The sequence below is a fragment of the Cytobacillus sp. QJM3NY_8 genome (genome assembly GCF_056173585.1).
Genome location: NZ_CM149681.1, coordinates 175,001 through 290,343 on the forward strand (window position 1 = coordinate 175,001; position 115,343 = coordinate 290,343).

The 115,343-nt window shown below is 43.9% G+C and carries 103 protein-coding genes, 23 tRNA genes, 8 rRNA genes, 2 riboswitches and 1 other annotated feature (2 of these 137 running past the window's edge); of the genes, 114 read left to right on the forward strand and 20 right to left on the reverse strand.

Translation table 11 applies throughout. The features are described from left to right. The 13 genes from AC0VZ9_RS00950 to rocF form a co-directional block, all read left to right on the forward strand. Window positions 1-1,714 (forward strand): 23S ribosomal RNA (locus AC0VZ9_RS00950) (it extends 1,222 nt beyond the left edge of the window). A gap of 252 nt (window positions 1,715-1,966) precedes the next feature. Further along, window positions 1,967-2,083 (forward strand): 5S ribosomal RNA (gene rrf, locus AC0VZ9_RS00955). A gap of 19 nt (window positions 2,084-2,102) precedes the next feature. Next, a tRNA-Asn gene (locus tag AC0VZ9_RS00960) sits at window positions 2,103-2,177 on the forward strand. 35 nt (window positions 2,178-2,212) lie between these two features. Next, window positions 2,213-2,285: transfer RNA gene (locus AC0VZ9_RS00965), tRNA-Thr, on the forward strand. Window positions 2,286-2,312: 27 nt separating this feature from the next. Beyond that, a tRNA-Glu gene (locus AC0VZ9_RS00970) sits at window positions 2,313-2,387 on the forward strand. 4 nt (window positions 2,388-2,391) lie between these two features. Further along, window positions 2,392-2,467 (forward strand) — tRNA-Val (locus AC0VZ9_RS00975). 5 nt (window positions 2,468-2,472) lie between these two features. Next, a tRNA-Thr gene (locus AC0VZ9_RS00980) sits at window positions 2,473-2,548 on the forward strand. Between the two features lie 16 nt (window positions 2,549-2,564). Then, window positions 2,565-2,648: transfer RNA gene (locus AC0VZ9_RS00985), tRNA-Tyr, on the forward strand. Between the two features lie 65 nt (window positions 2,649-2,713). Beyond that, window positions 2,714-2,788, forward strand: a tRNA-Gln gene (locus AC0VZ9_RS00990). Window positions 2,789-2,942: 154 nt separating this feature from the next. Continuing rightward, window positions 2,943-3,015: transfer RNA gene (locus AC0VZ9_RS00995), tRNA-Lys, on the forward strand. A gap of 68 nt (window positions 3,016-3,083) precedes the next feature. Further along, window positions 3,084-3,158: transfer RNA gene (locus AC0VZ9_RS01000), tRNA-Gly, on the forward strand. Window positions 3,159-3,165: 7 nt separating this feature from the next. After that, window positions 3,166-3,241: transfer RNA gene (locus AC0VZ9_RS01005), tRNA-Ala, on the forward strand. Window positions 3,242-3,456: 215 nt separating this feature from the next. Continuing rightward, window positions 3,457-4,362, forward strand: coding sequence for an arginase (rocF, locus tag AC0VZ9_RS01010; protein WP_009336405.1), 906 nt, complete (start codon window positions 3,457-3,459; stop codon window positions 4,360-4,362). A gap of 41 nt (window positions 4,363-4,403) precedes the next feature. On the opposite strand, the gene AC0VZ9_RS01015 is transcribed toward rocF, so the two are convergent. Continuing rightward, window positions 4,404-4,562 (reverse strand): aspartyl-phosphate phosphatase Spo0E family protein, encoded by a 159-nt coding sequence (locus AC0VZ9_RS01015; protein ID WP_019381152.1) that lies wholly within the window; start codon window positions 4,560-4,562, stop codon window positions 4,404-4,406. A 174-nt stretch (window positions 4,563-4,736) separates the two neighbouring features. On the opposite strand from AC0VZ9_RS01015, the gene sigW reads away from it, so the two are divergent. The 14 genes from sigW (at window position 4,737) to AC0VZ9_RS01085 (ending at window position 18,006) form a co-directional block, all read left to right on the forward strand. Continuing rightward, window positions 4,737-5,300, forward strand: a complete 564-nt coding sequence (gene sigW, locus AC0VZ9_RS01020; protein WP_009336403.1) for an RNA polymerase sigma factor SigW — start codon at window positions 4,737-4,739, stop codon at window positions 5,298-5,300. 17 nt (window positions 5,301-5,317) lie between these two features. Beyond that, entirely contained in the window at window positions 5,318-5,953 is a 636-nt protein-coding gene (locus AC0VZ9_RS01025) for an anti-sigma factor family protein (protein ID WP_019381151.1), read from the forward strand. A gap of 177 nt (window positions 5,954-6,130) precedes the next feature. After that, window positions 6,131-6,958: a diadenylate cyclase CdaA gene (cdaA, locus tag AC0VZ9_RS01030; RefSeq protein WP_009336400.1), complete on the forward strand. Its 828-nt coding sequence runs from the start codon at window positions 6,131-6,133 to the stop codon at window positions 6,956-6,958. Then, window positions 6,951-8,282 carry a CdaR family protein gene (locus AC0VZ9_RS01035; protein ID WP_475396969.1) on the forward strand — a complete coding sequence of 444 codons (1,332 nt, stop codon included), beginning with the start codon at window positions 6,951-6,953 and terminating at the stop codon, window positions 8,280-8,282. Before cdaA ends, AC0VZ9_RS01035 begins: the two co-directional genes overlap by 8 nt. A 34-nt stretch (window positions 8,283-8,316) precedes the next feature. Next, window positions 8,317-9,666, forward strand: coding sequence for a phosphoglucosamine mutase (glmM, locus tag AC0VZ9_RS01040; protein WP_009336396.1), 1,350 nt, complete (start codon window positions 8,317-8,319; stop codon window positions 9,664-9,666). Between the two features lie 279 nt (window positions 9,667-9,945). Then, window positions 9,946-10,071, forward strand: coding sequence for a hypothetical protein (locus AC0VZ9_RS01045; RefSeq protein WP_019381148.1), 126 nt, complete (start codon window positions 9,946-9,948; stop codon window positions 10,069-10,071). Between the two features lie 95 nt (window positions 10,072-10,166). Then, window positions 10,167-11,969, forward strand: a complete 1,803-nt coding sequence (gene glmS / locus AC0VZ9_RS01050) for a glutamine--fructose-6-phosphate transaminase (isomerizing) (protein WP_009336393.1) — start codon at window positions 10,167-10,169, stop codon at window positions 11,967-11,969. Window positions 11,970-12,261: 292 nt separating this feature from the next. Beyond that, the gene (locus AC0VZ9_RS01055) at window positions 12,262-12,651 is read left to right on the forward strand and encodes a ribbon-helix-helix protein, CopG family (RefSeq protein ID WP_009336391.1); all 390 of its coding nucleotides are present in this window, start codon (window positions 12,262-12,264) and stop codon (window positions 12,649-12,651) included. A gap of 341 nt (window positions 12,652-12,992) precedes the next feature. Continuing rightward, the gene (locus AC0VZ9_RS01060; RefSeq protein WP_009336388.1) at window positions 12,993-13,946 is read left to right on the forward strand and encodes an ABC transporter permease; all 954 of its coding nucleotides are present in this window, start codon (window positions 12,993-12,995) and stop codon (window positions 13,944-13,946) included. Beyond that, on the forward strand, window positions 13,936-14,889 hold the full coding sequence (locus tag AC0VZ9_RS01065) for an iron chelate uptake ABC transporter family permease subunit (protein WP_009336386.1): 954 nt from the start codon (window positions 13,936-13,938) through the stop codon (window positions 14,887-14,889). Before AC0VZ9_RS01060 ends, AC0VZ9_RS01065 begins: the two co-directional genes overlap by 11 nt. Continuing rightward, window positions 14,886-15,653: an iron ABC transporter ATP-binding protein gene (locus AC0VZ9_RS01070; protein WP_009336384.1), complete on the forward strand. Its 768-nt coding sequence runs from the start codon at window positions 14,886-14,888 to the stop codon at window positions 15,651-15,653. Before AC0VZ9_RS01065 ends, AC0VZ9_RS01070 begins: the two co-directional genes overlap by 4 nt. Window positions 15,654-15,861: 208 nt before the next feature. After that, window positions 15,862-16,887, forward strand: a complete 1,026-nt coding sequence (locus AC0VZ9_RS01075; RefSeq protein ID WP_026041659.1) for a siderophore ABC transporter substrate-binding protein — start codon at window positions 15,862-15,864, stop codon at window positions 16,885-16,887. Window positions 16,888-17,025: 138 nt separating this feature from the next. Next, entirely contained in the window at window positions 17,026-17,352 is a 327-nt protein-coding gene (locus AC0VZ9_RS01080) for a hypothetical protein (RefSeq protein WP_009336380.1), read from the forward strand. A gap of 15 nt (window positions 17,353-17,367) precedes the next feature. Next, the gene (locus AC0VZ9_RS01085) at window positions 17,368-18,006 is read left to right on the forward strand and encodes an O-methyltransferase (RefSeq protein WP_019381205.1); all 639 of its coding nucleotides are present in this window, start codon (window positions 17,368-17,370) and stop codon (window positions 18,004-18,006) included. 85 nt (window positions 18,007-18,091) lie between these two features. On the opposite strand, the gene AC0VZ9_RS01090 is transcribed toward AC0VZ9_RS01085, so the two are convergent. Further along, entirely contained in the window at window positions 18,092-18,928 is an 837-nt protein-coding gene (locus tag AC0VZ9_RS01090; RefSeq protein WP_009336376.1) for a TetR/AcrR family transcriptional regulator, read from the reverse strand. Between the two features lie 94 nt (window positions 18,929-19,022). Here AC0VZ9_RS01090 and AC0VZ9_RS01095 point away from each other — a divergent pair, with 94 nt between their 5' ends. Next, window positions 19,023-22,106 carry an efflux RND transporter permease subunit gene (locus tag AC0VZ9_RS01095; protein WP_217027329.1) on the forward strand — a complete coding sequence of 1,028 codons (3,084 nt, stop codon included), beginning with the start codon at window positions 19,023-19,025 and terminating at the stop codon, window positions 22,104-22,106. A gap of 252 nt (window positions 22,107-22,358) precedes the next feature. Here the strand turns inward: AC0VZ9_RS01095 and AC0VZ9_RS01100 are convergent, their stop codons facing one another. After that, window positions 22,359-23,582, reverse strand: coding sequence for an MFS transporter (locus tag AC0VZ9_RS01100; protein ID WP_475396970.1), 1,224 nt, complete (start codon window positions 23,580-23,582; stop codon window positions 22,359-22,361). A gap of 187 nt (window positions 23,583-23,769) precedes the next feature. On the opposite strand from AC0VZ9_RS01100, the gene AC0VZ9_RS01105 reads away from it, so the two are divergent. After that, a complete protein-coding gene (locus tag AC0VZ9_RS01105; RefSeq protein WP_475396971.1) occupies window positions 23,770-24,336 on the forward strand; it encodes a hypothetical protein in 567 nt (188 codons plus the stop codon). Window positions 24,337-24,638: 302 nt separating this feature from the next. After that, window positions 24,639-24,773 (forward strand): BA3454 family stress response protein, encoded by a 135-nt coding sequence (locus tag AC0VZ9_RS01110; RefSeq protein WP_217027339.1) that lies wholly within the window; start codon window positions 24,639-24,641, stop codon window positions 24,771-24,773. 48 nt (window positions 24,774-24,821) lie between these two features. On the opposite strand, the gene AC0VZ9_RS01115 is transcribed toward AC0VZ9_RS01110, so the two are convergent. Both AC0VZ9_RS01115 and AC0VZ9_RS01120 read right to left on the reverse strand, forming a co-directional pair. After that, window positions 24,822-25,511 (reverse strand): hypothetical protein, encoded by a 690-nt coding sequence (locus AC0VZ9_RS01115; RefSeq protein WP_034298046.1) that lies wholly within the window; start codon window positions 25,509-25,511, stop codon window positions 24,822-24,824. A 198-nt stretch (window positions 25,512-25,709) separates the two neighbouring features. After that, a complete protein-coding gene (locus tag AC0VZ9_RS01120; protein ID WP_009336367.1) occupies window positions 25,710-26,483 on the reverse strand; it encodes a general stress protein in 774 nt (257 codons plus the stop codon). A gap of 180 nt (window positions 26,484-26,663) precedes the next feature. On the opposite strand from AC0VZ9_RS01120, the gene AC0VZ9_RS01125 reads away from it, so the two are divergent. The 12 genes from AC0VZ9_RS01125 (at window position 26,664) to AC0VZ9_RS01180 (ending at window position 39,196) form a co-directional block, all read left to right on the forward strand. Next, window positions 26,664-27,866: an alanyl-tRNA editing protein gene (locus tag AC0VZ9_RS01125; RefSeq protein WP_256816104.1), complete on the forward strand. Its 1,203-nt coding sequence runs from the start codon at window positions 26,664-26,666 to the stop codon at window positions 27,864-27,866. Between the two features lie 180 nt (window positions 27,867-28,046). Then, entirely contained in the window at window positions 28,047-28,364 is a 318-nt protein-coding gene (locus AC0VZ9_RS01130) for a DUF3870 domain-containing protein (RefSeq protein WP_009336365.1), read from the forward strand. Window positions 28,365-28,545: 181 nt separating this feature from the next. Further along, window positions 28,546-29,370 carry a M55 family metallopeptidase gene (locus AC0VZ9_RS01135; protein WP_071155110.1) on the forward strand — a complete coding sequence of 275 codons (825 nt, stop codon included), beginning with the start codon at window positions 28,546-28,548 and terminating at the stop codon, window positions 29,368-29,370. A gap of 13 nt (window positions 29,371-29,383) precedes the next feature. After that, window positions 29,384-30,316 carry an ABC transporter permease gene (locus tag AC0VZ9_RS01140; protein WP_009336363.1) on the forward strand — a complete coding sequence of 311 codons (933 nt, stop codon included), beginning with the start codon at window positions 29,384-29,386 and terminating at the stop codon, window positions 30,314-30,316. Next, complete coding sequence (locus AC0VZ9_RS01145; RefSeq protein WP_009336362.1) at window positions 30,316-31,272, forward strand: ABC transporter permease; 957 nt, start codon at window positions 30,316-30,318, stop codon at window positions 31,270-31,272. The genes AC0VZ9_RS01140 and AC0VZ9_RS01145 overlap by 1 nt, the downstream gene beginning before the upstream one ends. Window positions 31,273-31,276: 4 nt before the next feature. Further along, window positions 31,277-32,275: an ABC transporter ATP-binding protein gene (locus AC0VZ9_RS01150; protein WP_009336361.1), complete on the forward strand. Its 999-nt coding sequence runs from the start codon at window positions 31,277-31,279 to the stop codon at window positions 32,273-32,275. A gap of 108 nt (window positions 32,276-32,383) precedes the next feature. Then, window positions 32,384-34,012: a peptide ABC transporter substrate-binding protein gene (locus tag AC0VZ9_RS01155; protein WP_019381217.1), complete on the forward strand. Its 1,629-nt coding sequence runs from the start codon at window positions 32,384-32,386 to the stop codon at window positions 34,010-34,012. A 387-nt stretch (window positions 34,013-34,399) separates the two neighbouring features. After that, window positions 34,400-35,320, forward strand: coding sequence for a S66 peptidase family protein (locus AC0VZ9_RS01160; RefSeq protein ID WP_019381218.1), 921 nt, complete (start codon window positions 34,400-34,402; stop codon window positions 35,318-35,320). Between the two features lie 13 nt (window positions 35,321-35,333). Continuing rightward, on the forward strand, window positions 35,334-36,440 hold the full coding sequence (locus AC0VZ9_RS01165; RefSeq protein ID WP_251175618.1) for a dipeptide epimerase: 1,107 nt from the start codon (window positions 35,334-35,336) through the stop codon (window positions 36,438-36,440). A 26-nt stretch (window positions 36,441-36,466) separates the two neighbouring features. After that, window positions 36,467-37,396 (forward strand): C40 family peptidase, encoded by a 930-nt coding sequence (locus AC0VZ9_RS01170; RefSeq protein ID WP_009336356.1) that lies wholly within the window; start codon window positions 36,467-36,469, stop codon window positions 37,394-37,396. A gap of 2 nt (window positions 37,397-37,398) precedes the next feature. Next, entirely contained in the window at window positions 37,399-38,409 is a 1,011-nt protein-coding gene (locus AC0VZ9_RS01175) for an ABC transporter ATP-binding protein (protein WP_019381220.1), read from the forward strand. Between the two features lies 1 nt (window position 38,410). Then, window positions 38,411-39,196 (forward strand): serine hydrolase, encoded by a 786-nt coding sequence (locus AC0VZ9_RS01180; RefSeq protein WP_475396972.1) that lies wholly within the window; start codon window positions 38,411-38,413, stop codon window positions 39,194-39,196. Window positions 39,197-39,315: 119 nt separating this feature from the next. On the opposite strand, the gene AC0VZ9_RS01185 is transcribed toward AC0VZ9_RS01180, so the two are convergent. From AC0VZ9_RS01185 to AC0VZ9_RS01200, 4 genes are all read right to left on the reverse strand, one after another. After that, a complete protein-coding gene (locus AC0VZ9_RS01185; RefSeq protein WP_251175619.1) occupies window positions 39,316-40,041 on the reverse strand; it encodes a YqcI/YcgG family protein in 726 nt (241 codons plus the stop codon). Window positions 40,042-40,147: 106 nt separating this feature from the next. Beyond that, window positions 40,148-40,576 carry a DUF4395 domain-containing protein gene (locus AC0VZ9_RS01190; protein ID WP_217027357.1) on the reverse strand — a complete coding sequence of 143 codons (429 nt, stop codon included), beginning with the start codon at window positions 40,574-40,576 and terminating at the stop codon, window positions 40,148-40,150. A gap of 464 nt (window positions 40,577-41,040) precedes the next feature. Beyond that, window positions 41,041-41,934 (reverse strand): EamA family transporter, encoded by an 894-nt coding sequence (locus tag AC0VZ9_RS01195; RefSeq protein ID WP_475396973.1) that lies wholly within the window; start codon window positions 41,932-41,934, stop codon window positions 41,041-41,043. A 137-nt stretch (window positions 41,935-42,071) separates the two neighbouring features. After that, window positions 42,072-42,509, reverse strand: a complete 438-nt coding sequence (locus AC0VZ9_RS01200; RefSeq protein ID WP_009336349.1) for a Dps family protein — start codon at window positions 42,507-42,509, stop codon at window positions 42,072-42,074. A gap of 183 nt (window positions 42,510-42,692) precedes the next feature. Between AC0VZ9_RS01200 and AC0VZ9_RS01205 the strand changes: the two genes are divergently transcribed. After that, complete coding sequence (locus AC0VZ9_RS01205) at window positions 42,693-43,574, forward strand: sulfite exporter TauE/SafE family protein (protein ID WP_009336348.1); 882 nt, start codon at window positions 42,693-42,695, stop codon at window positions 43,572-43,574. Between the two features lie 12 nt (window positions 43,575-43,586). Here the strand turns inward: AC0VZ9_RS01205 and argS are convergent, their stop codons facing one another. After that, complete coding sequence (gene argS, locus AC0VZ9_RS01210) at window positions 43,587-45,272, reverse strand: arginine--tRNA ligase (protein ID WP_175502119.1); 1,686 nt, start codon at window positions 45,270-45,272, stop codon at window positions 43,587-43,589. 46 nt (window positions 45,273-45,318) lie between these two features. Beyond that, window positions 45,319-45,579 (reverse strand) — a binding site (T-box leader). A gap of 30 nt (window positions 45,580-45,609) precedes the next feature. After that, on the reverse strand, window positions 45,610-46,794 hold the full coding sequence (locus AC0VZ9_RS01215; RefSeq protein WP_009336346.1) for an FtsW/RodA/SpoVE family cell cycle protein: 1,185 nt from the start codon (window positions 46,792-46,794) through the stop codon (window positions 45,610-45,612). 364 nt (window positions 46,795-47,158) lie between these two features. Between AC0VZ9_RS01215 and AC0VZ9_RS01220 the strand changes: the two genes are divergently transcribed. The 15 genes from AC0VZ9_RS01220 (at window position 47,159) to AC0VZ9_RS01290 (ending at window position 60,450) form a co-directional block, all read left to right on the forward strand. Beyond that, the gene (locus AC0VZ9_RS01220) at window positions 47,159-47,935 is read left to right on the forward strand and encodes a hypothetical protein (protein WP_251175621.1); all 777 of its coding nucleotides are present in this window, start codon (window positions 47,159-47,161) and stop codon (window positions 47,933-47,935) included. Between the two features lie 80 nt (window positions 47,936-48,015). Beyond that, window positions 48,016-48,220, forward strand: a riboswitch (cobalamin riboswitch). 387 nt (window positions 48,221-48,607) lie between these two features. Then, window positions 48,608-49,582: an ABC transporter substrate-binding protein gene (locus AC0VZ9_RS01225; RefSeq protein ID WP_009336343.1), complete on the forward strand. Its 975-nt coding sequence runs from the start codon at window positions 48,608-48,610 to the stop codon at window positions 49,580-49,582. After that, complete coding sequence (locus AC0VZ9_RS01230; protein ID WP_009336342.1) at window positions 49,548-50,600, forward strand: FecCD family ABC transporter permease; 1,053 nt, start codon at window positions 49,548-49,550, stop codon at window positions 50,598-50,600. Before AC0VZ9_RS01225 ends, AC0VZ9_RS01230 begins: the two co-directional genes overlap by 35 nt. 130 nt (window positions 50,601-50,730) lie before the next feature. Then, window positions 50,731-52,203 (forward strand): adenosylcobinamide amidohydrolase, encoded by a 1,473-nt coding sequence (locus tag AC0VZ9_RS01235; protein WP_009336341.1) that lies wholly within the window; start codon window positions 50,731-50,733, stop codon window positions 52,201-52,203. Continuing rightward, entirely contained in the window at window positions 52,200-53,165 is a 966-nt protein-coding gene (cbiB, locus tag AC0VZ9_RS01240; protein WP_009336340.1) for an adenosylcobinamide-phosphate synthase CbiB, read from the forward strand. The genes AC0VZ9_RS01235 and cbiB overlap by 4 nt, the downstream gene beginning before the upstream one ends. Next, window positions 53,140-54,216 (forward strand): threonine-phosphate decarboxylase CobD, encoded by a 1,077-nt coding sequence (gene cobD, locus AC0VZ9_RS01245; RefSeq protein ID WP_217027370.1) that lies wholly within the window; start codon window positions 53,140-53,142, stop codon window positions 54,214-54,216. The genes cbiB and cobD overlap by 26 nt, the downstream gene beginning before the upstream one ends. After that, the gene (locus AC0VZ9_RS01250) at window positions 54,198-54,773 is read left to right on the forward strand and encodes a bifunctional adenosylcobinamide kinase/adenosylcobinamide-phosphate guanylyltransferase (protein WP_009336338.1); all 576 of its coding nucleotides are present in this window, start codon (window positions 54,198-54,200) and stop codon (window positions 54,771-54,773) included. Before cobD ends, AC0VZ9_RS01250 begins: the two co-directional genes overlap by 19 nt. Next, window positions 54,770-56,293, forward strand: a complete 1,524-nt coding sequence (locus tag AC0VZ9_RS01255; protein ID WP_009336337.1) for a cobyric acid synthase — start codon at window positions 54,770-54,772, stop codon at window positions 56,291-56,293. Before AC0VZ9_RS01250 ends, AC0VZ9_RS01255 begins: the two co-directional genes overlap by 4 nt. Beyond that, the gene (cobS, locus tag AC0VZ9_RS01260) at window positions 56,280-57,071 is read left to right on the forward strand and encodes an adenosylcobinamide-GDP ribazoletransferase (protein ID WP_009336336.1); all 792 of its coding nucleotides are present in this window, start codon (window positions 56,280-56,282) and stop codon (window positions 57,069-57,071) included. Before AC0VZ9_RS01255 ends, cobS begins: the two co-directional genes overlap by 14 nt. Beyond that, window positions 57,029-57,646: a histidine phosphatase family protein gene (locus AC0VZ9_RS01265; protein ID WP_009336335.1), complete on the forward strand. Its 618-nt coding sequence runs from the start codon at window positions 57,029-57,031 to the stop codon at window positions 57,644-57,646. The genes cobS and AC0VZ9_RS01265 overlap by 43 nt, the downstream gene beginning before the upstream one ends. Next, window positions 57,598-58,023 (forward strand): bifunctional adenosylcobinamide kinase/adenosylcobinamide-phosphate guanylyltransferase, encoded by a 426-nt coding sequence (locus tag AC0VZ9_RS01270; RefSeq protein ID WP_009336334.1) that lies wholly within the window; start codon window positions 57,598-57,600, stop codon window positions 58,021-58,023. The genes AC0VZ9_RS01265 and AC0VZ9_RS01270 overlap by 49 nt, the downstream gene beginning before the upstream one ends. A gap of 15 nt (window positions 58,024-58,038) precedes the next feature. Next, window positions 58,039-58,626 (forward strand): cob(I)yrinic acid a,c-diamide adenosyltransferase, encoded by a 588-nt coding sequence (locus AC0VZ9_RS01275; protein WP_009336333.1) that lies wholly within the window; start codon window positions 58,039-58,041, stop codon window positions 58,624-58,626. Further along, window positions 58,623-59,117: an ECF transporter S component gene (locus AC0VZ9_RS01280; protein ID WP_217027372.1), complete on the forward strand. Its 495-nt coding sequence runs from the start codon at window positions 58,623-58,625 to the stop codon at window positions 59,115-59,117. Before AC0VZ9_RS01275 ends, AC0VZ9_RS01280 begins: the two co-directional genes overlap by 4 nt. Beyond that, window positions 59,114-59,833 carry an ATP-binding protein gene (locus tag AC0VZ9_RS01285; RefSeq protein WP_217027376.1) on the forward strand — a complete coding sequence of 240 codons (720 nt, stop codon included), beginning with the start codon at window positions 59,114-59,116 and terminating at the stop codon, window positions 59,831-59,833. The genes AC0VZ9_RS01280 and AC0VZ9_RS01285 overlap by 4 nt, the downstream gene beginning before the upstream one ends. Window positions 59,834-59,841: 8 nt before the next feature. Then, on the forward strand, window positions 59,842-60,450 hold the full coding sequence (locus AC0VZ9_RS01290; RefSeq protein ID WP_475396974.1) for a histidine phosphatase family protein: 609 nt from the start codon (window positions 59,842-59,844) through the stop codon (window positions 60,448-60,450). A gap of 25 nt (window positions 60,451-60,475) precedes the next feature. On the opposite strand, the gene AC0VZ9_RS01295 is transcribed toward AC0VZ9_RS01290, so the two are convergent. Both AC0VZ9_RS01295 and AC0VZ9_RS01300 read right to left on the reverse strand, forming a co-directional pair. Further along, window positions 60,476-61,036, reverse strand: coding sequence for a GNAT family N-acetyltransferase (locus tag AC0VZ9_RS01295; RefSeq protein ID WP_217027378.1), 561 nt, complete (start codon window positions 61,034-61,036; stop codon window positions 60,476-60,478). Between the two features lie 16 nt (window positions 61,037-61,052). Then, window positions 61,053-61,541, reverse strand: coding sequence for an 8-oxo-dGTP diphosphatase (locus AC0VZ9_RS01300; RefSeq protein WP_009336328.1), 489 nt, complete (start codon window positions 61,539-61,541; stop codon window positions 61,053-61,055). A 113-nt stretch (window positions 61,542-61,654) separates the two neighbouring features. Here AC0VZ9_RS01300 and AC0VZ9_RS01305 point away from each other — a divergent pair, with 113 nt between their 5' ends. From AC0VZ9_RS01305 to AC0VZ9_RS01315, 3 genes are all read left to right on the forward strand, one after another. Next, window positions 61,655-62,038, forward strand: a complete 384-nt coding sequence (locus AC0VZ9_RS01305; protein WP_019381237.1) for a VOC family protein — start codon at window positions 61,655-61,657, stop codon at window positions 62,036-62,038. Window positions 62,039-62,263: 225 nt separating this feature from the next. Next, on the forward strand, window positions 62,264-63,730 hold the full coding sequence (locus AC0VZ9_RS01310; RefSeq protein WP_475396975.1) for a SulP family inorganic anion transporter: 1,467 nt from the start codon (window positions 62,264-62,266) through the stop codon (window positions 63,728-63,730). 75 nt (window positions 63,731-63,805) lie between these two features. Further along, on the forward strand, window positions 63,806-64,225 hold the full coding sequence (locus tag AC0VZ9_RS01315) for a universal stress protein (RefSeq protein WP_475396976.1): 420 nt from the start codon (window positions 63,806-63,808) through the stop codon (window positions 64,223-64,225). A 184-nt stretch (window positions 64,226-64,409) separates the two neighbouring features. Here the strand turns inward: AC0VZ9_RS01315 and AC0VZ9_RS01320 are convergent, their stop codons facing one another. Beyond that, window positions 64,410-65,600: a dicarboxylate/amino acid:cation symporter gene (locus AC0VZ9_RS01320; RefSeq protein WP_019381239.1), complete on the reverse strand. Its 1,191-nt coding sequence runs from the start codon at window positions 65,598-65,600 to the stop codon at window positions 64,410-64,412. 474 nt (window positions 65,601-66,074) lie between these two features. On the opposite strand from AC0VZ9_RS01320, the gene AC0VZ9_RS01325 reads away from it, so the two are divergent. From AC0VZ9_RS01325 to AC0VZ9_RS01355, 7 genes are all read left to right on the forward strand, one after another. Then, a complete protein-coding gene (locus tag AC0VZ9_RS01325) occupies window positions 66,075-67,151 on the forward strand; it encodes a D-alanine--D-alanine ligase (protein ID WP_009336323.1) in 1,077 nt (358 codons plus the stop codon). A 105-nt stretch (window positions 67,152-67,256) separates the two neighbouring features. Further along, window positions 67,257-68,630, forward strand: coding sequence for a UDP-N-acetylmuramoyl-tripeptide--D-alanyl-D-alanine ligase (locus tag AC0VZ9_RS01330; RefSeq protein ID WP_217027380.1), 1,374 nt, complete (start codon window positions 67,257-67,259; stop codon window positions 68,628-68,630). Between the two features lie 283 nt (window positions 68,631-68,913). Then, on the forward strand, window positions 68,914-69,609 hold the full coding sequence (locus AC0VZ9_RS01335; RefSeq protein ID WP_009336321.1) for an alpha/beta hydrolase: 696 nt from the start codon (window positions 68,914-68,916) through the stop codon (window positions 69,607-69,609). A gap of 506 nt (window positions 69,610-70,115) precedes the next feature. Beyond that, window positions 70,116-71,594: a degradosome RNA helicase CshA gene (gene cshA / locus AC0VZ9_RS01340; protein WP_019381243.1), complete on the forward strand. Its 1,479-nt coding sequence runs from the start codon at window positions 70,116-70,118 to the stop codon at window positions 71,592-71,594. A 141-nt stretch (window positions 71,595-71,735) separates the two neighbouring features. Then, window positions 71,736-72,698 (forward strand): UV DNA damage repair endonuclease UvsE, encoded by a 963-nt coding sequence (gene uvsE / locus AC0VZ9_RS01345; protein WP_009336319.1) that lies wholly within the window; start codon window positions 71,736-71,738, stop codon window positions 72,696-72,698. Between the two features lie 172 nt (window positions 72,699-72,870). Continuing rightward, entirely contained in the window at window positions 72,871-73,350 is a 480-nt protein-coding gene (locus AC0VZ9_RS01350; protein WP_019381244.1) for a PH domain-containing protein, read from the forward strand. Further along, on the forward strand, window positions 73,337-74,806 hold the full coding sequence (locus AC0VZ9_RS01355; protein ID WP_064328208.1) for a PH domain-containing protein: 1,470 nt from the start codon (window positions 73,337-73,339) through the stop codon (window positions 74,804-74,806). The genes AC0VZ9_RS01350 and AC0VZ9_RS01355 overlap by 14 nt, the downstream gene beginning before the upstream one ends. 287 nt (window positions 74,807-75,093) lie before the next feature. Here AC0VZ9_RS01355 and AC0VZ9_RS01360 read toward each other — a convergent pair whose 3' ends face one another. Next, a complete protein-coding gene (locus tag AC0VZ9_RS01360; protein WP_217027382.1) occupies window positions 75,094-75,819 on the reverse strand; it encodes a rhomboid family intramembrane serine protease in 726 nt (241 codons plus the stop codon). 164 nt (window positions 75,820-75,983) lie between these two features. On the opposite strand from AC0VZ9_RS01360, the gene acpS reads away from it, so the two are divergent. The 14 genes from acpS (at window position 75,984) to AC0VZ9_RS01430 (ending at window position 87,311) form a co-directional block, all read left to right on the forward strand. Further along, window positions 75,984-76,337, forward strand: a complete 354-nt coding sequence (gene acpS, locus AC0VZ9_RS01365; protein WP_009336315.1) for a holo-ACP synthase — start codon at window positions 75,984-75,986, stop codon at window positions 76,335-76,337. Window positions 76,338-76,481: 144 nt separating this feature from the next. Then, window positions 76,482-77,495, forward strand: coding sequence for a LolA family protein (locus tag AC0VZ9_RS01370; protein ID WP_019381248.1), 1,014 nt, complete (start codon window positions 76,482-76,484; stop codon window positions 77,493-77,495). A gap of 168 nt (window positions 77,496-77,663) precedes the next feature. Then, window positions 77,664-78,821, forward strand: a complete 1,158-nt coding sequence (alr, locus tag AC0VZ9_RS01375) for an alanine racemase (RefSeq protein ID WP_251267411.1) — start codon at window positions 77,664-77,666, stop codon at window positions 78,819-78,821. A 376-nt stretch (window positions 78,822-79,197) separates the two neighbouring features. Next, on the forward strand, window positions 79,198-79,479 hold the full coding sequence (locus tag AC0VZ9_RS01380; RefSeq protein ID WP_026041666.1) for a CopG family ribbon-helix-helix protein: 282 nt from the start codon (window positions 79,198-79,200) through the stop codon (window positions 79,477-79,479). A gap of 4 nt (window positions 79,480-79,483) precedes the next feature. Next, the gene (ndoA, locus tag AC0VZ9_RS01385) at window positions 79,484-79,834 is read left to right on the forward strand and encodes a type II toxin-antitoxin system endoribonuclease NdoA (protein ID WP_009336311.1); all 351 of its coding nucleotides are present in this window, start codon (window positions 79,484-79,486) and stop codon (window positions 79,832-79,834) included. 381 nt (window positions 79,835-80,215) lie between these two features. After that, complete coding sequence (locus tag AC0VZ9_RS01390) at window positions 80,216-81,049, forward strand: RsbT co-antagonist protein RsbRA (RefSeq protein WP_009336310.1); 834 nt, start codon at window positions 80,216-80,218, stop codon at window positions 81,047-81,049. Next, entirely contained in the window at window positions 81,046-81,408 is a 363-nt protein-coding gene (locus tag AC0VZ9_RS01395) for an STAS domain-containing protein (protein WP_009336309.1), read from the forward strand. The genes AC0VZ9_RS01390 and AC0VZ9_RS01395 overlap by 4 nt, the downstream gene beginning before the upstream one ends. A 4-nt stretch (window positions 81,409-81,412) precedes the next feature. Then, complete coding sequence (locus AC0VZ9_RS01400) at window positions 81,413-81,814, forward strand: anti-sigma regulatory factor (RefSeq protein ID WP_009336308.1); 402 nt, start codon at window positions 81,413-81,415, stop codon at window positions 81,812-81,814. An 11-nt stretch (window positions 81,815-81,825) separates the two neighbouring features. Then, entirely contained in the window at window positions 81,826-82,836 is a 1,011-nt protein-coding gene (locus tag AC0VZ9_RS01405; RefSeq protein WP_019381250.1) for a PP2C family protein-serine/threonine phosphatase, read from the forward strand. 60 nt (window positions 82,837-82,896) lie between these two features. Next, a complete protein-coding gene (locus tag AC0VZ9_RS01410; RefSeq protein ID WP_009336305.1) occupies window positions 82,897-83,229 on the forward strand; it encodes an anti-sigma factor antagonist in 333 nt (110 codons plus the stop codon). Continuing rightward, window positions 83,226-83,699, forward strand: coding sequence for an anti-sigma B factor RsbW (gene rsbW / locus AC0VZ9_RS01415; RefSeq protein WP_009336304.1), 474 nt, complete (start codon window positions 83,226-83,228; stop codon window positions 83,697-83,699). Before AC0VZ9_RS01410 ends, rsbW begins: the two co-directional genes overlap by 4 nt. Continuing rightward, complete coding sequence (gene sigB / locus AC0VZ9_RS01420; RefSeq protein ID WP_009336303.1) at window positions 83,677-84,471, forward strand: RNA polymerase sigma factor SigB; 795 nt, start codon at window positions 83,677-83,679, stop codon at window positions 84,469-84,471. The genes rsbW and sigB overlap by 23 nt, the downstream gene beginning before the upstream one ends. Further along, window positions 84,468-85,064: a PP2C family serine/threonine-protein phosphatase gene (locus tag AC0VZ9_RS01425; protein WP_009336302.1), complete on the forward strand. Its 597-nt coding sequence runs from the start codon at window positions 84,468-84,470 to the stop codon at window positions 85,062-85,064. Before sigB ends, AC0VZ9_RS01425 begins: the two co-directional genes overlap by 4 nt. An 81-nt stretch (window positions 85,065-85,145) precedes the next feature. Continuing rightward, complete coding sequence (locus AC0VZ9_RS01430; RefSeq protein ID WP_198286754.1) at window positions 85,146-87,311, forward strand: Tex family protein; 2,166 nt, start codon at window positions 85,146-85,148, stop codon at window positions 87,309-87,311. 156 nt (window positions 87,312-87,467) lie between these two features. Here AC0VZ9_RS01430 and cmpA read toward each other — a convergent pair whose 3' ends face one another. Next, window positions 87,468-87,581, reverse strand: a complete 114-nt coding sequence (gene cmpA / locus AC0VZ9_RS01435) for a cortex morphogenetic protein CmpA (protein ID WP_009336300.1) — start codon at window positions 87,579-87,581, stop codon at window positions 87,468-87,470. A 136-nt stretch (window positions 87,582-87,717) separates the two neighbouring features. Here cmpA and AC0VZ9_RS01440 point away from each other — a divergent pair, with 136 nt between their 5' ends. The 24 genes from AC0VZ9_RS01440 to tsaD all read left to right on the forward strand — a co-directional run bounded on the left by AC0VZ9_RS01440 (window position 87,718) and on the right by tsaD (window position 102,945). Beyond that, window positions 87,718-88,179 carry a SprT family protein gene (locus AC0VZ9_RS01440; protein ID WP_009336299.1) on the forward strand — a complete coding sequence of 154 codons (462 nt, stop codon included), beginning with the start codon at window positions 87,718-87,720 and terminating at the stop codon, window positions 88,177-88,179. Between the two features lie 164 nt (window positions 88,180-88,343). Further along, window positions 88,344-88,418: transfer RNA gene (locus AC0VZ9_RS01445), tRNA-Asn, on the forward strand. Window positions 88,419-88,423: 5 nt separating this feature from the next. Then, window positions 88,424-88,514: transfer RNA gene (locus AC0VZ9_RS01450), tRNA-Ser, on the forward strand. A gap of 15 nt (window positions 88,515-88,529) precedes the next feature. Further along, window positions 88,530-88,601: transfer RNA gene (locus AC0VZ9_RS01455), tRNA-Glu, on the forward strand. Between the two features lie 31 nt (window positions 88,602-88,632). Beyond that, a tRNA-Asp gene (locus tag AC0VZ9_RS01460) sits at window positions 88,633-88,708 on the forward strand. Between the two features lie 8 nt (window positions 88,709-88,716). Next, window positions 88,717-88,791: transfer RNA gene (locus tag AC0VZ9_RS01465), tRNA-Gln, on the forward strand. An 8-nt stretch (window positions 88,792-88,799) separates the two neighbouring features. Continuing rightward, window positions 88,800-88,875 (forward strand) — tRNA-Lys (locus tag AC0VZ9_RS01470). 15 nt (window positions 88,876-88,890) lie between these two features. Continuing rightward, window positions 88,891-88,975 (forward strand) — tRNA-Leu (locus AC0VZ9_RS01475). A gap of 59 nt (window positions 88,976-89,034) precedes the next feature. Continuing rightward, window positions 89,035-89,120, forward strand: a tRNA-Leu gene (locus AC0VZ9_RS01480). Window positions 89,121-89,180: 60 nt separating this feature from the next. Then, window positions 89,181-89,257, forward strand: a tRNA-Arg gene (locus AC0VZ9_RS01485). Between the two features lie 5 nt (window positions 89,258-89,262). Next, window positions 89,263-89,339: transfer RNA gene (locus AC0VZ9_RS01490), tRNA-Pro, on the forward strand. Between the two features lie 23 nt (window positions 89,340-89,362). After that, window positions 89,363-89,436, forward strand: a tRNA-Gly gene (locus tag AC0VZ9_RS01495). Window positions 89,437-89,534: 98 nt separating this feature from the next. Continuing rightward, window positions 89,535-91,084 (forward strand): 16S ribosomal RNA (locus AC0VZ9_RS01500). Window positions 91,085-91,386: 302 nt separating this feature from the next. Further along, window positions 91,387-94,322: ribosomal RNA gene (locus AC0VZ9_RS01505) — 23S ribosomal RNA — on the forward strand. A 203-nt stretch (window positions 94,323-94,525) separates the two neighbouring features. After that, window positions 94,526-94,642, forward strand: a 5S ribosomal RNA gene (rrf, locus tag AC0VZ9_RS01510). 264 nt (window positions 94,643-94,906) lie between these two features. Beyond that, window positions 94,907-96,456: ribosomal RNA gene (locus tag AC0VZ9_RS01515) — 16S ribosomal RNA — on the forward strand. A gap of 301 nt (window positions 96,457-96,757) precedes the next feature. Further along, window positions 96,758-99,693, forward strand: a 23S ribosomal RNA gene (locus AC0VZ9_RS01520). A gap of 78 nt (window positions 99,694-99,771) precedes the next feature. Continuing rightward, window positions 99,772-99,888, forward strand: a 5S ribosomal RNA gene (gene rrf, locus AC0VZ9_RS01525). Together the 16S, 23S and 5S rRNA genes with 13 tRNA genes alongside form the textbook arrangement of a ribosomal RNA operon. A gap of 42 nt (window positions 99,889-99,930) precedes the next feature. After that, window positions 99,931-100,004 (forward strand) — tRNA-Met (locus AC0VZ9_RS01530). Window positions 100,005-100,007: 3 nt separating this feature from the next. After that, window positions 100,008-100,084: transfer RNA gene (locus tag AC0VZ9_RS01535), tRNA-Asp, on the forward strand. A 208-nt stretch (window positions 100,085-100,292) separates the two neighbouring features. Next, a complete protein-coding gene (tsaE, locus tag AC0VZ9_RS01540; protein WP_009336298.1) occupies window positions 100,293-100,748 on the forward strand; it encodes a tRNA (adenosine(37)-N6)-threonylcarbamoyltransferase complex ATPase subunit type 1 TsaE in 456 nt (151 codons plus the stop codon). After that, the gene (gene tsaB / locus AC0VZ9_RS01545) at window positions 100,745-101,449 is read left to right on the forward strand and encodes a tRNA (adenosine(37)-N6)-threonylcarbamoyltransferase complex dimerization subunit type 1 TsaB (RefSeq protein ID WP_009336297.1); all 705 of its coding nucleotides are present in this window, start codon (window positions 100,745-100,747) and stop codon (window positions 101,447-101,449) included. The genes tsaE and tsaB overlap by 4 nt, the downstream gene beginning before the upstream one ends. An 18-nt stretch (window positions 101,450-101,467) precedes the next feature. Next, a complete protein-coding gene (rimI, locus tag AC0VZ9_RS01550; protein WP_009336296.1) occupies window positions 101,468-101,917 on the forward strand; it encodes a ribosomal protein S18-alanine N-acetyltransferase in 450 nt (149 codons plus the stop codon). Beyond that, complete coding sequence (gene tsaD / locus AC0VZ9_RS01555) at window positions 101,917-102,945, forward strand: tRNA (adenosine(37)-N6)-threonylcarbamoyltransferase complex transferase subunit TsaD (RefSeq protein WP_009336295.1); 1,029 nt, start codon at window positions 101,917-101,919, stop codon at window positions 102,943-102,945. Before rimI ends, tsaD begins: the two co-directional genes overlap by 1 nt. A gap of 228 nt (window positions 102,946-103,173) precedes the next feature. Here tsaD and AC0VZ9_RS01560 read toward each other — a convergent pair whose 3' ends face one another. Further along, window positions 103,174-105,096, reverse strand: coding sequence for an ABC-F family ATP-binding cassette domain-containing protein (locus AC0VZ9_RS01560; RefSeq protein WP_252245735.1), 1,923 nt, complete (start codon window positions 105,094-105,096; stop codon window positions 103,174-103,176). A gap of 190 nt (window positions 105,097-105,286) precedes the next feature. Here AC0VZ9_RS01560 and moaC point away from each other — a divergent pair, with 190 nt between their 5' ends. Next, window positions 105,287-105,769 (forward strand): cyclic pyranopterin monophosphate synthase MoaC, encoded by a 483-nt coding sequence (gene moaC, locus AC0VZ9_RS01565; RefSeq protein WP_019382367.1) that lies wholly within the window; start codon window positions 105,287-105,289, stop codon window positions 105,767-105,769. 27 nt (window positions 105,770-105,796) lie between these two features. Next, a complete protein-coding gene (locus AC0VZ9_RS01570; RefSeq protein ID WP_019382368.1) occupies window positions 105,797-106,441 on the forward strand; it encodes a redox-sensing transcriptional repressor Rex in 645 nt (214 codons plus the stop codon). 21 nt (window positions 106,442-106,462) lie between these two features. On the opposite strand, the gene AC0VZ9_RS01575 is transcribed toward AC0VZ9_RS01570, so the two are convergent. Together AC0VZ9_RS01575 and AC0VZ9_RS01580 are read right to left on the reverse strand one after the other, a co-directional pair. Further along, entirely contained in the window at window positions 106,463-106,666 is a 204-nt protein-coding gene (locus AC0VZ9_RS01575) for a YdiK family protein (RefSeq protein WP_475396977.1), read from the reverse strand. Window positions 106,667-106,712: 46 nt separating this feature from the next. Beyond that, window positions 106,713-107,438 (reverse strand): lysostaphin resistance A-like protein, encoded by a 726-nt coding sequence (locus tag AC0VZ9_RS01580; RefSeq protein WP_475396978.1) that lies wholly within the window; start codon window positions 107,436-107,438, stop codon window positions 106,713-106,715. Window positions 107,439-107,755: 317 nt separating this feature from the next. Here AC0VZ9_RS01580 and groES point away from each other — a divergent pair, with 317 nt between their 5' ends. After that, complete coding sequence (gene groES, locus AC0VZ9_RS01585; RefSeq protein WP_009336289.1) at window positions 107,756-108,040, forward strand: co-chaperone GroES; 285 nt, start codon at window positions 107,756-107,758, stop codon at window positions 108,038-108,040. A 61-nt stretch (window positions 108,041-108,101) separates the two neighbouring features. Then, window positions 108,102-109,733 carry a chaperonin GroEL gene (gene groL / locus AC0VZ9_RS01590; protein ID WP_009336288.1) on the forward strand — a complete coding sequence of 544 codons (1,632 nt, stop codon included), beginning with the start codon at window positions 108,102-108,104 and terminating at the stop codon, window positions 109,731-109,733. A gap of 133 nt (window positions 109,734-109,866) precedes the next feature. On the opposite strand, the gene AC0VZ9_RS01595 is transcribed toward groL, so the two are convergent. After that, entirely contained in the window at window positions 109,867-111,051 is a 1,185-nt protein-coding gene (locus AC0VZ9_RS01595) for a DUF4317 domain-containing protein (RefSeq protein ID WP_009336221.1), read from the reverse strand. Between the two features lie 408 nt (window positions 111,052-111,459). Then, window positions 111,460-111,546, forward strand: a riboswitch (cyclic di-GMP riboswitch). A gap of 115 nt (window positions 111,547-111,661) precedes the next feature. Between AC0VZ9_RS01595 and AC0VZ9_RS01600 the strand changes: the two genes are divergently transcribed. The 4 genes from AC0VZ9_RS01600 to AC0VZ9_RS01615 all read left to right on the forward strand — a co-directional run. Further along, window positions 111,662-112,030 carry a hypothetical protein gene (locus AC0VZ9_RS01600; protein WP_009336220.1) on the forward strand — a complete coding sequence of 123 codons (369 nt, stop codon included), beginning with the start codon at window positions 111,662-111,664 and terminating at the stop codon, window positions 112,028-112,030. A 55-nt stretch (window positions 112,031-112,085) separates the two neighbouring features. Further along, on the forward strand, window positions 112,086-112,796 hold the full coding sequence (locus AC0VZ9_RS01605) for a hypothetical protein (RefSeq protein WP_009336217.1): 711 nt from the start codon (window positions 112,086-112,088) through the stop codon (window positions 112,794-112,796). A 51-nt stretch (window positions 112,797-112,847) separates the two neighbouring features. After that, window positions 112,848-114,047 (forward strand): methyl-accepting chemotaxis protein, encoded by a 1,200-nt coding sequence (locus AC0VZ9_RS01610; RefSeq protein WP_009336215.1) that lies wholly within the window; start codon window positions 112,848-112,850, stop codon window positions 114,045-114,047. Between the two features lie 270 nt (window positions 114,048-114,317). Then, window positions 114,318-115,343, forward strand: partial view of a pyridoxal phosphate-dependent decarboxylase family protein gene (locus tag AC0VZ9_RS01615; RefSeq protein WP_475396979.1) — the 5' portion only. Its footprint extends 624 nt past the window's final position; only the first 1,026 of its 1,650 coding nucleotides appear in the window; it begins with the start codon at window positions 114,318-114,320; its stop codon lies off the right edge, out of view.

The following is a 115,343-nucleotide window of genomic DNA, read 5'->3' on the forward strand; positions in this document are numbered from 1 at the left end:
CGATGTCAGTGGTAGGAGAGCGTTCTAAGGGCGTTGAAGCCAGACCGCAAGGACTGGTGGAGCGCTTAGAAGTGAGAATGCCGGTATGAGTAGCGAAAGATGGGTGAGAATCCCATCCACCGAATGCCTAAGGTTTCCTGAGGAAGGCTCGTCCGCTCAGGGTTAGTCGGGACCTAAGCCGAGGCTGAAAAGCGTAGGCGATGGACAACAGGTTGATATTCCTGTACCACCTCTTTACCGTTTGAGCAATGGGGGGACGCAGGAGGATAGGGTAAGCACGCTGCTGGATTAGCGTGTCCAAGCAGTTAGGCCGGTAACGAGGCAAATCCCGTTACCACACAGGCTGAGCTGTGACGGCGAGGGAAATTTAGTACCGAAGTTCCTGATTCCACACTGCCAAGAAAAGCCTCTAGCGAGGGAAAAGGTGCCCGTACCGCAAACCGACACAGGTAGGCGAGGAGAGAATCCTAAGGTGAGCGAGAGAACTCTCGTTAAGGAACTCGGCAAAATGACCCCGTAACTTCGGGAGAAGGGGTGCTCATTAGGGTGAATAGCCCTGATGAGCCGCAGTGAATAGGCCCAGGCGACTGTTTAGCAAAAACACAGGTCTCTGCGAAGCCGCAAGGCGAAGTATAGGGGCTGACGCCTGCCCGGTGCTGGAAGGTTAAGAGGAGAGGTTAGCGCAAGCGAAGCTTTGAATCGAAGCCCCAGTAAACGGCGGCCGTAACTATAACGGTCCTAAGGTAGCGAAATTCCTTGTCGGGTAAGTTCCGACCCGCACGAAAGGCGTAACGATCTGGGCACTGTCTCAACGAGAGACTCGGTGAAATTATAGTACCTGTGAAGATGCAGGTTACCCGCGACAGGACGGAAAGACCCCGTGGAGCTTTACTGTAGCCTGATATTGAATTTTGGTACAGCTTGTACAGGATAGGTAGGAGCCTGAGAAGCCGGAGCGCCAGCTTCGGTGGAGGCGTCGGTGGGATACTACCCTGGCTGTATTGAAATTCTAACCCGCGCCCCTTATCGGGGCGGGAGACAGTGTCAGGTGGGCAGTTTGACTGGGGCGGTCGCCTCCTAAAAAGTAACGGAGGCGCCCAAAGGTTCCCTCAGAATGGTTGGAAATCATTCGCAGAGTGTAAAGGCACAAGGGAGCTTGACTGCGAGACCTACAAGTCGAGCAGGGACGAAAGTCGGGCTTAGTGATCCGGTGGTTCCGCATGGAAGGGCCATCGCTCAACGGATAAAAGCTACCCCGGGGATAACAGGCTTATCTCCCCCAAGAGTCCACATCGACGGGGAGGTTTGGCACCTCGATGTCGGCTCATCGCATCCTGGGGCTGTAGTCGGTCCCAAGGGTTGGGCTGTTCGCCCATTAAAGCGGTACGCGAGCTGGGTTCAGAACGTCGTGAGACAGTTCGGTCCCTATCCGTCGTGGGCGCAGGAAATTTGAGAGGAGCTGTCCTTAGTACGAGAGGACCGGGATGGACGCACCGCTGGTGTACCAGTTGTCTTGCCAAAGGCATCGCTGGGTAGCTATGTGCGGAAGGGATAAGTGCTGAAAGCATCTAAGCATGAAGCCCCCCTCGAGATGAGATTTCCCATAGCGTCAAGCTAGTAAGATCCCTGAAAGATGATCAGGTTGATAGGTCAGAGGTGGAAGCGTGGCGACATGTGGAGCTGACTGATACTAATCGATCGAGGGCTTAACCAAAACGAAAAGCGGAGGCGACTGTTCAACTTTGAGAGACGTTGGAGAGCCGGCCATTCAAATCCTGGTTTTGGGATTTGGAGGGACGGATCGAAACGGCCGAGAGGTTAGGAGCCGAAGCTAGACAAGTCATTGGTGAATACTCGGCAAATGCTTCTTCATACATTATCTAGTTTTGAGGGAACGAAAAAATGAAATTTCCTCTTGAAAAAAACATTAAAAGAAAGTATAATCATACTTGTCTTTTGAAAATAGTCTGGTGGCGATGGCGAGAAGGTCACACCCGTTCCCATACCGAACACGGAAGTTAAGCTTCTCAGCGCCGATGGTAGTTAGGGGCTGTCCCCTTGTGAGAGTAGGACGCTGCCGGGCTGTTTACAAATACCACTTTTCCGCAGTAGCTCAGTGGTAGAGCATTCGGCTGTTAACCGAACGGTCGCAGGTTCGAATCCTGCCTGCGGAGCCATTTCCATAAAGCCCTTTTGGGAATTATGAGCTGTTGCTTCCATAGCTCAGCAGGTAGAGCACTTCCATGGTAAGGAAGAGGTCACCGGTTCGAGCCCGGTTGGAAGCTCTTTTAATGTAGACAACTAGAGTACTAGGCCCCTTGGTCAAGCGGTTAAGACACCGCCCTTTCACGGCGGTAACACGGGTTCGAATCCCGTAGGGGTCACCATAATGGAGGATTAGCTCAGCTGGGAGAGCATCTGCCTTACAAGCAGAGGGTCGGCGGTTCGATCCCGTCATCCTCCACCATATTTGCCGGTGTAGCTCAATTGGTAGAGCAACTGACTTGTAATCAGTAGGTTGGGGGTTCAAGTCCTCTCGCCGGCACCATCTTTTTTTTATAGATGGAGGGGTAGCGAAGTGGCTAAACGCGGCGGACTGTAAATCCGCTCCTTCGGGTTCGGCAGTTCGAATCTGCCCCCCTCCACCATTTATTTTTAATAAAAACACAAAAAACTGGACAAGCTATGAATGTCCTTTTTATTTTGTAATTATTGGGCTATAGCCAAGCGGTAAGGCACCGGACTTTGACTCCGTCACTCGCAGGTTCGAATCCTGCTAGCCCAGCCATTTTTGAGCCATTAGCTCAGTCGGTAGAGGATTTTAAAAGATTGCAGCATCGAAGCGTTACATCCTGAATGGCAAGCTTTTAAAATCTGCGACAAAGACCGCAGGGCTTTGAAGCACATCTGCAAATGAAGTTTAGGCATCAGAATTATATTTCGAGCCATTAGCTCAGTCGGTAGAGCATCTGACTTTTAATCAGAGGGTCGAAGGTTCGAGTCCTTCATGGCTCACTTTATAGAAAAACACAGACCTTGGGAATCGAGTCCTGAAGGTCTTACTTGTGAATATAAATATGTTTGCGGAAGTAGTTCAGTGGTAGAACATCACCTTGCCAAGGTGGGGGTCGCGGGTTCGAATCCCGTCTTCCGCTCCAAATAAATGGGGCCTTAGCTCAGCTGGGAGAGCGCCTGCTTTGCACGCAGGAGGTCAGCGGTTCGATCCCGCTAGGCTCCACCATCATACATAATACGACATTCCTTAAACCAGCATGGTTTAGGGATTTTTTATTTTATTTCACAAAACAATAAGTGGCAAAACTTAGAAAGTTACTATGGTATTTTTAGAAGCTTCTTTTTCCGGCAGCCGCATATATATACACGATTTTGTCGAGTTGAGTCATGTGTTTGAAAGCGGTTAAAATATGAGTATGAAGGGAAAGGGAGGACTTTACTATGAAAAGACAGAAATTATCGATAATTGGAATGCCAATGGATCTTGGCCAGATGAGACGCGGTGTGGACATGGGGCCAAGTGCGATCCGATATGCCGGTGTGAATGAGCGATTAAAGTGTTTATTCGAAGAAATCCATGACCAGGGCGATATTGCCATCGGCCGTCCGGAAGTTCAAATCGATCCAAAATCAAATCTTAGAAACTTGGACCTTATTGCTGAAAAAACAGAAAAACTGGGCGAAGAAGTTGATAAAGCAATAGAAAGTGGTTCTTTTCCATTAGTACTGGGCGGGGATCACAGCATCGCAATTGGAACATTGGCCGGTGTTTCGAAGCACTACAAAAATCTTGGGGTAATCTGGTATGATGCCCACGGGGATTTAAATACAGCTGAAACATCACCTTCAGGGAACATACATGGCATGCCTCTTGCGGTAAGCCTGGGAATTGGCCACCCGCTTTTAACCAATGTAGGGGGATATGCTCCAAAGGTTAAGCCAGAGAATATTGTCATTATTGGGGCAAGATCTTTGGATGAAGGAGAGCGGGAGCTTATTAAGGAAAAAGGCATTAAAGTATACACCATGCACGAAATTGACCGGCTTGGGATGACAAAGGTTATGGAGGAGTCTATTACATATTTAAAAGAAAGAAATACAGATGGTGTTCATCTGTCTCTGGATTTAGATGGGCTGGATCCGCATGATGCCCCTGGTGTTGGAACTCCGGTTATTGGAGGCATCAGCTACCGTGAAAGCCACTTGGCCATGGAGATGCTTGCAGAATCGCAGATCATTACATCGGCTGAGTTTGTAGAGGTTAACCCAATCCTGGATGACAAAAACAAAACAGCTACTGTGGCGGTCGCGCTTATGGGTTCACTATTTGGCGAGAAGCTTCTATAAATAATTGAATTAAAAATGAGCAGAACGTAAACAAGTTCTGCTCATTTTTTTGCTGTGAGTGTATAATATTTATTTAGAAGCTGATCGAGTTTTGTGCTCGTATCAACTACCGAGTGGTCTGTAAAAGAAGCGGAAGCTGTTAACTGGATCATTCTTGACCGGCATTCCTCAATATCTCTCAATAATTCCTTAACACACACCGTAATCAACCCTTTTCGATTAATTTAGTACTTTTATACCCTAAAAGGAAAAAAATAAACCAGAATAAGTAAAAATTTGCTAATATAGAAATTGAATGTTTTTTAATTAAAATGAAACCTTTTCCGCTATCGATTCGTATTATCGATTAGCCGCACTGGAGCGGAGGTAAAAAAATGGAGACAATCGTAAAGAAGAGGATAAAGCAAGTATTAAAAGGCGACCAGGATGCTTATGCTGAAGTTGTTGAAATATACAAAGATAAAGTTTTTCAGATTTGCTACAGAATGCTGGGAAACAGGCATGAGGCAGAGGATATCGCTCAGGAGGCTTTCTTAAGAGCCTATATAAACATTGCCAGCTTTAATATTGACTTGAAATTTTCCACGTGGCTCTATCGGATTGCCACTAACCTTTGTATAGACAGAATCAGAAAAAAGAAGCCTGATTATTATCTGGATGCAGAGGTCGCAGGAACGGATGGACTGAACATGTATTCTCAAATTGCTTCAGATGCGAGGCTGCCGGAGGAAGATGTAGAAAGTCTGGAACTGCAGGAAACAATCCAAAGGGAAATATCGAAGCTTCCGGAAAAATACCGTTCGGTTATTGTTCTAAAATATATTGAAGAATTATCGCTGAACGAGATCAGTGAAACGCTCGATCTTCCTCTGGGAACGGTTAAAACCAGGATTCACCGGGGCAGGGAAGCACTTAGGAATCAATTAAGATACGTTTAAAAAAGAGGGTGAGAACTTTGAAATGTCCAGCAGAAATGGTTGTTTATATGCATGAGTACCTAGATGAAGAGATCTCAGCCGAACATGAGAAGGAATTAAGGGCCCATCTGCAGAACTGTGAGGAATGCCAAATTCATTTCCATGAATTAAAGAAGACGATCGCTTTAGTCCAAAGCACTTCACATATACAGGCACCTGAAAATTTCACGGCAAACGTTATGGCGAAATTGCCCAAAGAAAAGCGGAAAGTCGGGGTCCAGCGCTGGTTCAGGCATCATCCGCTTTTAACTGCTGCATCCCTCTTTCTTGTTCTGATGATGGGAAGCGTCGTATCATCCTGGGACCAGGATCACCAACTATCAGTTTCCAAACAGCCAAACCTTGTGGTGGAGAACGATAAGGTGATTGTACCAGAAGGCGAAGTGGTAAAAGGCGATGTAGTAGTTAAGAACGGAGACTTGGAAATCCAGGGCGAAATAGACGGAAATGTTACGGTCATCAATGGCCAGCAATATATGGCTTCAGCCGGTAATGTTACCGGAGAAATCGAAGAGGTTGATGCCATTTTCGAATGGCTGTGGTACCACATCAAAAAGGCAGCCAAGGATGCTGTAAATGTATTTGAAAGCGGAGAAACAGATAAAGAGAAATAGACATAACCATAGTAAGAATCCCTGCTTTAATGCAGGGATTCTTAGTGTACTTATTTTTCCAGGTAGTGTCTGTTGTCTCAAAATTGGAATTAGCGTCAAATATGATATAATATGAAAGTTACATAAAGGAACTTTAAGCATGTATTGCTTTTGAAATATATATTTGGAGGAAGGATAATGTCGTTTGCAGATTTCTCTATTTTGAAATTGTTGGCTAATACAATAGACATTCTCCTTGTCTGGTATGTCATCTATAAACTGATAATGATTGTAAAAGGAACAAAGGCTGTCCAATTGCTAAAAGGGATTTTTGTCATTATCCTGGTCAAAGTAGCAAGCGACAAGTTCCACCTGCAAACATTAGGTTGGATGATGGAACAAGTGCTTCTTTGGGGATTTCTGGCCATCATTATCATTTTCCAGCCGGAGCTGCGAAGAGCATTGGAGCAATTGGGGAGAGGGAGATTCTTCTCAAGGACAGCTAATCAGGAGGAGGAAAATCAGGAGAAACTGGTCGAATCCATTGCTAAGGCTGTGGATTATATGGCTAAACGCCGCATTGGGGCGCTTATTTCAGTTGAGAGGGAAACAGGGCTGAACGATTATATTGAAACCGGTATTCAGCTAGATTCTAAAATTTCATCTGAGCTCCTGATTAATATATTTATACCGAATACACCGCTGCATGACGGAGCCGTTATCATTCAAAAGAATTGTGTGGCAGCAGCAGCGTGTTATCTGCCTCTGTCAGAAAGCCCATTCATCTCAAAAGAGCTCGGCACCAGACATAGGGCTGCTTTAGGTATAAGTGAAGTAACCGACAGTATTACCATTATCGTTTCGGAGGAAACAGGAAGTGTTTCCCTAACCAAAAACGGTGAGCTGCACCGTGATTTAAAAGCTGAAGCTTTTAAAGATATGCTTTCAAGTGAATTGCTTGTTCAACAGAAAATAAAGCAGACTTCTTCAGGTCTTTGGAACTGGAGGGGGAAAAAGAATGGATAAGTTAATTGATAAATTGGTAGATACCCGCTGGTTCATGAAAATTGTTGCGTTGATTCTGGCACTTTTTCTATTTGACTCTGTTTATGATGCAGATAAGGAATTAAAGGATATAAACGTTCCTGGCCAGCAGGATTCAGGCATTGTTGAAGATGTCCCGGTGAAAAGCTATTATGATACGGAAAATCTGGTCGTTACCGGTATTCCGGAAACAGTGGACTTAAGTATAGAAGGGCCAAAAAGCCATCTGGAGCAAGCTAAAAAACTGCAGAACTTTGAAATATATGTAGATTTGACAAATGCAGAAATCGGCTCTCAAAGAGTGGAAATTAAGATCCGCGATATCTCAGATAAACTTGATGTGACGATCAATCCGCAATATGCTGATGTGACAGTCCACGAAAAAGTGACCCAGGAGTTTAAAGTGGATGCAGAATTTAATAATGGCCTGCTTGGTGAGGGGTATTCAGCCGATGCGGCATCTGCGGAACCAAAGACGGTAAAAATCACAGGAGCAAAAGAAGTGATTGAGCGGATCAGCTTTGTTAAAGCAACCTTGGATGTAAAGGGACCAATAACCGAGACAATCACTGATGAAGCAACTGTCAGGGTATTGGACCGTGAGATGAATAAGCTTGATGTTATTGTGGAACCCCAAGTAATTCAAGTAACAGTGCCGGTTAAGCAGTTAAGCAAGACGGTTCCCGTTACGATCGTCCGGAAGGGGGACCCTCAAGATGGTGTTACCATTAATTCGATTGAACTCGATGTTAACGAGGCTTCCATAACGGGCCGGGAAGAAATATTAAATGAGACTGAAAGTGTCAGGGTAGAGGTGGATGTCAGCAAGATTGAAAAAGATACCGTGCTCACCTTGCCGGTTATTATCCCGGATGGCATTTCTGCAGTGGACCCTAAGACAGTGAAGGCGTCTATTGACGTTAGTACTGAGGAGAATGCAGAGAATGCAGAGAATGCTGATAGAGAAGAGGAAAACACCGAAGAGCCTGCTGAAGAAACACAGGCACAGGAACAAGAGGAAACCAAAACCTTTTCAAGCCTTTCCATCAATTTAGCCGGCTTAGCTGAAGAATATGAAGCAGTACTAAGAAATCCAGCTTCCGGACGGACAAGTATTACGGTTACCGGAAAAAGCAGCACGGTTCAGGATCTCAAAGCGGAGGATTTTAATCTATATTTGAGCCTGTCAGACCTTGGTGAAGGTGATCATGAGGTGCCAATCAATGTCGATGGCCCTTCAGGGGTGGATGTAAAACCTGCATCAGGTAATGCGACTATAACAATTACGCGAAAAGAAGAAGCTTAATATAGTTTTTAAAGTTAGAAGGAGCGATTATAAAATGGGTAAATATTTCGGTACAGATGGAGTACGAGGAGTTGCAAATAGTGAATTGACACCAGAGCTGGCTTTTAAACTGGGCCGTTTTGGGGGTTATGTATTAACGAAGGACCATGATCGTCCGAAAGTATTAATCGGCCGTGATACCCGTATTTCGGGCCATATGCTCGAAGGCGCACTGGTAGCGGGGCTTTTATCAATTGGAGCAGAAGTTATGCGCCTCGGTGTCATTTCAACGCCTGGCGTCGCTTATTTAACAAAAGCTCTGGGTGCAGAAGCTGGCGTAATGATTTCTGCATCCCATAATCCTGTTGAAGATAACGGAATCAAATTCTTTGGCCCGGATGGGTTTAAATTGTCCGATGACCAGGAAGCTGAAATTGAGGGATTAATGGATATGGCAGAAGACCAGCTTCCAAGACCGGTCGGAGGCAGCCTGGGACAGGTAAATGATTATTTTGAAGGCGGACAGAAGTATCTTCAATACTTAAAGCAGACGGTTGATGAAGATTTCTCAGGCATCCACATTGCGCTCGATTGTGCACATGGGGCCACTTCTCCGCTGGCAACACATCTATTTGCTGATCTTGATGCTGATCTTTCCATGATGGGAGCATCTCCTAACGGATTAAATATCAATGCAGGAGTCGGTTCTACTCATCCTGAGGCATTGTCTGCCTTTGTTAAGGAAAAAGAAGCCGATGTAGGTTTGGCTTTTGATGGAGATGGCGACCGTTTAATTGCCATTGATGAAAATGGCGATATTGTTGATGGCGACCAAATCATGTATATCTGTGGAAAATACATGAAGGAGCAGGGAAGACTTAAGCAAAACACAGTTGTTTCCACTGTGATGAGCAACCTTGGATTTTATAAAGGGCTTGAAGCCAACGGTGTAGAAAGTGTTCAGACAGCTGTAGGTGACCGCTATGTTGTGGAGGAAATGAAGAAGAACGGCTACAACCTTGGCGGAGAACAGTCAGGTCATATCATTTTCCTGGACTACATCACAACTGGAGATGGTCTTTTGACAGGCCTTCAGCTTGTTAACATCATGAAAGTAACCAAGAAGCCGCTATCTGAGCTTGCGAATGAAATGCAGAAATTCCCGCAGAAGCTTGTAAACATTCGTGTAACGGATAAGCATCATGTGACAGACAATGAAAAAGTGAAAGAAGTCATTGCGCAGGTTGAAGAAGAAATGAACGGAAACGGCCGGATTCTGGTACGTCCTTCCGGTACAGAGCCGCTTGTCCGCGTAATGGCGGAAGCCCCAACGGGTGAACTTTGCGCATCCTATGTAGAGCGCATCGCTGCTGTTGTTGAAAGTGAAATGGGATTAAAAGAATAAAAGCACAAATCATATGCATAAGGGAACTCCTGAACTCCCTTATGCATATTTTTATATATGGAGTTTACAGCCCCAACCAAATGGAAGGCTGGCAGCTGCCTTAACTTATCTGTTGACGGAAGTCTGACTTTGATGTATGATAATCCTGTTTTTGTATTTAGGAATACAGGACATCTTTATTCAAGAAGAGAAAGGTGGATCGTGAGAAATTAATTAAATATAAAGCGCCTGAACTGATCCTGGACGTAAGGATCAGTTGACGAGGAGGAGGTTTATCGAATGTTCGGCGGATGCCTCCCGGTTGAAAGCACAACCGATGATTTCTTCTTTAAAACATTCTGGCAACTGAATGCACAAAGAGAAGGGAATGCTAAAACTAAGAAACGCTCATTCAAGAGGCTGTAATGCCCCTGGAGCTGCGTATATAAAAAAACAGAGATAAGGGGCAGGACTGCCCCGAAAAGGCTTCTTGCCCCTTCATTATTAGGAGGAAAAGAAGTATGTGTGGTATCGTTGGATATATTGGAAACTTAGATTCAAAGGAAATTTTATTAAAGGGCTTGGAAAAGCTTGAATATAGAGGCTATGATTCAGCTGGCATCGCGGTTATGAATGATAACGGCGTTCAGGTTTTCAAGGAAAAAGGCCGTATTGCGGACCTTCGCAATATTGTTGATGAAGATGTGATGGCAAACACAGGGATCGGACACACCCGCTGGGCGACACACGGTGTTCCAAGCACAGTAAATGCTCACCCTCATCAAAGCAATTCCGGCCGTTTTACGCTTGTTCACAATGGCGTAATTGAGAACTATGACATCTTAAAACGCGAATATTTGCAGGGAGTTGCCCTTAAAAGTGATACAGATACAGAAATCATCGTTCAGCTGATTGAATTATTCGTGAACGAAGGTTCTAATACTGAAGAAGCGTTCCGCAAAACGCTGACACTTTTAAAAGGCTCTTATGCAATCGCCCTTTTGGATGCAGAAAACGCTGAAACGATTTTTGTTGCGAAAAACAAGAGTCCTCTTCTGGTTGGATTAGGTGAAACATTCAATGTAGTCGCTTCTGATGCAATGGCGATGCTGCAAGTTACAGATCAATATGTTGAACTAATGGACAAAGAAATCGTTATTGTCACAAAAGATGCTGTTAAAATTCAGACGCTGAATGGCGAGGAAATTAGCCGTGATCCGTATACGGCTGAATTGGATGCAAGCGATATCGAAAAAGGAACATATCCTCACTACATGCTGAAAGAAATCGATGAGCAGCCTTTAGTGATGCGCAAAATCATCCAGAAGTATCAAAATGAAAATGGCGAGCTGACAATCGACCAGGAAATCGTTGAAGCGATGAACGATGCAGACCGCATTTATATCATTGCTGCCGGGACTTCTTATCATGCAGGTCTTGTTGGAAAGCAGTTCATTGAAAAAATCGCAAAAATCCCAGTAGAAGTTCATATTTCAAGTGAGTTTGGCTATAATATTCCGTTGCTTTCAGAGAAGCCGCTATTTATCTTTATTTCTCAAAGCGGCGAGACAGCAGATAGCCGTGCCGTACTTGTAAATGTGAAGAAAATGGGCCATAAGGCGTTAACCATTACAAACGTTCCAGGTTCAACTCTATCACGTGAAGCAGATTACACATTATTGCTTCATGCCGGTCCTGAAATTGCGGTTGCTTCTACAAAGGCATATACAGCCCAGATTGCTGTATTATCCATTCTTGCAGAAGTTACAGCGAAGAGCCGCGGATTGGAATTGGACTTCAACCTTGTTCAGGAGCTAGGCATTGTTGCTAACGCAATGGAAGTCCTTTGCGATGCAAAGGAAGAGTTCGAGGATATAGCACGCAAATTCCTTTCTACTACACGCAATGCGTTCTTTATTGGCCGTGGGATCGACTACTATGTTGGCCTTGAAGGTGCACTTAAGCTGAAGGAAATTTCATATATTCAAGCTGAAGGCTTTGCAGGCGGAGAATTAAAGCATGGAACCATTGCTTTAATCGAGAATGGTACGCCAATCATTGCCCTGGCAACTCAAGAAAGTGTTAACTTAAGCATTCGCGGCAACGTCAAAGAGGTTGTTGCCCGAGGAGCAAACCCTTGCATCATTTCCATGAAAGGGCTGGAAACAGAAGAAGACAGCTTTATCATTCCGGAAGTGAACGAGCTATTGACACCTCTTATCTCTGTAATACCTTTACAATTAATCTCTTACTTTGCTGCGCTGCACCGTGAGTGTGACGTAGATAAGCCGCGTAACCTGGCTAAGTCGGTTACTGTGGAGTAAGGAAAGTCTGTACTGAAAATAATGCTGGATCAGTAAAGTCGGGGATGCCGAATTGAAAACTGCTGCTCCACAACATTCATACTGTCTGATCAAATAAGACCCAATCCAACTACAGGATTGGGTCTTTTTTTAATAAGAAATTGCATATCATTCAGCATTCATATAAACAGTAAAAATTTTGCCGTCTAATGTAAATAAAATGAAGGAAGTTAAGGATTTAGTCAGGATTTACAACCGTTTTCTTAAAGGGTATGATTTTTATAGATAGATAATAGATAATGGGAGCGGAATAATGAAAGAATTAACATTCAAATCTTACGACCAATTTCTCCAATTTAACGAGCATAAGGCGATGGAAAAAGCGATCATGAAAGGACTTCAAGGTGATGAGCTAGTAAAATTCAAACTTGAGTTCCTGCAAAGAGCCAAAACAATGTGGAAAGAGTATGATTGTGATCTTTGGATTCAAAAACACGGATATGTCATCATAAATGTATGGAAAGACGGCAGCGGCAAAAGAAAAGTTACGAGAGGAAGGCCAAAAAAACTTGATTCTGAAAAATATTTACACACTGTTCATGTAAGGCTGGATGAGGAAACGTATCGGCAGCTCACGAATCACTGCCAGGAGAATCAGATCGACGTATCGGAAGCTATTCGGGTTCTAATTAAAACACTATAGTGGCAAGCAAATGGGAGTTTCAACTTTTCTGTTTGAATCTCCTTTTAATGTGAGCTTCCTACTATATCTTAAAGTGAGAATAAATTTAGACAATTGCCGGAATTTACAATCTGCCTCTTTTCTTTTATTATTTTTTGTGATACATTAATTGTGGTGGCAAGTTGATAATCATTTTCAATAAACCAAAAAGTTATACATATCAAGGTTCTTTTTTTTGCTATTAGATGATAATGATTATCATTCTTTTAAAAATAGTTTTATAGAGTTACTCCTATTCCTTAACTTGGAATAATGATTTTTTCAATTGTTGATTGATAATAAACATGTTATGAGGGTTATTAATGAGATTATGGATGTTAGGAATTGCAGCCATCGTTCTGTCTTTTATCTCGCTATTTATCGGAGCAATAGATATAACGCCAAAGGATCTGCTCAATTGGGAATCAGATGAAACACATATTTTCCTTATCAGCCGCATCCCACGGTTATTAGCGATAATATTAGCGGGGGCAGGGATGAGTATTGCCGGTTTAATTATGCAGTCTTTAAGCCGAAATAAGTTTGTATCACCAACAACTGCTGGAACTTTGGATGCAGCAAAACTGGGTATTTTAATTTCCATGCTGTTTTTTACGAATGTAACCTATACACAGCAAGTTATTTTTAGTTTTGCCTTTGCTTTAGCAGGTACATTTCTCTTCATGCAGATTTTAGATCGTATAAAATTTAAAGATGTTATCTTTGTTCCGTTAATTGGAATTATGTATGGAAATATACTATCTTCTATTACAACGTTCTTTGGATATGAAGCGGATCTGCTGCAAAATATATCTTCCTGGCTTATGGGAAGTTTCACTTTGATTATTGCTGGCCGTTATGAGCTTTTATATGTTAGTATTCCAGCTATTATTCTAGCGTATCTTTATGCGAATAAATTTACAGTTGCCGGAATGGGTGAAGATTTTGCGAGAAATCTTGGTTTAAGCTATAAGCTAGTACTAAATATTGGTCTGGTCCTTGTTGCGGTTATATCGACAACGGTTGTCCTTACTGTCGGGGTAATTCCATTTCTAGGACTCATAGTTCCCAATATTGTCTCCTTATATTTAGGTGACAACCTGCGCAAAACAATTCCGCATACAGCGGTGTTAGGGATTGTCTTCTTATTAATATGTGACATTCTAGGGCGCATCATCATTCATCCTTATGAAATTCCAGTTAATGTAACAGTGGCAGTGATAGGCAGTGCAATCTTCTTAACGATGCTGCTTAGGGGGAGAGCATATGCGAAATAGTACAAAACTGATGATTTTAGCAGCTATTGCTCTTGTGTTTATTTTGTTATATGGCTTTTATGATATTAAAGGCGGCTTTGATTATGCCTTTCCTAAGCGTATGCTCAGAGTTACAGCGATGGTTATAACAGGAATCGCAATTGCTTATTCTACAGTTGTGTTCCAGACAATTACACATAACCGTATTTTGACACCTTCTGTTATGGGCCTTGATTCTATGTATCAAGTAGTACAAACATTAATCTACTTCTTTGCAGGGTCGATGTCAGTGTGGGTGTTAAATAAATACTTAAACTTTGGCGCAGCCATTTTTGCCATGGTCGTTTTTGCCCTGATTTTATATCGATTTTTGTTCAGGGCTGATAAGCATCCCATCTATTTTCTTCTATTAATAGGGATGATTATAGGGACACTTCTGGGAAGCTTTGTCACATTCCTGCAAGTATTGATAGATCCAGTCGAATATTTGAGTCTTCAAAGCCGGTTGTTTGCGACCTTTACAAACGTAAAGGCTGAGTTATTATTTATTTCAATTGGCATCCTATTTCTTGCATTTCTCTATGGCTACCTTATTATGGATAAACTGGATGTTATGTCACTGGGCCGCGAAAATGCGATAAATCTTGGCATTAATTATGACGGCATGGTAATGAGAATTTTAATTTTATCGTCTGTTTTAATTGCCACATCTACAGCGCTTGTCGGACCAATTACATTTTTTGGATTAATTGTTGCCAATCTCTCCTATCAATATCTGGTGACATATAAACACTCCATCCACATATTAGGGGCGAGCTTGATCAGTATTATTGCATTGGTCGGCGGTAATTTCCTTGTGGAACATATTTTTGAGTTGCGTACAACATTAAGTGTCATTATTAACTTTATCGGCGGTATTTACTTTATTTATCTATTACTTAAGGAAAGTAGGGCAGCAGGATGATTGAAATCAAAGGATTAACAAAACAATTTGGTAAAAAGCCTGTTGTAGAGGATGTTACAGTCACAATCGAGCCGGGGACCATCACCTCTTTTATTGGACCGAATGGTGCTGGTAAATCAACACTTCTTTCTATGGTAAGCCGTTTATTAGAAGCAGATACAGGTGAGGTATTACTCGATCAGAATAATGTGAAAAAGTGGAAGTCTTCGGATTTTGCAAAGAGAGTATCCATTTTGAAACAAGCCAATTACCTTAATGTGAGATTGACAGTGCGTGAGCTTGTGTCATTTGGGCGCTATCCCTATTCAAGAGGTCGCTTAGCGGCTGAAGACGAAAAGTTTGTTGATCAAGCCATTGAATATATGAATTTAGCTGATATGGAAGGCAAATATTTAGATGAATTATCAGGTGGTCAAAAGCAACGGGCGTTCATTGCAATGGTCATTGCTCAGGATACGGATTATATCCTGCTGGATGAGCCTTTAAATAACCTGGATATGAAGCATTCAGTTCAAATTATGAAAATTTTGCGCAAGCTGGTTGATGAACTTGGAAAGACAGTTGTCATTGTTTTGCATGACATAAATTTTGCATCTGTTTATTCTGATCGTATCGTAGCGTTGAAAAATGGCCGGCTGATGAAAAATGGGCCGACCAGTGAAATCATAAATTCTGATGTGCTTCGTGAAATTTATGATATGGATATTCCAATTCAAGAACAGAATGGCTGCAGAATTTGTGTCTATTTTAATTCACATACGTAAACAATGAAGTATTAAATATACCTGGAGAAATCTATTGGATTTCTTCAGGGATTAGCTTTTTTGTGTAAGATTATTGAAAAATTGGAAGATAATTTAAAAAAATATCAAAAAGTTATTGACTAATAAAGATTATTCAATAATAATTATCATCATGATTGATAATGATAATCAATATTAAATAATAAATGAAAAGGGAGAGTTAAGAAAGATGAAAAAACTATTTTATGCATTGTTAGCAGCTATGGTATTATTGCTTGCCGCATGTGGTTCTAACGAAGAAGCTTCAAAAGAAGAATCAACTGATAAAGGTGCAGAGGAAGAAACAAATGGAGCTGGAACAGAAGGAAGCTCTGCTTATCCAATGACGGTATCTCCAACAGTTGCCTCAACTGAAGGCAATGAGGGTGGTACAACTAATTTTGAAGATGTGAAATTTGAAAAGATGCCAGAAAAAATTGCTGTATTCGATTATGGTTTCTTAGATACATTAGATGCTCTAGGTGTTGAAGGAATTGTTGGGGTTGCAAAAGATTCTACCCTGCCAGCTCACCTTGAAAAATACGCATCTGATGAGTATAAAAGCGTTGGTGGATTAAAGGAACCTTTACTTGAAGATATCGCTGAAATGGATCCGGATGTAATCTTTATCTCTGGGCGTCAGTCAGCATTCTATGAAGAATTAAAGGAAATCGCTCCTGTCGTGTTTGTTGGTACTTCTGAGACTGATTACTGGAACACATTCCAATCTTCTGTAGATCTAGCGGCGAAAATGTTTGATAAAGAAGCAGAAGCTGAAGAATACATGGCAAAATATGATTCAGCTTTAGAAGAAATCAAAGCTTTAGCTGGAAACTACGAAACCTCTCTAGTTACAATGTACAATGAAGGTAAATTATCAGGTTTTGCAACAAACTCCCGTTTCGGCTACATTTATGACATTTATGGATTCAAGCCGGTAACAGAAGATATCGAGTCTTCTTCTCACGGTTCTAACTTCGGTTTTGAAGCCGTCCTGGAATTTAACCCACAAGTGCTATTTGTAATTGACCGAACAGCAGCTACTGGTGGCGACTCTAATATTGAAGCTGATATGGAAAACGACATCATTAAGAAAACTGATGCCTTTAAAAATAAAAGAATCGTTTACTTAGATGGACCTCTATGGTACCTAAGCGGAGGCGGTTTACAATCCGAGCTTGCTAAAATTGAAGAAGTTTTAGCTGAGTTGAAATAAACTATGTAAGGGACTGTCCAGAATGTCAGTGAAAACTGACCCTCTGGCAGTCCCTTTTTATTGACTGGTTGTATACATGTGTATACAATTTAAAATGATGCATCGTATACATGTGTATACGAAGAAAGGCGGCTTACTATGAATAACGAAAAACATAGAGTTCGTGGTGAAAACAGACATCAAAAAGATGGTCATGAACGAAGGGATCGCGGTGCAAAAACATTTCGCAGAGGAAGAGCCCTTACCTTTTTAGAGAGAATGAGCCTTAAACGCTCTGCACTAAAGAAACAATTAGAAACACCAGAGCTGCAATCAATTAATCCGATCCTAGTCGGGGAACTAAAAGCAATTGATATGGTGATCAGCGAATTCGTACAGTTATTTGAGCTTTACGAATTTGAAGAAGGGGAAGCAGTAAATAGCAAAACGGAAGACAAGGAAGATTCCAATGAAGAGAAAAAATAAAAAGGGGCGGGGAAAATGAAACAAATTAACAGATATATCGATTCAGTTTTTTACAGCCAAGATGATATTTTAGAGGAGGTTCTTAATTCCATAAAAGAGAACGGTATGCGATCCATCTCAGTATCTCCTTCTACTGGTAAGCTTCTTACGCTGCTAGTATCCATGTCAGGGGCAAAAAATGTCCTGGAGATCGGGGCCCTTGGGGGGTATAGCGGGATTTGCTTAGCCAGAGGGCTCGATCGGTCAGGAACATTAACTTCCCTTGAACTTATGGAGAGCTACGCAGAATTAGCGAATACTAATCTGTCTAAAGCCGGTTTTGGCAGTCAAGTATCATATTTAACCGGACCAGCTCTGCAAAGTCTCGAACAGCTTGTTAGCGATAATAGACAATTTGATTTTTTCTTTATCGATGCAGATAAAGAAAACTACGAAAACTATCTAAATTATTGCATCAGACTAGCGGAAAATGGAGCATTAATTGTTTGTGATAATGTATTGGCCAGAGGCACTGTAGCAGACGAGAGTGCTGAACCTGAACGTCATACTGAATTCATGAAAAAATTTAATGAAACAGTGGCTAACCATCCTCAATTGGAATCTGTGCTTATTCCTATTGGTGATGGGCTGACTATCTCAAAAGTAAAAAAATAAAAACATTATTCGCAATCTATATAAGGTAAATATGCACCATACACAAAAAGCAGGATGCTTGCTAAAGCATTCTGCCTTTTATTGTTTAAACCTCATAGTAATGGAGAAGCAGATAAGCAATCCATCTGCAATGAGGGTTGTTTCTGATATTTGTAATCAGCCCTTTTACGATAGCAGGATTCAAGCTGCGCTCCTGTATATCCTCCTTTAGCAGGATGAGGGATTCCTTTTCAATCGAGTCTTCTAATTCCTCTATTTTTTGCTCCATAATTTCAATTAGTTGCCCGTGAGTCATCTCTTCATGTCCCGTCTTCCTGAACATCTCGTAAAGCTCGTCGGTTATAAACGGGATAGTCGAATTGTTTGCAAGAAGTTCTGTTTTCTCTGCAAGTGATCTGCACAGAAGGTCCAAATCCAAAGGCACATTGAAAAATAAAAATAAGTGAGAGTACACATGCATAAAGCCTTTGATGCAATAGATTAAATCGTATTTGGTATGCTGGACACTTTCTCCATATAACTGATCAAGCATGGATAGGGTGATATCATCGATTAATTGGTCAAAGTGCCGCCCTTTTGATATAAGCTCTTCGTTAAATGTATGTGCCTGTTCTTTAATAAAAATCTTGGCAAAGTCTGAATGCTTTTGAAAGGAGTGGAATGTGGTATAAAAAAACTTTCTTAAAAGCTCTTTTCCCGTGTTATTCGAGTCTTTGACTATATGGTCAATATCTGAAACAAATTGCTCCATAAAATGATCAATCAAGGCCATGATCAGTTCATCTTTTGATTTGAATGATAAGTAGAAAGCTCCTTTGGAAATACCGGAGTGCTCTGTGATCTGCTGTACAGATGTAGCTTCAAACCCTTGCTTCGCAAAGAGTTCTAAAGCGCTTTCCATAATTAATTGCTTTTTGCTCATGTAATGGTGTCACTCCTTTTTGATTGACAAATGACCAACCAGTCATTATTATATGTAATTGAGTCTAACAAGTCAATTAAGGGTAGGTGCACAAGTGAAAGGTTTAGTGAATTTCGTCCTGCAGAATAAACTTGCAGTCTGGCTGTTAACAATTATTATCACGGTATCTGGCATCTATTCAGGTACGCGGATGAATATGGAGACCATTCCGGATGTCTCAATCCCTTACTTAATGGTAATGGACGTATATCCGGGGGCGACTCCTGAAAAAGTGATGGAAGATGTGTCCATCCCAATTGAAAAGGCCGTAGAAGGCCTTGAAGATGTTAAATCAGTTTACTCAAATTCATATTCTAACATGTCAAATATCCAAGTGGAATATGACTATGGTATTGATATGGACGAGGCCAAGCGGGCTCTCCAATCAGCTCTTGATACAGTGGAGCTGCCGGAAGGAGCACAGGAACCTTCCATCACGGCTATCAGCATGAATATGATGCCGGTTGCTGCACTGAGTGTAAGCAGTAAATCAGAGGATATTGTTGAGTTAACCTCAACTGTAGAAGATATTATACTTCCAAAAATTGAAAAAATTGATGGTGTAGCCTCAGCGACCATCACTGGTCAGCATGTGGAAGAGGTGCAGCTCACATACAACGAAGAAAAACTGGCTGAGCTGGAACTGACTGAAGATAAAGTAAAGGAAATGATTCAGGCAAGCAACATGGCTGTATCATTAGGACTTTACGAGTTTGAGGAAGGAGAACAGGCTGTCGCAGTAGACGGCAAGTTCATGACCGAGGATGAATTAAAGAACATGCTCATCCCGGTAACACCAACCGCACAAAACCAGTCACCTTTTGTGAAGCTGAGTGACATTGCCGAGATTGATACCGTCGGCAGAGTGCAATCTGTTTCCCGCACAAATGGCAATGATGCCATTGCGATCCAAATTGTAAAAGAACAGCAGGCAAACACCGTTGAAGTGGTCAACAGTGTCAAAGATTTAATCAAGGAAGAAAAAGAAAAGGTCGAGGGTCTCGTTATAGATCTTTCACTTGACCAGGGTAAGCCAATTGAAGAATCTGTTTCAACCATGATTGAAAAAGCCGTGTTTGGCGGGCTGATCGCAGTCTTGATTATTTTACTGTTCCTGCGTGATTTTAAATCCACGATTATTTCAATCGTATCTATTCCAGTTTCGATTTTCATGGCTTTGCTGCTGTTGAACTGGATGAATATTACCTTGAACATTATGACGCTTGGAGCCATTACGGTTGCGATCGGCCGAGTAATTGATGACTCTATCGTTGTGGTTGAAAATATTTACCGCCGCCTGCATTTAAAAGAAGAAAAACTAACAGGGCGGGCACTTATTCGTGAAGCTACGATCGAGATGTTCAAGCCAATCCTTTCCTCGACATTAGTAACGGTTGCTGTATTCGCACCGCTCATTTTTGTAGGAGGTATGGTCGGCGAGCTGTTTATGCCATTCGCATTGACGATGACGTTTGCGCTTGGTGCTTCACTCCTTGTAGCTATTACAATCGTTCCAGCGCTGTCTCACTTCTTGTTTAGGAAGAAACTGTACAGTGAAAAAACGGAAGGCAGCCATAAAGAAGCTGGAAAACTATCAAAATGGTATAAAGGCATTCTTGAGAAATCTCTTAATCATAAGATTATTACATCCATCATTGCGGTAGTATTGCTGGCGGGCAGCGTAGCTCTGACACCAATGATCGGATTCAGCTTTATGGGCAGTGAAGAAGAGAAAGTGATGTATCTAACATACACACCTGAAGCTGGAGAACTTAAAGATGAAACATTAAAGAACGTTGAAGCAGTAGAAGAAGAGATGCTAAAGCGTGATGATATTGACATCGTTCAAATATCTGTAACCGAAGAAGCGGATCAAATGTCTGCCATGATGGGCGGAGGAGCAGGCGGAGCCCTAATGTACCTGATCTTTGACCCTGAAATGGATAATTTCCCTGAAGTCCGTGAAGAAATAGAAGATTATGTGTTTAATATCGGACAATCAGGTGAATGGAAGAGCCAGAACTTCTCTTCTATGTCCGGTTCAACCAATGAAGTCAGCTACACATTCTACAGTGAAGATTTAGATAAACTGAATGATTCTGTCAAAATGGTAGAAGACGTAATGCAGGAAAATGAGGAATTAGAGGATGTTTCTTCAAGTGCAGAAGACGCATATGTTGAATATACCTTCAATGTTGAGCAGGATGAACTGCTGCAGTATGGTCTGACAGCCGGACAAATTGTCATGATGCTGAATCCGTCAAACACCAAGGATGTTCTGACAACGATTGAAAAAGACGGTGAGACGCTTGAAGTCATTGTCCAGCAGGAGCAAGCGGAACAGCCGAAATCCATTGATGATATCCTGGCAACACAGGTGCCGACAGCGATGGGTACAACTATGCCTCTTTCCGAGCTGGTTACAGTGAAAGAAGGTACAACGCATAATACGCTTGCCCGCAGTAAAGGCGAGTACTACGCAACCGTGTCAGGTACGGTGAAGGGCGATGATATTTCAAAGGCTACTTCTAAAACAGATGAAGCGATTGATGAATTGGATCTGCCTAAGGGTGTAACAGTCGGAGTTGCGGGCGTTCAGGCAGATATGACTGAGACGTTCACACAGCTTGGCGCTGCGATGCTTGCAGCCATTGCGATTGTGTACTTCATTCTGGTTGTTACATTCCGTGAAGGAGTGGCGCCATTTGCGATTCTCTTCTCCCTTCCATTTGCCGTGATTGGTTCTTTCGTTGGCTTATTGATTGCTGGCGAAACCATTTCTGTGTCGGTCATGATGGGACTATTAATGCTAATTGGTATTGTCGTAACCAATGCCATCGTTCTGGTGGACCGGATCATCCATATGGAACGTGACGGTCTGGTCATGAGGGAAGCGGTGCTGGAAGCAGGAGCAACCCGACTTCGCCCAATCCTGATGACAGCCATTGCGACAATTGGTGCATTAATTCCATTGGCCATCGGATCTGGCGGCGGAGGGCTTATCTCCAAAGGCCTTGCGATTACCGTTATCGGCGGTCTGACAAGTTCGACGCTATTGACCCTTATTATTGTGCCAATCGTGTACGAAGTATTATCTAAAATGTTTAAGAAAAATCGCAGAGAAATTGAAGAAAACTAAAAAGAAGCCCTGCAGGTTTAAAAGCCTGCAGGGCTTTTGCGTTTCTTCTGCGATTTTAGCTGGAATTAAATTTTCTATGAATTTGCGGTGTCTTTCATTGCCAATATCAAATATTTTAGAGCCTGTGCAAGGATATCAGTCAAAATACCCTTTTATCGGTCACCTCACCACCATAGATATCGGTCACTTCGCGTCAAATCAGCTTTCCAGCCAGATCATAGTGAAAACAATACTCAAACTCTGACCAAAATCTTACATTCCCCTAATAAAATCCCTCTTTTCTTTTACAAGATCCACCCTTGCAAACAGAAGTGCATACATAAAAGTAAAAATAAGATACGATAAGCCAATAATCAGGCTAAGAGTCCTCGGGTCAAAAATCTCCAGCAGGAATCCTGCTGCACCCATGGAGATAGCCAGGGAAAGGTTTGAAACCATCTGCATTAAACCAAAAAAGGTTCCCTGTCTTGATCGGGGTATGAATTTCATCATGACCGTGTCCAGGCAGATGTTGCCAAGGCCGCCTGCAAAGGTGATCAGCACAACAGTGAAAAGTGCTGTATAAAAGCTTGGTGCGAGGCTTAATAAAATATGGCCAGTGCCTTCTAAAGCGATAAAGATGATTGCGAGTACAAGAAGGCCTTTCTTGATCATATGAGAAAAGAATGAACTTAGAATAAGCCCAATCCCCAGTGCTCCATACATAAATCCAACGCCCAATTCTCCCATATCAAAAACCTCCAGACCATAAATGCTTACAAGAATATTGTCAATACCATTGGCGAGCGGCATGGTCAGCATCATGATAAAAAAGGCAATCAGTGCAGAAGAGCCAAGTATAAGTCTCGCTGGCGAAATGGCAGCGGATGTTTTCGTTCTTTCTCTATTTTCCTCAGAGACAGCCGGGAAAACCATCCTGGAGATTAGATATGCTGATAACAGGAAGGTAAGGCTGTTAATCATGAAAGCGGCATTGTTCCCTAGAAAGTAGGCGAGAATTCCGCCTGTGCTTGATCCAATAATGAGGACGGCCCCGATCATGACTTGTTCAATCGCGTTTACAAATATGAGCCTATCTGATTTTACAAGGGCAGGTATCGCAGACATCCTGGCTGGTGAGTAGATGGCTTCTCCCGTTGCGATTAGGAGTGCACTTCCGTAAACAATCCATAAATCCCCTGCTTCCCTTACGAAAAGCAGCGCCAGGACAGCAGGCGCTCTCAACAAGTCTAATGCCACCAGAATGGCCTTTTTGGAAAAACGGTCTGCCAGCATTCCGCCTATTGGAGCAATGAAGAAAAAAGGTGCCATGCGAATGGCGAATAACAGCCCAATCGCTACTCCGGAACCTGTTACGTGGTATAGAAGTGCAAGCAGCGCAACCTGTGTAAATCGATTTCCAATTCCATTAATGATACCAGCCCAAAAGAGCTTTTGATAATTTGCTTCCTGTTTCCATACAGTCCAATTTGTCATTTTTCCGCACCTCTGCGAATGTTAATTCGATATATATCTAATTTGATGATAGAAACAATTAATTAGATAAATATCTAATTAGATTATATTCGAATTAGTTTGTCTGCACAATCAATAATTTTACATTTTTTTGTAGAGATGAAACTTTATCTTTTGGATAATCGTAAAGATTATTAAGGAGGCGGGTATGATGAAATTAATTTTCGAGGTTCTATTTCTATTAATCGTTATCTATTACAGCTATCATTACATTATTTTAATAGCACAAATGAAGAAACCTGCCCTTATTCCTTTTGACAGGACTGACCTGAAAACAGTAAGGAAATTCCCCCAGAAAGCTGCGGATGCCCCTGTTATCTCAAAAAACAAGCTGGGACTAACGATGTATGCTGTCATGCTGGCTTTTCTAATCGCTATGTTTATATTCGGAAAATATAATATGAAATTCAGCTGGACGTATCTCTATCTTCTGTTTATCCCTTTAATTAATGCCAAGGATCTGCTGAATGTATTTGCTGTCTATGATGACGGCTTTATAAGCGGAAGCAAGTTTGTTCCATGGAAAAAACTGCAATCCTTCCATTTCAAAAAAATCGATCTGAATCATAAATACTATGGTTATTCTCAAGAAGTAAATGAAGGCTATGAACTTATACTTAAAACAAAAATGGGCAGCCATAGCCTTGTTGTAACGGAAGAGGAAATGAAAGAAAGGCTTGCGTGTATTTTCGAAGAGCAGGTGAAAGAGGGATAAGGAGTTCTACAGTTATTCACTGAGTTGATTAAAGCGGAAGGTGCTAATCGAGCGAAAATGCTATCGCATTTTCTTCGTGCGGTGTTTTCTCGAGGAAGCTTATTCAACGTCCTGTGGGAGAAGTGGGACAGGTGAGACCCCACAGACGCGGAGCTCGACCGAGGCTTAGTGCCCGCCCCACGGAAAGCGAGTGCCTCGTGCTGAAATCAACGGGCAATATTTGGGGGAAGAAACGTAAAAAGTTTTAAAACGTCCTTTTGTTGGTATTTATATAATAAAACATCAGGAAAGGATCAAGAGAGATGAAAGAAATTACCGTAACTGTTGACTATGAAGGTTTAAAATATCAAACGAATATCATTACAAATAAAGAAGCCGGCGACGAGGAAATTTTAAAGCAGGCAGAAGACCAGATCAAAAGACAGTTGAGTAATTAAGAATAAAAATTACCCCCTTAATCAGAAGATAAGGGGGTTAATTGTGGGTCAATGCAATTTTTGATTTAGTTTTTGCTGCAGCAATTCAATTTTATTCGGCAGGACAAATAAGTACTCTATTAAACTCTCTAAGAGCTCCATCAGCAAAGAGGCCATTTCCTGATCAATATCTTTTTCGAGATCAAGCATCTGGTAAAAGGCGCTGCCTGGCTGTGCCAGCTGGCTTAAAGATTGCAGAGGCCTTGCTAAATCAACATGCTCTGGCAGCTGTTCAAACTGCTTTGAAAGGTTTTGCCCCTTGACCTCTTCGCCGAGGAAGTTCTTTAGTATGCTTTCAAGTACCCGTTTGGACATCACGGCAGTAGCAACCGTATCTTTGGAATAGCTGACATTTAAAGCCGACCGGTAGGCTCTTGTCAGGTCTCCCGGCACTTCCTTTATTTTCTCAAGCTGAGTCAGGAGCTCTTTCGCTGAATTGGGATCATAGATATAGAGAATAGTCTCGTCGCTCGATTGTTCAGCTTGATTAAGAATCATGATAAAAACCGATTCCTTTTTGCAGGCAGAACAACCTCCATGTGAAAGTATACTGGACTTGCTTGTATGATTATAATTTGCCTTTATCGTAAAAAGGCTCGGTTTACTGCATTTAGGGCACTCGCATTGGACACTTGATGGTATCTTCCTATAACCAAATTGACTATGAGAAATAATTTGTGCTGGCAACACTCTTCTCATTATCATTTCCCCCCGCTAGGTTTCTGTTTTTCCATTCCATTACATTTAAGTATAACTTTGAAAAATAATTCGGACAAACCTGAAAAATCTGGAATTTATTCAATTCAGATCCAGTATTGAAATGTGAAAGCTGCTGCCACTATCTATATAAACGCAAAAAAGGAGCTCATCCCATTCTTGGGAAAAGCTCCTTTTTCTTTATCCTTTATAAGGGTTATTGCGGTTCTCCCTTACATTATTAAAATCATAAGCATCTCTGTAGCGGGTATCCACATCATCGTTGTAGGCCGAAACAGTACGGTCTGTATAGTCATCTGTTGTCGTGTCGTCAAGCTTTTCGCTTAGCGGACGGTTTGAGTCCAGATTCTCATCTGTCCAAACACTGCTGCTGTTTCTGGCGTTATCCTTAAAAGCATTCGTTCCGCGGTCAAGCTCCCCGGGGTTTAAAGGATCAGCGTTTGTATAGGTTGTCCGGTCTCCTTCCAGAACAGAACGATTTGTATCTGTATAGCCGTCAGTAAAATCGGTGGATTTAGTTTCAGGGTCGACTAACACAAGAATTTTCCCTGATTTGACATCAGCTTCATAACGATGTGCTTCCTCTTCAGGAATACCCATGCCGATAAGTGCTCCTGCAATACCGCCGGCACCTGCGCCAACAGCAGCTCCTGTTAATGTAGCAGCGATTGGTCCGGCTGCCACAATCGGCCCGATACCGGGAATCGCCAATGCGCCTACACCGGCCAGAAGACCTGTTAGTCCTCCAAGAATTCCGCCTGTTGCCGCTCCGGCAGCTAATCCTTCTTCCGTTTTTGTGCCTGTTTCTTCTGTAACGGCATCTACATCATCTTTATTTTTGCTGATTACGGAAATGTCTTCAGGGCGGTATCCCTCCGCTCTTAACTTTTCAACCGCTTGAATGGCTTCTTGCTCTGTATCATATGCACCTACAATATGCTTGTTTGTTGCCATGTTCATCATCCTCCTTATAATTTATTGCTTATCTATTGGTGTACATACCTTTTTCATCACATCCATAAACCGCGTGGATAAAATTACTAATAATTTCCCCTTGACTAATAAGTGGCTTGACCTGTAACTGCATAATCGGTAGTTTAAAAATAGAATAGTTACAAGGAAGGTTGGTTCGCTTTGAATAAACTTTATTATGAAGATCCATATATCCAAACATTTGAAACGGAACTTGTCTATCAGGGAGAAGATGACAAGGAAAAGATATATGCCGTCCTGAAAGAAACGGCCTTTTACCCAACTGGCGGAGGACAGCCTCATGATGAGGGAACACTTAATGGCGTAAAAGTGTTGGATGTTGAAGAAGCGGAAGGGGAAATCCGTCATTATTTAGAAAGGGAATTGGACCCCTCCATTTCCAGTGTCTCAGGAGAAATAGATTGGAACAGACGGTTTGACCATATGCAGCAGCATGCAGGACAGCATATTTTATCGGCTGCCTTTGAAGAGCTTTACGGCTATAAAACGGTCAGCTTTCATTTAGGTAAAGAAACATTAACCATTGATCTGGATATCAGTGAATTACCGGTCCGGCATGCAGAAGAAGCGGAGAGGCTGGCGAATCGCATCATTCTTGAGAACCGGCCAATAGAAGCCAGGTGGGTGAGTGCGGAAGAAGCTTCCCAATTTCCGCTCCGCAAGCAGCTGTCTGTCAGGGAAGACATTCGGCTTGTGATGATCCCGGAATTTGATTATAACGGATGCGGCGGAACCCACCCATCTTCAACCGGCCAGGTTGCCGGCATTAAAGTATTAGACTGGGAACGCCAAAAGAAGAAAATCCGTGTGCAGTTTATCTGCGGGAATCGGATCCTTGCGCAGCTTCAGAGCAAACATGAAATTACAAAAAATCTTAGTCAGCTTCTTAATGCATCAGAAGAGGACTTGCCTTCAGCAGCCAGCCGTTTGATTGAAAATGGGAAGAACCTGGAGAAACAGCTGGAAGCAGCAAAGGAAGCGCTGTTAGCTTATGAAGCAAAAGAATTGTTCATAGCAGGAAACGGGGAGTGTACCAGCAAGGTCTTTGAGGGACGATCCATCCAGGAGCTGCAGAAACTGGCCCGCCTAATCGCATCCCAATCTGAAAATGCTGTTGTTATCCTAATCAATGAAACCGCCGATAAACTTCAATTTGTTTGCGCCAGTGGAGCAGATTCCGGGTCTGATATGAAGGGCCTGGCTGCAGAACTTTTGCAGAAGATTAACGGCAAAGGCGGGGGGAATCCTCAATTTGCACAGGGTGGGGGAGACAAACTTATGAGCGGGGAGAACCTGCTTCAGTATGCACTGAGACTTGCAGGGCAAATCAGCTCTGAAAACTGATAATGTAATAATGAGAAGGAACAGCCTTAATTGATAAAATATTTAGAAAAGTATTGAAAAGTGATTGTAATACAGCTTCTGTTGTATTACAATTTTGGTACGGGCCATGCATTATAATGAATGTTTATGATAACCTCATAAACGCCTCATATAATATCCGGTTCTGCAGGAGGCAAGTTCATGTACAGACAAAATACCGTCTATATCATCGGGGACAGCAAAACATCATTGAACAATCCGATTATGCAAAAATACAATGGCTTCTTTATAGGTCTTGTAATTGACAGGGAAACAGATGAAATTGTAGATGCAGAATGTTCATCTACCATTAACTTAACCTCATTATTTATTAAATCAATATTTGTCGGCAAATCCATACTGGAAGCTGACAAGGTAACGGAAGAAATCGAAAGCCGCTACTTCGGCTCCTCTCAAAAGGCACTAATGGTTGCCTTTAAAAATGCCCATATAAAATATACACAAATTATGAATAAGTAGAGCTGCTTTTTCTGTTTTCCGCAGATGAAATCCAGCTATCAGAGAAAAGCATTATTTTCTCCGATAGCTGGATTTTTTGCATTCTGCCTGTATAAAAGGTAGATTACAGGCTAATTTTACAGAAAATATCAAATAATCTATAATATAAAACTATAACAATATAATATTTGGGGGATTTTTAATGAAGCTTTATCTATCGGTTGATATGGAAGGAATAACGGGTCTGGCTGATCACACACATGTTGACTCTTCGAAGCACAATTATGAACGCAGCAGGATAATCATGACTGATGAAGCAAATCATGTGGTAACAGCTGCCTTTGACGAGGGCTGCAGCGAGGTTATCGTAAATGACAGCCACTCGAAAATGAATAACCTGCTCATTGAAAGGATGCATCCAGAAACACAGCTGATTACTGGCGATGTGAAGCCATACTCAATGGTTCAGGGGCTTGATTCAACCTTTAGCGGTGCCATGTTTGTTGGTTATCATGCACGTGCTTCCATGAAAGGAGTTATGTCCCACTCCATGATATTCGGTGTAAGGCATATGTACATCAATGACCATGCCATTGGGGAAATGGGCTTTAATGCTTATGTGGCAGGTTATCATGGCGTACCTGTTCTCATGGTGGCCGGAGATGACCAGGCGGCTCTGGAAGCAGAAAAATTAATCCCGAATGTCACCACTGCGGTTGTAAAGGAAACGATTTCTCGCTCAAGCGTGAAATCGCTGACACCTGCAAAAGCCGGACAGCTTTTAAGAGAAAAAGCAGCAGAGGCTCTTAGCAGGAAGGAACTTGTAGAACCGCTTGTTCCGCCAGAAAACCCTGTATTGAAAATTGAATTTGCCAACTATGGCCAGGCTGAGTGGGCTGCTTTAATGCCTGGTGCAGAGATAGAAGAGAATACAACCATTGTCCGCTATCAGGCTAAGGATATTCTTGAAGCATACCAGGCAATGCTGGTGATGACTGAGCTGGCCATGAGAACTACATTCTGTTAGGAAGTGTTAATGAATGACTGGATACATAATAAAACGCCTTATCGCAATGGTCGTCACACTTTGGTTCATTATCACTCTGACTTTTTTCTTAATGCATTCCATACCGGGGTCGCCTTTTAATGAAGAAAGAAATACAAGTGAAGCGGTTCAGCGAAATCTGGAAAAATTCTACCATTTGGATGAACCGCTCTATGTCCAATATGGGATGTACTTGAAGTCCGTTGTGACATTCGACTTTGGGCCATCTATTAAAAAATCTTCCCAGACGGTTAATGAAATGCTCGGACGGGGCTTTCCGGTGTCTTTCGAACTGGGAATCGTCACATTGATCGTGGCGGTTTTTTCGGGAATTGCCCTCGGAATCATAGCTGCCCTCCGGCACAATGGCTTTATTGATTATTTAGCGATGACCATTGCTGTTCTGGGAATATCGGTGCCAAACTTTGTGCTTGCCACACTGTTAATTCAGCAGCTTGCTGTCAACCTGGCAATCCTGCCGGTGGCTACCTGGTCAAGTCCGAAGCATATGATACTGCCGACTCTGGCGCTTGCGACAGGGCCCATGGCGATTATCGCCCGTCTGACACGTTCAAGCATGCTGGAGGTGCTGACGCAGGATTACATAAAAACGGCCAAAGCAAAAGGCTTATCACCAGTGAAAATTGTGTTTAAGCATGCACTGAGGAATGCCCTCCTGCCTGTCGTAACTGTATTGGGATCCTTGGCAGCAAGCATTTTGACAGGTACGTTTGTCATTGAAAAAATCTTTGCCATTCCTGGAATGGGAAAGTATTTTGTAGAAAGCATCAATACACGTGATTATCCCGTCATAATGGGGACCACCGTTTTTTACAGTTCAATATTGATTATTATGCTGTTCCTTGTGGACATTGCATATGGAATTTTAGACCCGAGAATTAAGCTTCACAAAAAGGAGGCGAGCTAATGGAACTGCGCAAACAGCATGATAACCGCAACCTTGCACCCGATATTCCGGATGACTGGTTTGTGCCTAAGGCCAAGGACCAGGATGCAGCGGAAGCAGTTGTAAGGCCGAGCCTTTCCTATTGGCAGGATGCATGGCGCCGGCTTTTGAAAAATAAGCTGGCAATGGCAGGGCTATTCTTTCTTATTGCTTTAGCCTTTATGTCTATTTTTGGACCCATGCTTTCCCCGCATAGTGTATCTGAGCAGTCTCTGACTAATCAGAACCTTCCGCCATCATCGAAGTATTGGTTCGGCACTGACGAGCTGGGCAGAGATGTATTCGCCAGAACATGGTATGGTGCAAGAATTTCCTTATTCGTGGGAATCGTTGCTGCCATGATTGATTTTGCAATCGGAGTCATCTATGGCGGGATTGCCGGCTATAAAGGCGGCAGAACAGATAATGCCATGATGAGGGTTGTGGAAATTCTTTATGGACTTCCTTATTTGCTTGTTGTTATTTTAATCAGCGTCGTAATGGGACCTGGTTTGTTCACTATTATATTTGCCCTTTCTGTGACGGGCTGGGTTGGGATGGCCCGGATTGTCCGCGGGCAGGTTCTGCAGATTAAGAACTATGAATTTGTACTGGCATCAAAGACTTTTGGGACAAAAACTTCGAGGATTATTAAGAAAAACCTGCTTCCGAATACGATGGGCCCTATTATTGTACAGATGACACTTACCGTTCCTTCAGCCATCTTTGCAGAGGCTTTCCTGAGCTTTCTGGGATTAGGCATTCAGCCTCCTTTTGCCAGCTGGGGATCCATGGCCAATGATGGGCTGTCTACAATTCTATCAGGTCACTGGTGGCGCCTGTTCTTCCCTGCCTTTTTCATCTCCCTGACCATGTTTTCGTTTAATGTGCTGGGAGACGGATTGCAGGATGCCCTTGATCCAAAGTTAAGGAGGTAGCAGCATGGAGAAAGTACTGGAAGTAAAAGACCTGCATGTCACATTTACCACTTATGGCGGTGAAGTCCAGGCTGTAAGGGGAGTAACATTTGATCTGTATAAGGGGGAAACCCTTGCAATTGTCGGTGAATCCGGCTGCGGGAAAAGCGTGACTTCCCAGAGCATCATGCGGCTGATTCCCTCCCCGCCCGGGAGAATAGCTGATGGCGCTGTCCTTTTTAAAGGGAAGGATCTGACCAAATTAAAAGAGTCTGAAATGCGGAATATTCGCGGTGCAGACATTTCGATGATCTTTCAGGATCCAATGACGGCTTTGAACCCTACTATTACCATTGGGGAGCAAATTATAGAAGGAATTATGCAGCATGAACCCATTTCCCGGCAGGATGCCCGTAAAAAGGCCCTGGAAATGCTTAATTTAGTTGGGATTCCAAATCCGTCCGAAAGATTGAAGCATTATCCCCACCAGTTCAGCGGAGGGATGAGGCAGCGGATTGTGATTGCCATGGCCCTTGTCTGTGCGCCCGAAGTGCTAATTGCCGATGAACCTACAACCGCACTTGATGTGACCATACAAGCACAAATATTGGATTTGTTTAAAGATATCCAGAAGAAAACTGGAGTATCCATTATCATCATTACCCATGACCTTGGTGTTGTCGCTCAAGTAGCGGACCGCATTGCCGTCATGTACGCAGGAAAAATAGTGGAAGCCGGAGAACGAAGGGAAATCTTCTACAATCCACAGCATCCCTATACGAAAGGCCTGCTGAATTCAGTTCCGCGTCTTGATCTTGACGGAGCCGATCTAGTTCCCATTGGCGGATCCCCGCCGGATTTATTCGCTCCGCCGGCCGGCTGCCCGTTTGCTGCCCGATGTGGCTTCGCAATGGAAGTATGTGACCGGGTTTATCCATATAAAACTCATATAAGCCGTGATCATCATGTAGATTGCTGGCTCCAGGATGAACGGGCACAGAAAATGCTTGCATCCGTAAAATAGGTTTTTCCTTTCACAGTGCTGGATCAGCACAGTGAAAGTTATGATTCTATCAGCTGTCAAACAGGCAGCTGATAGATAAAGAAATATATTTTAAGAGGGGGAAAAAGAATGAAAAAGTTTTTATCACTGCTGCTGGCAGGTGTATTGCTGTTTGTCATGGCAGCCTGTACGGCAAATGAAAATGCCGGCAAAGAAACAGACAGCAAGGATGATGGCAAGAAAGAAGAAGAAAGTGCTGAAAAAGTGCTTTATTTGAACAATGGCCAGGAGCCGACTTCGTTTGATCCTCCTATCGGCTTTGACTCTGTTTCCTGGAGCGCACTGAATAACTTGATGGAAGGTTTGACCCGTCTGGGGCAAGATCATGAACCAGAAGCAGCAATTGCTGAAAAATGGGATATCTCAGAAGATGGAAAGGTTTATACCTTTCATATCCGTGAGGATGCAAAATGGTCAAATGGTGATCCTGTAACTGCAGGTGACTTCGAATTTGCATGGAAGCGCCTTTTAAATCCTGATACAGGTTCTTCAGCCGCTTTCCTTGGTTACTTCATTGAAGGCGGAGAAGCTTATAACAATGGGGAAGGATCAGCTGATGATGTAAAAGTAAAAGCAGTTGATGACAAAACATTTGAAGTTACTTTAGTTAGTCCGCAAGCTTACTTCTTAAGTGTAATCACTAACCCTGCATTTTTCCCAATTAACGAAAAAGTTGCAACAGAAAACCCGAAGTGGTTTGCTGAAGCTGAATCTTTTGTCGGAAATGGTCCTTTTAACTTAACGGAATGGGAGCATGACAGCCATTTTGTGATGGAGAAAAACGATCAATATTGGGATGCTGAGACTGTAAAGCTTGATAAAATTCACTGGGCAATCATTGATGATACAAATACAGAATATCAAATGTATCAATCGGGAGAACTGGATGTATCGGATGTACCTTCTGAGCTAAGCGAGCAGCTGCTGGGAGAAGCAAAAGTTGAAGACCAGGCTGGAGATTATTTTTATCGATTTAATGTAAACATGGAGCCATTCCAAAATCTAAACATCCGTAAAGCATTTGCGATGGCAGTGGACCAGCAGCAAATTGTTGATTTCGTCACAAAGAATGGCGAAAAGCCAGCATATGGATTTGTTTCATATGGTTTTACTGATCCTTCAGGAAAAGATTTCCGTGAGGTGTCGGGAGATCTTGTAAAAACAAATGCAGAAGAAGCGAAGGCATTACTTGAAAAAGGCATGGAAGAAGAAGGATATGATAAGCTTCCAGAAGTTACCTTAACATACAGCACGGATGATACACACAAGAAAATAGCTGAAGCACTTCAGCAAATGTTCAAAGAAAACCTTGGCGTGGAAGTAAAGCTTGCCAACATGGAATGGAATGTATTCGCTGAAGAACAAAAAGCGCTTAAATTCCAATTATCACGAAGCTCATTCCTTGCTGACTACGCAGATCCTATCAACTTCCTTGAAAACTTCCAGACAGGTCATTCCATGAACCGCACCGGCTGGAGCAATGAGAAATACGATCAGCTGATTAAAGATGCAAAGAATGAAGCTGATGAAGCCAAACGCTTTGAACTAATGTATGAAGCAGAAAAAATCTTATTTGAAGAAATGCCGATTATCCCTATCCATTTCTACAACCAGGTTTATCTTTATAATGATGCTGTTTCAGGAATCGTCCGCCATCCGGTTGGATACATGGAGCTTAAATGGGCAGATAAGAAGTAATGCTTCTTCTGCTTGATTTGAAAAAAGGGGTGTTCGTGCGAACATCCCTTTTTTTCGAAATATAAACTTTTGAGAATTTGGATCTTTGAACTTTGATAACTGTCTAGCTCCGAGCGCCATCGGCTCAAGGTCTGAAGCTTGGCTAAATGCGGCTCCCTAAGCAGTCGCCTTCATTTTTCGGGCAATCACTTCTGAAGGCAAAAAACGCCTTCTGCCTAGGGCTTGTCTTAAGCTTGTCGCCGCTCTGCGCTTTTCAAATTATTTCCCGAAAAATAATACATTTTCTCGAATTTTAGCTTATATCCTCGACAATTATTTCATTTCCCAAACAATGCTTTTGCTGAAGGAGCATATAATGCTAATAAACAACTAAAAGGATGTGGCAGCATGGCAATGAAACCTCAGCGCCTGGAAAAAGGCGATGCGATTGGAATTATAGCACCGGCAAGTCCGCCCAATCAGGAAAACCTGAAGCGATCCCTGGCCTTTTTGGATGAGCTTGGCGTAAAAGTAAAAATGGGCGATCATGTAACTGATCAATATGGATACCTTGCCGGAAATGACGAGGACCGGCTGGCAGATTTACATAAAATGTTTTTGGATAAGGAAGTCAAAGCCATCATTTGCGCGGGCGGCGGCTATGGCACAGGGAGAATTGCGTCCCAAATTGACTACAGCCTGATTAAAGAAAACCCGAAAATTTTCTGGGGCTACAGTGATATTACATTCCTGCACACCGCAATCCGCCAGCAGACGGGATTAGTCACCTTCCATGGCCCGATGCTGGCATCCGATATTGGCAAGGAGGATGCGGATCCGCTATCAAAGCAATATTTTAACCAGTTATTTGAGCCAGTAACGCTTGACTATCCAGAAGGGATTTCAAATCTGGAGACAATGGTAAGCGGCAGGGCTTCGGGAGTCTTAACGGGCGGAAATTTGTCTCTCTTGGCCAGTACGATAGGGACACCCTATGAAATAGATACAAAAGATAAGCTTGTTCTTATTGAAGACATCAATGAAGAGCCCCGTGCGGTCGACCGCATGCTAAACCAGCTGCATATGGCCGGGAAGCTTGAGGATGCGGCCGGCTTTATCATCGGGGACTTTAATAATTGCGTCCCTGAAAGAGAACTTTCCTTAGAACTGGATGAAGTACTGGATACTTATATAAAAAGGGTGAATAAGCCGGCTGTAAAAGGCTTTAATATCGGCCATTGCTCTCCGCATATTTCTGTGCCTTTAGGTGTAATGGCAGAATTGGATGCTGCCGGTAAAAAGCTGATAATCGAAAGCGGCGTTAAGTAAAAGGGTGGTATAGATGAAAATAAACACGATCGAAACATTTAGAGCTGCGGTACCACTGAAAAAACCATTTAAAACAGCTTTGAGAACGGTTGAGACAGCAGAAACGATTGTTGTAAAAGTAACTTGCGATAACGGTATTGCCGGCTGGGGGGAGGCCCCTCCAACTGTGGTGATCACAGGAGACAGCCTATCAAGCATCGAATCCGCCATTCATCAGGTATTAAAGCCGATGCTGGTCAATAAGAGTCTCCTAAACTATGAGGATATCTTCCAGGGAATTCAGTCTGCTTTAATAGGAAATTCAAGTGCAAAGGCTGCAGTGGATATGGCATTGTATGATTGTCTTGCACAGCAGTGCAAACTGCCCCTATATCAGTTTTTAGGCGGACATAAAAATGAGGTGGAAACGGATTATACGGTAAGCGTCAATGGCCCGGAGGAAATGGGAGAAGATGCTGTTTCCTATGTTCAGCAGGGCTTTAATGTCCTTAAGGTGAAGGTTGGCAAGGATGATATTTTAACAGATATTGAGAGAATTAGAGAAATCCGCACACGAGTCGGATCAAAGATTAAAATCCGGCTGGATGCCAATCAGGGCTGGAAATCAAAGGATGCTATCTATGCCATCCGAAAAATGGAAGCTTTGGACTTGAATATTGAGCTTGTCGAACAGCCTGTGAAGGCCTGGGATATAGAGGGCCTTAAGCAGGTTACCGATGCGGTTGATACACCGATTATGGCAGACGAAAGTGTCTTTTCCCCGAAGCAGGCTTTTGAAGTCATTAAAACGCGAAGTGCTGATTTAATCAATATTAAGCTGATGAAATCAGGCGGCATTTATCAGGCGCAGATCATCAATCAGCTCGCTGAAGTCTGCGGGATGGAGTGCATGGTGGGCAGCATGATTGAGACCAAGATCGGCATTACGGCAGCAGCCCATTTTGCCGCAAGCAAAAAGAATATAACCCGTTTTGATTTTGACGCTCCATTGATGATGGCAAAAGAAATTGTGGAAGGCGGAATCCATTATTCCGGCCGTAAAATCACCCTGCCGTCGGAACATGGTCTGGGCATCAGGAATGTATCGTTAATAGTGAACAAGCAGGAACTGACTTCCTGATAAATCATGAAAAGGAGGAATTTGTTTTGGCAATTCAGCAAAAATGGCTGGTATCGGTTCCTGTAGCAACCTTGTGGACATCAAGCGATTCATCAAGAGAAATTGACTTTGAAGCGATCACCAATCCAGTTAATCTGGATTCCTGGCTTGGAAAGCTCACATATGAGCCCCGGCTTGAACTTTGCGAAGGGAATCTTGTTCAATCACAAGTTCTGTACGGAGAAGAAGTGATTGTATTGGAGGAGAAGGATGGGTGGGTTCATGTTGTTGTCCCGGGCCAGCCTTCTTCTAAGGACGAGAGAGGATATCCCGGATGGGTGCCGAAAGCCCAGCTGACTAAAAATGAAGATTGGAAGCTTGGTAGCAGAAAGGCTGCGGTCATTCAGAAGAAAAAGGCAACCCTCTATTCTAATGACAGAGAGCCGGAACTTATACTAAGCTATCAAACCATACTCCCGGTGTTAAGAGAAGAAGCTGAGTGGATTCAGGTGCAGACACCTGAGGGAGCAGGATATCTAAAACCTGAAGATGTGCAGGTGTATGAAACAATCGGAGCTATACGGAAAGGCAGCGGAAAAGACATCATCGATGCGGGGGAACAATTTATAGGCCTGCCATATCTATGGGGCGGCATGAGCAGCTTTGGGTATGACTGCTCAGGATTCAGCTATTCTATGTGCAAAGCAAATGGATTTATCATCCCCCGTGATGCCCATGATCAGGCGGAAGCAGGGGATCCGGTTGAACTTGACGCCATTGAACCCGGGGACTTATTATTTTTTGCTTATGAAGAAGGAAAAGGCAAACTCCATCATGTTGGCATCTATTATGGTGATGGGAAGCTGCTTCATTCTCCTAATACCGGTAAAACCATCGAAATTATCGACTTGAAAGACACCATCTATGAAAAGGAATTATGTGCAGCTAGACGTTACTGGCAAGAGACGGGGGAATAAATATGTCAAAAGAAGCACTGTTAAAGGTCAATAATTTGAAGAAGCATTTTTCAATGGGGAAAGGACAGACTCTGAAGGCCGTTGATGATGTCTCCTTTCATATCAAACAAGGAGAAACCTTCGGGATTGTCGGCGAATCCGGCTGCGGAAAGTCAACCGCAGGGCGTACAATTATTGGTTTATATAACCGTACAGAAGGCGATGTCCTTTATGACGGAAAGAATGTCCATACCATGACTGAAAAAGAAAGGTTTGCTTTTCACAGGAAGATGCAGATGATCTTTCAGGATCCATATGCTTCGTTGAATCCGCGGTCAACCGTCCAGGAGATTATTTCGGAGCCCATGGAAGTGCATGGGTTATATCCGAACAAGAAGGAACGGCTTGAGCGGGTCTATCAGCTTCTGGAGGATGTGGGACTTAACCGCGATCATGCCAACCGCTACCCGCATGAATTCAGCGGCGGACAAAGGCAAAGAATTGGGATTGCCCGTGCATTAGCGCTGGATCCGGAATTCATTATTGCTGATGAGCCGATCTCCGCACTGGATGTATCGGTACAAGCCCAGGTAGTCAACCTGCTTAAGGGGCTCCAAAAGAAAAAAGGCCTGACCTACTTATTTATCGCCCATGATCTCTCGATGGTCAAACATATCAGCGACAGAATTGGCGTTATGTATTTGGGGAATTTAGTGGAATTAACCACAAGCGAAAACTTATATAAAAATCCGCTTCACCCTTATACGCAGGCCTTACTTTCGGCGATTCCCATCCCTGACCCTGATGTTGAGGATCATCGGGAAAGAATCATTTTGGAAGGGGAACTCCCAAGTCCAATGAATCCTCCAAGCGGCTGCGTATTCCGCACGCGCTGTCCTTATGCGATGGAGGCTTGTGCTTCCATGAAGCCTGAGTGGCAGGAGATTGAGAAGGATCATTTTGTGGCCTGCCATTTATATAATGAAAAGGTAACGGGCGACCATAACCGGCCGCAAGTAGCCGCTGCGAAATAACATGAACTTTCTTACTATCAAAGCAGAAATTCTTGATTTGGCCAGCTGCTGTGAAGGACGTGTGGCCGTATACATCCATACAGAGGATGGTGTTATCGAAACAAATGCCGATGATGTTATCTCTTCCGCAAGCTTAATTAAGGTTCCCATTTTACTCGCGGGGCTTTCACAGGCGGAGAATGCCCTGCTTGATCTCGATGAGGAAGCAGAAGTGAAGGATGCTGCCCGGGTTGGCGGAGCCGGGGTATTGCAGGCCATGAGCAAGGGTCTGAAGATGAAGGTTATAGACTTAATGACGCTCATGGTCATTGTATCTGATAATACTGCGACCAATCTCATCATTGAGAGGTTGGGAATAGAGAAAATCAATCAGTTTATCAAAAGTTGGGGGTTTAATTGCACGGAATTAAACAGAAAGATGATGGACTTTGAGGCATTGAAAAACGGCATGGACAACACCACGACTGCCAGGGATATGGTGTATGGCATGAAGGCATTGGCAGAGAATTCGCTTTTATCCGGGAAATTTACAGAAAAAGCACTGGATATATTGGAAAAACAGCAGTATAAGAACAAACTTGCAAACACAATGGACACGGAAAAAGTCAAGGTTGCCAGCAAAACAGGAGAACTACCCGGAATAGAGCATGATTGCGCCATATTTACCCATAAAGGAAACACCGTTTACGCCGCTGTTCTTGTCGACCAGCTTCAAAGTCAGGCAGCTGGAAGAGAAGTACTGTCCGCAATTGGCAGTCGCATTAATCAATATATAACTCATAAATAAGGAACCGTTTACTGAGAACGGTTCCTTATTTATTTATGCAGTTTTTTGCTTTTCAGGAAGAATTAGTGGATCGACGGTCCTCGAAGATAATTCGTGCGCTAGGCGCTTCACTTTCAAAATTATTTATGATGGAAAGGGCATTTCCCTTCGATTGGTTTAATGTCATCACCGATAAAGTATTGTTTCCACTCACGGTGTTCGGGATCGCCATAATGGCTGATGTTTGGATGGGTAGGGAGGCCATCCCATTTTTCAACCCGTTCCCTTACTTTTTCCCTGGACATGATGCCGCCTTTAGAGGTGCCTTCAAGGCCTTCAAAAATGCGGCGCGGCTGGAAGCCCAGTACAAGGCTATTGCCTAAATCCCTCGTCTTTCTCTGCTTGTAGGCAGGCGCATTTCCAAACACAAAGAATGGTTCCTCAGCAAAAGAAAACGCCCATAAGTGGTGGTCAGGATCTGTCGGATAATCCTTAGGCCAAGGCTTTGTATCAACCTTATGCAAATACTGCAGAATATTCCAGAAATATTCTCTGTAATGTTCAAGCGGTTTTTCATCTGTCTCCGGCTCCACAAATACAAACAGGCCATGGCGAATGAGTTTTGGTGCGTCAAAAAGCTCGATAAAGGATTCGAGGGCTCCCGGCAGGTTAGACCAATCTTCCTGTGTAATATAGGCATATCTCAATTCGCCGCGCATTTCAGCAGTCATTCCAAAATAGCACGGGAAGGTTTTATCTGTAACTGTATCATGAAATGTTTTATATTCCTGACAAACCCACTCAGGCACAATCTCGGGGTTAGTCATATCTTCTTTTGTTAAAAGAAACTTACTGGCAGTTTTCATTTTTTCACCTCAGAATGTTTTACTTATGAAATATGTACCCCTTAAAAAGTCCTTTGAAACTAGCTGGGTGGAAAAGGAAATGAAAAAGACAGCCGTGTTGGCTGCCTTAAGCTTTATAAGATTTTCGGTATTTATATTGATTGAGCTGAAAGCGGATAAAACAGCCTATGCAAAATCCAAGAATGGCGACAAATGCTGATAGAGCTACCATAGCTGTAAAAACATATCCTGCAGCTGTCCAGCCCAGAAGAAAGCTGATCAGGCCCAGCGCCAGGCATGCAACGGCAATCACTTGATTAAATTGCTGCTGCTCCCAGTCTTCGGGAATGTAATCAGCAGGATTTTTTCTTAGAAAAAGTTTTGCTGCACGCATAATGGGATTGTAGCCGAACAATAGGCCCATTATACCTGCAAGGAGGGGTATGGCAAGAATCCATGCTTCTCCGGTTAGCCACGAAGCTAAAACACTTAATACGATCGACCATTGATTAGTTCTTACGAGCGGGCGGGGAATAGAAACAGGTGTATTTGCCAATTATATTCCGACCTTTCTCATTGGTTTTATAGGTATTAATAGTTTACTTAAATTGCAAATTTTTGTGAAGAGAAAAAGCTTGGGAAAATAAAAATAGTCCGTTATGAAGGACAATATCGAAAAGAACCCTGCGCTACTTCGGACAGTAGGAGGTGAATTCTGGTCAAGAGAGTCCGAACCCGGTGCAACTTCGGACAGGAGAAGAAGAAATCCGCAGGAGAGAGTCCGAACCCGGTGCAACTTCGGACAGGAGAAGAAGAAATCCGCAGGAGAGAGTCCGAACCCGGTGCAACTTCGGACAGGAGAAGAAGAAATCCGCAGGAGAGAGTCCGAACCCGGTGCAACTTCAGACAGGAGAAGAAGATTCGCAGGAGAGAGTCCGAACTCATGCAACAGCCTTTAAAGAAAAAAGACTTTGGAATGGATTCCAAAGTCTCCTGAAAAATTTTATCCGTAAAAACACGTTACGTGCTAAAACGATTCTTTGCTGCTTTTTTTAATGTGAACTGCGGAATGCTGATTCCGATCAGGATCAGCACGATTCCGAAAGTCTGTGCTTCTGAAATTCTTTCGCCAAGAATCAGCATGGCAGCAGCAACAGCGGCCGGGAGTTCGGCAGAACCTACAATTGTGGCAAGACCTGAATCTAAATGAGGTGAGCCGATTGCAAAAAATACAATTGGGAAAATAGCCCCGAACAATGCCATCAGCAGCCCGAATTTCCATAGGCCCTCAAGCTGGATGCCACCGCTTATTAAAACGGGGCCTGAAAAAGCTGCAACCAGAAGAAGTCCGCCAAACGTGATGAAGATGCTCCTCTGGATGGTTGGAATTCCTTTACCTGCCTTGCCGCTTGCAAAAATGAATACGGCAAATGTTACCGCAGATAATAAGCCATAGATCAGTCCCTCAGCTTGAATAGGATGTGACCCGGAATTAATCAGGTTGCTTGCAAATACAGTCCCTATAATTAGCAAAATCGAAGAAATGATTTTTGCTTTGCTGGGCATCTTTTTTTCATATAGAGCTTCTAAAAGAATTCCTATCCAGGTGAACTGAAATAAGAGGACAACAGCGATGGAGGCCGGATTCCGATCAAGGCTCATTCCATACAGAATGCCTGTTAAACTTAGGGAAGCACCGGTCAATAACAAAGCTGCTGTTTGTTGAAGGGTGATTTTTGTTTTTTTGATAAATGGGAAAGAAAGCAACAGCAAAAGGAGCCCAAATAAATATTGGCTTCCGGTCAATTCAGGAACAGAGTAGCCGGCCTGGAGTCCGAGTTTCACAATGGATGCCAGAATGCCATAACTGCATGCGCCAAGAAAAATGAATAATGAATATTTTAAGTTTCCCATTATGGATACTCCCTTCTGAAGATGATATCAGGCAATCAGGTCAATCATAACATCTCAGTAAGTCTTTAGGGGAAGATTTTTTCTGCACAAAAATAAGAGCCAGTGATTTTTCTCACTGACTCTTTCTTAATTATCGATTATTCTCCTAAGTAGGCATTTAACATCCAAATATGCGTATCCAATTTTTCCATAAGACCGATGGCAAAGTCGCCTGTCACTTGATCTTCCTGCTCCTCAGCAAGCTGTGCTAAAGAAATTAATTGTTCTTTAATATGTCTATAATCGGAAGCAAGAGCGGCAACCATATCTTCTGCTTTCTTTTCCCCATTAGACTCTTCAAGAGTAGTGATGCTTAAGAACTCCTTAAGTGTCGCTGCCGGTGAGCCGCCGATGGCTAGCAGGCGTTCGGCTGCCTCATCCACAACTTCAGCTGCTTCATTATATAATTCTTCGAACTTTTCATGAAGGGTAAAGAAAAGCGGGCCTTTTACAAACCAGTGGTAGCGGTGCAATTTAGTATAAAGAACACTCCAGTTTGCGATTTGTACATTTAATGCTGCATGTAATTTTTCCATTTTTATATTCCCCCTAAGTCATTTATATATTTATTATAACAAATATCAAATTAAAATCAATACTTATTTATAATAATTATAAATAAGCAAATTCAAAATCCACAGTATAACCATGGCTGATTATGGTAAAGTGATATAGTACCGCTTAATAGGCAAGACATACAGGTTAGTGAGGATTTTTTAATGGAATATCTCTTATTTATTACGCTCGGAGCGCTTATTAGTGTGCTCTCTGGTTTTTTTGGGGTAGGCGGGGGATTCATTCTTACTCCGACACTCATGCTGTTTGGCTTTTCTCCGGTAGAAGCAATCACAACGAGTTTGCTTTTTTCAATTGGTACCTCTCTTTCAGGCATCTTCGCTCATATCAGGATGAAGAATATATGGCTTAAGCAAGGGCTGATTCTTGGACTAAGCGGTATGGCAGCTACTCAGGCCGCCCATCCCTTTGTGCTGTTTCTTGAGGAAAAGGGCTGGGATGCGTGGGCAGTTCCTTTGTTTTATATCATTCTGCTGTCTTATTTTGCTTTGGGCATGTTAAAAAGAGGGAAAAAATCAGCCAATGCCGCTCCGTCATCTGAACATTCTCCATCCATTGTGAAAATGGTTCTGATTGGATTTTTTGCAGGATTTGTTTCTACGACATTAGGTGTGGGCGGCGGCTTTATTATGGTGCCTTTATCGGTTGCCTATTTAGGGATGATGCCGAAGAAAGCAGTAGGAACCAGCTTGTTTGCTATCATGTTAATCGTATCTGCAGGCTTTCTATCCTACGCTTCCACTGTCAGCATTGATTATTGGATTGGCATTTCACTCGTAACAGGAGGCCTGATAGGGTCACAATTTGGAGCGAAGCTTACCTCCTATTTTGAAAACGAAGAAATCACCTATATGCTCGGAGCCTTATATATGGCTACAGTGGCAAGTGTGATTCTGAAATTAATACATTTGAATTATACCGGCTTAGTGCTGATGGCCATTTTTGTCGGCGGCTTTTTAGTAAGAAGCCTTGTGAAAATGCATAAAGCAAATGCCCGCACAAAGGCAAAAAAGGAGAGACCATAATGGCCTCTCCTTTTACATTTGCCGGGGCACCTTCATGCCGAGTGTCTGCATCCCGTCGGAAAGAACAATTGTGACTGCTTTGACAAGGGCAAGTCTTGATTTGATGCTGTTATCCTTTTCTAATATTCTTACCTGTCCGTAATATTTATTGAAGGCTTGAGCCACATCAATCAAATATTTAGCCAGGACAGAAGGGGAAAGCTGCATATAAGATTGTCTGATTTTTTCAGGATACTGATAGAGCAGCTTGATAATTTCCCAGCTGTAAGAATCAGATAGCCCATTTTCGGCAGATGGAATATCGTCTGCCTTGCGGAGAAGAGAATAGGCCCGGGCATTGGTGTATTGCAGATAGGGTCCTGTTTCTCCTTCAAATGTCAGCATATCTTCAAGTGAAAATTCAATATTATTCATGCGGTCATTTTTCAGATCATGGAACAGAATAGCCCCGATGCCGACTGCTTCAGCGACTTCATCTTTGTTTTCCAAGCCGGGATTTTTAGCTTCGATATTGGTCTTTGCCAGAAGGATTGCTTCATTCAGGACCTCCTCAAGAAGGATGACTCTGCCTTTTCGGGTAGACATCTTTTTCCCATCTTTTAAATAGAGGCCAAAAGGGACATGTGTCATATTATCCGCCCACTCATAACCCATCTTTTTAATAACGCTTTTAACCTGCCTGAAATGGATGCTCTGTTCCTGACCGACAATGTATAGGGAATGATCAAACTGATAGGTTTCTTTTCTATAAAAAGCTGCAGCGAGATCCCGTGTTGCATACAGAGTCGCTCCGTCGGATTTTTTTATCAGGCATGGAGGAAGGTCTTCATCAGGCAGTTGAACCACCTCTGCGCCATCAGACTCAGCCAGCAGGTCTTTTGCCATGAGTTCCTCTATGACGGGTTCCATTTTATCATTATAAAAAGCTTCACCATTGTATGAGTCGAAATGAATGCCAAGCATATCATAAACCCGCTGGAATTCTTTCAATGATTCTTCTCTAAACCAGCTCCAGAGTGCCTGAGCTTGCTCATTTCCGTTTTCAAGCTCTTTGAACCAGGAACGCGCTTCATCTTCAAGGGCTGGGTTAGCTTCTGCTTCTTCATGGAAGCGTATATATAGGCTAAGCAGTTCCTTTATGGGATTTTCCTTCACTTTATCCGGGCTGCCCCACTTTGTATAAGCGGTGATCAGCTTGCCGAATTGTGTGCCCCAGTCGCCTAAGTGGTTGATTCTGACCGCTGTATAACCGCATTTTTCGGCCAGGCTGCCGAGGGCGTTTCCAATGACCGTAGACCGCAAATGGCCCATGGAGAAGGGCTTTGCGATGTTTGGCGAAGAGAAATCAAGCACGGCTGTTTTGCCTGCGCCATCATTCAGCTGTCCATATTCTTTTCCTTCGTTCAAAATTTTTTCCATTATGACTGCACCGGCTGACTCTTTGGAAAAGAAGATATTAATGTAAGGACCAGCAGCCTCTGCTTTTTCGATATGCGGTCCCTGAATCAGGCACGCTGTCTCGCCAGCAATAGAGGCAGGTGACTTCCTGAATGCTTTTGCAAGTGTAAAACAGGGAAAAGCAAGATCGCCATGTGCCGGATTCTTTGGCGTTTCGATTAAGTCCGCAATTGCTTCGTCAGAAAGCTGCCCATTCAGCACTGAAGCCAGCTGAGCTGTGAAAATAGCTTTGAAATTGATCATATTAACACCTCCTGGAAAATAAAAAAGCCCGTCTCTATATAAAAATAGAGACGAGCTGAAATCTACCCGCGGTACCACTCTGATTGTCCAAAGGACCTCTTTTGAAAGGACGTTTCAAAATATGCTTGAACGTATTTCCTAAAGGGGTTTGGTAACGGGACTCCTTACCCGGCATAGCCTACTTTTCTTTCAGCTATGCATCTCCGAAGTGCGCTTCACGAAAGGATTTCCCGACAGGCTTGCACCGTCCCTGTCTCGCTTTTAGGAAAGAGCCCTTTGCTACTCTCTTCATCATAGACACTAGATATATTAATGTTATTATACGCTGTTGGAATTATTTTGCAACATAATTTGAATCCGTTGAAAACATATAAGTTCTGTGATGGTACCGGATGCTGAAAATCAGGCCCATCGCCATCATGTTTCCCATAAGCGAGCTTCCGCCGTAGCTGATAAACGGCAGCGGAATGCCGGTGATTGGCAGTACCTGAATAGTCATACCGATATTTTGAAATACATGGAAGGTGATCATACTGATGACCCCGACGCAAATATAGGTATTAAAAGGGTCGGTCGTCTCCAAGCCGGTTTTAGTTAAGTGATAGATGAGCAGAAAGAAAAGGCTGATTACTACACTTGCACCAAAAAAGCCGTACTCCTCGCCAATGACGCTAAAAATAAAATCAGTATGGGCATCAGGCACATACACCTGTCTGTCAGTAAACCCTTTTCCGGATATTAATCCTGAGCCGATTGCGAGCATGGAGTTGTACAGCTGCATTCCGGCTCCCTGCTTGTGATTAACCGGGTCAAGCCAGGAATAAATTCGGCTGAACTGATAGGGGTCTATCCCAAGGTACTTCTCTAAAATCTCCGGTGCTATGATGACCAGATAGAGCACCGTTCCCGCGAAAGCGCCAAGGATTCCATAAATCGGAACAAGGATTTTCCAGGTGATCCCGGAAACCAGGATGATTCCAGTTAATATGGCGATGATGACAAGGGCGGTACCCAGGTCTTCAATAATAATCAATCCTAATGGAGGCAATGTGGCTGCCCCTAATTTGATTAGAAGGAAAAAGTCCGTGCCTGCAGTCTTTGCCTGATATTTCAGATGGTGGTCAGCGATGACTTTGCTGAGGGCAATGATAAGGAATACCTTAACAAACTCTGAGGGCTGCACAGAACCAAGTCCAGGAATGATATACCACAATGTAGCCCCTTTGCGCTCTGGTGCAATGCTTTCCGGTGCAATGAATAACCCGACAAGCAATAGGATGCCTAAACCGTACAGCAGCCAAGTAAGCCTTCTGATTTGCTCGCTGTCAAAATACATGACAATTGCCACAATGATAGCTCCGACAACATAATTTTTTATTTGTGAGACGACAAAATTCCCTTCATATTGATTGGAGGATTGTCCGCTGTAAATAGCGATGCAGCTGATGAGGAAAAATAGCAGCAGAAGAAAGCATAACGTCCAATCGAACCGGTCTGAGAATCTATTATTCTTGTTCATTTGTATACACCTGGTTTCTGTACCTTTTTACATTTTTATCCTAACAAAGAAAAATAAACCTTACAATGGAGAACAGAATACATTTTTTCTCTGCATGTAGTTAGACGAATGAATCAGCATGATGGTTTCCTGTATTTTCAAAAAACCGGGCAGGCTGCAATTTAAAATTTTTTCTCATCGGCAAAGATATTTTCAGTTATTTTTGCTACAATAAGAGAATAAAATACTGGATGTTTAACAGGCAGTTTCAAAAAGAAGCTGTCTTTTTACTAATTTGTGAAGGCGCTTGCGCTATTCTTATCTGTCTAGCTCAGTGCTTTTCTTTGAAAACACCACTTTGGGTAACGGTTCGGAGGTTTCGTCATTGAAAAGAAGGAATCATGCTATTCGTGATCTCATCTACATCCATCTTAATGAACAGGATCAGTATGTGATGACTTATGGAATTGAGTTTGCAGAGTTTGCCCAAACTCTTTCCGATTCTATTAACAATCTGCTGTTGTTAAAGCATCGTTTTGAACATGGGGACTTTAATACCCACACGATGTTCGATTATGTGTCAAGGGACAAGCTGGGCAGGCTGGTTGAGGATGATGTATATGGCTATGGCGATTTTTGCTGGATTGATTTCGAGGAAGAGGAAGCGGTGAATGAGCTTCCCGGCCAGACAATTGCTGAGCTTCTTTATCTCGGCCATGTCAAGGAACATCTTAAGCCGCCTTTTTACAATTATCTGAGCAATCGCTATGTGTACCTGGCCCATGATGATGGCTGGTTTAACCGTACATATTATCGCGATCTGAACGATTTTTACCGCATGCTTGGGGAAGTAATCCCCGGTAAAATGGGACAGATGAAAGTCGAAAAAACGCTCCTTGGCATAAAAAAGAAAAAGACGTATCCTCCTATCACCAGAGATGTCCTGCCTTCCTTAAAGTCTCTTATGAAAGAGGGAGCGGTACTTTCCATTAAGGATATCGAACAGAATCGGGTCCGGATAGAAATTCCTATTTGGATTATTGGCGACTTTGCGAATATGGATGATATGTATGACGAGTATGAGGCCATTGTGAAAGAGCCATGTGAGGCGAAGATTGTGTTTGATAAGAAAACAAGGGAATGGAAAATATACTCGCGCTAGAATTCTGAACTTTTTTACAACATTCAGCAAAATTCTCTTACTTTTTCTGCGTGATGGTGTATAATCGGAGATAGAAAATTTTATATCCGCATAGAACAGGTGTCTTCTCAAAAGGGTTTTAAAACAGGCTCTTTTGAAGACTTAATAGGGAAGCTGGTGAAATTCCAGCGCGGTCCCGCCACTGTAAATGGAAGCTGTCTGTAAATCCACTGTACAGGAATGTATGGGAAGGAGCAGAACGCATTGACCATGAGCCAGGAGACCTGCCTGATTCTTAAGCACCCATAAACCTACGAGGATAGGGAGGTGTTTGGTCCGGCCATCCTTTCTGCACTAATTGATAAATGACCATGCCAACATCTCCTTGCCGTCCGAGGGGATGTTTTTTATTTGGTTGTTTCTAAAAGTCTATGGGTGGCTAACTTAGTTTCTGCCACTGAGTTGATTGCAGCGGAGGGCACTTGACTCCTGCGGGAAGTGAGGGAAGTGAGAGACCCCACAGGCGAAGCCGAGGAGGCTCTCATCTCTCCCCCGGAAAGCAAGTGCCTGCAGCGGAAATCAACGCGCTAGGTTTGTAAGCTAAAAAATCTTATGAGAACCAGCCTTTTATTTTTTAAGATGGTGTTAGACACCACCCGAATTTTGTCGAAAGTTCTAGGAGGATTGCTGAGTATGAGAAAGTTTTATGCATTTTTATTAACGATGCTTCTGGCTGCAGGAGTGCTAGCAGGCTGCGGCGAGAGTGCTGAACAGCCTAAAGAAGAGAAAAAGGTTGAGGAAGGGCAGAATACTGGCGGGGAAGAGGCTGCTTTTCCTGTTACGATAAAGGATGCTCTTGATAATGAAATCGTCATCGAATCCAAGCCCGAAAGAATCGTTTCCATGATTCCAAGCAACACCGAAATTGTTTTTGAATTGGGGCTTGGCGAAGAAGTTGTCGGAGTCTCCGATTTTGATAACTACCCGCCCGAAGCCACAGAAAAAGAAAAGATTGGCGGCATGGAATTTAATGTCGAGAAAATTATTTCTTTAAAACCGGATCTTGTCCTTGCTCACGCGTCAAGCGCACATAATTCCGAAGCTGGCCTTCAGCAATTAAGGGATGCAGGTGTGACCGTCCTTGTTGTCAATGATGCAAAGAGCTTTGATCAGGTTTTTGAATCCATTGAAATGGTTGGAACCGCAGCGGGAGAGAAGGATGAAGCAGAGCAGCTTGTTTCAGATATGAAGAGCAAGCTCGAGGAAATCAAAACAAAAGCTCAGGGCATAAAAGAAGAAGACCGCAAATCGGTTTTCGTGGAAGTTTCACCTGCTCCTGAAATCTATACAGCAGGTACAAAAACATTTATGGATGAAATGCTAAGTGCCATCAATGCAGAAAATATCATTTCCGAAGAAGGATGGCCGAAAATGGATCCGGAAGCGATTATCGAACGGAATCCGGATGTAATCATCACAACTCATGGCTATTACACTGAGGATGCTGCTGGCAATGTAATGAAAAGGGATGGCTGGCAGGATATAACCGCAGTAAAAAATAAGCATGTTGCCGATGTTGATTCCGATATGGTAACCCGCTCTGGCCCTCGTATTATTGAAGGAGTCGAGGAACTTGCAAAAGCAGTATATCCGGACGTATTTAAATAATAAATTTTTAGCTTATCTAACAGCAGCGGCTTTCCTGCTTTTAGCCATGCTGATGGGGATTTCAATTGGAACAGTGTCTGTTCACCCCATGACGATTATCAGAGTAATAAGCGCTGAGCTATTTCCTTTTATTTCATTGGGAAACACGGATGCTATGCATTCAAATATCATTTTGAATATTCGCCTGCCGCGCGTTTTGCTGGCTGGCTTAGTAGGGGCGTCTCTTGCAATTGCGGGAGCCGCCTTTCAAGGTTTATTAAGAAATCCGCTGGCAGATCCATATACAATTGGGGTTTCATCCGGGGCTTCACTAGGTGCTGTTTTAACATTATTCTTAGGATTATCCATTCCGTTTGCAGGAATGTTTACGCTGCCGTTATTCAGCATTTTATTTTCCTTTTTAACCATTTTTGCCGTTTTGCTGTTTGCCAGAAAAATTGAAAGATCCATGAAAGTGGAAACGATTATTTTAACAGGCATTATCTTCAGTTCTTTTCTTGGCGCTCTGATTTCTCTGATGATTGCCCTGACTGGAGAGGAGCTTAGACAGATTATTGGCTGGCTTCTTGGCAGTGTATCCATGAGAGGGTGGGCGTATATTAAAATTATCATTCCGTTTTTTGTACTGGGTGCCATCCTTCTTTTAGTGAACAGCAAAGAGCTTAATGCCATGAGCTTCGGAGAAGAAAAGGCCCAGCATATAGGGGTGGACGTTCAGAAGAGAAAGATGATGGTCCTGATAGCTGGCTCTATCTTGACTGGTGCGGCTGTAGCTGTATCTGGAACGATAGGATTTGTCGGTCTTGTGATCCCTCATCTGACCAGGCTGTTATGGGGACCGGATCATAGGCACCTATTGCCGCTATCTATTCTGATGGGTGCAGGCTTTCTTATTATTGCCGATCTGGTTTCACGGACGATCATTGCACCTACCGAACTTCCAATCGGTGTGATTACAGCGATAATCGGTGCACCTGCGTTTGCTATTATTTTAATTAAAAGAAAGAATAAACTTTGAACCTCGATAACTGTCCGGCACAAGCGTCCACCCATTCAAGGAGGAAGGATTCCCTAGATTTTCTTTGCAGGAACAAGTGGTTTTTGCCTGTTCCGAAGGCATATCTTAGTTCAGAAAGAAGTGGTTAATCATGCTAAGCGTTCAGCAAGTTACTGGCGGATATGCCGGTGCACCGGTTGTGAAAAATATCAGCTTTGAAGTGGAGAAAGGGGAGCTCTTCGGAATACTGGGTCCGAACGGAAGCGGGAAAACCACGATACTGAAGATGCTGAGCGGCATTCTGCCTCATAAGTCAGGAGATATATTGATCAAAGGAAAGAACCTTTCACAGTATACACCGAAAGAGCTTGCAAAAATTATTGCTGTTCTGCCTCAGCACTCCTCTCAGGCTTTTTCCTATACGGTAAAGGAAACTGTTTCCCTCGGCAGATATGCCCATCAAAAGGGGTGGTTCCAGAGCTGGTCCGGCAAAGATGAAGAAGCGGTCAATCGAGTCATGGAGCAGACAGGCATTTCCCATTTTCAGGATTATGATATTCAGCAATTATCCGGCGGCGAAAGACAAAGGGTGTTTTTAGCCCAGGCCCTTGCCCAGGAGCCGGAAATATTATTGCTGGATGAACCGACTAACCATCTGGACTTGTCCTATCAAAAAGAATTGCTTGATCTCCTTTCTGTATGGTCAAAAGACTGCGGGCTGACGGTCATTTCCATTTTTCATGATTTGAATTTGGCCGGCCTGTACTGTGACCGCCTTCTGCTGCTTGAGAATGGTGAAGTCAATATTAACCACGTTCCCAATGAGGTTTTAAAAGAAGGCAGAATACGTGAGGTCTATAGGACGAAGATTGAGAAGCTGCCGCATCCAAGAGTCCCGGCCCCTCAGATGGTTTTGGTGCCCAAACGCTCTCAGGCAGAAAGCCAATCAGTGAATCGAATTGATCGATCCTATCTTGAGGTAAAGGAAGACTTACTTGTCCTTCGCTCCCCATTTCCGCTGAAAACCATGTCATCAGGTGTAACAGGATCGGGCACCGGCTGGAATCGCATATTTCTAAACCGGCATGTGAGCAAGAATTATGATTGCAGTGATCATAGAGCGGAGATGGCGGATTTTGTCCGGGAGATCGGCTTAGAACCCGGGGAAACCGTGGGGATGATGACCGCTGTATATGTTGAAGATCATAGCAGTAAATTTTATGAAGATGGAACCTTTTCTGTGTATGTGGTCGTGACAGCAGGTGTCGGCAATGCTGTTGATGCCTCGAAAAGTGAAGCCCATTCTTATCATCTGACTCCGGGTACAATCAATACATGGGTTTTCGTTAATGGCAATCTGACAGAGGAAGCCTTTATTCAATGCATTATGACTGCAACCGAGGCAAAGACAAGAGCCTTATATGATCAGAAGGTAAAGGATGCAGTCACAGGGACGATAGCGACCGGAACATCGACAGACAGTATTATGATTGCGGCCACGCAGCAGGGAGAATACCTGGAGTATGCGGGCACCATTACACCTCTTGGCAAAATAATCGGAAAAGGTGTCTACGAATGTACTGTTGAGGCAATAAAAAAATCGCAAAGAAGGATAAAGGGATGATTTTAAATCACCTGATCGCTCTAACCTTTGCCTGCATAATAGATAAGCTGATAGGAGACCCGCCAAACTGGCCGCATCCGGTCAGATGGATGGGTGCCCTGATACATAAACTTGAACAAGTTCTTAATAAAGGCCGCTATAGAAAATTAAAAGGGATCATCATGCTATTTATAGTCCTGCTGGCAGCAGGAGGTATAACTTATTTAATCATAGAGCTCTTCTATGAAATTCACCCGGTTGCCGGCATTCTGGCAGAGGGCATTCTTATCTTCACAGCCATTGCGCAAAAGAGTTTAAAAGATGCAGCACTGGAGGTCTATGAGCCTCTGGCAGAAGGAGATATGGAAGAAGCAAGATTAAAGCTTTCATACATTGTCGGCAGGGATACAGATCGATTGGATGAACCAGGCATTGTCAGGGCTGCCGTGGAGACAGTGGCTGAAAACACCAGTGATGGCATTACAGCTCCATTATTTTGGGCCATGATTGGCGGTGCTCCAATGGCCCTTATCTACAGGGCCATTAATACTTGCGATTCCATGGTTGGCCATAGAAATGAAAGGTATATAGATTTTGGGTGGGCATCTGCCAAAGTGGATGATATCGCAAACTGGATCCCGAGCCGGCTGACATCGGTTTGCATCATGCTCACACAAAAGCCGGAGCATTCTCCATATGAGGAAGCATGGGGGATCCTTTTAAGAGATGCACCAAAGCACCCGAGCCCAAATAGCGGCTGGGGCGAAGCAGCTGTTGCAGCCCTCCTGGGGGTTCAGCTGGGAGGAATCAATTTTTATAAGGGTGTAATTTCTAACCGAGCCACGATGGGAAAGCCAATGGTGCTGCTTGAAAAAGAACATATCATAAAAAGCATTTCGATCATGAACAAGACGGTTTTCTTATTCTTGCTTTTATTATGGACAGGAGGGGTGTTCCTTGATTTGGCCTTCACATGGATCTAACCCGCAATATTTATATGAAGCAATTGATAAGCCAATGCCTGAGGAGCGAATTGATTTCAGTGCCAATATCAATCCACTTGGTCCTCCCCGCGAGTTAAAAGAAGGATGGGGCAGTCTATTCCAATTTATTAGCGATTATCCGGATCCCCAATCTTCTCTATTAAAAAGCAAATTGGCGGCTGCAGAGGGAATAAAAGAAACACAGATTCTGGTGGGAAATGGAGGCGCCGAGCTAATCACCCTGATTGGCCGGATGATAGCCGGAAAAAGGGTGCTGATTATTCAGCCGGCCTTTTCGGAATATGAAGAGGCCTGCCGGGTTAATCATTGTACAGTCTCCTATCATCAGCTGGAGCCTGGCGACTGGGATCTCGATATGGAAGCGCTATCTGAAAGGCTGAAAGCCGCTGATGTTGTTTTCTTCTGCAACCCAAATAACCCGACAGGTATTTTTTACCCATCTTCCATTGTAAAGGAATTAATTGAGAAGTGTCATACCCATAGCTGCCTGCTTATTATGGATGAAGCTTTTTATGACTTTGCCTGCGACTATCAATCAATCGTTCCTTTCATAGAAAAGGATTCGAATGTTGTGGTGCTGCGCTCCATGACAAAGATGTTTTCGATACCGGGCCTGCGCCTTGGATACATGATGGCAAGTGAGAGGTTAATTGAAGAAGCAGCTTCTCTAAAGCCGCACTGGAGTGTAAATGCCCTCGCTTTAAAAGCAGGGGAATGGTGTCTGGACAGCAAAGAGCATGTCAGGCTGACAAAGAATTTAATCCGGCAGGAGAGAGATAGGCTGGTTCAATTTTATCAGCAATTGGATTTTGAGGTTTCTCCTTCTTCAGTTAATTTCTATTTGTTGAGAGATCCGAGATTTGATGTGCAGCTGCCTCTTTTTCGATTTTTGCTTGAGAAAGGAATTATCCCGAGGCACACAATGAATTTCCCAGGTCTGGAAGGGAGATGGCTGCGCTTTGCGATTAAAGGGCCGAAAGACAACGATGTGCTGATGGAGGCGATGCGGCAATGGCGGAAGGATCGCTGATTTTTATCTCCGGTGGAGTGCGGAGCGGAAAAAGCTCCTTTGCAGAGAGGACTGCTGCCGGGCTGGCAATAAAGACGGAAGGAAAGCTTCAGTATATTGCTGCAGGAAAAGCGTACGATTCCGAGATGAAGGTACGGATTCAGAGGCACCAGGATGACCGGGAAAAGAGCGGTTTGAGCTGGACAACCTGGGAGAAGCCTTCCGCACTTGAAGAGATCTCGGGAAACTTTAACAATCAGGACATTATTCTTTTCGATTGCTTGACCACTCTCTTGAATAATGAACTTTTTAGAGCGGAAGATGTTTGGCGGAACAGAGAATTCCAGGAAAGTCTATCATCTGATATTCTCAGGGCCATCACAGAAATCCGCAAAAAATGCAGGGCCTTGATCGTTGTCAGCAACGAAGTCTTGAATGAGCCAATTGGCAAAAATGAACTGGTGATTACATATTCAAAAATACTTGGGACGCTTCACAGGAATTTAGTAAATATGGCTGATGAAGCCTATCTTGTTGAAGCTGGCATCCCCATACAAATGAAAGGAGAACCGGAATGAAAGGGATAATGATTCAGGGAACTTCATCCGATGCCGGGAAAAGCCTGATTGCTACGGCTCTTTGCCGGGCATTCTCCAATGAAGGTTTCCGTACGGCTCCTTTTAAATCCCAGAATATGTCCAATAATTCATACGTGACAAAGGATGGAAATGAAATCGGCAGGGCACAGGGCATTCAGGCTGAAGCGGCAAGAACTGAAGCTGCTGTCTGGATGAATCCTATTCTCCTTAAGCCTCAATCCGCTCAGAATGCGGAGGTCATTCTCCTTGGAAAAGCAGTCAATTCCCTATCAGGAAGAAGCTATCGGGAATCCTTTTATGAAAAGGGACTGGAGACCATCAGAGAGGCACTGAGTCTGCTTGATGCTCAATACGAACTGCTTGTGATAGAGGGGGCTGGCAGCCCTGTTGAAATTAATTTAAAAGATAAAGAGCTTGTTAATATGAAAGTAGCCGAAATGGCGGATGTGCCTGTCATCCTGGTTGCCGATATTGACAGGGGCGGTGTTTTTGCCAGCATTGTCGGAACCCTGGAGCTTTTCACCAAACAGGAAAGACAGCGGGTTGCGGGCATTATCATTAATAAATTCCGCGGAGATATCACGCTGTTTGAGGATGGCATCCGCTGGATCGAGGAAAGGACGGGCATTCCTGTCCTCGGGGTTCTTCCTTACTTGGATGACCATATGATCGATGCAGAGGATTCCCTATCCATTCAGGCTGCTGTTCCAAGGGCTGGAGGAGGCATTCTGGACATTGCAGTGCTTCGGCCGCCATTTATTTCAAACTTCAGTGACATTGATCCGTTTTACTATGAAGATGACGTGAACATTAGATGGGTAAGGCATCTATCGGAAGCTGGCTCACCTGATGCGGTGATCATTCCCGGCACAAAGAGCACGATTCGCGATTTGCGCTATTTCAAGGAAAAAGGTCTGGCGGACTGGATTGTGCGCTATGCTGCCGATGGAGGTTCTATTGCCGGCATTTGTGGAGGATACCAGATGCTCGGCAGGAGATTAATCGATATGGCAGGTTCTGATACCGGGAACCCTAATGAAAAGGAAAAAGGCTTGAATTTGATACCGGCAGATACCATTTTTCATGAACGCAAGAAGACGGTGCAGGTGAAGGGCAGTTTGCATTCAAGCACGAACCTTCCCGTAAAGGAAATCTTGGATGGATATGAAATCCATTTAGGTGAAACAGTTCTTGAAGAAGACTTTGATGGCAATCGCCTTCTTCTGCTTCAAAATGGCGAAGAAGATGGATTCTATGGAAATGAAGGCCGTCTGGTAGGGACGTATATGCACCACATCTTCCATAATGATGAATGGAGGGGTGAGTGGCTTAATTCCCTGCGCAAACAAAAAGGCATTCCAAGTAAGGAGCCTGTCCGAATAAAAGCCTTGAAGGATAGGAAATACAACGAACTGGCGGAAAATATGATTCAGCATCTTGATTGGGGAAAATTGAAGGAAATCGTCTTTAGCTGGAGAAAACAGAATGAAATGGCTTAAAGGGTTATTGATCAACCTTCAATTTTTCACAAGCATTCCCATTCCAATGTCTCTGCCGATGGATAAGCCTCATTTGGAGAAGGCAATCAGAACCTTCCCCATAGCCGGCCTCATTCAGGGGAGCATATACGCATTTATTCTCTATGCTTTTCTTGAATGGACTCCTTTTTCACTCTTGGCTGCGGCTTTTGCCGTCTGGCTGGCCGGCATTTTGCTGACCGGCGGGATTCATCTTGATGGGTGGATGGATGCGAGCGATGCGTTCTTCTCCTATCGCGATCAGAAGAGGCGGCTGGAAATCATGAGTGATCCCCGGGTGGGGGCGTTCGGTGTGCTGTCCATCATCGTATTGCTGGGTACCCGTTTTCTATTTATCTATGAAATTGTACTTTTATCAAATCTATATTCCTTTTTTTTAATCGCAGTGATTCCATTTTTAAGCAAGATGGTAATGGGGGTATTGCTGATAAAAGTTAAGGCAGCCAAAACAGAGGGGCTGGGCTCATTATTTCAGCAGGCTGCTTCGAAAACCACCTTATCTATTTACCCTATCTTCCTTCTGGCCGCCGCGGCAGCTGCCGGGCTGGCAGGTTACCCGGCCATTGTTGGGTTTCTTATCATGGTTCTTTTTTCAATATTGTTATTCGCATTTTTATCAAGGAAAGTCATTGCCTGGTTTGGCGGAATGACAGGGGATGTACTTGGGGCCAGTGTGGAAGGGACGGAGGTGTTTTTATGGATGATACTGTGGCTGTTGCATTACTTCGTCATGGGCTGACAGAAGCCAATAAGTCCCATGCTTATCTGGGCTGGACAGACTCCCCTTTGTGTCCGGAACATAGGGATAAGCTTGCCGCGGCGCCTCAAGACTATAGAAGAATATTTGCAAGTGATTTAGGCAGATGCATGAAGACGGCAGCTATTCTTTTCCCGGATCATTCTATTGAACCATGTCCCGAATGGAGAGAAATGCATTTTGGTGAGTGGGATGGCCGGACGTATCAAGAGCTGAAAGATACCCCGGCTTATCAAAAATGGCTGGAAGATCCTTTCTCAGGGGTGGTGCCCGGAGGGGAATCCTTTTCAGCATTTACAGCAAGAGTTGATAAAGGGTGGCAAAATTTAACCGATCAATTGCTCCGGAAGGATATGCGCGATGCTGCTGTTATTACACACGGCGGAGTCATAAGATACCTTCTTGGAAAGTATGCACCGGAGAAAAAAGAATTCTGGGAATGGCAAGTTCCGTTTGGAAGAGGCTATGAGCTAAGGTGGACACGGGAAGAGTTTAGGAGGGGAGAGAGATGCACTTCATTACAGGAGGCGCCTTTAACGGGAAATCCCGATGGGTAAAGAGATTATATCAATTGGATGATACTCCTCATAAATGGTTTTCAGCTTATCATGGTGAGATGACCGGCGATTTGGATCAAAACCTAATCGTCTATGAGGGAATCGAGCTGATGATTAAGGAATGGTCCCAAGCGCTGGAGTTTGAAGAGATTCGGGACAAGTGGCAGGAGATGCTGGCAAAATGGCAGGCGTGGGAAAAAACAGCTGTCAATCGAAAGATCGTTTTAATCGGATCTGATATTTCAAAAGGCATTGTTCCAATGGAAGCAGCTGACCGAAAGTGGCGGGATGCGTCAGGCTGGGCCTTTCAGGATGCCGCTGCCGCTGCAGATAGAGTTGATTTGATTTGGTATGGCATCAGTCAAAATATAAAATGAAATGGGGAATTGCTGATGAAACTTTATACACGAACTGGTGATGAGGGAAAAACAAGCATTATCGGAGGCAGGGTGGAAAAGGATGATGTAAGGGTTGAAGCATACGGAACAGTGGATGAAGTAAACTGTTTTGTAGGGCAAGCTATGACACAGCTGGATCCGTCCATTTTTCAGGATGTCCTGGAGGATCTGGAGAAGATTCAGCATGAGCTTTTTGACTGTGGCGGTGACCTTGCAAATGTTTCGAAAAAGCGGGAGCTGAAATTGACGAAGGAATCTGTAGACTATTTGGAGACTAAGATTGATCAATTGATTGAGGAAGCGCCAAAGCTTGAAAGGTTTATTCTGCCTGGGGGAGCACCTGCATCTGCATCCATTCATATTGCCAGGACAGTAACCCGGAGAGCGGAGCGGCTTGTGGTTTCACTAAAAAAAGCGGATCCGGAAACCTCTGCAGTGGCACTGAAATTCCTGAATCGTTTATCTGATTACTTCTTTGCCCTGGCAAGAGTGGTTAATTTCCGTCTTAACCAGAAAGATGTGGAGTATGTGCGCAGTGCTAATGTATTCCGTGAAGGAAAGCGCAAGGAGGATAAAGAATGAAAAGCATGCGATTGGGCATGGCAGCCATGCTTGTTGCACTGACAGCAGTCGGCGCAGCGATTAAAGTTCCGGCCATTATCGGAAGCGTGGCACTGGATGCATTTCCTGCTTTGCTTGCAGCCGTGCTGCTTGGAGGCTATGGCGGTGCGGCCGTTGCTGCCATCGGACATTTGCTGTCGGCGTTATTGGGCGGCATGCCTTTAGGGCCGCTTCATCTCCTGATTGCTGTTGAAATGGCACTGTTAGCCTTTATTTTCAGTTCTTTATATCAGAGAGGCCGGCACTGGCTGGGGGGAATTCTTTTTGTGTTAGGCAATGCCTTTGCAGCCCCGCTTCCATTTATCTTTTTAATGGGCCAGGCCTTTTACCTGGCAATTGTGCCTTCTCTTTTTATAGGCTCTGTGATAAATGCTGTTATTGCTTATATAGCGATTCCGAGACTTGTCAAGCTTGTGGGCCCGGCTATGACCAAAGCGGGTGCTGAGCAGTGAGGGATGTCTTAAGCCTTCCTTTTAATTCTGAAGAAATGATTGTGGTAGCCAGTGATAACAGCGGAGCAATCGGCGAGAAAGAACAGGATGCTGTCCAGGTTCCTTACGAGACTGTTTCGTATTATTCCTTCCGTGTCGCTGTCATGGAATGTTTGTCAGCAGGTGCTCAGCCATTTGCTGCTGCCCTTCAGAATTTCTGCGGAAATGATGCCTGGGATCAGCTTATACGGGGCATTAAGAAGGGGGCTGATGAATTGGGTCTAAAGGAGCTGCAAATCACCGGCAGTACAGAAAGCAATTTTAACCTGCTTCAATCTGCAATAGGTTTATCTGTACTTGGCAAAAGGCAGGGAGCGCTTCCTGCTGAGACCCTAATTTATACAGATGATACAAGGATAGCGGTTATTGGTTCACCTTTGGTTGGCCAGGAGCTGATTGAGAGAGAGGCGGAGGCAGCACCCCTGGAGCTTTTTAAAATCATTAACTCCATTAAAGATACTGAGACGCTTCCAGTAGGTTCAAAAGGCATTCTGAACGAGCTGAACGGGATGTTCTCCAATAGAGAGTTTGAGGTTAAGGACCTTGAATCAGAAGTGGACTTGGAAAAATCAGCAGGCCCATCCACTTGTTTTATAGCCGTTTTTTCCGAAGATAAATCGGAAGAAATCAGGAAATTGGCAGGAAGTTATTTTCATATACTGAAAAGAAAGGCATGAAAAGAGGGATGCTGACTTTATATATCATCCGGCATGGTGAAACGGAATGGAACAAAGCGAAAAGAATGCAGGGTCGCCTGGACTCTGATTTAACGGAGAAAGGCAGACGTGATGCGAAGCTGCTTGGAGAAAGAATAAAGGATATAGAATTTAAGCGTATGATATCTTCACCGAGCAAACGGACTTTACATACAGCACAGCTTGTAAGAGGAACAAGGCAGATTCCGGTCGAAACAGATGAAAGGCTTATGGAAATAGATCTTGGTGATTGGCAGGGAAGAGTGGAAAGTGAAATAAGGGATCTTTATCCGGCTGCGTTCGATGCCTATTGGAACCGGCCGGAGTCCTATGAAGGTGCAGGAGGAGAAAGCTTTTATGATGTGGCAAACCGCGTTGCTTCCTTTCTGGAAGACTTGCAAAAGACCTCATCAGAAGGCAGTGTGCTGATTATTACCCATGCAGTTGCTGTCAAAGCTCTGTATATGCTTTGCCGCAATGCTGCTGTCGAACGCATTTGGGATCCGCCCTTCATTCATGGAACCAGCCTGACCATCCTGCAGATCGATCAGGATAAAAAGGAATTCCTCTTAGAAGGATGCATGGCTCACTGCGAATAAGGTTTAGGCTCGTTAAAGAACGAGCCTATTTTTTATTGATGACCTTTTCTTCCCATTCTTCCCTCAGAATGCCCATCCGGATGCTATCATAATACTTCCCATTAACAATCCGGCATTTCCGCATTTTACCTTCAAGCTGCATGCCGATCTTTTCAGCGGCTTTCATCATTCTTTTGTTGCCTGACCAGGTGGTAATACCTACCCGGGCAAGCGGAAGAGAGGAAAATAGAAAGTCCACCCACAGAGTAAGAGCCTCTGTTCCATAACCCCCATTCCAATACTCGGGATTGTGAATTACAATTCCTGCTTCAAGCCAATTAGAATCTCGATGCTCCCAGTAGTATCCCACAATGCCGATTACTTTTTCCGACGCTGCAATTACCATGCTGCTAGGCAGATATTCTTCTGCCTTTTGGAGGAATTCCTGTTTATATGTTTCAAAGTCTTTATGCTCAAGAGGAAAATAGGGAGCATCCCATCTTTTCCACTCAGGGTTGTCTGTTCCGTAAATATAGTCCCATAAAATAGGCAAATCCTCTTCCTGTATGGGACGAATCTTCACCTTTAGGGCTGTATCTTCGATCATAGCGGGTACCCCTCCATTAAATCTTAGTAAAAACCCTTGTCTTGCTTGTTCCTTCTGTGTTGTGCTCTTCATCCCAAACTGAATGGATCTCAAAAGTCCCTTCTTTGAAAAAAAGCGGCAGCTTTCTCTTGAACCAATCCTGCATGGGAAGGTCCCTTGCATCTTGTCTCGAAACCCACTGCAATTCTCCTTCAGGAGGATCCGCAAGAAGTCTTCCTTCAAAGGAGTCTGCCAGATAATTAAATACCATGTAGCGGACATTCATCTGGGGGTTTACGTACTCATCCCAGCCTTTAAAAATAATATTTTTGACGTGCAGCCCGGTCTCCTCAAGCACTTCGCGTTTTGCTGCGTCCGTAATGCTCTCGGGAAACTCTACTTTTCCGCCTGGTGCGAGATAGCCAGGGAAGCCTTTATAATCCGGGCGTTTTATGAGGAGGATCTGATCTCCGTCTGCAACCATGCACATCGTGTACATCTGATGTTCGATTTCTTTCCAGTTCATTGCTGCACCTCTATTAATAATGATTCCAAAGTTTATACATTCTTTTAAAAGGAGAAAATACCTCCTTTATTGAAATCATATCATGACTAGAAAATTTGAAGAGGTGACCATAAATGGAATTGAAGATGGGGTATGTCATTCTATATGCGGAAAGCCTGGAAAGAACGAAGCATTTTTATGGTGAATTGCTGGGTCTGAAGCTTAGGAATGAATTTGGAACTTACATCGAGTATGATACAGGCAGCACCATTCTTTCTTTTAATACGAGAGAAGGAGGACGGGAAGTCACCGGGCTTCCGATACCGGATGGATTAAGAAAGGAGCAGACATTTGAGCTGGGCTTTGTCACAGAAGAGGTAGAAGCGGCAGTTGAAAAGCTAAAGGCCGCCGGAGTCCCTGTCCTGCTCGAGCCTGTTGAAAAGCCTTGGGGCCAGAAAGTGGCATATGTGCAAGACCCGGATGGACATTATATTGAGATTTGTTCGCCTATAGGATAATAATTGACTCTGCTCCAGGGTCATTTTTTTGTTGGAAATTATTTTTTATATGCATAGGAATCTGTTGGTTTCAAAAGAAAAACATAGATTTTAAGTGTTTTTAGCGCTTACATAAAGGTTTGTAAATATAAGTAAATGTGTTATGATTCTATATGTTTTTGTCGGCCCGACTTTGATGAGAGTTCAAAGTCATTACTATAAATCTATTAATAAAGAGGTGTTTATTTGAAAGTTTTATCAAAAAAAGAACAATGGTTTGGCAATGTTAAGGGAGACATTCTTGCTGGAATCGTAGTGGCATTGGCACTAATTCCAGAAGCGATTGCATTCTCGATTATTGCTGGTGTCGATCCAATGGTTGGATTGTATGCTTCTTTCTGTATTGCTGTAACCATTTCAATAGTTGGCGGAAGGCCTGGAATGATTTCTGCTGCAACTGGTGCGATTGCGTTATTAATGGTTACATTAGTAGCCGATCACGGACTGCAGTATTTATTTGCTGCGACCATTTTGACGGGAATTCTTCAGATCTTATTTGGTGTGCTTAAGCTGGCCCGCTTTATGAAATTCATTCCGCGTGCGGTTATGATTGGGTTTGTTAACGCACTGGCTATATTGATTTTCATGGCGCAGCTTGAACAGTTTGTAGATGCTACATGGGTAATGTATGCGATGGTTGCCGGTGCATTGGCGATTATTTATATTTTCCCGAGATTTACTAAAGCAGTGCCATCTCCTCTGGTGGCTATTATTGTTATTACTATCATTGCCATCATGACAAAGAGTGATGTGCGCACAGTTGGCGACATGGGAACTATCACATCAGCCCTTCCGGCATTCTTTATACCGGATGTTCCATTTAACCTTGAGACTCTGAAGATTATTTTCCCATACTCTATTGCCCTTGCGATCGTAGGCTTGCTTGAATCCTTGCTGACTGCATCCATAGTTGATGACATGACCGATACAGCCAGTAATAAGAATATGGAAAGCCGCGGACAGGGAATTGCGAATATCGTGGCAGGTCTATTCGGCGGAATGGCAGGCTGTGCCATGATTGGACAATCCGTCATAAATGTGAAATCTGGCGGAAGAGGCAGACTGTCCGCTTTGGTAGCCGGCACATTCCTTATGTTTCTGATTTTAGTTTTGGGGAATATTGTCGTTCAAATACCGATGGCTGCATTAGTCGGTGTTATGATCATGGTTTCGATCGGTACTTTTGATTGGTCATCCATTAAGGGACTTGCTAAGACGCCTGTCACAGATTCGATTGTTATGGTTACAACGACTGTTACAACTGTTTTCACTCATGACTTATCCAAAGGAGTTTTCGCGGGGATCATCCTAAGTGCGATCTTCTTTGTTGCTAAAATTTCGAAAGTGCATGTTGCATCACGAATTGAAGGAGATAAGAAAATATACGCTGTAACAGGCCAGGTTTTCTTTGCTTCTGTAGATGAACTTGTAGCAGCATTCGACTTTAATGAAGAATTAAAAGAAGTTGAAATTGATTTTACACAGGCGCATGTATGGGATGACTCAGGTGTCGCTGCCATAGATAAGATTGTAATAAAGCTTCGTGACAACGGTGTGTTGGTACGCCTATCAGGATTAAACGCGCCAAGCTCGAACTTGATTGAGCGTTTGGCCGTTCACCGCAAACCTGGTGCGAAATTTTCCGGCCATTAAAAAACTGGAATGAATACCACAGTCAGCTTCGACTGTGGTATTTTTTTTATAAGAATAGGTAAGGGGTGAGGCTCTGTGTTTAAAAAAATACTGATTGCTGCAGATGGATCCGATCATTCGATTTGTGCAGCCGCTAAAGCCATTCAACTGGCCGAACAGAATCCTGATTCTGAAATTACCGTAGTCTATGCTGTTGATGGCCAGACCTCAAAAGAAGATATCCTTCATCATTTTGATAAGAGTATAGTGGACCAGGTGAGAAAAAAACGCTTAGAGCCAATAGAAAACTTATTAAAAGAAAAGGGCATTTCATATGAAATAAAAATCCTGCAGGGAGAGCCTGGACCAGCCATTGTGGAATTTTCCAACAAAATGGATTTTGATGTTGCAGTAGTTGGCAGCCGGGGTCTGAATACTCTTCAGGAAATGGTGCTCGGAAGTGTTAGCCATAAAATAGCCAAACGTGTGAAAGCGCCTGTTTTGATTGTTAAGTAAAGTTCGGATATATACTTTTCACTTTCCTGGTAATGTAAAGCGGATGCTGCGCCAAGTGAACGATATACCGATAAAATATAATAGGCTGCTAAACTAGACTAAGTGACCGATATGCCGGCTTAGTGCTGCAAAATTCATAAAAACCGCACAAAAAAGATGTCCCCGCAGGGACATCTTTTTTCAATTAGCCGGCTTTCACAGCAGATTGAGGCTGAAGTTTCTTATCTTTGCCGCTTACCTTATCAGACAGCAACGTCAGAGCACCATCACCTGTTACATTACATGCAGTTCCAAAGCTGTCCTGGGCAAGGTATAGGGCGATCATAAGCGCAAGCATGGTCTCATTGAATCCGAGCATGCTATCAAGCAGACCCAATGCGGCCATGACAGCCCCTCCTGGGACACCGGGAGCTGCAATCATTGTGATGCCAAGCATTAAAATGAAAGGCAGGATTTCTGCAAATGATGCCGTTTGACCCTGCAGCATCATCACGGCGATCGCACAGCTCACAATGGTGATCGTGCTTCCGGAGAGATGAATCGTTGCCAGTAATGGAACGGAGAAATCCGCGACTTTTTCACGTGCACCAAGCTTTTTAACCTGCTTAAGTGTAACAGGAATGGTGGATGCGGATGATTGAGTACCAAGTGCCGTAAAGTAGGCAGGCATCATATTTTTCATGAGTCTAAGCGGATTGGCTTTCATAAGACTGCCGGCCGCTGAGTATTGAAGCAGTAAAAATAAAAGATGAAGAGCAATAATCATGACAAAGACTTTGGCAAATACAGAAATAATGGCGCCAACCTGTCCGCCCTGCGTCATATTGGCGAAAATCCCAAAAATATGGACAGGAAGCAATGGAATGATGACTTTTTCAATCAGTTTTTCAATAATATCACGGAAATCATTCATAGCATTTTGCAGAGTGTTTCCTTTGATCGCAGCCAATCCGAGGCCTAGAGTGAATGAAATCAGCAGTGCCGTCATGACCCCCATTACAGGAGGCATGTCCACCTGGAAAAAGGGTGAAAGCAAAGCATCCTCAGGATTCTCAAACTCTTTGAAGCTTTGGTTTTTTAAAAGAACAGGATATAACACCGTCGCAGAAAAATAGGCGACTAAACCAGCAGTGATCGTAGAAGCATAGGCAAAACCAGTTGTAATCCCCAGCAGTTTCCCTGCGCCTTTTCCCATGCTCCCAATACCTGGCGCGATAAATCCGATAATAATTAATGGAATCGCAAAACCAAGAAAGTTTCCGAACAATCCATTAAAAGTAGCAAATAGCTGAATAAGCCATTCAGGAGAAAAAGAACCTAATAAAATACCCAGTGCAATGGCTGCAATTATTCTGGGAAGCAAACCGAACTTCATTTTTATGTCCTCCTAAAAAATACAGTTGTTTTTGTTAGGAGGATTATATCCTGTTTTACGTTAAAAGTTAATAGATAAAGGTTTTGTTATAATAATAAAATAAGTCTGATTATTCACCAAGGATTAAGGTTTTTTCTCGTTAATTGCTCTATAGTAGGCGGTTAAACGTTTTCTTAAGATAATAATAGGAAAAAGGGAGTTTAATTTAATGCCAGAAAAGGAAATTATTTTACTGGTTTCAGATAAGAAAAGTTTCCTTTTTCAGGGCCATTTCATACATATAGGAATATGGGCGTATGTGGAGAAAAAAATTCCTGTGGAATTGAACATGTAATCACTCCCTTTCTTAAATGTGAAAGTGTTACAATAAAGAGTAGCTTGAATGAACATATAAATCAGCTAAGGAAAAAAAATGAAGGAATAAAGCGGCATGAGAAGCCGGTTAGTCCATGATCGAATATTGGAGGTTCTTTTATGAAAACGAAGGTTGGCCTTTTGTACGGCGGAAAATCTGCAGAGCATAAAGTATCGATGCAGACTGCAATGGCTGTGATTAAAGCATTGGATTTGGAGAAATTTGAAATTCATCCTATTTATATATCTGAAGAAGGTCAATGGGTAAAGGGCCCTCAATTGCAAGGGCCTGTTTCCAGTGTGAAGGAGCTGGAATTTTCCCAGGGGGAAGCACTACCTCCAACAGCTTTGGCACCTACTCTTTTCCAGGGTGCCCAGGATAAAGGTCCATTTGATGTAATCTTCCCGCTGCTTCATGGTCCAAACGGGGAAGACGGCACGGTTCAAGGTTTGCTTGAGCTGCTTAACCTGCCATATGTGGGAAATGGAGTATTGGCTTCATCTGCAGGGATGGATAAAGTCATTATGAAGAATATCTTTGCACAGGCTGGTCTGCCGCAGGTGAAGTATGTCTGGTTTATCCGCAGTGAGTGGGAAAATGAGACGGAGGCAGCCTATGACCAGGTGGAAAGGGAACTCGGGTACCCGTGTTTTGTAAAACCGGCCAACCTGGGTTCGAGTGTAGGAATCAGTAAGTGCATGAACCGTTCAGAGCTTGAGGAAGCATTCAAAGAAGCTTTCCAATTTGACCGTAAAATTATCATCGAAGAAGGCGTTACAGCCAGAGAAATTGAAGCTGGCGTATTGGGCAATGATTATCCGGAATGTTCTGTTGCCGGTGAGATTGTCCCGAAAGTTGAATTCTATGACTATAAAGCCAAATATGAAGATGGGGACACAGCATTAATCATTCCTGCTGAAATCTCAGAAATTGAGTACAGTGAACTGAGAGACATGGCCATTAAAGCATTTAAAGCCCTTGACTGCTCAGGTCTGGTCAGAGCTGATTTCTTTTTAACAAGAGAGGGTAAGCTATACATTAATGAAGTCAATACAATGCCAGGCTTTACACCTTTCAGCATGTTCCCGCTTCTGTGGAAGCATACGGGAGTAGAATACCCTCAGCTGATCGAAAGGCTTGTTAATCTGGCCATCGAACGCCATGCTGAGAAACAAAGCATTAAACACACAATGTAAAAAGATATAATTGTTGAAGGAAACACGGCATATCTGTCGTGTTCCTTTTGTTCATACATAACTGGCAATATGAGCCTTTCATAATGCCGAAACAGGAGGCGCCATATGATAAAGAAAACACTTCAGGAAATTGAACAAATGATAAAGATCGAGAATGATGTTTCATCTTTTCATAATACATCCATACAGGGCGTCAGCATTGACTCCAGAAAAATCGGGCGGGGTAATTTGTTCGTCCCATTCAAAGGGGAAAATTCAGACGGCCATCGATTTGTAGAAGATGCCATCGAAAAAGGGGCAGCCGCAGCCTTTTGGCAAAAGGATGTTCCCAATCCCCCTCTTCATCTTCCAATCCTGATCGTCGAAGATACACTAACGGCTCTTCAGGAATTGGCTAGAAGCTATCGTGATGAATTAAAGATAAAAGTCGCAGGCATTACAGGAAGCAACGGCAAAACAACCACCAAGGATATGACCGCAAACCTTCTTTCCGTGCAATATAAAGTTCAAAAAACCGAAGGTAACTATAACAATCATATCGGTTTGCCCTTAACCATTCTGGCTCTTGAGGAAGATACGGAAATCGCGGTGCTGGAAATGGGGATGAGCGGCAGGGGAGAAATCGATTTCCTTACGAAGCTTGCCCGCCCGGACGCTGTGATTATTACGAATATAGGCGAATCCCACCTTCAGGATTTAGGTTCCAGAGAAGGGATTGCAGAAGCTAAGCTTGAGATCGTAAATGGACTCCAGGAAAATGGCCTGGTTATTTATTACGGCGACGAGCCTCTCTTGGATGAAAAACTGAAATCCTACAATGGTTCGGCAGCTTTAAGAACTTTTGGAAGAACCGGGAAAAATGATGTGTACCCGATGGATATCAAGCAGAATGACAGCGGCAGCACGTTTGGGATTAATGTGTCCAGCGGGAAGTTTTATCTGCCTGTGTTAGGCACCCATAATGTTCTAAATGCCCTGGCAGCCATGATTGCAGCAGCCCATTTTGGCGTTCCGTACGAAAAGATGAACGAAGGCTTCGCAAGCTTAAAGCTGACGAATATGAGGATGGAACTTCTCGAGGGCCAAAGTGGAGAAAAAATCATCAATGATGCTTATAATGCGAGTCCAACATCCATGAATGCGGCGATTGAACTGATTGCCAACCTGCCAGGGTATAAAAAGAAAATTCTTGTTCTGGGCGATATGCTGGAGCTTGGTCCGCAGGAGGAGGATTTCCATTACTCCACAGGAAAATCTGTGGATCCTGAAAAGGTTGATTATGTATTTACTTTCGGCAAGCTTGGCGAATATATCGCCAAGGGAGCGAAGGAGGTACTTCCTCACGAACGGGTGGCCGCCTTTACTGACAAACAGCCGCTGATCGAAGAGCTGAAGAAACATGTGGATCCGGAAACGATTATACTGGTTAAGGCATCCCGGGGCATGAAACTGGAAGAAGTTGTCTCTGCCCTTCAATAATTGCTAAGAAAAAAATAACAACAACACTTTAACAGATAGAATGGTAAGACTAAAACAGCTGGAAAATAACATGTAATTCTCATACCTTGTTAATTTTGTTATTGTATATATCTGTTATTATAGGAAATAAACCCCTGTTTCACGTGAAACAGGGGTTTAAATTATTTTTATATAGTTCCTTTGTTATAATTTTTATCTTCTAACAGGTTTGATTAGTATGGCAAAAAGGAAAAAGTGTAAAATAGAATTGACTTAGATTATAAAAAATGGCGGTGACTCGAGGATGATTGGCTGCATGTGCATACATGGTTTTACAGGAGCTCCATTTGAAGTAGAGCCTTTGGCAGAATATTTGAAAGAACATACAGACTGGGAGATTTCCGTGCCGACATTGCCGGGTCATGGCGATGAACTTAAGCTGAAAGGAATTGCCTATAACAAATGGATTGAGCATGCAGAGGAAGAGCTGAAAAGGCTGATAAGCCGCTGTGAGAAAGTGTATGTAATCGGCTTTTCGATGGGCGGCCTGATCGCCAGCTACTTAACAGTGCATTACCCTGTGGATAAGCTGGTTCTGCTCAGTGCAGCTGCTTATTACGTAAATCCAAAACAGCTTTTCTTCGATATTAAAGAGATGGCAAGGGATGCCTTCAAGGGAAACCTGGCCGACAATGAGATGTTCGTCAGATATAAGCGGAAAATAAGTGCGACACCGATTACGGCAACTCTTCAATTCCGCAGGCTTGTGGCCTCTATCAAACCTATCTTAAATCAGATCACTGTGCCGACATTGATTGCGCAAGGTGAAAGTGATGGAGTGGTGCCTCCGCGAAGTGCCAGATATTTATACAATAATATAAGTTCATCGGCCAAAAAATTAATTTTTATAAAGGACTCCAAACATCTTATCTGCCATTGCGGAGAAGGGGAACGCCTCTTTCAGGAGATCCTTGGTTTTCTTCAAAAAAAGCCGGAATGATAAGGTTTTCAGCCAGCCTTCAAGTTTGCAATGCTTACTTGAAAATGGTAATATAAACACCAAAGTGCCAACAGGAACTTCTTTTGAGAACCCGGACATGCTCCAGCAGGAGAATGTCTTTTTTCATTAAATACAGAGGTATTGCGGAGAACGTCATACTTCAGTATGGCCATAAATAGATGAGTGCTTTCTCGTTGTTAGAACTCATCTTTAGAGACCTGATTGTCCGTGAACAATTTGGATAGAATTTACCCTCATCCTTTCCTCAAGCGGGTTTCATAGTGAGTGGGACTCTTCTTAACGAAACATAACCGCACTTTTTATAAAAATAAGAAGTTAAAGCATCTAGAGACCGGGTACTGCCGGTTAAAAGGCTCCTTACGGGGTGCCCTAACTTTTCTTATAATCGTCCGGAAGAGTGACTCATAGGCCAATTTTCAGGAGAATTCCTGCCTGCAGGTTTGCAGGGACAAAATTTTTCTATGATTAGAAGGAGAATGAATACATTGACAAAGTTTCAAGACTTGGGCATCAGCCCGGCGACAATGAAATCACTGAAGCGAATGGGATTTGAAGAAGCGACTCCTATTCAGGCCCAGACCATTCCGTTAAGTTTAGAGAATAAAGACCTGATCGGTCAGGCGCAGACAGGAACAGGAAAAACTGCTGCATTCGGAATCCCGATGATTGATAAAATCGACAACACGAAGGATTTCATTCAGGGAATTGTGATTGCTCCGACTCGCGAGCTGGCAATTCAGGTATCGGAAGAACTGTATAAAATCGGCTACGGCAAAAGAACGAAAGTCCTATCCATTTATGGAGGGCAGGATATTAATCGCCAAATCCGCGCCTTGAAGAACAAACCGCATATCATTGTTGGAACGCCAGGACGTATTTTGGACCACATAAACCGCAAAACAATGCGTCTTGACCATGTCCATACAGCCATTCTTGACGAAGCGGATGAAATGCTTAACATGGGATTCATTGATGATATTGAAGCAATCCTTGCCCAAATTCCGGAAGAGCGCCAGACCCTGCTTTTCTCTGCTACAATGCCTGCGCCAATCCGCAGAATGGCAGAACGCTTCATGAAGGAACCCCAAATTGTCCGCGTAAAAGCAAAGGAAATGACTGTATCATCTATTGAACAATACTATATTGAAGTGCATGAAAAGAATAAATTTGATGTGCTGACAAGACTTCTGGATATTCAATCACCGGAATTGGCAATCGTATTCGGACGTACAAAGCGCCGTGTCGATGAACTGGCTGAAGCCTTGAATCTTCGCGGATACATGGCTGAAGGAATCCACGGTGACTTAAGCCAGGCTAAAAGGATTTCTGTTCTTCGCAAGTTCAAAGAGGGAAGCATTGACGTCCTCGTTGCAACAGATGTTGCTGCACGAGGCTTGGATATTTCCGGTGTCACACATGTATACAATTTTGATATTCCTCAGGATCCTGAAAGCTATGTTCACCGCATCGGCCGTACAGGACGTGCTGGAAAAACAGGTGTTGCGATGACATTCATTAATCCGCGCGAAAAATCGTATCTGCATGTCGTAGAACGTACAACCAAGAGGAAAATGGAACGCATGGATGCTCCAACACTGGATGAGGCCCTTGAAGGCCAGCAGAAAGCAGTCATGGAAAAAATCATGCAAACCATTGAGGAAAACAATCTTGAGAGCTATAAAGAAGCAGCTGATGAGCTCCTTGCACAAAAGGATGCTTCAACAGTGGTTCAAGCCGTGCTGAAGATGCTGACAAAAGAACCGGATACAACTCCTGTTAAATTAACAGAGGAAAAGCCGCTTCCATCTAAGCGCGACAGAAAGCCGAATGACCGCAGCCGCGGAGGCTATAACGGAAAAGGCAGACAAGGAGGCCAGAAAGGATCATATAAATCCCGTCAAGGCCACACTGGAAAACGTCAAAGCCACAATAACCGTTCAAATAGCAGCAGCAGCTATCGTTAAACGGTTACTTTAAAAAGGAGAGCAGAGATTCTGCTCTCCTTTTCTTTTTAATTTGCTCCCACTATTATAAGGGCCATCCATCTGCAATTTCTCAGCGGCAGCCGTACATACTAAGGGAAAAACAATGCGGGAGGAATCGACATGACGATTGTACGCCTTGGGTATGTCGCGATGAGTATGAATCTGAAAAACGCGTCACCATCGCAAACGATGACGTTTAAGCAATTCTCGGCCATTAAAGACCGCGAGGCGGCTATAGCAAGACTGGAGCGGATTGCCGTATCAAATCTCGAAAACTGCCTAAGGCTGCTAAAGCACAATGTGGCCCATGATATCCATTTTTTTCGCTTTAGCTCCCGGCTGATTCCTCTTGCCAATCATGAGGAACTTTCTGATTGGAAGTATATGCACTCTCTTAAAGAAGCTCTATCCAAAATTGGTGACTTTCTGGATGGACACCCTATGCGGGTGGATTTTCATCCAGACCATTTTGTGCTCCTTAATACACCGAAAGTTGATACATTGAATATGTCCATTAAAACACTGGCAATGCATGAAGCCCTGCTGAAAGGCATGAGGCTGAATCCAGCTCACCGCTGTGTTCTGCATGTGGGCGGAGGATATGATGATAAAGAGAAGGCTCTCGAACAATTTATCCATAATTGGGGCTTTACACCTTCAGGAATCCAGCAAATGATTATCCTCGAGAATGACGATACCACCTTTACCCTTGATGATACGCTTTATCTTTGTGAAAAGCTTGGGATTCCGCTTGTATTTGATTACCACCATCACCTTGCCAATTTTGAGAATGATAACTGGACGGAGCAATGGGAAAGGGTCGCAGCGACATGGGATCATTCAGAATTGCCTGTGAAAATGCATATTTCCAGTCCGAAATCAGACAAAGATTTCAGAGCGCATGCCGATTATATTAATGCTGATATGTTCATGGAGTTTCTTCAGAACATTAAGGGGTCAGTGCCTGAGATTCATTGCATGATCGAAGCGAAAATGAAGGATAGCGCACTATTTAAGCTTTCTGAAGATTTAAGAACGAACCCCGATCTGACTTTTATTGATTCATCCAGCTTTGAAATATAAGTAGTACCCCCGCTTTTTTCATAAAAGGGAGACACTTCTTTTTTCTGTCATGTATACTTATAGAAGTGAAAGAGCTGATCCAAAGAAATGTGCTGATGAGGTTCTTAGCGAGGAACTGACTCTGGGCGTTTTTGAATGACTATTAATTTTATGGAATTGCGGGGGGTACTGCATGATTACAGAGCCGCATAAAAGGATACCGGCAAGGGGGCTGCTTGCATGGAGAATCTCCGGCACAATCCACTCTGTTTTTCCTTTTGTGTTATCAGGGGGAGCAATTGCTGCTGCTTTCCTGTTTAAGTGGCCTATTTGGGTTATTGGGGCTTCCTTAATGTTTTATTCAGCTTATGCTTACCTAGTCATTATGATTTTCCCCTCCTTAAGGTGGAAAAGATGGAGGTATGAGGTCCGGGAAAATGAAATAGAACTCAAACATGGGATATTTGTGATTAAAAGGACCCTTGTTCCCATGATTCGGGTGCAGCATGTGGATACCAAGCAAGGGCCGATATTGCGTAAATATCGTCTTGCTACTGTCACCATCTCGACGGCTGCAACTGTTCATGAAATACCGGCCTTGGATGTGGATGAAGCGGAGGAATTGCGCTTTTTCATTTCCTTGCTGGCAAGGGCTGCAGATGATGATGTCTAATCCGAAACGGCTGCACCCAATATCAGCGGTAGCCAATTTCCTGAAACACCTAAAGGAAATGCTGGTGCCCTTTCTTGTTTTTGTCGTCTTTGGAAGCAGAGGAGGAAATGGTGAAATTGTTCAGCTTGTCCTGTCTTTAGGGGTCATAATTGCGGTTTTTATGATAGGGATCCTTACCTGGTGGAGATATACTTATAGACTAGAAGAAGGCGAGCTTCGAATCGAGTATGGTGTTCTGATAAGGAAAAAGAGATATATTCCGCTTGAAAGAATTCAAAGTCTAGACTTATCGGAAGGTTTGCTGCAAAGGCCATTTGGCCTTGTAAAGATGAAAGTGGAGACAGCCGGTTCAAGCGGAGCTGGTGAGGCAGAAGCGGTATTGACGGCTATTTCTAAAAAAGATGCAGAATTCATTCAGCAGGCATTTTCAGCTGCTAAAAAGAATCCTTCCGAAATGGAAACAGCTTTACAGAACCGGGAAGTGATTTATAAAATTTCTCCTGGCGAGCTGCTCCTTCTGGCATCAACTTCAGGTGGGGCAGGTGTCGTTATTTCGGCTGTCTTTGCCTTTGTTTTTCAATTTGAAGAGATCCTTCCGTATGAAAAGGTGTTTGCCGGCCTCGAAGGATTTATTGCCAACGGAATTGTATTTGTGAGTATCCTGGTCTTCATCGTCTTTTTTATTGCATGGCTTATTGCTCTTATTGGCGGTATGCTAAAATATGCCGATTTTACTTTAATAAAGACTGATAAGGAGTTGATTGTCACAAGAGGTCTGCTGGAAAAGAGGCAGATGACGATTCCGCTGAATCGCATTCAGGCAATTCAGATCAGGGAAAATCTGCTTAGGCAGCCACTTGGCCTGGCGACTGTCTATATTGAAAGTGCAGGAGGTTCCATTGAGGACAATGAAAGCGCGCGCCTTATGATCCTGCCGATTGTGAAAAAAACACGGATTGCCGGTTTATTAAAGCCCCACTTGTCCCACTATGAACTGCAGCCCGGATTTTTTAAAGCTCCAAAAAGGGCGCTTAACCGCTATTTATGGAGAGGGTTTCTGTGGGCACTGCCTTTTGTGGCTGTGCCGCTCCTCTTTTTCAGGCCATGGGGATACTTTTCTTTAGTGCTGCTGATCCTTTCTTTGGGATGGTCGTATCTCAAATACAGGGATGCAGGCTGGGATATCAGTTCTCAGCAGCTTGCTCTCAGATATCGCGGGATTGTAAGGACGACTGTCTTTATGAAAAGAAATCGAATACAGTCCCTCACCATGAGCGAAAGTTATTTTCAGAAAAGGCGCAGTCTGGCTACCATAGAAGCTGTGGCCATGTCAGGGATTGGGGGGACAGGCGGAACGGTTCCTGATCTTGACCGTGGAGAAGTGTATGCTATTTATAAGTGGTATTCTTATACTGGATTAAACAGAAGTTATTTGAAAAAGGAAAAGCGCCTATGAGCGCTTTTTTTGTTGTATAGGAAACTATAAAATGGATCAGTGTGAAACTCTGTGGAAAGGCTGTCTGCATCCAGCTCCTAGCCCCTCGGGTCATAAGCCAACAGAAATCAGAAACGCTTCGGCAGAGATGTATCGCCCGACAAAAGCTTGCTTTGGAAGGTTTCCTGCATAATTCGTCTTATGCCTGCCGGACTTGCACAGGATGTGCTGGCTTCAGCGTATGCCAGGACGTGGCGGTTTTTAGACGGAGTTCATCTGATCAAGGCGCTCCAGCTTTTGGACTAGGATTATCTGGATAAAAACCCCAGGACAGCCAAAATGATAATGATTCCCCAGAGAACAAGCCTTGATGCGGGCACCCCTTTTAATGAAGGCCTGATGCCGGCAAGACCTCCGGGCCGTATTATGCCGGATGAAGAAGATGTACGTCCTTTGGCAAGTGATGCCGCACCAATCAGGAAACCTGCAAGCAGGCCGAATAAATGGGCTGTAACATTAATGTTTGGCTGCAGAAAGGTCATGATTACGCCGATTATCGTAATGGTCAGTATGATTTGTGAGTTTTCCCTGGATAAAAGTTCTTTTCGGAATACAATGATTGCCGCAAAGTATCCGAACAGGCCAAAGATCGCACCACTGGCACCCACATGAATATATGTCAAAGGTTCAAGAAGCAGTGTTGCAATATTTGCTGCTGCACCAGCTGTGATGTAAAGGAGGATGAATCTGGTTTTCCCGAGCATTCGTTCCAGTACAGGGCCGAAGAGAACAAGAGAAAAGCTGTTGAATAAAACATGGGGGAAACCGCTGTGCAGTATGATTGGGCTCAGCAGCCGCCAGTATTCACCTTGAACAATATATAAATTGACACCTGCAAGCTTTTCGAAAATAAGTTTATTTGGAAATAGGGGAACGACTGTTAATAGATAGATGATAATATGGATACAAATGATAGCAGAAACAACAGGGTAGTAGCGGATAAATTCCTTAAAGCTTTCCGTTCTTGTAAACATGGCTCTCCTCCGTGCTTGAATTGTTGGACCGTGTATCTACATCATAGCCTGAAAAGCAGTTTTTCAGCATGCCATAACACTTATTCATTGGATAATGTGTACATAATACTGCTTCTACTGTATTCTTTATGCAGCGAATAATATAAATAGAAGGAAGATGAGAGATGATTTCCGGTATTGGGATTGATATTGCAGATCTGGAGCGCATACGAAAAATTATTGCCAGGCAGGAGCGGTTTCCTGAACGGATTTTGACACCAAAAGAGCAGGATGGCTATCGCCGCTTGCCGGAAAAGAGACAGGCTGAATTTCTTGCCGGGAGGTTCGCGGCAAAAGAAGCCTTTTCAAAGGCGTGGGGCACTGGTATTGGGGAAGAACTTTCCTTTCAGGATATTGAAATTGAAAAGGATGAAAAGGGAAAGCCATATATTTCGAAGCCATTTAAAGATGGGATACACTTGTCGATTTCCCATAGCAGAGAATATGCGGTGGCTCAGGTGGTTATAGAAAAAACTTGATATTTGGCAGGCTGAAGAATTTCAAAAGCTTGTCATTCCTCCTAGCATATTCCCTAAGGTTGTCTCATATATTCATAATGCGATAGGAGAGACAGGCCGGAAGTTGGGCCGATCTCACTGAAATGAGACAAAGGGGCTGAAGGAATGAAGAAAAAGTGGTTCATGCTGCTTGCCGGGCTTTTGGTAGTTCTTGCATTGTCTGCCTGTGGAACTAAATCACAGGAAGACGTCGTAAAGGATCTTAACAATAAGCTTGAAGACATTAAAGGATACAAGGCAGAGGCCAAGATGACTCTGCAGATGGGGACTGACCCGCAAACCTACGATATTGAAGTATGGCATAAGGAGCCTGACTTTTACCGGGTGAACCTGAAAAACGCCCAAAAGGAACAAAGCCAAATGATTCTGCGCAACGATGACGGTGTATTTGTCCTCACTCCTGCGCTGAACAAGAGCTTCCGTTTCCAGAGCGATTGGCCGCAGAACAGCAGCCAGGCTTATTTATATGAATCATTAGTCAAGGACATTATGGAGGATAAAGAAGCTAAGTTCTCCGCTACAAAAGATCATTATGTGTTTGAAACAAAAACACGCTATCAAAATAATCAGATGCTTCCTGTCCAGGAAATCAAGCTCAAGAAGTCCGATTTATCCCCAGTCAGTGTGAAGGTTATGGATCCTGATAAAAATGCACTTGTAACAGTAGAATTTTCAAATGTAAAGTTTAATGCCAGCTTCGATAAGAAAGATTTTGACATGCAGAAGAACATGACAGGAGCACAGCTCGAAGTGCCGGTGATGGCTGAAGTGGAGGATCAGGAATTCGCGGTTAAATATCCGCAGATGGATATGGCGGATGTAAAGCTGGTTGATGAGCAGGAAGTTCAAACAGAAGATGGCAAGCGCGTTGTATTGACGTACGATGGAGAAAAATCCTTCACTCTTGTGCAGGAAAAGGCCGCTGTCATGCCGACATCATCCGTCGTTACTTCAGTGAAGGGCGAGCCTGTTGACCTTGGCTTCACCATTGGTGCACTTTCTGACAACACCATTTCCTGGACCTACCAGGGTGTGGATTATATGATTGCATCCAATGATTTATCACCTGAAGAAATGTCCGAAATTGCCCGCACTGTACAGGGGGAAATGGTGAAATAAATCACCGGCAAAAAGCAGGTCTCAAATGGGGCCTGTTTTTTTTATGCTGCCGGCATGGGAAATCATCTTTCAAAGCCTTTTGATAAAAATAAGCATTTGACAAACCCTCTGCCAGAGTTTGATAATCGACATGTAGAGAAGCAATGGCTAAAGGACGTGAATACATCGATGAATGAACAAACAAAAATGTACCGGGACACTTGGGCAGAGATAAATCTGGATCATATTTCATATAATGTAGAGTCAATGAAAAAACAGGCAGAAGAAGGGACAAACGTCATTGCGGTTGTGAAGGCAAATGGGTATGGGCATGGAGATGCAGCTGTGGCGGAAGCGGCCCTGGAAGCGGGAGCATCCTCTCTGGCTGTTGCCACCCTGGATGAGGCGATGGCATTGAGAAATAAAAAGATTGCAGCGCCGATCTTAGTAATGGGAGCGAGCCGCCCGGAGCATGCAGGTGAAGCATCTGCAAAGAATATTGCCCTGACCGTTTTTCAAAAGGAGTGGCTATCACAAGCATGCGAATATGTGGAAGACGGAGAAGTCCTGAATATCCATTTAAAGTTTGATACAGGCATGGGGCGCCTGGGTATTCGAAGCCGTGATGAGCTTGCGGGAATTGAGAGCGTTATCAAAAAGGACAAGCGTTTTATGCTTGAAGGGGTGTTTACGCATTTTGCCACAGCGGATTCATTGGAGAATGCTTATTTTGAAAAGCAGCTGAGCAGATTTGAGGAAATGACCAGCTGGCTGGAGATTTTGCCAAAGTATATCCATACCAGCAACAGCGCGGCGGGCCTTAGATTTCCCAAAGCCCACTTCAATGCTGTCAGAATGGGGATCAGTATGTACGGCCTGGCTCCTTCCATGGAAATTAAGTCTGATCTTCCTTTCCCTCTGAAAGAAGCTTTTTCTCTCCATACCTCTATTGTTCATGTGAAAAAGCTTCATAAAGGCGAGAAGGTCAGCTATGGGGCGACTTATGAGGCACAAGAAGATGAATGGATTGCAACTTTGCCGATCGGCTATGCGGATGGCTGGATACGAAAACTTCAGGGGCAGGAGGTTCTTGCTGAGGGATTGAGGGTTCCAATTGTTGGAAGAGTTTGTATGGATCAATGCATGATTAAGCTTCCGCATGAAATGCCTGTCGGTACAAAAGTAACCCTGATCGGCGAGCAGGGGGAAGAAAAGATTCCGGTTGACGAAATCGCCGAAAAACTTGAAACCATCAACTATGAAGTAACCTGCATGGTATCTTCCCGGGTTCCGCGCATATATAAAAGAGATGGTAAAATTATCGGGGGAATTAATTATCTGCTATAATCGTAAAAAACTTTATTTGATGCCCAGCTAAGCTATCGCCCGGAAAAAGGTATGGAATAAGCGCGGCGGCTTTCTGAAAAGATAAGAATGATGAACTCTGAAGTTAGTTAACTGTCTAGCTTCAGCGCCTACCCCCTCGAGGTCACAAGCCATTCCTCCCAAAAAGGCAAAGAACGCCTTTCCGTGAGGCCCGTCTTGTGCTTGTCGGGGGTGAGCAAGGCGCTTCCGCTTTTCTGAAATCATGCATAAAATACTATTTTTTTGGACGATAATACAGAAGAATTAAAGAATCCCCTTTGCATTGGGCTTTATAAATGGTAATATTGAAAATGGTAGATATAAAAATGGTGTGTAGTGATGGTGGAGGTGTATGTTTGTGTCTGATTCCAGCACAACAACAGAGATAATGGTAAAGTTACCGCAGCATCTTTTAACCGAGTTAGACGGATTTGCAAAACAGGAAAACGTTAACCGGAGCGAATTCATTTATCAGGCAACCAAAATGTATTTGCGCGAACGCAAAAAGAGACAAATTCGCGAGTCCATGAGACGAGGCTACATGGAGATGGCGAAAATAAATTTGACGATTGCATCTGAAGCATTTCAAGCGGAATACGAGGCAGAACACACAGTTGAACGTCTAGTAAGCGGAGGATAATCCCTTGATTGTCAAACGTGGTGACGTTTATTTTGCAGACCTATCCCCAGTTGTTGGTTCAGAACAAGGCGGCGTCCGTCCAGTGCTTGTCATCCAAAACGACATCGGGAATCGGTTTAGTCCCACAGTAATTGTTGCAGCAATCACAGCTCAGATTCAAAAAGCGAAGCTGCCTACTCACGTTGAAATTGATGCGAAGCGTTATGGTTTTGAAAGGGATTCGGTCATCTTATTAGAACAGATTCGTACAATTGATAAACAACGCTTAACCGATAAAATAACCCATCTCGATGACGAAATGATGGAAAAAGTGGATGAAGCCGTGCAAATCAGCTTAGGCCTCATCGAATTTTAACAAACGCTCTTTTGAAGGGCGTTTTTTGTTTTTTATACAGCAAAAAGGTTTAGTTTCTTATAAAGAGGGTAAAACAGAAAGTCGTTTATTATATAAAATTGACTGGTTTTGTAAATATACCCGTTTCTTATGAAGCATACACTTCGATATTCAATGGAAATCTGCCAAGTTGTGAAGGGAAAAAAGGGATTTAATAATAAATTGTCGAATTAACCAAAGATTGGAGTTTATTGATTCGGCATCATATAGGTATCATTTGACTGGCATTCACTGTTATCATTTAATTGATATATACGGAACAGGAAGGTTTTTTTATCTTCTGTACAATAAAGGGGAATTGGAAGGCTAATAATAGATATATGCTAAAATAGGGAGGAACAAATGAATTCCACAATATTGAATTATATACAAAACAACAAAGATTCCATATTCAATGAGTGGCTGGAGGCCACAAAGGAAAATGCGGATGAAAGAGTTACGAAGGTTGTATCTGATCAGGTATTTATCGGGACAAGCCGGGAATTCATTGACCTGATTATTTCAAATATAAAAAGTTCAAATGAGGAATTCACTTCAAAATTGAGTGATTTCTCAGAGAAAATCGTACGGTTGGGCTGGCCGCTCAGTTTTGTGACAAAAGGTCTCCAAACCTTCGGAAAGATTGTGTTTGAGGACATGCAGGAAACGGGGATTGTCACCCAGGAAAATCAAATGAAATTCATTTACGAGTTTGACAGCTGGATGACTCCCATGGTCAATGAAGTGGTAAATATGTATTCAACCACTTGGGAACGAACTGTGTCCCTCCAAAAAATTGCGCTTCAGGAACTATCTGCGCCGCTGATTCCTGTATTCGAAGGAATTACAGTCATGCCTCTTGTCGGTACAATTGATACGGAGCGGGCGAAGCAGATTATGGAGAACCTTTTAAATGGAGTAGTAAAACACCGTTCAGAAGTGGTGCTTATTGATATAACAGGTGTGCCGGTTGTTGATACGATGGTAGCCCATCATATCATACAGGCTGCTGATGCTGTAAGGCTTGTCGGAGCGAAATGCATGCTTGTAGGCATCCGTCCGGAAATTGCCCAGACCATTGTAAATCTGGGAATAGATTTAAATCAGTTTACTACAAAGAATACCTTGAAAAAGGGTGTAGAAGCGGCGCTTGAGTTAACCAGCCGCAAAATTGTGAATGTGGAGGGAGTGGAATGAGAGTGAGAATCCCAATTTTAAAACTGAACGATTGCCTATTAGTCTCCATCCAGTGGGAATTGGATGACCAGACTGCTTTGCAGTTTCAGGAGGATCTGCTCCATAAAATCCATGAGACCAGCGCAAATGGAGTCGTGATTGATTTAACATCCATTGACTTTATTGATTCATTCATCGCAAAAGTTCTCGGCGACGTAATAAATATGTCCAAACTGATGGGTGCAAAAGTAGTCATAACCGGGATACAGCCTGCCGTAGCAATTACGCTTATTGAGTTAGGTATTGGGTTAGATGATGTCCTTACTGCATTAGATCTAGAAAAAGGTTTGGAGAAATTACAACAGGAATTGGGGGAGTAACTGTATGGAAAACCAATCCTGCGTTAAAATCATAAACGAATGGGACATCGTTGCAGCCCGCCAGCTTGGGCGGAATGTTGCTAAAGAGCTTGGTTTTGGTACAGTTGACCAGGCTAGAATCACCACAGCCATTAGTGAACTTGCCCGGAATATATATTTATACGCCGGACAGGGGCAAGTCTGTATTGAAAAAATATACGACGGCGGAAAAGCGGGATTGCGTATAGTTGCGGTAGACAGCGGCCCTGGAATCAATGATTTACGCCAAGTAATGGAAGACGGATTCTCGACATCAGGGGGATTAGGAGCCGGCCTGCCGGGTGTGAAGCGGTTAATGGATGAGTTCTTAATTGACTCCAATCCTGGAACCGGAACAGATATAAGAGCAACTAAGTGGCTTCGTTAGGGGGAAGCGGTATGGATTTCCGAGAAATGATGGAATCAAAGTATCGGGATATTCTTGAGAATTATATTAAAGAACAATCTGAACAGGCTTTGTATCAAGGCCAGAAGTTCAGCAGGAAGTCGATCGAGCACAAAATCTCTCCTGAAGAGATTATCAGCGTTCATAAAAGTCTGATGGGTGAACTTTATCCGGACTTGCCTGAGTATGTTCACCATTCTTTTGATATCCTTCTGGAAGTCATGATAGGCTATGGTTTTGCTTATCGGGAGCATCAGAACTTAAAGCATATTCAGCAGGAACTCAGGACAGAAATGGAAATAGCTGCGAACGTCCAGCAAACCCTGCTGGGGACGCAGGTACCTTCTGTTGAAGGTTTAGATATCGGTGCCATAAGTGTTCCTGCTAAACATATGAACGGTGATTATTTCCACTTTGTTCAGGATGAAAACAGCACGATCAGCATTGCAATAGCTGATGTCATTGGTAAAGGTCTTCCGGCAGCCTTGTGTATGTCCATGATTAAATATGCCATGGACAGTTTGCCTGAAAACCGCAATGACCCTAAAACGGTCCTGGAAAATCTAAACCGGGTCGTAGAACAGAACGTAGATTTAACAATGTTCATTACTATGTTTTATGGAATATATGATACGAACAGCCATATGTTCTCTTATGGTTCTGCCGGACATGAACCAGGACTTTTCTTTGTGGCTGAGACAGGTGAATTTACCGAACTGACAGCGAAAGGCCTGCTTCTCGGCATTGATAAAAAAACTAAATACCGCCAGTACGAAAAAGGAGTAAATCCAGGAGATATGATTATATTAATGTCAGATGGGGTTACTGAATGCCGTACAGAAGAAGGGTTTATAGAAAAGGAATCATTGCTGGAATTAATCAAGAAATACATTCATTTAAGTGCACAGGAAATTGTTAATAGCGTATATAAAGAACTTGAAAAACTTCAGCATTTTCAATTGCGGGACGATTTTACCTTAATTATTTTAAAAAGAAATGTTTAACGGGTTTTAAAAACGGGTAACTAGTAAAAAGCAGTTGACATGTAAAGAGGTGGGTCAGTTATGAATATTACAATAGATGTAAAAGAAAATGATATGCTGATTGAAGCAATGGTAAGCGGAGAAATTGATGCGTATACAGCACCTAAACTCCGCGAAGAGCTTTTTCCTTTAACAGAAAAAGAAGGCGTGGAAATGGTGGTCAACCTATCTGAAGTCTCTTATATGGATAGTACCGGCTTAGGTGTATTTGTTGGTGTATTTAAAAATGTCCGAGCCAATAACGGCAAATTCCAGATTGTTGGCTTATCAGACCGTTTAAAGAGACTTTTCGAAATTACAGGCCTAGCCGATATTATCGATATTAACAGCGGGATTGAAGGTGGAGTACAATGAACGAGCCATTTGATTATATTGAGGTGAAAATTCCGGCCAAGCCGGAATTTGTTGGGGTAATCCGCCTGACGCTATCGGGGATTGCCAGCAGAATGGGATTTGCATATGAAGAAATTGAAGATCTTAAAATCGCTACAAGTGAAGCTTGCACCAATGCAGTCCAACACGCATACAAGCAGAATGAGCAAGGAGAAGTAGTCATCGGGTTCGGTTTATACACTGACCGTCTTGAGGTAATGGTCGCAGACAGCGGAAAAAGTTTTGACTTCCAATCTGCAAGACAAGGCATTGGACCATACGACCAGACTGATTCTGTGGAATTCCTGCGTGAAGGAGGCTTGGGTCTATACCTGATTGAAACATTGATGGATGAAGTAAGAATTCATCACAAAGAGGGTGTTACGGTCTTTATGACCAAATACCTAGAGGGAGAGCAGGTGGAGAGGGATGCAAAAACAATCTCAACCTAACCAAAAATCCAAAGAAGAAACAAATGCTTTAATCAAAGCCTACCAGCTTCACCAGGATGAAGATGCTCAAAACACCCTGGTACTCCAATATCAGAATTTAGTTGAAGCCATTGCCCGCAAGTACTCAAAGGGAAGATCTTATCATGAGGATATTGTCCAGGTGGGCATTATCGGCTTATTAGGGGCTATCCGCCGCTATGATGAGTCTTTTGGCAAAACGTTTGAGGCCTTTGCAGTTCCTACGATTATCGGCGAAATTAAGCGCTTCTTAAGGGATAAAACTTGGAGTGTTCATGTTCCGCGCCGCATAAAGGAATTGGGACCAAAAATTAAAGCGACCGTTGAAGAGCTCACAACAGAACTTCATAGGTCTCCAAGAGTGGACGAAATAGCCGATGTGCTGGGTGTATCAGAAGAAGAAGTGCTCGAGGCAATGGAAATGGGAAAAAGCTATCAGGCGCTTTCTGTTGACCATTCAATCGAGGCTGATTCTGATGGCGGAACAGTTACATTGCTGGATATCGTCGGAAATGAAGACGAGGGCTATGAAAAAGTAAATCAAATGCTAGTTCTTGATAAAGTACTGCATGTCCTGTCTGAGAGAGAGAAATTAATTATACAATACACATATCTTGAGAATATGAGCCAAAAAGAAGCTGGAGATAAACTGGGGATTTCCCAGATGCATGTCTCGAGACTTCAGCGCCGTGCAATCAAAAAGCTTCAGGAAGCGATCCACTCTGAAACAAATAACTCGGAGTGCCTTTCATGACCAAATTGGTTGGAGATAACATCGAAGTGATTGCTCACCAGACAGCTAAAGATGGCAAAGCTTTTTGCGGTGATGGATATTACTTCACCGCAACTGATGAATACTTTGTATGTGTGCTGGCAGATGGCCTTGGAAGCGGGGAATTCGCGTATGAAGCTTCTTCTGCTGTTGTTTCTGTCGTAGAGCAGCATCATGAGAAAGATGTAGATACGCTCATGAAGCTTTGCAACGATGTTCTTTTACAGAAAAGAGGAGCAGCAGTAGCACTGTTTAAAGTCCATTTTGCCTCCAGGGAATTTGTATACAGCTGTGTAGGGAATATTCGGTTTTTCCTTTATTCATCTACTGGGAAACTCACATATCCTCTGCCTGTAACTGGATATCTGTCAGGAAGGCCGCAGGTGTTTCATACCCAGCGGTTTACGTATGAAGCGGAATCTAAGTTTTTGATATACTCAGATGGCTTGAATATTCAAGGGGTTAAAACTTTGCTGAAAGCATTTCTCCCTATTGATCTTATCTCGGAAGATATAAAAAAGCAGTATCCATCTACCTCAGATGATGCTACTTTCATACTTGGAAGCTTACTCTAGAACAGGGTAAGCTTTTTGTTTTTCTTTTTGATAAAATGAAAAGTGAGACTCTATGATGGAGGAATGATCTTGGAAAAAACTATGGATAGACAAAATCAAGTACTAAACCTAATCGCTGGAGAATTATCAATAGCCATTAAACAAGTAAAAAACACAATCAGCTTATTGGAAGAAGGGAACACAGTCCCGTTCATTGCCCGATACAGAAAGGAACAGACAGGTGCACTGGATGAAGTTCAAATTCGGGATATCATGGAGCGCTGGCAATACATACAAAATCTCAATCAGCGTAAAGAAGAGGTAGTCCGCTTAATTGAAGAGCAGGGCAAGCTGACAGAAGAGTTAAAATCCAACATTGAAAAAGCGGTGAAGCTGCAGGAGGTAGAAGACTTATACCGGCCATATAAGCAAAAGCGCCGCACAAAAGCAACTGCGGCAAAGGAAAAAGGGCTTGAACCGTTTGCTGAATGGCTTCTCACCTTTCCCCTTAATGAACCCCCTGCTGCAAAGGCAAAAGAATTCTTATCAGATGAAAAGGAAGTAACCACAACGGAAGAGGCAATTGCCGGAGCGAAAGATATTATCGCAGAATGGGTATCAGATGAAGCAGAAAGCAGAAAATGGATCCGTATGGAAACAGCCAAAAAGGGAAAAATTGAGTCTTCTGTGAAGAATAAAGAGATTGACGAAAAAGGCGTTTATGAAATGTACTACGAGTATGAGGAACCAGTGAGCAAGATTGTTCCACACCGCACACTTGCATTAAACCGCGGTGAAAAAGAAGAAGTTTTAAGGATTAACATTAAGCCAAATACCGAATTTATCTTAAAGTACTTGTATAAAAAGTGGGTGAAGGATGAACGCTCCCCTGCAGGGGCAATTGTAAAGGAAGCTATTGAGGATGGATACAAGCGTCTGATTATGCCTTCGATTGAACGTGAAATCCGCAATGAACTAACTGAAAAAGCAGAAGAACAGGCGATCATGATTTTTTCTGAAAATCTCAGAAAACTGCTGCTTCAGCCCCCATTAAAAGGCAAGATAGTACTTGGTGTAGACCCTGCCTACAGAACTGGCTGCAAGCTTGCAGTTGTAGATGAAACTGGAAAAGTACTTGATATCGGTGTCATATATCCGCATCCTCCTGTTTCCAAAACGAAACAAGCACGAGAGAAAGTAGTTCATATTCTAAACACCTACAAAGTAGAAATGGTTGCCATCGGCAATGGAACCGCCTCAAGGGAAACCGAGCAGTTCATCGCTGACATTTTAAAGGACATGAAAGAGGAGATATTCTACCTAATTGTCAATGAAGCAGGGGCGAGCGTATATTCTGCCTCAGACCTTGCCAGAGAAGAGTTTCCTGATTTTCAGGTGGAAGAAAGGAGTGCTGTATCCATCGCCCGCCGCCTCCAGGATCCTCTTGCAGAATTGGTTAAGATTGATCCCAAGTCCGTGGGGGTTGGCCAATATCAGCATGACGTATCTCAGAAAAAGCTGTCAGAATCACTCTCTTTTGTTGTAGAGACAGCGGTAAACCAAGTGGGTGTCAATGTAAATACAGCTTCATCTTCGCTGCTGCAGCATGTAGCTGGCCTTTCAAAAACAGTTGCTGTGAATATAATCAAGAAACGAGAAGAAGAAGGGAAATTTACAGACCGCAAGCAGTTGAAAAAGATTCCGCGCCTTGGCGCCAAAACCTATGAACAGGCAATAGGCTTCCTGCGGATTATCGATGGGAAAGAACCTCTGGACCGGACTGGTATACACCCTGAAACGTATGCAGTAGTAAATAAATTGCTTGCTAATCTCGGCTTTAAATCCAGTGACCTTGGAACACAATCATTAAGGGAAGCACTAAAAGGCATAAATATCAGCCAGACAGCCCGGGAGCTTGAAATTGGTGAACTTACACTGAGAGATATTATTGATGCCTTAATGAGACCTGAAAGGGATCCGCGTGATGAGCTGCCAAAGCCGCTCCTAAAGAAAGAAGTCCTGAAACTTGAGGATCTGCAGGAAGGGATGGAGCTTCAAGGGACAGTGAGAAATGTTGTCGACTTTGGTGCATTCGTTGATATCGGAGTCAAACAGGATGGCCTTGTTCATATATCCAAACTTAGCCGCCAATTTGTCAAACATCCGCTGGATGTCGTGTCCGTTGGGGATGTAGTAACAGTCTGGGTTGATTCTGTTGATAAGCACAAGGGAAGAGTCGCCTTAACTATGCTTGACCAAACTAATTAACATTCCTTTGTTTTGCTGGCTTAAATGGCTTGTTCTTCGAGTCATAAGCCAAATCACGCCGGAAATCAATATTTCTAGCGTGATTTGGCCTATGCTTGTGAGGTTTTCAAAGGGCTGTAGCTGCTTTTAGCTGGTATATCTCAGGCTCGCCATATTTTATGAGCAGTGTTTCTTTCTATAGAAAAACCAGCACTGATTCAGCAGCTTGATCTGATACCGGTCCTTTTCATAAAAAGCACGCTGGATTTGGTTTTGAAACCATACAGGCATCTGATTTACCTCCCGTGTATTGGAATCTGATAATCGCTCCCTAGGGCAGCAAAGCGAGTTCAGAGCTATAATAGGTATATATAATGTATGCTATAATAGGTTGTCATGTTTATGATAAGAGAGGAAAAACATTGTTATGAATGACCAGGAGCTTCAGACACTTGTTGAAAAGATATCCTTAGAAAGTTTCGGCAAGCCCTTTCGCCATCAGGCTTATTTTAATTCACGCCTCAGGTCGACTGGCGGAAGATATATGCTGAGTTCACATCATGTTGAAATAAACAAAAAGTATTATGAGCAGCTTGGGGTCGGAGAATTAGAAGGTATTATTAAGCACGAGCTTTGTCATTATCATTTGCATTTAGAAGGAAAAGGATATAAACATCGTGATCAGGATTTCAGAATGCTAATGAAAAAAGTGGGAGCACCTCGATTTTGTTCGGCCTTGCCTGATTATCCAAAAACAAATAGATCTGCTAAGATTCTTGTTTATATGTGTAAGGAATGCGGTCAAACTTATCAAAGAAAAAGAATGGTTGATACGAGGAAATATGTTTGCGGTAAATGCAAGGGGAAATTAGTTTTAAAAAAGAATTGACATTAGATTAAGTACACTTTATATTTAATAATTGTCGCAGGACAAAATAGGATAAACGGCTAATAAATTCTTCTAAAAACAAGCTTGACTTTTATAGCCTCCGTCCTTATAATATGAAGAGTCGATAAGATGTTAACTGTTTTATCGATAAAGTTCATTATTATTCCGCAGTAGCTCAGTGGTAGAGCATTCGGCTGTTAACCGAACGGTCGCAGGTTCGAATCCTGCCTGCGGAGCCATATTTGGGGAAGTACTCAAGTGGCTGAAGAGGCGCCCCTGCTAAGGGTGTAGGTCGCGTAAGCGGCGCGAGGGTTCAAATCCCTCCTTCTCCGCCAGAAAATTCTCACAATGGCCCGTTGGTCAAGCGGTTAAGACACCGCCCTTTCACGGCGGTAACACGGGTTCGAATCCCGTACGGGTCACTTTTTTTGTTTCCGACGGTTTTATGTGGATGGTCCCGTGGTGTAGCGGTTAACATGCCTGCCTGTCACGCAGGAGATCGCGGGTTCGATTCCCGTCGGGACCGCCATTTGTTATTGGGCTATAGCCAAGCGGTAAGGCACCGGACTTTGACTCCGTCACTCGCAGGTTCGAATCCTGCTAGCCCAGCCATTTTTGATGAGCCATTAGCTCAGTCGGTAGAGCATCTGACTTTTAATCAGAGGGTCGAAGGTTCGAGTCCTTCATGGCTCACCATTTTAATTTCATATTGCGGGTGTGGCGGAATTGGCAGACGCACCAGACTTAGGATCTGGCGCCGCAAGGCGTGGGGGTTCGACTCCCTTCACCCGCACCATTAATTACCATTGAGATAAGTGCTACGTTTTGGTATGATGTTACTTGTCGCTTCATTAAGCGGTCGTGGCGGAATGGCAGACGCGCTAGGTTGAGGGCCTAGTGGGGGCAACCCCGTGGAGGTTCAAGTCCTCTCGGCCGCACCAAAAAAAGTTGTTGACTTTTGAAATCTAGGTTGATATAATATAAGAGTTGCTTTAAAAGATGCGCCCGTAGCTCAATTGGATAGAGCGTTTGACTACGGATCAAAAGGTTAGGGGTTCGACTCCTCTCGGGCGCGCCATATTACGGGGAGTAGCTCAGCTTGGTAGAGCACTTGGTTTGGGACCAAGGGGTCGCAGGTTCGAATCCTGTCTTCCCGACCATTCGGGAAACAATAATTTTATATGCGGGTGTAGTTTAGTGGTAAAACCTCAGCCTTCCAAGCTGATGATGAGGGTTCGATTCCCTTCACCCGCTCCAAACTTTCTGATTGATCTTTGAAAACTGAACGAACAAAAACGTCAACGTTAATTCTTTAGTCTTTTTTGAAAAGACAACTTATGAGCTTAATCAACTCTTATATGGAGAGTTTGATCCTGGCTCAGGACGAACGCTGGCGGCGTGCCTAATACATGCAAGTCGAGCGGACAGATGGGAGCTTGCTCCCTGAAGTCAGCGGCGGACGGGTGAGTAACACGTGGGCAACCTGCCTGTAAGACTGGGATAACTCCGGGAAACCGGGGCTAATACCGGATAATTCTTTCCCTCACATGAAGGAAAGCTGAAAGATGGTTTCGGCTATCACTTACAGATGGGCCCGCGGCGCATTAGCTAGTTGGTGAGGTAACGGCTCACCAAGGCAACGATGCGTAGCCGACCTGAGAGGGTGATCGGCCACACTGGGACTGAGACACGGCCCAGACTCCTACGGGAGGCAGCAGTAGGGAATCTTCCGCAATGGACGAAAGTCTGACGGAGCAACGCCGCGTGAGTGATGAAGGTTTTCGGATCGTAAAACTCTGTTGTTAGGGAAGAATAAGTACCGGAGTAACTGCCGGTACCTTGACGGTACCTAACCAGAAAGCCACGGCTAACTACGTGCCAGCAGCCGCGGTAATACGTAGGTGGCAAGCGTTGTCCGGAATTATTGGGCGTAAAGCGCGCGCAGGCGGTTCCTTAAGTCTGATGTGAAAGCCCCCGGCTCAACCGGGGAGGGTCATTGGAAACTGGGGAACTTGAGTGCAGAAGAGAAGAGTGGAATTCCACGTGTAGCGGTGAAATGCGTAGAGATGTGGAGGAACACCAGTGGCGAAGGCGACTCTTTGGTCTGTAACTGACGCTGAGGCGCGAAAGCGTGGGGAGCAAACAGGATTAGATACCCTGGTAGTCCACGCCGTAAACGATGAGTGCTAAGTGTTAGAGGGTTTCCGCCCTTTAGTGCTGCAGCAAACGCATTAAGCACTCCGCCTGGGGAGTACGGCCGCAAGGCTGAAACTCAAAGGAATTGACGGGGGCCCGCACAAGCGGTGGAGCATGTGGTTTAATTCGAAGCAACGCGAAGAACCTTACCAGGTCTTGACATCTCCTGACAACCCTAGAGATAGGGCGTTCCCCTTCGGGGGACAGGATGACAGGTGGTGCATGGTTGTCGTCAGCTCGTGTCGTGAGATGTTGGGTTAAGTCCCGCAACGAGCGCAACCCTTGATCTTAGTTGCCAGCATTCAGTTGGGCACTCTAAGGTGACTGCCGGTGACAAACCGGAGGAAGGTGGGGATGACGTCAAATCATCATGCCCCTTATGACCTGGGCTACACACGTGCTACAATGGATGGTACAAAGGGCTGCGAGACCGCGAGGTTAAGCGAATCCCATAAAACCATTCTCAGTTCGGATTGCAGGCTGCAACTCGCCTGCATGAAGCCGGAATCGCTAGTAATCGCGGATCAGCATGCCGCGGTGAATACGTTCCCGGGCCTTGTACACACCGCCCGTCACACCACGAGAGTTTGTAACACCCGAAGTCGGTGGGGTAACCTTTTGGAGCCAGCCGCCTAAGGTGGGACAGATGATTGGGGTGAAGTCGTAACAAGGTAGCCGTATCGGAAGGTGCGGCTGGATCACCTCCTTTCTAAGGATATTTACATGAAACGTGACGCGTTTTGTTCGTTCAGTTTTGAGAGTTCAATCTCTCAATGAAAGATTCGTTCTTTGAAAACTAGATAATGATAATGAAGAAGCAATAACCGAGTAATCGCCATCTTAGTTTTTTTCTCTTATTTTGAAAATAAGTAAGAGCACAAACCATGAGGACGATGAGCGGCAAGGAGATCAAGGAAGCGACCGAGTGAGCACCGGAGCGTACTTCAGTAACGTGAGGAGCGGAGCGAGAGAGCTGACGCAGAGATCCGCAGTCGATCAGCGGCCGAAGTAGGTTAAGTTAGAAAGGGCGCACGGTGAATGCCTTGGCACTAGGAGCCGATGAAGGACGGTACTAACACCGATATGCTTCGGGGAGCTGTAAGTAAGCTTTGATCCGGAGATTTCCGAATGGGGAAACCCCCTATCCGTAATGGGATAGGATCTTTACCTGAATACATAGGGTATAGAAGGCAGACCCGGGGAACTGAAACATCTAAGTACCCGGAGGAAGAGAAAGCAAACGCGATTCCCTGAGTAGCGGCGAGCGAAACGGGATTAGCCCAAACCAAGAGGCTTGCCTCTTGGGGTTGTAGGACACTCTACACGGAGTTACAAAGGAACGAGGTAAATGAACAGGTCTGGAAAGGCCGGCCAGAGAAGGTAAAAGCCCTGTAGTTGAAACTTCGTTCCCTCCAGAGTGGATCCTGAGTACGGCGGGACACGAGAAATCCCGTCGGAAGCAGGGAGGACCATCTCCCAAGGCTAAATACTACCTAGTGACCGATAGTGAACCAGTACCGTGAGGGAAAGGTGAAAAGCACCCCGGAAGGGGAGTGAAAGAGATCCTGAAACCGTGTGCCTACAAGTAGTTAGAGCCCGTTAATGGGTGATAGCGTGCCTTTTGTAGAATGAACCGGCGAGTTACGATTACATGCGAGGTTAAGTTGATGAGACGGAGCCGCAGCGAAAGCGAGTCTGAATAGGGCGAATGAGTATGTGGTCGTAGACCCGAAACCAGGTGATCTACCCATGTCCAGGGTGAAGTCCAGGTAACACTGGATGGAGGCCCGAACCCACGCACGTTGAAAAGTGCGGGGATGAGGTGTGGGTAGCGGAGAAATTCCAATCGAACTTGGAGATAGCTGGTTCTCTCCGAAATAGCTTTAGGGCTAGCCTCATGTAGTAAGAGTCTTGGAGGTAGAGCACTGTTTGGACTAGGGGCCCCCATCGGGTTACCGAATTCAGACAAACTCCGAATGCCAAAGACTTATCCATGGGAGTCAGACTGCGAGTGATAAGATCCGTAGTCAAGAGGGAAACAGCCCAGACCACCAGCTAAGGTCCCAAAGTATACGTTAAGTGGAAAAGGATGTGGAGTTGCTTAGACAACCAGGATGTTGGCTTAGAAGCAGCCACCATTTAAAGAGTGCGTAATAGCTCACTGGTCGAGTGACTCCGCGCCGAAAATGTACCGGGGCTAAACGTATCACCGAAGCTGTGGATTGACATCTTACGATGTCAGTGGTAGGAGAGCGTTCTAAGGGCGTTGAAGCCAGACCGCAAGGACTGGTGGAGCGCTTAGAAGTGAGAATGCCGGTATGAGTAGCGAAAGATGGGTGAGAATCCCATCCACCGAATGCCTAAGGTTTCCTGAGGAAGGCTCGTCCGCTCAGGGTTAGTCGGGACCTAAGCCGAGGCTGAAAAGCGTAGGCGATGGACAACAGGTTGATATTCCTGTACCACCTCTTTACCGTTTGAGCAATGGGGGGACGCAGGAGGATAGGGTAAGCGCGCTGCTGGATTAGCGCGTCCAAGCAGTTAGGCCGGTAACGAGGCAAATCCCGTTACCACACAGGCTGAGCTGTGACGGCGAGGGAAATTTAGTACCGAAGTTCCTGATTCCACACTGCCAAGAAAAGCCTCTAGCGAGGGAAAAGGTGCCCGTACCGCAAACCGACACAGGTAGGCGAGGAGAGAATCCTAAGGTGAGCGAGAGAACTCTCGTTAAGGAACTCGGCAAAATGACCCCGTAACTTCGGGAGAAGGGGTGCTCATTAGGGTGAATAGCCCTGATGAGCCGCAGTGAATAGGCCCAGGCGACTGTTTAGCAAAAACACAGGTCTCTGCGAAGCCGCAAGGCGAAGTATAGGGGCTGACGCCTGCCCGGTGCTGGAAGGTTAAGAGGAGAGGTTAGCGCAAGCGAAGCTTTGAATCGAAGCCCCAGTAAACGGCGGCCGTAACTATAACGGTCCTAAGGTAGCGAAATTCCTTGTCGGGTAAGTTCCGACCCGCACGAAAGGCGTAACGATCTGGGCACTGTCTCAACGAGAGACTCGGTGAAATTATAGTACCTGTGAAGATGCAGGTTACCCGCGACAGGACGGAAAGACCCCGTGGAGCTTTACTGTAGCCTGATATTGAATTTTGGTACAGCTTGTACAGGATAGGTAGGAGCCTGAGAAGCCGGAGCGCCAGCTTCGGTGGAGGCGTCGGTGGGATACTACCCTGGCTGTATTGAAATTCTAACCCGCGCCCCTTATCGGGGCGGGAGACAGTGTCAGGTGGGCAGTTTGACTGGGGCGGTCGCCTCCTAAAAAGTAACGGAGGCGCCCAAAGGTTCCCTCAGAATGGTTGGAAATCATTCGCAGAGTGTAAAGGCACAAGGGAGCTTGACTGCGAGACCTACAAGTCGAGCAGGGACGAAAGTCGGGCTTAGTGATCCGGTGGTTCCGCATGGAAGGGCCATCGCTCAACGGATAAAAGCTACCCCGGGGATAACAGGCTTATCTCCCCCAAGAGTCCACATCGACGGGGAGGTTTGGCACCTCGATGTCGGCTCATCGCATCCTGGGGCTGTAGTCGGTCCCAAGGGTTGGGCTGTTCGCCCATTAAAGCGGTACGCGAGCTGGGTTCAGAACGTCGTGAGACAGTTCGGTCCCTATCCGTCGTGGGCGCAGGAAATTTGAGAGGAGCTGTCCTTAGTACGAGAGGACCGGGATGGACGCACCGCTGGTGTACCAGTTGTCTTGCCAAAGGCATCGCTGGGTAGCTATGTGCGGAAGGGATAAGTGCTGAAAGCATCTAAGCATGAAGCCCCCCTCGAGATGAGATTTCCCATAGCGTCAAGCTAGTAAGATCCCTGAAAGATGATCAGGTTGATAGGTCAGAGGTGGAAGCGTGGCGACATGTGGAGCTGACTGATACTAATCGATCGAGGACTTAACCAAAACGAAAAGCGGAGGCGACTGTTCAACTTTGAGAGACGTTGGAGAGCCGGTCATTCAAATCCTGGTTTTGGGATTTGGAGGGACGGATCGAAACGGCCGAGAGGTTAGGAGCCGAAGCTAGACAAGTCATTGGTGAATACTCGGCAAATGCTTCTTCATGCATTATCTAGTTTTGAGGGAACGAAGTTTCTTCAATTACATAGTCCGGTGGCGATAGCGAGAAGGTCACACCCGTTCCCATACCGAACACGGAAGTTAAGCTTCTCAGCGCCGATGGTAGTTAGGGGCTGTCCCCTTGTGAGAGTAGGACGCTGCCGGGCGAAGACAGAGAGTCTATCTCTTTGTCTTTTTTAATCCTTACATACTGGAATAATTTTCATTACTATCCCAGTAGGATTTTAATATTAGATATATATAGCAAATAATTTCTTCAATAAAGCTTAAAAAAAGTGTTGACGAATTATTTGTAAGATGTTATTCTGATATAGTTGCTTGATTGATCTTTGAAAACTGAACGAACAAAAACGTCAACGTTAATTCTTTAGTCTTTTTTGAAAAGACAACTTATGAGCTTAATCAACTCTTATATGGAGAGTTTGATCCTGGCTCAGGACGAACGCTGGCGGCGTGCCTAATACATGCAAGTCGAGCGGACAGATGGGAGCTTGCTCCCTGAAGTCAGCGGCGGACGGGTGAGTAACACGTGGGCAACCTGCCTGTAAGACTGGGATAACTCCGGGAAACCGGGGCTAATACCGGATGATTCTTTCCCTCACATGAGGGAAAGCTGAAAGATGGTTTCGGCTATCACTTACAGATGGGCCCGCGGCGCATTAGCTAGTTGGTGAGGTAACGGCTCACCAAGGCAACGATGCGTAGCCGACCTGAGAGGGTGATCGGCCACACTGGGACTGAGACACGGCCCAGACTCCTACGGGAGGCAGCAGTAGGGAATCTTCCGCAATGGACGAAAGTCTGACGGAGCAACGCCGCGTGAGTGATGAAGGTTTTCGGATCGTAAAACTCTGTTGTTAGGGAAGAATAAGTACCGGAGTAACTGCCGGTACCTTGACGGTACCTAACCAGAAAGCCACGGCTAACTACGTGCCAGCAGCCGCGGTAATACGTAGGTGGCAAGCGTTGTCCGGAATTATTGGGCGTAAAGCGCGCGCAGGCGGTTCCTTAAGTCTGATGTGAAAGCCCCCGGCTCAACCGGGGAGGGTCATTGGAAACTGGGGAACTTGAGTGCAGAAGAGAAGAGTGGAATTCCACGTGTAGCGGTGAAATGCGTAGAGATGTGGAGGAACACCAGTGGCGAAGGCGACTCTTTGGTCTGTAACTGACGCTGAGGCGCGAAAGCGTGGGGAGCAAACAGGATTAGATACCCTGGTAGTCCACGCCGTAAACGATGAGTGCTAAGTGTTAGAGGGTTTCCGCCCTTTAGTGCTGCAGCAAACGCATTAAGCACTCCGCCTGGGGAGTACGGCCGCAAGGCTGAAACTCAAAGGAATTGACGGGGGCCCGCACAAGCGGTGGAGCATGTGGTTTAATTCGAAGCAACGCGAAGAACCTTACCAGGTCTTGACATCTCCTGACAACCCTAGAGATAGGGCGTTCCCCTTCGGGGGACAGGATGACAGGTGGTGCATGGTTGTCGTCAGCTCGTGTCGTGAGATGTTGGGTTAAGTCCCGCAACGAGCGCAACCCTTGATCTTAGTTGCCAGCATTCAGTTGGGCACTCTAAGGTGACTGCCGGTGACAAACCGGAGGAAGGTGGGGATGACGTCAAATCATCATGCCCCTTATGACCTGGGCTACACACGTGCTACAATGGATGGTACAAAGGGCTGCGAGACCGCGAGGTTAAGCGAATCCCATAAAACCATTCTCAGTTCGGATTGCAGGCTGCAACTCGCCTGCATGAAGCCGGAATCGCTAGTAATCGCGGATCAGCATGCCGCGGTGAATACGTTCCCGGGCCTTGTACACACCGCCCGTCACACCACGAGAGTTTGTAACACCCGAAGTCGGTGGGGTAACCTTTTGGAGCCAGCCGCCTAAGGTGGGACAGATGATTGGGGTGAAGTCGTAACAAGGTAGCCGTATCGGAAGGTGCGGCTGGATCACCTCCTTTCTAAGGATATTTACATGAAACGTGACGCGTTTTGTTCGTTCAGTTTTGAGAGTTCAATCTCTCAATGAAAGATTCGTTCTTTGAAAACTAGATAATGATAATGAAGAAGCAATAACCGAGTAATCGCCATCTTAGTTTTTTTCTCTTATTTTGAAAATAAGTAAGAGCACAAACCATGAGGACGATGAGCGGCAAGGAGATCAAGGAAGCGACCGAGTGAGCACCGGAGCGTACTTCAGTACGTGAGGAGCGGAGCGAGAGAGCTGACGCAGAGATCCGCAGTCGATCAGCGGCCGAAGTAGGTTAAGTTAGAAAGGGCGCACGGTGAATGCCTTGGCACTAGGAGCCGATGAAGGACGGTACTAACACCGATATGCTTCGGGGAGCTGTAAGTAAGCTTTGATCCGGAGATTTCCGAATGGGGAAACCCCCTATCCGTAATGGGATAGGATCTTTACCTGAATACATAGGGTATAGAAGGCAGACCCGGGGAACTGAAACATCTAAGTACCCGGAGGAAGAGAAAGCAAACGCGATTCCCTGAGTAGCGGCGAGCGAAACGGGATTAGCCCAAACCAAGAGGCTTGCCTCTTGGGGTTGTAGGACACTCTACACGGAGTTACAAAGGAACGAGGTAAATGAACAGGTCTGGAAAGGCCGGCCAGAGAAGGTAAAAGCCCTGTAGTTGAAACTTCGTTCCCTCCAGAGTGGATCCTGAGTACGGCGGGACACGAGAAATCCCGTCGGAAGCAGGGAGGACCATCTCCCAAGGCTAAATACTACCTAGTGACCGATAGTGAACCAGTACCGTGAGGGAAAGGTGAAAAGCACCCCGGAAGGGGAGTGAAAGAGATCCTGAAACCGTGTGCCTACAAGTAGTTAGAGCCCGTTAATGGGTGATAGCGTGCCTTTTGTAGAATGAACCGGCGAGTTACGATTACATGCGAGGTTAAGTTGATGAGACGGAGCCGCAGCGAAAGCGAGTCTGAATAGGGCGAATGAGTATGTGGTCGTAGACCCGAAACCAGGTGATCTACCCATGTCCAGGGTGAAGTCCAGGTAACACTGGATGGAGGCCCGAACCCACGCACGTTGAAAAGTGCGGGGATGAGGTGTGGGTAGCGGAGAAATTCCAATCGAACTTGGAGATAGCTGGTTCTCTCCGAAATAGCTTTAGGGCTAGCCTCATGTAGTAAGAGTCTTGGAGGTAGAGCACTGTTTGGACTAGGGGCCCCCATCGGGTTACCGAATTCAGACAAACTCCGAATGCCAAAGACTTATCCATGGGAGTCAGACTGCGAGTGATAAGATCCGTAGTCAAGAGGGAAACAGCCCAGACCACCAGCTAAGGTCCCAAAGTATACGTTAAGTGGAAAAGGATGTGGAGTTGCTTAGACAACCAGGATGTTGGCTTAGAAGCAGCCACCATTTAAAGAGTGCGTAATAGCTCACTGGTCGAGTGACTCCGCGCCGAAAATGTACCGGGGCTAAACGTATCACCGAAGCTGTGGATTGACATCTTACGATGTCAGTGGTAGGAGAGCGTTCTAAGGGCGTTGAAGCCAGACCGCAAGGACTGGTGGAGCGCTTAGAAGTGAGAATGCCGGTATGAGTAGCGAAAGATGGGTGAGAATCCCATCCACCGAATGCCTAAGGTTTCCTGAGGAAGGCTCGTCCGCTCAGGGTTAGTCGGGACCTAAGCCGAGGCTGAAAAGCGTAGGCGATGGACAACAGGTTGATATTCCTGTACCACCTCTTTACCGTTTGAGCAATGGGGGGACGCAGGAGGATAGGGTAAGCACGCTGCTGGATTAGCGTGTCCAAGCAGTTAGGCCGGTAACGAGGCAAATCCCGTTACCACACAGGCTGAGCTGTGACGGCGAGGGAAATTTAGTACCGAAGTTCCTGATTCCACACTGCCAAGAAAAGCCTCTAGCGAGGGAAAAGGTGCCCGTACCGCAAACCGACACAGGTAGGCGAGGAGAGAATCCTAAGGTGAGCGAGAGAACTCTCGTTAAGGAACTCGGCAAAATGACCCCGTAACTTCGGGAGAAGGGGTGCTCATTAGGGTGAATAGCCCTGATGAGCCGCAGTGAATAGGCCCAGGCGACTGTTTAGCAAAAACACAGGTCTCTGCGAAGCCGCAAGGCGAAGTATAGGGGCTGACGCCTGCCCGGTGCTGGAAGGTTAAGAGGAGAGGTTAGCGCAAGCGAAGCTTTGAATCGAAGCCCCAGTAAACGGCGGCCGTAACTATAACGGTCCTAAGGTAGCGAAATTCCTTGTCGGGTAAGTTCCGACCCGCACGAAAGGCGTAACGATCTGGGCACTGTCTCAACGAGAGACTCGGTGAAATTATAGTACCTGTGAAGATGCAGGTTACCCGCGACAGGACGGAAAGACCCCGTGGAGCTTTACTGTAGCCTGATATTGAATTTTGGTACAGCTTGTACAGGATAGGTAGGAGCCTGAGAAGCCGGAGCGCCAGCTTCGGTGGAGGCGTCGGTGGGATACTACCCTGGCTGTATTGAAATTCTAACCCGCGCCCCTTATCGGGGCGGGAGACAGTGTCAGGTGGGCAGTTTGACTGGGGCGGTCGCCTCCTAAAAAGTAACGGAGGCGCCCAAAGGTTCCCTCAGAATGGTTGGAAATCATTCGCAGAGTGTAAAGGCACAAGGGAGCTTGACTGCGAGACCTACAAGTCGAGCAGGGACGAAAGTCGGGCTTAGTGATCCGGTGGTTCCGCATGGAAGGGCCATCGCTCAACGGATAAAAGCTACCCCGGGGATAACAGGCTTATCTCCCCCAAGAGTCCACATCGACGGGGAGGTTTGGCACCTCGATGTCGGCTCATCGCATCCTGGGGCTGTAGTCGGTCCCAAGGGTTGGGCTGTTCGCCCATTAAAGCGGTACGCGAGCTGGGTTCAGAACGTCGTGAGACAGTTCGGTCCCTATCCGTCGTGGGCGCAGGAAATTTGAGAGGAGCTGTCCTTAGTACGAGAGGACCGGGATGGACGCACCGCTGGTGTACCAGTTGTCTTGCCAAAGGCATCGCTGGGTAGCTATGTGCGGAAGGGATAAGTGCTGAAAGCATCTAAGCATGAAGCCCCCCTCGAGATGAGATTTCCCATAGCGTCAAGCTAGTAAGATCCCTGAAAGATGATCAGGTTGATAGGTCAGAGGTGGAAGCGTGGCGACATGTGGAGCTGACTGATACTAATCGATCGAGGACTTAACCAAGTCATTGGTGAATACTCGGCAAATGCTTCTTCATGCATTATCTAGTTTTGAGGGAACGAAGTTTCTTCAACCAAATAGTCCGGTGGCGATAGCGAGAAGGTCACACCCGTTCCCATACCGAACACGGAAGTTAAGCTTCTCAGCGCCGATGGTAGTTAGGGGCTGTCCCCTTGTGAGAGTAGGACGCTGCCGGGCGGAAAAACAAATTGTGACGAAAAATCACACAAATAATATTATCGCGGGGTGGAGCAGTTCGGTAGCTCGTCGGGCTCATAACCCGAAGGTCGCAGGTTCAAATCCTGCCCCCGCAATCTGGTCCGGTAGTTCAGTTGGTTAGAATGCCTGCCTGTCACGCAGGAGGTCGCGGGTTCGAGTCCCGTCCGGACCGCCATTTTCTAATATTAAGAACGTCAAACGAAACCTAGTTTCGTCTTTTTTTTATTCTTTTTTATCCTCAGCTTATATTCCATTAATAATGAAAATAGCTTACTTTGCCCATTGCTGCAAAATAAGGTAAACTACATATAGATTATTCTCCTTAGGATTTATCCTAAGGTTTTTTTTCTTTATAGATTAGACCATAAAAGGTGATGAAACATATGAGTCAGTTTGAGTTTATCTCAAAGAAGCCAGAGGATACGATGGCGTTTTCGGAAAGGCTGGGCAGTCTGCTCCAGCCGGGGGATGTCCTTGCTCTGGAAGGAGATTTGGGCGCAGGAAAAACGACATTCACCAAGGGGCTGGCAAAAGGACTTAATATTACCCGTAATGTAAATAGCCCCACTTTTACGATTATTAAAGAATACCAAGGAAGATTGCCCCTGTATCATATGGATGTATATAGAGTTGAAGATTCTTTTGAGGATTTGGGGTTTGATGAATATTTTGAAGGCAATGGGGTCACAGTTGTAGAATGGGCTCATCTAGTTAAAGAACAGCTTCCCGAAGAGTTATTGACGATTTATTTATATCTTGATGATAATGACTCAAGAAAGCTTGTCCTGGAACCCCGGGGAAAAAGATATGAGGAATTGTGTAAGGAGATTATGTTATGAAGGTTTTAGCCATAGATACATCCAATTACCCTTTGGGAGTAGCTCTTCTGGATGGTGATCAGGTTATAGGCGAGTACATTACCAATGTCAAAAAGAATCACTCTGTTCGTGTTATGCCGGCTATTGATATCTTAATGAAAGATTGTGGTGTTACGCCAGCTGAGTTAGATAAAATTGTTGTTGCGAAAGGACCTGGCTCCTATACAGGCGTCCGTATTGGGGTTACAATTGCAAAAACTCTGGCCTGGACTTTAAATAAGCCGCTGGTTGGGGTATCCAGCCTGGAAATTTATGCGGCTTCGGCAGGCAGATACTTTAATGGCGTCATATCTCCTTTGTTTGATGCACGGAGAGGACAAATATATACTGGCCTGTATCAATATAAGGAAGGGCAGTTAGCATCTCTTATGAAAGACCAGCTCCTTCTTGCAAAAGATTGGGCAGCAATGCTTTCTGAGCAGCAAGAGAAGGTCCTTTTTATAGGGAATGATCTGCCTTTACATAAAGAGGTATTTACAGAATCCCTTAGAGACCTGGCTGTGTACGCTTCGCCTGCAGAACATAATCCAAGGCCGGCAGAACTTGCCTTGTTAGGCAGAGACAGAGAGCCTGAGGAAGTTCACTCTTTTGTTCCTAATTATATTAGGATTGCAGAAGCTGAAGCCAATTGGATAAAAGCAAACCAAGAAAAAAAGCTATAGTGATGAGGAAGCGAACGTATGAATAAATCCTTAACTTTCCGTTTTATGAATGAAGAGGATATTGATGATGTTTTGGAAATAGAACATAAGTCCTTTGCAACACCCTGGAGCAGGGAAGCTTTTTTTAACGAATTAACACAAAATCAGTTTGCATTGTATGTTGTTTTAGAAGAAGAAAATAAAGTTATAGGCTACTGTGGAGCATGGATCGTAGTGGACGAAGCTCATATCACAAATGTTGCGCTGCTCCCTGAATATCGCGGGAGAAAGCTTGGAGAAGCTCTTATGCGAAAGTTAATGGAGATTGCGTCTGAAATGGGGGCCATCACGATGACTCTGGAAGTAAGGGTATCTAACTTTACAGCTCAGGCCTTGTACCGAAAGCTTGGTTTTCAAAATGGAGCCATAAGGAAGAACTACTACACTGATAATCAAGAAGATGCTTTAGTAATGTGGGTGAATTTATAATGAATAAAGATCAATGGATCATGGGGATTGAAACAAGCTGTGATGAGACGGCTGTTGCCATCATTAAGAATGGCCGTGAAATCTCAGCCAATATAGTTGCATCCCAAATAGAAAGCCATAAACGTTTTGGGGGAGTAGTTCCGGAAATCGCTTCCCGCCATCATGTTGAACAGATAACTATAGTGTTGGAAGAAGCATTATATAAGGCAGGCATTACATATTCAGATCTTTCAGCAATTGCTGTGACTGAAGGACCTGGCCTTGTAGGCGCGCTGCTGATCGGGGTTAATGCCGCTAAAGCAGTTGCTTTTGCTCATGGTATCCCTCTTGTAGGCGTGCATCATATTGCTGGACATATTTATGCCAATCGATTGGTTGAAGAAATGGAATTTCCATTACTGTCCCTGGTAGTCTCAGGCGGTCATACAGAGCTTGTCTATATGAAGGAGCATGGCCATTTCCAAGTGATTGGAGAGACAAGGGATGATGCTGCAGGAGAGGCATATGATAAAGTTGCCCGGACATTAAATCTGCCATATCCAGGCGGTCCTCACATTGACAGACTCGCTCATGAAGGGAACCCGACCATTCAGCTTCCGAGAGCATGGCTGGAAGAAGGTTCATACGATTTTAGCTTCAGCGGCTTAAAGTCTGCCGTTATCAACACTGTTCACAATGCTGAGCAGCGTGGTGAGACCATTGTGCCGGAAGATCTTGCTGCAAGCTTCCAGGAAAGTGTCATTGATGTCTTAGTAACGAAAACAGAAAGAGCTGTTGAAGAATATCAGGTGAAGCAGCTGCTGCTCGCAGGCGGAGTTGCGGCGAATAAAGGACTTCGAGCTTCTTTGGAAAAGAGGTTTGGGGACAAAGCGGAGATAAAGCTTATTATTCCGCCATTAACATTATGCACAGATAATGCAGCGATGATTGGTGCAGCAGGAAGTGTGCTGTTTGAAAAAGGACAATTCGCCGGACTTGATTTAAATGCCAATCCCGGTTTGGACATCACTATCCACAATGATAAATAAATTAGGAAAAAGTCCCCGACCGCATAGGGGGCTTTTTCTGTGGATAAAATCATTTATTTCAGAATATTATGTTGGTAATGTGGATAAAAACAGTTTAAATTGTGGATAATGTGGAAAAGTCTGTGGAGAGTATATATAACTGCGTTTTTCTTGTGATTATCTCTGTGGATAATAGAAAAGACTGGCAGTGACTATTCTACCAGTCTAAAAGTTATGAATTTTCTTTTATTAATCATCAGCTAAAAGTGTCCATTCTTCCATCAATTCTTCCAGCTTAGCTTTTGCTTGATCAGTTTCATTTGTGATACCCATCACTTTTTCATGGTCTTGATAAACATTCGGATCACAGAGAAGCTGATCATTCATATCGATTACTTTCTCCAATCCTTCTATTTGCACTTCAATTTCTTCCATTCTTCTTTTTCGTTGGCGTTCGAGCTTTTTGGCTTCTTTATCCTGCTGATAATTATTTTTGTCCTGCTTAACAGGCTGTGATGCCGTGGATTCATCTTGCTCATTAAGTGCAAGCAGTTCCTCTTGTTCCTGCTTTTTTTCCACATAATAATCATAATCGCCGAGATACTCTGTTGCCCCAATACTGGAAAGTTCAACTACCTTTGTTGTGATTCTGTTGATAAAATATCGGTCATGAGATACAAAGAGAATCGTTCCAGGATAATTGATCAATGCATTTTCAAGAATTTCTTTGCTATCCAGATCCAAATGGTTTGTAGGCTCGTCGAGGATTAAGAAATTGGCTTTCTGCATCATAAGCTTCGCAAGCGCAAGACGTGCCTTTTCACCGCCGCTCAGTGTTGAAACAGTTTTAAGAACATCATCACCAGAGAAAAGAAAGTTCCCAAGTATTGTCCGGATTTCCTTTTCCGGTTTTAGCGGGTATTCATCCCATAATTCGTTCAGGACTCTTTTATTGCTGGTGAGTTCCGCCTGTTCCTGGTCATAGTAGCCAATTGTCACATTGGAACCGTACTGTATCTCCCCGGAAAAAGAAGAGATCTTTTTGATGATGGTTTTGAGCAAGGTGGATTTGCCAATTCCATTGGGCCCCACCAGTGCAATGCTGTCACCTCTTGCCAGTCGCAGTGAAATATTCTCGCTCACTATCTCTTCATAGCCAATAGCAAGAGAATGTATATTTAAAACCTCATTGCCTGATTGCCGTTCAATGTCAAAGCCAAAAGAAGCTGATTTCTCGTCTCCCAGCGGCCTGTCCATCACGTCCATTCTGGCAAGCTGCTTTCTGCGGCTTTGTGCCCTTTTGGTTGTGGAAGCACGGGCAAGATTTCGCTGGATAAAATCCTGCAGCTTAGCGATCTCTTCCTGCTGTTTCTCGAATTGCTTCATTTCTCTTTCAAAGTTAGCCGCTTTTTGATCGAGATAGGAACTGTAGTTTCCTGGGTACTTTCTTATTTGGCGGCGGGAAATCTCGTAAACCTGGGAAACGACCTTATCAAGGAAATATCGGTCATGGGATACGATTAGAATGGCACCGTTGTATCCCTGCAGGTACTGTTCGAGCCATGATAATGTTTCAATATCCAGGTGGTTGGTAGGCTCGTCCAGTATTAAGATATCAGGCTTTGTCAGCAAAAGTTTACCAAGGGCCAATCTGGTACGCTGTCCGCCGCTCAATGATGAAATTTTAGTGTCATAGCCCATTGAGCTGAAGTTGAGTCCGTGGAGAATGGAACGGATATCTGCCTCATATTGATAGCCGCCATTTTCTTTGAAATCAACCTGAAGCTTGTCGTATTCTTTTAAGATGCGTTCATAGGCATCAGAGTTATTTAGGACATCAGGGTCTGCCATTTGTTCTTCAAGGCTGCGAAGCTGTTTTTCCTGCTTCTGCAGATGACTAAAAACAGTCAGCATTTCATCCCAAATGGATAACTCTGATTCCAGGCCGGTATTTTGTGCAAGATAGCCAATTGTTACTTCCTTTGGCTTTATAATCTCACCGGAGTCATATGTCATTTGTCCGGCAATAATTTTCAAAAGGGTGGACTTTCCTGCACCATTGCGCCCTACTAGCGCAATCCTGTCCCTGGTTTGTACTTCAAGCTTTATATTGGTTAAAATGGGATCAGCGCCAAAATTTTTCGCCAGCTGATTGACTTGTAATAGTATCATGTTCTTTCACCTCGGGTATAGAGTAAGTGTAACTCATTCATATATGTTCGGCAATAAAGGAGACAGGACTATAATCCCTTCTGCAGGGCATTCAATCAAGACAAAAGGCAAATAAATATGTGAGGAACAATACAAAGCACATACAAAGTAACAGAAAAATAGTGTATGATTTTGAAGAGAGGTGTTTTGAATGGCGGATTTTACTCATTTTAATCAAGAGGGCAGGGCAAAAATGGTGGATGTCAGCGATAAACCTGAAACGGCAAGAACAGCCATTGCTCAATCAAGTATTACTCTTAATCAGGAGATATACGAAAAGATAACATCCAACTCTATGAAAAAAGGGGATGTACTCGCTGTTGCACAAACTGCAGGCATTATGGCGAGCAAGAAAACATGGGACATTATTCCGATGTGCCATCCGCTGCCGCTTAAGGGCGTGGACATTTCATTTTCATGGAAGGCGGAAGAGGAAGAGTATGTCCTGATCATTACTGCTTCTGTAAAAACGAAGGGAAATACGGGTGTGGAAATGGAAGCGTTAACAGCCGCTTCTGTCTGTGCGCTGACCGTTTATGACATGTGCAAGGCTGTAGATAAAGGAATGGTGATTGGGCCAACCTTTTTAATAGAGAAAACAGGCGGAAAAAACGGAGATTTTAAAAGAAATTAATTCATCATAAGAAATGGGGATGGACGAATGGCCAATGAACCAATTAAGATACCGCAGGCAACAGCTAAACGGCTGCCTTTATACTACCGCTTTCTAAAAAACCTTCACTCATCAGGCAAACAAAGAGTCTCTTCAGCAGAATTGAGTGAGGCGGTAAAGGTAGATTCTGCAACAATCCGCCGCGATTTTTCGTACTTTGGTGCGTTAGGAAAAAAAGGATATGGATATAATGTGAATTACCTGCTGGGCTTCTTTCGGAAGACTCTTGACCAGGATGAGCTGACTAAAGTAGCTTTGATCGGGGTAGGGAATTTAGGAACAGCCTTTCTTAACTATAATTTTCTTAAAAATAATAATACCAAAATAGAAGTAGCCTTTGATGTTGATGAGAGTAAGGTTGGCACGAAAATCGGTGATGTACCGGTCCATCATATGGATGACCTTGAAGAAGTTATTATAAATAATAATATTCAGGTGGCGATTTTAACGGTGCCGGCACCGCCTGCCCAGGCTATTACCGATCGGATGGTGAATGCGAAAATAAAAGGAATCCTTAATTTTACACCTGCGAGGCTCACTGTGCCAGCCTCGATTCGGATTCACCATATCGATCTGGCAGTAGAATTGCAGTCACTGGTTTATTTTCTGAAAAACTATCCGGAAGAAATGTAAAAAAATGAGCCTTTTGGGGGCTCATTTTTTTATTTTATTTTTCATTTTAAAATGCAGGCCAACCATCCGCAGTCCGGTGCCAAAATCGAATGTGGCAATTATAATCAGAAAATAAGTAAAGAATCCCCAGGTTTCTTCACGCTGGGTATTCTGTATGGCTATAAAAGTGAAAAGGCATCCGAGAAGGATGTAAATAAAGCCTGAAAACAAAGGTGTGCTTCTCATCAAAATCCCCCAGTAAGTTTAAAACTCTGCAAAGCATTTCCCTATGCTAGAAAAAGCTGATAAAGCTCTGCATTTTTTCCATTTCTTCTAACCATTTTTGCATATTATCCTGATTCAGCTGGATAACCGCAACAAAGGTGTTCATCGCCACATGGGCAAAAATCGGCACAATAATCCGCTTCGTTTTGACATATAAGAAAGCAAAGGTGAACCCCATTGCCGAGTACAGCAGTACATGTTCAGGCTCGAAATGGGCAAGTGCAAAAATGACTGAGCTGATCAGGGCCGATAAGAAGAAGTTGAAGCGCTTATGGAGAGAACCGAAAATAACTTTTCTAAAGACAATCTCCTCAAGTATTGGCCCAATGACCGAACTAATTAAGATAACGATTGGCGATGCTTCAATAATCCGGATAATCTGCTGCGTATTCTCAGATCCCATTTCAATCCCAATCATATTTTCAATGCTGGCAGCAGTAGCTTGAGCGATCAGGGCCAAAAATATACCCCCAACTGCCCAGCCCGCTGAGCTTGCTGCGGAAGATGCATCCCTATTCAGGCCTTTTTTCATCTCTTTTCTTAATAATAGAAGCGTAATGATCAGTGTAACCGTAAAACTGATGACAAGCCAGTAGGCTACAGCCAGGATCTGCATGTTTTCGGGGTTCTGTCCAAGGGCATCTGCAATAAATAACACAAGCGGAACGCCAAACAAACTGGACAGCTGCATGGCAATATAAGCTATTAATATAAACCAATATTCCTTCTTCAAAATGTTATACTCCTTATTCTGAGTGTTGGAAAACAAGTCCTAAAGCCATTGTACTCTTAATAAGGAGCGGGTTTCAAATATCAGCATCAAAGCAGGAAAATACTATGGGTAAAGTGAAGAGTTCCGAAGCATACTTAAGAGGTTGTCTGTGTCGAAAAATAGCGTGTATGGGCGAATGAAATTTTTTCTAAAAAATTTAAGCTTCACCCTTGCAAATAGAAATGAGATTCATTAATATAATAATTGTGTTAGCACTCATACAGAGAGAGTGCTAATAAATAAAAATATTTACATATTATTTGAGGAGGTTGTTTCACTTGTTAAAGCCACTAGGTGATCGAATTATTATCGAGCTTGTTGAAACTGAAGAAAAAACTGCAAGCGGCATCGTACTGCCGGACACTGCTAAAGAAAAGCCTCAAGAAGGTAAAGTTGTAGCTGTAGGAACTGGCCGCGTTCTTGAAAATGGTGAGCGTGTTGCCCTTGAAGTTGCTGACGGCGATCGTATCATCTTCTCAAAATATGCTGGTACTGAAGTGAAGTACGAAGGCAAAGAGTATTTAATTTTACGCGAAAATGACATTCTTGCTGTAATTGGCTAATCGCCGATCAGACGAAGATTATTAAAGAATAAAGCTAAAATTTTTGAGGAGGTTTTTATCAATGGCTAAAGAGATTAAATTTAGTGAAGAAGCTCGCCGCGCGATGCTTCGCGGTGTGGATTCCCTTGCAAATGCGGTAAAAGTAACTCTTGGACCTAAAGGACGCAACGTGGTTCTTGAGAAGAAATTCGGTTCTCCACTTATCACCAATGATGGTGTGACAATTGCGAAAGAAATCGAGCTTGAAGATGCATTCGAAAACATGGGTGCGAAGCTTGTTGCTGAAGTAGCAAGTAAAACAAATGATGTTGCCGGTGACGGTACAACAACTGCAACTGTTCTTGCTCAGGCAATGATCCGTGAAGGCCTTAAGAACGTAACTGCAGGCGCTAACCCAATGGGCATCCGCAAAGGAATCGAAAAAGCAGTTGTTACAGCTGTAGAAGAATTAAAAGCTATTTCTAAGCCAATCGAAAATAAGGAATCTATTGCTCAGGTTGCTGCAATCTCTGCTGCTGACAATGAAGTTGGCCAGCTGATCGCTGAAGCAATGGAGCGCGTTGGCAACGATGGTGTTATCACAATCGAAGAATCTAAAGGATTCACAACTGAGCTTGATGTGGTTGAAGGTATGCAATTCGACCGCGGATATGCTTCTCCATACATGGTTACAGATTCTGATAAGATGGAAGCGGTTCTTGAAAACCCTTATATCTTAATCACTGATAAGAAGATCACAAGCATCCAGGAAATCCTTCCTGTACTTGAGCAAGTTGTACAGCAAGGCAAGCCTTTATTGCTTGTAGCTGAAGATGTTGAAGGTGAAGCACTTGCTACACTAGTTGTGAATAAGCTTCGCGGAACTTTCAACGCGGTAGCAGTAAAAGCTCCTGGCTTCGGTGACCGCCGCAAAGCTATGCTTGAAGATATCGCGATCCTGACTGGCGGTGAAGTAATCACTGAAGAGTTAGGCCGTGACCTTAAGTCTGCTACAATCGACTCTTTAGGACGCGCTACTAAAGTAGTTGTTACAAAAGAAAACACTACAATCGTTGAGGGTGCTGGAGACAGCGCGCAAATCGGCGGACGTGTGAACCAGATCCGCACTCAAATGGAAGAAACAACTTCTGAATTTGACCGCGAAAAATTACAAGAGCGCCTTGCTAAACTTGCTGGTGGTGTTGCAGTTGTTAAAGTTGGTGCTGCTACTGAAACTGAATTAAAAGAGCGCAAGCTTCGCATCGAAGACGCCCTTAACTCTACACGTGCTGCTGTAGAAGAAGGCATCGTTTCCGGTGGTGGTGTTGCCCTTCTAAACGTATACAATAAAGTGGCTGCTATCCAGGCTGAAGGCGATGAAGCAACTGGTGTTAACATCGTATTGCGTGCGATGGAAGAGCCTGTACGCACAATTGCTCACAATGCCGGTCTAGAAGGTTCTATCATTGTTGACCGCTTAAAGCGCGAAGCAGTTGGAACTGGCTTCAACGCTGCTACTGGCGAGTGGGTAAACATGATCGAAGCTGGTATCGTTGACCCAACTAAAGTAACTCGTTCAGCTCTTCAAAACGCTGGATCTGTTGCAGCTATGTTCTTAACTACTGAAGCAGTAGTTGCTGACAAGCCGGAAGAAAACGCTGCTCCTGCAATGCCTGATATGGGCGGCATGGGCGGCATGGGCGGCATGATGTAATTTAAAGCGTTGAACCCAACGTTTTAAATCATCATCCACCAGGACATAGGTACAGGTTTTCTTGTCCTGCTGTTCCCAAAACTGTTTATAACAAACAAAAAAGGAATTCCTATTCGGGAATTCCTTTTTTTATTTATTCTTTGTCCGAACCCCCGCCAAAAGTTTCGGGAATCATCGTGAAGCCTTCAATCACAGTATCTTCTTCCACTTCGATCATCAGATAGCGCTTGCCGTCAAAATGGACTTGTTTTACATATCGAAGATCTTGCGGGCAGATGGATATGTTGGCTGCCTTCGTGCTGATTTTTATTGATTTTGAATTAAATTTGGGCAGGACGCTGGTTGCCTTTATTTCATATTTGTCATCATCGATGATTTTTTGATAAGCGGATTGGACCTTTTCTGAATTAATATCTTCGAGACCACTCACTTTTAAAACGCGTTCTACGTCTTTGGAATCCAGCTTCGGCGGTTCATCCTCTTCGTTTTCCACGATCATACGGTTAATCTCTTCATATACGTTGGAAAGGGTTGCTGTGCTTAGCTGATCTCCTGTTACGTCTTTAATAATTTCCTCAAAAACGATTTTATCATCCTGCGCCGTCATCGTTTCTTCCCCGTTTAAAACGTCCACTATGAACTGGTAGTCGGGCTCATGTACCTTGCCTGCTGAATACAAGACGTGATTGACATCAGCTGCATGATCGGTAAAGCAGGGAAATAGAAACCCTGAAATGGGAGCCTTGAGGTTGATAATCGGATCAACGGTAAAATGATATTTAAATTCCTTCTCGACATAGTCAAAAAGAAGTTCTTTCTTCGGTTCTTGCGTGTTATTTATGCTGCAGAGAATAAAGGGATGAGAATAAACGGCATCCCGTTCACTTTCCTCGGCTTCTGCGTTGCGGCGTTTCATTGGCTTAAGATACTCCCCGCGAATGAATGTAACGACAATATCCTTTTCATATTGCCGGATTCCCAGCATTTTGCCGACTATCTGAAGCATTTGATCCATCCAGCCTTCAGCATCACTGCTTAGCAATCCCTGATGCAGGATGAGTTGACTGCTGTTTTCGGCATCCCTCTGAAACTTTAATTCAAAGAGCTTTTCATCCAATTGGCCGCCAAGCAGCTTTTTGAAGTTATCCATAAATAGCTCCTGCTGATCCTGGTCCAGCATTTCAAAGGGCTGGCTTTCATAATGATAAATCTCACTTGATTCCTTCATAATATAGACATTAAAAATATCTGAGATCTTTAGTAAGTCATTATTTAATTTAAATTGTTTCCGAATCTGTGCGATGTCTTTTTTGTTCACAGTTAAATCCACTCCTAAGCTGCCCAATATGCATATTTACTAGAATAACAAAATACATCAGCTCTATAAATTATTTATCTCTTTTATTTTCGCTTTTTTGAAAAGGGATACGTTAATTAAATTTGGCTGGAGATTTGAGAAGCATGAAGTTGATTTTTACCGGCCGAGTTTGCGCTGGCGAGGTGAATGTAGAATGCTGATATTTTGTTAACATAAAGGTATTTAATTGAGGCCTCTCATAAGTTGACTAAACTTATGGGAAGCCTTTTTTATTTCTTTAACATGGAGACATACTCTTCCAGATAAAATTGGATGCAGAAATAAAAATTACAAGTATCGACAAAAAATGGCAAGTTCTTTATAATAGTATAGTAAAATATAATCGTGAAATTAGTCCTATATTTAATAAAATTGAAAAGGCAAACTTATCGAAAGGTAAGGACGCAAAGCTACGAGTCTAAAATCCTCCAGGGTAATGACAGTCGGGTTGCCAAGGATAATAAAGAACGTTTATTTGGCTATCCCTGTCTATTTGGGGATAGTCTTTTTTTTTGGACACCTTTTAAATAGCTGCAAAAATGATGGAGAATACAGGCAAAGGAGATCAGCGATGATAGTTGTAGATAAGAAAAAATACAAAATGGCCATTAATGAGGCCGCAAAGGAAGTTCATGTACAGGTTCATGGGTTAATGAGAGAGGAGGATGCGGAAGGTTATATGATAGATTTACAGGATACGATTAGTAAGGTATCAAGGCAAAGTTATACATTTGTTGTAGACGGGACCCATCAAACCCCTGTCCCATCAAAGGTGGTTCCACAGCTTGAACAGACAATGCAATTTTATTCTTCATTGGGATTTAAGGATATTCTTGTAGTAAAACCGTCATCTAAAATTGCGCAGGTGCAAATCAGGAATGCACTTGAGAGAATTGAGTTCTCAGGTACGTTTGTTGATAAAGTGCCTCATGGCATCTAATGTTCGTGACAATGATTAGGGGATCATTAATTTACATTTGAAAGGGAGTAAAGAAGTGCAAACAACACTAGAGCTATATACATACGAAATTATAAAGAAGGATCAGCCAGAATTAATTGTGAAAGCAGCTGATTGTCTGGCTCGAACATTCATAGGAGTGGAGGTTGCAGGGAAATGGGTTCAGGAGCCAATGGTAGGACAATTGAATATAGGCTATGAGGATTTCTATCAATTTACCAAGGATTATTTAGACTCTACGATTGAACAGGGATATTGCGCAGTTGCAAAGGATGCTAATCATAAAGTTGTCGGTGTACTTGCGGGAGATACAAATGCACCTGAGATAATCGGAGAAGACATATTTGAAGGTTCTTTTTATGATATGAATGTAATTCTCCGTGTTTTGGAAGATGTAGATAAACGTTTTATGGAAGATTATAAAAAACAGAATGGACATGAAATCAAGGATGGAGAACTATTACACCTTTTCATGTTAGGCGTAATAGCTGAACATAATCGTCATGAAATTATTCAGCAGCTAGGAAATAGATTAATCGCAAAAGCATCATCCCAAGGATTAAAGGCTGTTTTAGGTGAAGCAACCAACCCTAAATCAATACGGGTCATGGAAAAATATCATAATATGAAAAAATATAAAGATACTGAAGGAAATTATATTGTCCATAAATATCAGGATAATAATAAGCTGAGTGGTATTCCTGCAAATGTAGCAGATGGAACATATATCCTAATAAAAGAGCTTTAAATTACATATAAAGTCTAATTTAATTAAATAGATGTTAGGGGATTTATTATAATGGAAGCGATTATGCTAGGCATCAATATTATTTTAATGGGAGTATCGGTGTTTTTTGCCTATCGATACTTTTCATTAAAACACCATCTCCATATTCATAAGGAAATAATAAATGGAATGGAAGAATTATCAGCAGGTAAAATTGCAGCGAAGGTTGATGAACGAAGCTCTAAACATGCTGTATTTAATGGGCTAATCGACTATTTCGGCCTTGTAAGGGAAAAGTTTTTTTCCTATTCAAAAGATGTTCATGAAAAAGGTGAAAATCTTACTGAAGTCGGTGAATATGCTTCTGAAAAAGCGGATATTGTTAGAGCGGCAATTGATGAGGTAGGCAGAGGGTTGACGAAACAATTGGCAGCAACAGAAGAAAGTGCTGCATCTATGGAGGAAATGACACAGGCTATCGAAGATCTATCCGTGAGATCCCTTCAGATTTCAGAACAATCGAATACTACCTTAGAACTGACGCAGGAAGGAAACGAGAAGCTAAAGGATTCCTTAGATAAAATGAATCAGTTTAATCAAACGGTAAATATAACATTTGATGCCATAAATAAACTCGGAGAAAAATCTCATGAAATCGGCACGATTGTAAAAGTGATTACAGGGATTTCAGAACAAATTAATTTATTGGCATTGAATGCGGCCATAGAAGCGGCCCGTGCGGGAGAGCATGGCAAAGGATTTGCAGTCGTTGCTGATGAGGTTCGAAAATTGGCCGAACAATCACGGCAGTCTTCCTCTGAAGTATCAAACATTGTAAAGAATATACAGGAGGAAACTGGGATAGTCGTGAACTCCATGCAGCAGGGAACAGAGGAATTGAAAGATACAAATACCACCCTTGTAGAAGTTGGGTCCATGTTCAAACAAATTCTGGCTACTACAAAAATTATTGCTGAAAATAATGAAAACTCTTCTGCGAGTACACAGGAATTATCTTCTGCTTCGCAGCAGATCATGGCAACAATTGTTGAGATTGCCTCAATCTCACGGGAATCTGTTGAAATGTTTGAGGAGCTAATCGAAATTAGTGATGATGAACTGACTGCAATGCAAAAACTTGTCCAGGTAGCAAAGAATCTTGTAGAGCTAACAGATGATGTAAACAAGTTAATATTTGTATGGAATCATGGTGCTGAAACAGAGGCAGCTCATGGTCAAATTGCTGATAAAAAGCTCAGTGCAGCAGTATAAAGATCGTTGCTTTGCTGGCTGATTAATATAAAGGTGCTTCTTTCAGGTAAATGCAGCCTGTGGGAAGCTTCCCTTTGATGCCCGAATTAGTCCTTATAAAAGAAAGGATCAATAAATATTACATTATTCCTTCTGTTTAATAGGGAATATTTTTATGGCAGCAAGGTTGCCAAAAGGCTTAATTAGGCACTGATTTGTCCACCTGTGTGGACTTTTTTATTGGATCTTTAGATAAAACTGCTTCAAGAAAAAGCATTCAGGAGGTACAGGATGAAGGAAATACAAAAGTTATTTCCCAGTATGGATGGGAATGAACTCCAAAGAGGGGAATTATTGTCTTACTTTAAGACGATCTTAACGAAAATAGATGAGTTAAAGGATCCCAACAAACTAACACTGGGAATAATGCCCGAGTACTCAGAGGATTACTATAATCGTATCATTGAAAAGGCCGATGTTCCGAAAAAGGGTGTGCCGATAGAACAAGTGATTCAGGAGCTTCTTAAATTGGCAGAAGGACACCGCTACGTCAATCGAAATTATGTAGCCAACGCAGCGCCCCTTCCGAATATAGCCAGTATGATCGGGAACTTAGTAATGGTCCTGGTCAATGGGAACAATCTTTGGGATGTGGAAGGACCGGCTGCGGCTGCAGCAGAAATCGAAATAACCAGTATGCTATCCAAATTAATCGGATACGATGAGAGCATTAGTGCAGGGTATACAACCTGGGGAGGACAAGGCGCTGTTTTTAATTCTTTGCGACTTGCCATTGCACGGTACGCTCCGTCTTCAAATGAAAATGGTGTACCGCAAAATCTCTATTGCTTCTGTTCAGAGCTATCACACTATAGTCTGTATAAGTCTGTAGAAGCTGCAGGGATTGGCGTGAAAAACATGATTCGGATAAAAGCGAATGCTGATCATTCTATGAATCTCGACGATTTAAAAGAGAAAATGGCGCTTGTTATTGCCAAAGGCGGTGTTCCTCTTTATGTACTTGCCACAATGGGAACGACTGATACATTTGGGGTTGATGACATTGAGGGGATTAAGCGGATAGCAGAAGACTTGGAACGCACTCATGGCGTATTTCCGATCTATATCCATGCAGATTCGGCCATGGGCGGCATGTATACCTTCTTTAACCATTACGATTTTGAAAGCAACCCTCTGAGATTTGAAGACAATGTTAGTGAGGTTTTAAGATCCTATCAGCATAAGTTCAAACAGATAAAGCTTGCAGATAGTATGGTCTTTGATTTCCATAAGCTTGGACAAACCCCATATATCACA

Bases quoted from the DNA above. Each gene is read 5' to 3' on its own strand.
- rocF (WP_009336405.1), top strand. From the start codon at position 3,457: ATGAAAAGACAGAAATTATCGATAATTGGAATGCCAATGGATCTTGGC.
- sigW (WP_009336403.1), top strand. From the start codon at position 4,737: ATGGAGACAATCGTAAAGAAGAGGATAAAGCAAGTATTAAAAGGCGAC.
- cdaA (WP_009336400.1), top strand. From the start codon at position 6,131: ATGTCGTTTGCAGATTTCTCTATTTTGAAATTGTTGGCTAATACAATA.
- AC0VZ9_RS01035 (WP_475396969.1), top strand. From the start codon at position 6,951: ATGGATAAGTTAATTGATAAATTGGTAGATACCCGCTGGTTCATGAAA.
- glmM (WP_009336396.1), top strand. From the start codon at position 8,317: ATGGGTAAATATTTCGGTACAGATGGAGTACGAGGAGTTGCAAATAGT.
- AC0VZ9_RS01045 (WP_019381148.1), top strand. From the start codon at position 9,946: ATGTTCGGCGGATGCCTCCCGGTTGAAAGCACAACCGATGATTTCTTC.
- glmS (WP_009336393.1), top strand. From the start codon at position 10,167: ATGTGTGGTATCGTTGGATATATTGGAAACTTAGATTCAAAGGAAATT.
- AC0VZ9_RS01055 (WP_009336391.1), top strand. From the start codon at position 12,262: ATGAAAGAATTAACATTCAAATCTTACGACCAATTTCTCCAATTTAAC.
- AC0VZ9_RS01060 (WP_009336388.1), top strand. From the start codon at position 12,993: ATGAGATTATGGATGTTAGGAATTGCAGCCATCGTTCTGTCTTTTATC.
- AC0VZ9_RS01065 (WP_009336386.1), top strand. From the start codon at position 13,936: ATGCGAAATAGTACAAAACTGATGATTTTAGCAGCTATTGCTCTTGTG.
- AC0VZ9_RS01070 (WP_009336384.1), top strand. From the start codon at position 14,886: ATGATTGAAATCAAAGGATTAACAAAACAATTTGGTAAAAAGCCTGTT.
- AC0VZ9_RS01075 (WP_026041659.1), top strand. From the start codon at position 15,862: ATGAAAAAACTATTTTATGCATTGTTAGCAGCTATGGTATTATTGCTT.
- AC0VZ9_RS01080 (WP_009336380.1), top strand. From the start codon at position 17,026: ATGAATAACGAAAAACATAGAGTTCGTGGTGAAAACAGACATCAAAAA.
- AC0VZ9_RS01085 (WP_019381205.1), top strand. From the start codon at position 17,368: ATGAAACAAATTAACAGATATATCGATTCAGTTTTTTACAGCCAAGAT.
- AC0VZ9_RS01090 (WP_009336376.1), bottom strand. From the start codon at position 18,928: ATGAGCAAAAAGCAATTAATTATGGAAAGCGCTTTAGAACTCTTTGCG.
- AC0VZ9_RS01100 (WP_475396970.1), bottom strand. From the start codon at position 23,582: ATGACAAATTGGACTGTATGGAAACAGGAAGCAAATTATCAAAAGCTC.
- AC0VZ9_RS01105 (WP_475396971.1), top strand. From the start codon at position 23,770: ATGATGAAATTAATTTTCGAGGTTCTATTTCTATTAATCGTTATCTAT.
- AC0VZ9_RS01110 (WP_217027339.1), top strand. From the start codon at position 24,639: ATGAAAGAAATTACCGTAACTGTTGACTATGAAGGTTTAAAATATCAA.
- AC0VZ9_RS01115 (WP_034298046.1), bottom strand. From the start codon at position 25,511: ATGAGAAGAGTGTTGCCAGCACAAATTATTTCTCATAGTCAATTTGGT.
- AC0VZ9_RS01120 (WP_009336367.1), bottom strand. From the start codon at position 26,483: ATGGCAACAAACAAGCATATTGTAGGTGCATATGATACAGAGCAAGAA.
- AC0VZ9_RS01130 (WP_009336365.1), top strand. From the start codon at position 28,047: ATGTACAGACAAAATACCGTCTATATCATCGGGGACAGCAAAACATCA.
- AC0VZ9_RS01135 (WP_071155110.1), top strand. From the start codon at position 28,546: ATGAAGCTTTATCTATCGGTTGATATGGAAGGAATAACGGGTCTGGCT.
- AC0VZ9_RS01140 (WP_009336363.1), top strand. From the start codon at position 29,384: ATGACTGGATACATAATAAAACGCCTTATCGCAATGGTCGTCACACTT.
- AC0VZ9_RS01145 (WP_009336362.1), top strand. From the start codon at position 30,316: ATGGAACTGCGCAAACAGCATGATAACCGCAACCTTGCACCCGATATT.
- AC0VZ9_RS01150 (WP_009336361.1), top strand. From the start codon at position 31,277: ATGGAGAAAGTACTGGAAGTAAAAGACCTGCATGTCACATTTACCACT.
- AC0VZ9_RS01155 (WP_019381217.1), top strand. From the start codon at position 32,384: ATGAAAAAGTTTTTATCACTGCTGCTGGCAGGTGTATTGCTGTTTGTC.
- AC0VZ9_RS01160 (WP_019381218.1), top strand. From the start codon at position 34,400: ATGGCAATGAAACCTCAGCGCCTGGAAAAAGGCGATGCGATTGGAATT.
- AC0VZ9_RS01165 (WP_251175618.1), top strand. From the start codon at position 35,334: ATGAAAATAAACACGATCGAAACATTTAGAGCTGCGGTACCACTGAAA.
- AC0VZ9_RS01175 (WP_019381220.1), top strand. From the start codon at position 37,399: ATGTCAAAAGAAGCACTGTTAAAGGTCAATAATTTGAAGAAGCATTTT.
- AC0VZ9_RS01180 (WP_475396972.1), top strand. From the start codon at position 38,411: ATGAACTTTCTTACTATCAAAGCAGAAATTCTTGATTTGGCCAGCTGC.
- AC0VZ9_RS01185 (WP_251175619.1), bottom strand. From the start codon at position 40,041: ATGAAAACTGCCAGTAAGTTTCTTTTAACAAAAGAAGATATGACTAAC.
- AC0VZ9_RS01195 (WP_475396973.1), bottom strand. From the start codon at position 41,934: ATGGGAAACTTAAAATATTCATTATTCATTTTTCTTGGCGCATGCAGT.
- AC0VZ9_RS01200 (WP_009336349.1), bottom strand. From the start codon at position 42,509: ATGGAAAAATTACATGCAGCATTAAATGTACAAATCGCAAACTGGAGT.
- AC0VZ9_RS01205 (WP_009336348.1), top strand. From the start codon at position 42,693: ATGGAATATCTCTTATTTATTACGCTCGGAGCGCTTATTAGTGTGCTC.
- AC0VZ9_RS01215 (WP_009336346.1), bottom strand. From the start codon at position 46,794: ATGAACAAGAATAATAGATTCTCAGACCGGTTCGATTGGACGTTATGC.
- AC0VZ9_RS01225 (WP_009336343.1), top strand. From the start codon at position 48,608: ATGAGAAAGTTTTATGCATTTTTATTAACGATGCTTCTGGCTGCAGGA.
- AC0VZ9_RS01235 (WP_009336341.1), top strand. From the start codon at position 50,731: ATGCTAAGCGTTCAGCAAGTTACTGGCGGATATGCCGGTGCACCGGTT.
- cbiB (WP_009336340.1), top strand. From the start codon at position 52,200: ATGATTTTAAATCACCTGATCGCTCTAACCTTTGCCTGCATAATAGAT.
- AC0VZ9_RS01250 (WP_009336338.1), top strand. From the start codon at position 54,198: ATGGCGGAAGGATCGCTGATTTTTATCTCCGGTGGAGTGCGGAGCGGA.
- AC0VZ9_RS01255 (WP_009336337.1), top strand. From the start codon at position 54,770: ATGAAAGGGATAATGATTCAGGGAACTTCATCCGATGCCGGGAAAAGC.
- cobS (WP_009336336.1), top strand. From the start codon at position 56,280: ATGAAATGGCTTAAAGGGTTATTGATCAACCTTCAATTTTTCACAAGC.
- AC0VZ9_RS01265 (WP_009336335.1), top strand. From the start codon at position 57,029: ATGGATGATACTGTGGCTGTTGCATTACTTCGTCATGGGCTGACAGAA.
- AC0VZ9_RS01270 (WP_009336334.1), top strand. From the start codon at position 57,598: ATGCACTTCATTACAGGAGGCGCCTTTAACGGGAAATCCCGATGGGTA.
- AC0VZ9_RS01275 (WP_009336333.1), top strand. From the start codon at position 58,039: ATGAAACTTTATACACGAACTGGTGATGAGGGAAAAACAAGCATTATC.
- AC0VZ9_RS01280 (WP_217027372.1), top strand. From the start codon at position 58,623: ATGAAAAGCATGCGATTGGGCATGGCAGCCATGCTTGTTGCACTGACA.
- AC0VZ9_RS01290 (WP_475396974.1), top strand. From the start codon at position 59,842: ATGCTGACTTTATATATCATCCGGCATGGTGAAACGGAATGGAACAAA.
- AC0VZ9_RS01295 (WP_217027378.1), bottom strand. From the start codon at position 61,036: ATGATCGAAGATACAGCCCTAAAGGTGAAGATTCGTCCCATACAGGAA.
- AC0VZ9_RS01300 (WP_009336328.1), bottom strand. From the start codon at position 61,541: ATGAACTGGAAAGAAATCGAACATCAGATGTACACGATGTGCATGGTT.
- AC0VZ9_RS01305 (WP_019381237.1), top strand. From the start codon at position 61,655: ATGGAATTGAAGATGGGGTATGTCATTCTATATGCGGAAAGCCTGGAA.
- AC0VZ9_RS01320 (WP_019381239.1), bottom strand. From the start codon at position 65,600: ATGAAGTTCGGTTTGCTTCCCAGAATAATTGCAGCCATTGCACTGGGT.
- AC0VZ9_RS01325 (WP_009336323.1), top strand. From the start codon at position 66,075: ATGAAAACGAAGGTTGGCCTTTTGTACGGCGGAAAATCTGCAGAGCAT.
- AC0VZ9_RS01330 (WP_217027380.1), top strand. From the start codon at position 67,257: ATGATAAAGAAAACACTTCAGGAAATTGAACAAATGATAAAGATCGAG.
- AC0VZ9_RS01335 (WP_009336321.1), top strand. From the start codon at position 68,914: ATGATTGGCTGCATGTGCATACATGGTTTTACAGGAGCTCCATTTGAA.
- uvsE (WP_009336319.1), top strand. From the start codon at position 71,736: ATGACGATTGTACGCCTTGGGTATGTCGCGATGAGTATGAATCTGAAA.
- AC0VZ9_RS01350 (WP_019381244.1), top strand. From the start codon at position 72,871: ATGATTACAGAGCCGCATAAAAGGATACCGGCAAGGGGGCTGCTTGCA.
- AC0VZ9_RS01355 (WP_064328208.1), top strand. From the start codon at position 73,337: ATGATGATGTCTAATCCGAAACGGCTGCACCCAATATCAGCGGTAGCC.
- AC0VZ9_RS01360 (WP_217027382.1), bottom strand. From the start codon at position 75,819: ATGTTTACAAGAACGGAAAGCTTTAAGGAATTTATCCGCTACTACCCT.
- acpS (WP_009336315.1), top strand. From the start codon at position 75,984: ATGATTTCCGGTATTGGGATTGATATTGCAGATCTGGAGCGCATACGA.
- AC0VZ9_RS01370 (WP_019381248.1), top strand. From the start codon at position 76,482: ATGAAGAAAAAGTGGTTCATGCTGCTTGCCGGGCTTTTGGTAGTTCTT.
- alr (WP_251267411.1), top strand. From the start codon at position 77,664: ATGAATGAACAAACAAAAATGTACCGGGACACTTGGGCAGAGATAAAT.
- AC0VZ9_RS01390 (WP_009336310.1), top strand. From the start codon at position 80,216: ATGAATTCCACAATATTGAATTATATACAAAACAACAAAGATTCCATA.
- AC0VZ9_RS01395 (WP_009336309.1), top strand. From the start codon at position 81,046: ATGAGAGTGAGAATCCCAATTTTAAAACTGAACGATTGCCTATTAGTC.
- AC0VZ9_RS01400 (WP_009336308.1), top strand. From the start codon at position 81,413: ATGGAAAACCAATCCTGCGTTAAAATCATAAACGAATGGGACATCGTT.
- AC0VZ9_RS01405 (WP_019381250.1), top strand. From the start codon at position 81,826: ATGGATTTCCGAGAAATGATGGAATCAAAGTATCGGGATATTCTTGAG.
- AC0VZ9_RS01410 (WP_009336305.1), top strand. From the start codon at position 82,897: ATGAATATTACAATAGATGTAAAAGAAAATGATATGCTGATTGAAGCA.
- rsbW (WP_009336304.1), top strand. From the start codon at position 83,226: ATGAACGAGCCATTTGATTATATTGAGGTGAAAATTCCGGCCAAGCCG.
- sigB (WP_009336303.1), top strand. From the start codon at position 83,677: ATGCAAAAACAATCTCAACCTAACCAAAAATCCAAAGAAGAAACAAAT.
- AC0VZ9_RS01425 (WP_009336302.1), top strand. From the start codon at position 84,468: ATGACCAAATTGGTTGGAGATAACATCGAAGTGATTGCTCACCAGACA.
- AC0VZ9_RS01430 (WP_198286754.1), top strand. From the start codon at position 85,146: ATGGATAGACAAAATCAAGTACTAAACCTAATCGCTGGAGAATTATCA.
- cmpA (WP_009336300.1), bottom strand. From the start codon at position 87,581: ATGCCTGTATGGTTTCAAAACCAAATCCAGCGTGCTTTTTATGAAAAG.
- AC0VZ9_RS01440 (WP_009336299.1), top strand. From the start codon at position 87,718: ATGAATGACCAGGAGCTTCAGACACTTGTTGAAAAGATATCCTTAGAA.
- tsaE (WP_009336298.1), top strand. From the start codon at position 100,293: ATGAGTCAGTTTGAGTTTATCTCAAAGAAGCCAGAGGATACGATGGCG.
- tsaB (WP_009336297.1), top strand. From the start codon at position 100,745: ATGAAGGTTTTAGCCATAGATACATCCAATTACCCTTTGGGAGTAGCT.
- rimI (WP_009336296.1), top strand. From the start codon at position 101,468: ATGAATAAATCCTTAACTTTCCGTTTTATGAATGAAGAGGATATTGAT.
- tsaD (WP_009336295.1), top strand. From the start codon at position 101,917: ATGAATAAAGATCAATGGATCATGGGGATTGAAACAAGCTGTGATGAG.
- AC0VZ9_RS01560 (WP_252245735.1), bottom strand. From the start codon at position 105,096: ATGATACTATTACAAGTCAATCAGCTGGCGAAAAATTTTGGCGCTGAT.
- moaC (WP_019382367.1), top strand. From the start codon at position 105,287: ATGGCGGATTTTACTCATTTTAATCAAGAGGGCAGGGCAAAAATGGTG.
- AC0VZ9_RS01570 (WP_019382368.1), top strand. From the start codon at position 105,797: ATGGCCAATGAACCAATTAAGATACCGCAGGCAACAGCTAAACGGCTG.
- AC0VZ9_RS01575 (WP_475396977.1), bottom strand. From the start codon at position 106,666: ATGAGAAGCACACCTTTGTTTTCAGGCTTTATTTACATCCTTCTCGGA.
- groL (WP_009336288.1), top strand. From the start codon at position 108,102: ATGGCTAAAGAGATTAAATTTAGTGAAGAAGCTCGCCGCGCGATGCTT.
- AC0VZ9_RS01600 (WP_009336220.1), top strand. From the start codon at position 111,662: ATGATAGTTGTAGATAAGAAAAAATACAAAATGGCCATTAATGAGGCC.
- AC0VZ9_RS01610 (WP_009336215.1), top strand. From the start codon at position 112,848: ATGGAAGCGATTATGCTAGGCATCAATATTATTTTAATGGGAGTATCG.